General features: G+C 72.1%; 104 protein-coding genes and 1 tRNA gene (1 of these 105 cut by a window edge). 74 read left to right on the plus strand and 31 right to left on the minus strand.

Annotation, left to right across the window (positions count from 1 at the left end; genetic code table 11):
- Position 1: 1 nt before the first annotated feature.
- A complete protein-coding gene (locus ACXNSR_RS25105) occupies positions 2-1,258 on the plus strand; it encodes an RNA-guided endonuclease InsQ/TnpB family protein (RefSeq protein WP_458637713.1) in 1,257 nt (418 codons plus the stop codon).
- Here the strand turns inward: ACXNSR_RS25105 and ACXNSR_RS25110 are convergent.
- Both ACXNSR_RS25110 and ACXNSR_RS25115 read right to left on the minus strand, forming a co-directional pair.
- Positions 1,236-2,060, minus strand: a complete 825-nt coding sequence (locus ACXNSR_RS25110) for a hypothetical protein (protein WP_458637714.1) — start codon at positions 2,058-2,060, stop codon at positions 1,236-1,238. The genes ACXNSR_RS25105 and ACXNSR_RS25110 overlap by 23 nt on opposite strands.
- Positions 2,061-2,162: 102 nt before the next feature.
- Entirely contained in the window at positions 2,163-2,387 is a 225-nt protein-coding gene (locus ACXNSR_RS25115; RefSeq protein WP_030385851.1) for a hypothetical protein, read from the minus strand.
- Between the two features lie 346 nt (positions 2,388-2,733).
- On the opposite strand from ACXNSR_RS25115, the gene ACXNSR_RS25120 reads away from it, so the two are divergent.
- From ACXNSR_RS25120 to ACXNSR_RS25220, 21 genes are all read left to right on the plus strand, one after another.
- Complete coding sequence (locus tag ACXNSR_RS25120; RefSeq protein WP_458637715.1) at positions 2,734-5,064, plus strand: ABC transporter family substrate-binding protein; 2,331 nt, start codon at positions 2,734-2,736, stop codon at positions 5,062-5,064.
- A gap of 335 nt (positions 5,065-5,399) precedes the next feature.
- Entirely contained in the window at positions 5,400-7,304 is a 1,905-nt protein-coding gene (gene typA / locus ACXNSR_RS25125; RefSeq protein ID WP_458637716.1) for a translational GTPase TypA, read from the plus strand.
- Between the two features lie 471 nt (positions 7,305-7,775).
- A complete protein-coding gene (locus ACXNSR_RS25130; protein WP_458637717.1) occupies positions 7,776-9,428 on the plus strand; it encodes a peptide ABC transporter substrate-binding protein in 1,653 nt (550 codons plus the stop codon).
- Between the two features lie 231 nt (positions 9,429-9,659).
- Entirely contained in the window at positions 9,660-10,553 is an 894-nt protein-coding gene (locus ACXNSR_RS25135; RefSeq protein ID WP_458637718.1) for an ABC transporter permease, read from the plus strand.
- A 23-nt stretch (positions 10,554-10,576) separates the two neighbouring features.
- On the plus strand, positions 10,577-11,500 hold the full coding sequence (locus tag ACXNSR_RS25140) for an ABC transporter permease (RefSeq protein ID WP_458637719.1): 924 nt from the start codon (positions 10,577-10,579) through the stop codon (positions 11,498-11,500).
- Positions 11,501-11,509: 9 nt separating this feature from the next.
- On the plus strand, positions 11,510-12,601 hold the full coding sequence (locus ACXNSR_RS25145; protein WP_458637720.1) for an ABC transporter ATP-binding protein: 1,092 nt from the start codon (positions 11,510-11,512) through the stop codon (positions 12,599-12,601).
- On the plus strand, positions 12,594-13,646 hold the full coding sequence (locus ACXNSR_RS25150) for an ABC transporter ATP-binding protein (protein WP_458637721.1): 1,053 nt from the start codon (positions 12,594-12,596) through the stop codon (positions 13,644-13,646). Before ACXNSR_RS25145 ends, ACXNSR_RS25150 begins: the two co-directional genes overlap by 8 nt.
- A gap of 131 nt (positions 13,647-13,777) precedes the next feature.
- Positions 13,778-14,704: a GNAT family N-acetyltransferase gene (locus ACXNSR_RS25155; RefSeq protein WP_458637722.1), complete on the plus strand. Its 927-nt coding sequence runs from the start codon at positions 13,778-13,780 to the stop codon at positions 14,702-14,704.
- Positions 14,705-14,811: 107 nt separating this feature from the next.
- Complete coding sequence (locus tag ACXNSR_RS25160) at positions 14,812-16,440, plus strand: peptide ABC transporter substrate-binding protein (protein ID WP_458637723.1); 1,629 nt, start codon at positions 14,812-14,814, stop codon at positions 16,438-16,440.
- A gap of 31 nt (positions 16,441-16,471) precedes the next feature.
- Positions 16,472-17,395 (plus strand): ABC transporter permease, encoded by a 924-nt coding sequence (locus tag ACXNSR_RS25165; RefSeq protein ID WP_458637724.1) that lies wholly within the window; start codon positions 16,472-16,474, stop codon positions 17,393-17,395.
- Positions 17,388-18,437, plus strand: a complete 1,050-nt coding sequence (locus ACXNSR_RS25170; RefSeq protein ID WP_458637725.1) for an ABC transporter permease — start codon at positions 17,388-17,390, stop codon at positions 18,435-18,437. Before ACXNSR_RS25165 ends, ACXNSR_RS25170 begins: the two co-directional genes overlap by 8 nt.
- A 12-nt stretch (positions 18,438-18,449) precedes the next feature.
- Positions 18,450-19,433, plus strand: coding sequence for an ABC transporter ATP-binding protein (locus ACXNSR_RS25175; RefSeq protein WP_458637726.1), 984 nt, complete (start codon positions 18,450-18,452; stop codon positions 19,431-19,433).
- Positions 19,426-20,496 carry an ABC transporter ATP-binding protein gene (locus ACXNSR_RS25180; protein WP_458637727.1) on the plus strand — a complete coding sequence of 357 codons (1,071 nt, stop codon included), beginning with the start codon at positions 19,426-19,428 and terminating at the stop codon, positions 20,494-20,496. Before ACXNSR_RS25175 ends, ACXNSR_RS25180 begins: the two co-directional genes overlap by 8 nt.
- Before the next feature lie 351 nt (positions 20,497-20,847).
- Complete coding sequence (locus ACXNSR_RS25185) at positions 20,848-21,042, plus strand: hypothetical protein (protein ID WP_030012369.1); 195 nt, start codon at positions 20,848-20,850, stop codon at positions 21,040-21,042.
- Positions 21,043-21,066: 24 nt separating this feature from the next.
- A complete protein-coding gene (mshB, locus tag ACXNSR_RS25190; protein ID WP_458637728.1) occupies positions 21,067-21,963 on the plus strand; it encodes an N-acetyl-1-D-myo-inositol-2-amino-2-deoxy-alpha-D-glucopyranoside deacetylase in 897 nt (298 codons plus the stop codon).
- Positions 21,960-22,343 (plus strand): DUF6113 family protein, encoded by a 384-nt coding sequence (locus tag ACXNSR_RS25195; RefSeq protein WP_458637729.1) that lies wholly within the window; start codon positions 21,960-21,962, stop codon positions 22,341-22,343. The genes mshB and ACXNSR_RS25195 overlap by 4 nt, the downstream gene beginning before the upstream one ends.
- Positions 22,344-22,686: 343 nt before the next feature.
- The gene (locus ACXNSR_RS25200; protein WP_458637730.1) at positions 22,687-24,573 is read left to right on the plus strand and encodes a peptidoglycan binding domain-containing protein; all 1,887 of its coding nucleotides are present in this window, start codon (positions 22,687-22,689) and stop codon (positions 24,571-24,573) included.
- Between the two features lie 145 nt (positions 24,574-24,718).
- Entirely contained in the window at positions 24,719-25,660 is a 942-nt protein-coding gene (locus ACXNSR_RS25205; protein WP_458637731.1) for an ABC transporter ATP-binding protein, read from the plus strand.
- On the plus strand, positions 25,657-26,397 hold the full coding sequence (locus ACXNSR_RS25210) for an ABC transporter permease (RefSeq protein WP_458637732.1): 741 nt from the start codon (positions 25,657-25,659) through the stop codon (positions 26,395-26,397). The genes ACXNSR_RS25205 and ACXNSR_RS25210 overlap by 4 nt, the downstream gene beginning before the upstream one ends.
- Positions 26,398-26,477: 80 nt before the next feature.
- The gene (locus ACXNSR_RS25215) at positions 26,478-27,566 is read left to right on the plus strand and encodes a sensor histidine kinase (protein WP_458643385.1); all 1,089 of its coding nucleotides are present in this window, start codon (positions 26,478-26,480) and stop codon (positions 27,564-27,566) included.
- Positions 27,567-27,568: 2 nt separating this feature from the next.
- Positions 27,569-28,186, plus strand: a complete 618-nt coding sequence (locus ACXNSR_RS25220; protein WP_351155624.1) for a response regulator transcription factor — start codon at positions 27,569-27,571, stop codon at positions 28,184-28,186.
- Positions 28,187-28,445: 259 nt separating this feature from the next.
- Here ACXNSR_RS25220 and ACXNSR_RS25225 read toward each other — a convergent pair whose 3' ends face one another.
- A complete protein-coding gene (locus tag ACXNSR_RS25225) occupies positions 28,446-29,240 on the minus strand; it encodes a transglutaminase family protein (RefSeq protein WP_458637733.1) in 795 nt (264 codons plus the stop codon).
- Positions 29,237-30,223: a GNAT family N-acetyltransferase gene (locus ACXNSR_RS25230; protein ID WP_458637734.1), complete on the minus strand. Its 987-nt coding sequence runs from the start codon at positions 30,221-30,223 to the stop codon at positions 29,237-29,239. Before ACXNSR_RS25230 ends, ACXNSR_RS25225 begins: the two co-directional genes overlap by 4 nt.
- Before the next feature lie 117 nt (positions 30,224-30,340).
- Here ACXNSR_RS25230 and fdxA point away from each other — a divergent pair, with 117 nt between their 5' ends.
- Positions 30,341-30,670 carry a ferredoxin gene (gene fdxA / locus ACXNSR_RS25235; RefSeq protein WP_030011906.1) on the plus strand — a complete coding sequence of 110 codons (330 nt, stop codon included), beginning with the start codon at positions 30,341-30,343 and terminating at the stop codon, positions 30,668-30,670.
- 108 nt (positions 30,671-30,778) lie between these two features.
- Entirely contained in the window at positions 30,779-31,897 is a 1,119-nt protein-coding gene (gene dapC / locus ACXNSR_RS25240) for a succinyldiaminopimelate transaminase (protein WP_458637735.1), read from the plus strand.
- Positions 31,898-31,974: 77 nt separating this feature from the next.
- On the opposite strand, the gene ACXNSR_RS25245 is transcribed toward dapC, so the two are convergent.
- Entirely contained in the window at positions 31,975-32,328 is a 354-nt protein-coding gene (locus ACXNSR_RS25245; RefSeq protein WP_458637736.1) for an ATP-binding protein, read from the minus strand.
- Positions 32,329-32,581: 253 nt separating this feature from the next.
- Complete coding sequence (locus ACXNSR_RS25250; protein WP_458637737.1) at positions 32,582-33,559, minus strand: hypothetical protein; 978 nt, start codon at positions 33,557-33,559, stop codon at positions 32,582-32,584.
- A gap of 87 nt (positions 33,560-33,646) precedes the next feature.
- On the opposite strand from ACXNSR_RS25250, the gene dapE reads away from it, so the two are divergent.
- Both dapE and ACXNSR_RS25260 read left to right on the plus strand, forming a co-directional pair.
- Positions 33,647-34,726: a succinyl-diaminopimelate desuccinylase gene (gene dapE / locus ACXNSR_RS25255; protein ID WP_458637738.1), complete on the plus strand. Its 1,080-nt coding sequence runs from the start codon at positions 33,647-33,649 to the stop codon at positions 34,724-34,726.
- 64 nt (positions 34,727-34,790) lie between these two features.
- Complete coding sequence (locus ACXNSR_RS25260; protein WP_458637739.1) at positions 34,791-35,558, plus strand: LOG family protein; 768 nt, start codon at positions 34,791-34,793, stop codon at positions 35,556-35,558.
- Between the two features lie 43 nt (positions 35,559-35,601).
- Here the strand turns inward: ACXNSR_RS25260 and folP are convergent, their stop codons facing one another.
- Positions 35,602-36,462, minus strand: coding sequence for a dihydropteroate synthase (folP, locus tag ACXNSR_RS25265; protein ID WP_458637740.1), 861 nt, complete (start codon positions 36,460-36,462; stop codon positions 35,602-35,604).
- Between the two features lie 76 nt (positions 36,463-36,538).
- On the opposite strand from folP, the gene ACXNSR_RS25270 reads away from it, so the two are divergent.
- A complete protein-coding gene (locus ACXNSR_RS25270) occupies positions 36,539-36,892 on the plus strand; it encodes a DivIVA domain-containing protein (RefSeq protein ID WP_150259086.1) in 354 nt (117 codons plus the stop codon).
- Entirely contained in the window at positions 36,889-37,467 is a 579-nt protein-coding gene (locus tag ACXNSR_RS25275) for a DNA-3-methyladenine glycosylase I (protein ID WP_458637741.1), read from the plus strand. The genes ACXNSR_RS25270 and ACXNSR_RS25275 overlap by 4 nt, the downstream gene beginning before the upstream one ends.
- A gap of 49 nt (positions 37,468-37,516) precedes the next feature.
- Here ACXNSR_RS25275 and chcB read toward each other — a convergent pair whose 3' ends face one another.
- Positions 37,517-38,320 carry a 2-cyclohexenylcarbonyl CoA isomerase gene (chcB, locus tag ACXNSR_RS25280; protein WP_458637742.1) on the minus strand — a complete coding sequence of 268 codons (804 nt, stop codon included), beginning with the start codon at positions 38,318-38,320 and terminating at the stop codon, positions 37,517-37,519.
- 333 nt (positions 38,321-38,653) lie between these two features.
- Between chcB and ACXNSR_RS25285 the strand changes: the two genes are divergently transcribed.
- Both ACXNSR_RS25285 and ACXNSR_RS25290 read left to right on the plus strand, forming a co-directional pair.
- The gene (locus ACXNSR_RS25285) at positions 38,654-38,821 is read left to right on the plus strand and encodes a DUF3117 domain-containing protein (RefSeq protein ID WP_003966491.1); all 168 of its coding nucleotides are present in this window, start codon (positions 38,654-38,656) and stop codon (positions 38,819-38,821) included.
- A gap of 129 nt (positions 38,822-38,950) precedes the next feature.
- Positions 38,951-39,568: a hypothetical protein gene (locus tag ACXNSR_RS25290; protein WP_458637743.1), complete on the plus strand. Its 618-nt coding sequence runs from the start codon at positions 38,951-38,953 to the stop codon at positions 39,566-39,568.
- Between the two features lie 34 nt (positions 39,569-39,602).
- Here the strand turns inward: ACXNSR_RS25290 and ACXNSR_RS25295 are convergent, their stop codons facing one another.
- Positions 39,603-40,265, minus strand: a complete 663-nt coding sequence (locus ACXNSR_RS25295) for an O-methyltransferase (protein WP_030385883.1) — start codon at positions 40,263-40,265, stop codon at positions 39,603-39,605.
- Positions 40,266-40,443: 178 nt separating this feature from the next.
- Between ACXNSR_RS25295 and sigE the strand changes: the two genes are divergently transcribed.
- The 5 genes from sigE to ACXNSR_RS25320 all read left to right on the plus strand — a co-directional run bounded on the left by sigE (position 40,444) and on the right by ACXNSR_RS25320 (position 44,814).
- Positions 40,444-41,223, plus strand: coding sequence for an RNA polymerase sigma factor SigE (gene sigE / locus ACXNSR_RS25300; RefSeq protein ID WP_458637744.1), 780 nt, complete (start codon positions 40,444-40,446; stop codon positions 41,221-41,223).
- Positions 41,220-41,903 (plus strand): zf-HC2 domain-containing protein, encoded by a 684-nt coding sequence (locus ACXNSR_RS25305; RefSeq protein WP_458637745.1) that lies wholly within the window; start codon positions 41,220-41,222, stop codon positions 41,901-41,903. The genes sigE and ACXNSR_RS25305 overlap by 4 nt, the downstream gene beginning before the upstream one ends.
- A gap of 54 nt (positions 41,904-41,957) precedes the next feature.
- Positions 41,958-43,376, plus strand: a complete 1,419-nt coding sequence (locus ACXNSR_RS25310; protein WP_458637746.1) for a S1C family serine protease — start codon at positions 41,958-41,960, stop codon at positions 43,374-43,376.
- Between the two features lie 108 nt (positions 43,377-43,484).
- Positions 43,485-43,943: a sec-independent translocase gene (locus tag ACXNSR_RS25315; protein WP_458637747.1), complete on the plus strand. Its 459-nt coding sequence runs from the start codon at positions 43,485-43,487 to the stop codon at positions 43,941-43,943.
- Between the two features lie 139 nt (positions 43,944-44,082).
- Entirely contained in the window at positions 44,083-44,814 is a 732-nt protein-coding gene (locus ACXNSR_RS25320; RefSeq protein WP_458637748.1) for a hypothetical protein, read from the plus strand.
- A gap of 87 nt (positions 44,815-44,901) precedes the next feature.
- Here the strand turns inward: ACXNSR_RS25320 and ACXNSR_RS25325 are convergent, their stop codons facing one another.
- The 3 genes from ACXNSR_RS25325 to ACXNSR_RS25335 all read right to left on the minus strand — a co-directional run bounded on the left by ACXNSR_RS25325 (position 44,902) and on the right by ACXNSR_RS25335 (position 48,058).
- Positions 44,902-46,062, minus strand: a complete 1,161-nt coding sequence (locus ACXNSR_RS25325; RefSeq protein WP_458637749.1) for an Mrp/NBP35 family ATP-binding protein — start codon at positions 46,060-46,062, stop codon at positions 44,902-44,904.
- A gap of 42 nt (positions 46,063-46,104) precedes the next feature.
- Positions 46,105-46,680: a DUF1003 domain-containing protein gene (locus tag ACXNSR_RS25330; RefSeq protein WP_033219039.1), complete on the minus strand. Its 576-nt coding sequence runs from the start codon at positions 46,678-46,680 to the stop codon at positions 46,105-46,107.
- A gap of 106 nt (positions 46,681-46,786) precedes the next feature.
- A complete protein-coding gene (locus ACXNSR_RS25335; protein WP_189732747.1) occupies positions 46,787-48,058 on the minus strand; it encodes a magnesium transporter MgtE N-terminal domain-containing protein in 1,272 nt (423 codons plus the stop codon).
- 187 nt (positions 48,059-48,245) lie between these two features.
- Between ACXNSR_RS25335 and ACXNSR_RS25340 the strand changes: the two genes are divergently transcribed.
- Positions 48,246-49,037, plus strand: coding sequence for a hypothetical protein (locus ACXNSR_RS25340; RefSeq protein WP_458637750.1), 792 nt, complete (start codon positions 48,246-48,248; stop codon positions 49,035-49,037).
- Positions 49,038-49,090: 53 nt separating this feature from the next.
- Here the strand turns inward: ACXNSR_RS25340 and ACXNSR_RS25345 are convergent, their stop codons facing one another.
- Together ACXNSR_RS25345 and ACXNSR_RS25350 are read right to left on the minus strand one after the other, a co-directional pair.
- Complete coding sequence (locus tag ACXNSR_RS25345) at positions 49,091-49,606, minus strand: hypothetical protein (protein ID WP_458637751.1); 516 nt, start codon at positions 49,604-49,606, stop codon at positions 49,091-49,093.
- A gap of 73 nt (positions 49,607-49,679) precedes the next feature.
- Complete coding sequence (locus tag ACXNSR_RS25350; protein ID WP_458637752.1) at positions 49,680-50,795, minus strand: magnesium and cobalt transport protein CorA; 1,116 nt, start codon at positions 50,793-50,795, stop codon at positions 49,680-49,682.
- A 391-nt stretch (positions 50,796-51,186) separates the two neighbouring features.
- Here ACXNSR_RS25350 and ACXNSR_RS25355 point away from each other — a divergent pair, with 391 nt between their 5' ends.
- From ACXNSR_RS25355 to ACXNSR_RS25370, 4 genes are all read left to right on the plus strand, one after another.
- Positions 51,187-51,771: a suppressor of fused domain protein gene (locus ACXNSR_RS25355; protein ID WP_458637753.1), complete on the plus strand. Its 585-nt coding sequence runs from the start codon at positions 51,187-51,189 to the stop codon at positions 51,769-51,771.
- 60 nt (positions 51,772-51,831) lie between these two features.
- The gene (locus tag ACXNSR_RS25360) at positions 51,832-52,476 is read left to right on the plus strand and encodes a DUF6758 family protein (protein WP_376163609.1); all 645 of its coding nucleotides are present in this window, start codon (positions 51,832-51,834) and stop codon (positions 52,474-52,476) included.
- Between the two features lie 69 nt (positions 52,477-52,545).
- Positions 52,546-53,409, plus strand: coding sequence for a PHP domain-containing protein (locus ACXNSR_RS25365; RefSeq protein ID WP_458637754.1), 864 nt, complete (start codon positions 52,546-52,548; stop codon positions 53,407-53,409).
- Positions 53,410-53,484: 75 nt separating this feature from the next.
- Positions 53,485-54,090 carry a MarC family protein gene (locus tag ACXNSR_RS25370; RefSeq protein WP_458637755.1) on the plus strand — a complete coding sequence of 202 codons (606 nt, stop codon included), beginning with the start codon at positions 53,485-53,487 and terminating at the stop codon, positions 54,088-54,090.
- 79 nt (positions 54,091-54,169) lie between these two features.
- Here ACXNSR_RS25370 and ACXNSR_RS25375 read toward each other — a convergent pair whose 3' ends face one another.
- The 3 genes from ACXNSR_RS25375 to ACXNSR_RS25385 all read right to left on the minus strand — a co-directional run bounded on the left by ACXNSR_RS25375 (position 54,170) and on the right by ACXNSR_RS25385 (position 57,414).
- Positions 54,170-54,322 (minus strand): hypothetical protein, encoded by a 153-nt coding sequence (locus tag ACXNSR_RS25375; protein WP_167745535.1) that lies wholly within the window; start codon positions 54,320-54,322, stop codon positions 54,170-54,172.
- 97 nt (positions 54,323-54,419) lie between these two features.
- Positions 54,420-55,277, minus strand: coding sequence for an alpha/beta fold hydrolase (locus ACXNSR_RS25380; protein WP_458637756.1), 858 nt, complete (start codon positions 55,275-55,277; stop codon positions 54,420-54,422).
- Positions 55,278-55,386: 109 nt separating this feature from the next.
- A complete protein-coding gene (locus ACXNSR_RS25385; protein ID WP_458637757.1) occupies positions 55,387-57,414 on the minus strand; it encodes a DEAD/DEAH box helicase in 2,028 nt (675 codons plus the stop codon).
- Between the two features lie 472 nt (positions 57,415-57,886).
- On the opposite strand from ACXNSR_RS25385, the gene ACXNSR_RS25390 reads away from it, so the two are divergent.
- A complete protein-coding gene (locus ACXNSR_RS25390) occupies positions 57,887-58,645 on the plus strand; it encodes a ferritin-like fold-containing protein (protein WP_189732731.1) in 759 nt (252 codons plus the stop codon).
- Positions 58,646-58,738: 93 nt separating this feature from the next.
- Here the strand turns inward: ACXNSR_RS25390 and ACXNSR_RS25395 are convergent, their stop codons facing one another.
- From ACXNSR_RS25395 to ACXNSR_RS25410, 4 genes are all read right to left on the minus strand, one after another.
- Positions 58,739-59,041 carry a hypothetical protein gene (locus ACXNSR_RS25395; protein ID WP_458637758.1) on the minus strand — a complete coding sequence of 101 codons (303 nt, stop codon included), beginning with the start codon at positions 59,039-59,041 and terminating at the stop codon, positions 58,739-58,741.
- 109 nt (positions 59,042-59,150) lie between these two features.
- Complete coding sequence (locus ACXNSR_RS25400; RefSeq protein ID WP_458637759.1) at positions 59,151-59,378, minus strand: DUF3107 domain-containing protein; 228 nt, start codon at positions 59,376-59,378, stop codon at positions 59,151-59,153.
- A gap of 139 nt (positions 59,379-59,517) precedes the next feature.
- Positions 59,518-60,156, minus strand: coding sequence for a TetR/AcrR family transcriptional regulator (locus ACXNSR_RS25405; RefSeq protein ID WP_458637760.1), 639 nt, complete (start codon positions 60,154-60,156; stop codon positions 59,518-59,520).
- A 172-nt stretch (positions 60,157-60,328) separates the two neighbouring features.
- Complete coding sequence (locus ACXNSR_RS25410; RefSeq protein WP_458637761.1) at positions 60,329-60,544, minus strand: hypothetical protein; 216 nt, start codon at positions 60,542-60,544, stop codon at positions 60,329-60,331.
- A gap of 133 nt (positions 60,545-60,677) precedes the next feature.
- On the opposite strand from ACXNSR_RS25410, the gene ACXNSR_RS25415 reads away from it, so the two are divergent.
- From ACXNSR_RS25415 to moeZ, 12 genes are all read left to right on the plus strand, one after another.
- The gene (locus ACXNSR_RS25415) at positions 60,678-61,673 is read left to right on the plus strand and encodes an alpha/beta fold hydrolase (protein WP_458637762.1); all 996 of its coding nucleotides are present in this window, start codon (positions 60,678-60,680) and stop codon (positions 61,671-61,673) included.
- A 5-nt stretch (positions 61,674-61,678) separates the two neighbouring features.
- Positions 61,679-63,088 (plus strand): DUF3152 domain-containing protein, encoded by a 1,410-nt coding sequence (locus ACXNSR_RS25420; protein WP_458637763.1) that lies wholly within the window; start codon positions 61,679-61,681, stop codon positions 63,086-63,088.
- An 81-nt stretch (positions 63,089-63,169) separates the two neighbouring features.
- On the plus strand, positions 63,170-63,265 hold the full coding sequence (locus ACXNSR_RS25425) for an Ms4533A family Cys-rich leader peptide (RefSeq protein ID WP_314243733.1): 96 nt from the start codon (positions 63,170-63,172) through the stop codon (positions 63,263-63,265).
- Positions 63,266-63,437: 172 nt separating this feature from the next.
- Positions 63,438-65,186: an ABC transporter substrate-binding protein gene (locus tag ACXNSR_RS25430; RefSeq protein WP_458637764.1), complete on the plus strand. Its 1,749-nt coding sequence runs from the start codon at positions 63,438-63,440 to the stop codon at positions 65,184-65,186.
- Positions 65,187-65,233: 47 nt separating this feature from the next.
- Positions 65,234-66,196, plus strand: coding sequence for an ABC transporter permease (locus ACXNSR_RS25435; protein WP_458643386.1), 963 nt, complete (start codon positions 65,234-65,236; stop codon positions 66,194-66,196).
- The gene (locus ACXNSR_RS25440; protein WP_458637765.1) at positions 66,193-67,185 is read left to right on the plus strand and encodes an ABC transporter permease; all 993 of its coding nucleotides are present in this window, start codon (positions 66,193-66,195) and stop codon (positions 67,183-67,185) included. Before ACXNSR_RS25435 ends, ACXNSR_RS25440 begins: the two co-directional genes overlap by 4 nt.
- Entirely contained in the window at positions 67,182-68,804 is a 1,623-nt protein-coding gene (locus ACXNSR_RS25445; protein WP_458637766.1) for a dipeptide ABC transporter ATP-binding protein, read from the plus strand. The genes ACXNSR_RS25440 and ACXNSR_RS25445 overlap by 4 nt, the downstream gene beginning before the upstream one ends.
- A gap of 186 nt (positions 68,805-68,990) precedes the next feature.
- Complete coding sequence (gene pelF, locus ACXNSR_RS25450; protein WP_458643387.1) at positions 68,991-70,610, plus strand: GT4 family glycosyltransferase PelF; 1,620 nt, start codon at positions 68,991-68,993, stop codon at positions 70,608-70,610.
- Between the two features lie 164 nt (positions 70,611-70,774).
- On the plus strand, positions 70,775-71,746 hold the full coding sequence (locus tag ACXNSR_RS25455) for a hypothetical protein (protein WP_458637767.1): 972 nt from the start codon (positions 70,775-70,777) through the stop codon (positions 71,744-71,746).
- A gap of 135 nt (positions 71,747-71,881) precedes the next feature.
- Positions 71,882-72,892, plus strand: a complete 1,011-nt coding sequence (locus ACXNSR_RS25460; RefSeq protein WP_458637768.1) for an NAD-dependent epimerase/dehydratase — start codon at positions 71,882-71,884, stop codon at positions 72,890-72,892.
- Entirely contained in the window at positions 72,880-73,635 is a 756-nt protein-coding gene (locus ACXNSR_RS25465) for a spherulation-specific family 4 protein (RefSeq protein WP_458637769.1), read from the plus strand. Before ACXNSR_RS25460 ends, ACXNSR_RS25465 begins: the two co-directional genes overlap by 13 nt.
- An 85-nt stretch (positions 73,636-73,720) precedes the next feature.
- Positions 73,721-74,899: an adenylyltransferase/sulfurtransferase MoeZ gene (moeZ, locus tag ACXNSR_RS25470; RefSeq protein ID WP_458637770.1), complete on the plus strand. Its 1,179-nt coding sequence runs from the start codon at positions 73,721-73,723 to the stop codon at positions 74,897-74,899.
- Positions 74,900-74,972: 73 nt separating this feature from the next.
- Here the strand turns inward: moeZ and ACXNSR_RS25475 are convergent, their stop codons facing one another.
- From ACXNSR_RS25475 to ACXNSR_RS25485, 3 genes are all read right to left on the minus strand, one after another.
- Positions 74,973-76,565: an alpha/beta hydrolase gene (locus ACXNSR_RS25475; protein ID WP_458637771.1), complete on the minus strand. Its 1,593-nt coding sequence runs from the start codon at positions 76,563-76,565 to the stop codon at positions 74,973-74,975.
- A gap of 85 nt (positions 76,566-76,650) precedes the next feature.
- Positions 76,651-77,910: an SUKH-4 family immunity protein gene (locus tag ACXNSR_RS25480; RefSeq protein ID WP_458637772.1), complete on the minus strand. Its 1,260-nt coding sequence runs from the start codon at positions 77,908-77,910 to the stop codon at positions 76,651-76,653.
- A gap of 90 nt (positions 77,911-78,000) precedes the next feature.
- Complete coding sequence (locus ACXNSR_RS25485; RefSeq protein ID WP_458637773.1) at positions 78,001-80,799, minus strand: lysylphosphatidylglycerol synthase transmembrane domain-containing protein; 2,799 nt, start codon at positions 80,797-80,799, stop codon at positions 78,001-78,003.
- A gap of 167 nt (positions 80,800-80,966) precedes the next feature.
- Here ACXNSR_RS25485 and ACXNSR_RS25490 point away from each other — a divergent pair, with 167 nt between their 5' ends.
- From ACXNSR_RS25490 to nudC, 5 genes are all read left to right on the plus strand, one after another.
- The gene (locus tag ACXNSR_RS25490) at positions 80,967-81,317 is read left to right on the plus strand and encodes an MGMT family protein (RefSeq protein ID WP_458637774.1); all 351 of its coding nucleotides are present in this window, start codon (positions 80,967-80,969) and stop codon (positions 81,315-81,317) included.
- Positions 81,318-81,509: 192 nt separating this feature from the next.
- Positions 81,510-85,376 (plus strand): UvrD-helicase domain-containing protein, encoded by a 3,867-nt coding sequence (locus ACXNSR_RS25495; RefSeq protein WP_458637775.1) that lies wholly within the window; start codon positions 81,510-81,512, stop codon positions 85,374-85,376.
- Between the two features lie 121 nt (positions 85,377-85,497).
- Positions 85,498-89,139 (plus strand): UvrD-helicase domain-containing protein, encoded by a 3,642-nt coding sequence (locus ACXNSR_RS25500; protein WP_458637776.1) that lies wholly within the window; start codon positions 85,498-85,500, stop codon positions 89,137-89,139.
- Between the two features lie 9 nt (positions 89,140-89,148).
- Entirely contained in the window at positions 89,149-90,555 is a 1,407-nt protein-coding gene (locus tag ACXNSR_RS25505; protein ID WP_458637777.1) for a dipeptidase, read from the plus strand.
- 54 nt (positions 90,556-90,609) lie between these two features.
- On the plus strand, positions 90,610-91,566 hold the full coding sequence (nudC, locus tag ACXNSR_RS25510) for an NAD(+) diphosphatase (protein WP_327383388.1): 957 nt from the start codon (positions 90,610-90,612) through the stop codon (positions 91,564-91,566).
- A 75-nt stretch (positions 91,567-91,641) separates the two neighbouring features.
- Here the strand turns inward: nudC and ACXNSR_RS25515 are convergent, their stop codons facing one another.
- Complete coding sequence (locus ACXNSR_RS25515; RefSeq protein WP_030011087.1) at positions 91,642-91,902, minus strand: mycoredoxin; 261 nt, start codon at positions 91,900-91,902, stop codon at positions 91,642-91,644.
- A gap of 170 nt (positions 91,903-92,072) precedes the next feature.
- Between ACXNSR_RS25515 and ACXNSR_RS25520 the strand changes: the two genes are divergently transcribed.
- The 5 genes from ACXNSR_RS25520 (at position 92,073) to ACXNSR_RS25540 (ending at position 95,981) form a co-directional block, all read left to right on the plus strand.
- Positions 92,073-94,250, plus strand: coding sequence for an ATP-dependent DNA helicase UvrD2 (locus ACXNSR_RS25520; protein ID WP_458637778.1), 2,178 nt, complete (start codon positions 92,073-92,075; stop codon positions 94,248-94,250).
- A gap of 167 nt (positions 94,251-94,417) precedes the next feature.
- The gene (locus tag ACXNSR_RS25525; protein ID WP_458637779.1) at positions 94,418-94,741 is read left to right on the plus strand and encodes a hypothetical protein; all 324 of its coding nucleotides are present in this window, start codon (positions 94,418-94,420) and stop codon (positions 94,739-94,741) included.
- A 179-nt stretch (positions 94,742-94,920) separates the two neighbouring features.
- Positions 94,921-95,292: a WhiB family transcriptional regulator gene (locus tag ACXNSR_RS25530; protein ID WP_030010480.1), complete on the plus strand. Its 372-nt coding sequence runs from the start codon at positions 94,921-94,923 to the stop codon at positions 95,290-95,292.
- Complete coding sequence (locus ACXNSR_RS25535; protein WP_458637780.1) at positions 95,289-95,618, plus strand: hypothetical protein; 330 nt, start codon at positions 95,289-95,291, stop codon at positions 95,616-95,618. The genes ACXNSR_RS25530 and ACXNSR_RS25535 overlap by 4 nt, the downstream gene beginning before the upstream one ends.
- Before the next feature lie 156 nt (positions 95,619-95,774).
- On the plus strand, positions 95,775-95,981 hold the full coding sequence (locus ACXNSR_RS25540; RefSeq protein WP_189732681.1) for a hypothetical protein: 207 nt from the start codon (positions 95,775-95,777) through the stop codon (positions 95,979-95,981).
- Positions 95,982-95,994: 13 nt separating this feature from the next.
- Here the strand turns inward: ACXNSR_RS25540 and ACXNSR_RS25545 are convergent, their stop codons facing one another.
- Complete coding sequence (locus tag ACXNSR_RS25545; RefSeq protein WP_458637781.1) at positions 95,995-97,323, minus strand: ABC1 kinase family protein; 1,329 nt, start codon at positions 97,321-97,323, stop codon at positions 95,995-95,997.
- Between the two features lie 72 nt (positions 97,324-97,395).
- Positions 97,396-98,529 (minus strand): ThiF family adenylyltransferase, encoded by a 1,134-nt coding sequence (locus ACXNSR_RS25550; protein WP_458637782.1) that lies wholly within the window; start codon positions 98,527-98,529, stop codon positions 97,396-97,398.
- A 145-nt stretch (positions 98,530-98,674) separates the two neighbouring features.
- Between ACXNSR_RS25550 and ACXNSR_RS25555 the strand changes: the two genes are divergently transcribed.
- The 4 genes from ACXNSR_RS25555 to ACXNSR_RS25570 all read left to right on the plus strand — a co-directional run bounded on the left by ACXNSR_RS25555 (position 98,675) and on the right by ACXNSR_RS25570 (position 102,582).
- Positions 98,675-99,313, plus strand: a complete 639-nt coding sequence (locus ACXNSR_RS25555) for a M48 metallopeptidase family protein (protein WP_458637783.1) — start codon at positions 98,675-98,677, stop codon at positions 99,311-99,313.
- Between the two features lie 139 nt (positions 99,314-99,452).
- Positions 99,453-101,108, plus strand: coding sequence for a TerD family protein (locus ACXNSR_RS25560; protein WP_458637784.1), 1,656 nt, complete (start codon positions 99,453-99,455; stop codon positions 101,106-101,108).
- Between the two features lie 20 nt (positions 101,109-101,128).
- Positions 101,129-101,809: an AIM24 family protein gene (locus ACXNSR_RS25565; protein ID WP_030011152.1), complete on the plus strand. Its 681-nt coding sequence runs from the start codon at positions 101,129-101,131 to the stop codon at positions 101,807-101,809.
- 17 nt (positions 101,810-101,826) lie between these two features.
- Entirely contained in the window at positions 101,827-102,582 is a 756-nt protein-coding gene (locus ACXNSR_RS25570; RefSeq protein WP_458637785.1) for an AIM24 family protein, read from the plus strand.
- A gap of 74 nt (positions 102,583-102,656) precedes the next feature.
- Here ACXNSR_RS25570 and ACXNSR_RS25575 read toward each other — a convergent pair whose 3' ends face one another.
- Both ACXNSR_RS25575 and ACXNSR_RS25580 read right to left on the minus strand, forming a co-directional pair.
- Positions 102,657-103,187 carry an NUDIX hydrolase gene (locus ACXNSR_RS25575; RefSeq protein WP_458637786.1) on the minus strand — a complete coding sequence of 177 codons (531 nt, stop codon included), beginning with the start codon at positions 103,185-103,187 and terminating at the stop codon, positions 102,657-102,659.
- A complete protein-coding gene (locus ACXNSR_RS25580; protein WP_458637787.1) occupies positions 103,184-104,590 on the minus strand; it encodes a zinc-dependent metalloprotease in 1,407 nt (468 codons plus the stop codon). The genes ACXNSR_RS25575 and ACXNSR_RS25580 overlap by 4 nt, the downstream gene beginning before the upstream one ends.
- Before the next feature lie 222 nt (positions 104,591-104,812).
- On the opposite strand from ACXNSR_RS25580, the gene ACXNSR_RS25585 reads away from it, so the two are divergent.
- From ACXNSR_RS25585 to ACXNSR_RS25600, 4 genes are all read left to right on the plus strand, one after another.
- On the plus strand, positions 104,813-105,949 hold the full coding sequence (locus tag ACXNSR_RS25585) for an SDR family oxidoreductase (RefSeq protein WP_373297348.1): 1,137 nt from the start codon (positions 104,813-104,815) through the stop codon (positions 105,947-105,949).
- A 189-nt stretch (positions 105,950-106,138) separates the two neighbouring features.
- Entirely contained in the window at positions 106,139-106,600 is a 462-nt protein-coding gene (locus tag ACXNSR_RS25590) for a molybdenum cofactor biosynthesis protein MoaE (RefSeq protein ID WP_189732663.1), read from the plus strand.
- A 212-nt stretch (positions 106,601-106,812) separates the two neighbouring features.
- Entirely contained in the window at positions 106,813-107,028 is a 216-nt protein-coding gene (locus ACXNSR_RS25595; protein ID WP_030010758.1) for a hypothetical protein, read from the plus strand.
- Between the two features lie 155 nt (positions 107,029-107,183).
- The gene (locus tag ACXNSR_RS25600; RefSeq protein WP_458637788.1) at positions 107,184-108,269 is read left to right on the plus strand and encodes a YlbL family protein; all 1,086 of its coding nucleotides are present in this window, start codon (positions 107,184-107,186) and stop codon (positions 108,267-108,269) included.
- A 33-nt stretch (positions 108,270-108,302) separates the two neighbouring features.
- Here ACXNSR_RS25600 and ACXNSR_RS25605 read toward each other — a convergent pair whose 3' ends face one another.
- On the minus strand, positions 108,303-108,872 hold the full coding sequence (locus ACXNSR_RS25605; protein WP_458637789.1) for a PPA1309 family protein: 570 nt from the start codon (positions 108,870-108,872) through the stop codon (positions 108,303-108,305).
- A gap of 127 nt (positions 108,873-108,999) precedes the next feature.
- On the opposite strand from ACXNSR_RS25605, the gene ACXNSR_RS25610 reads away from it, so the two are divergent.
- From ACXNSR_RS25610 to ACXNSR_RS25620, 3 genes are all read left to right on the plus strand, one after another.
- Positions 109,000-111,873, plus strand: a complete 2,874-nt coding sequence (locus ACXNSR_RS25610; RefSeq protein ID WP_458643388.1) for a UPF0182 family membrane protein — start codon at positions 109,000-109,002, stop codon at positions 111,871-111,873.
- 49 nt (positions 111,874-111,922) lie between these two features.
- Positions 111,923-111,996 (plus strand) — tRNA-Met (locus ACXNSR_RS25615).
- A gap of 351 nt (positions 111,997-112,347) precedes the next feature.
- Positions 112,348-114,060, plus strand: coding sequence for a tetratricopeptide repeat protein (locus ACXNSR_RS25620; protein WP_458643389.1), 1,713 nt, complete (start codon positions 112,348-112,350; stop codon positions 114,058-114,060).
- A 40-nt stretch (positions 114,061-114,100) separates the two neighbouring features.
- Here the strand turns inward: ACXNSR_RS25620 and ACXNSR_RS25625 are convergent, their stop codons facing one another.
- Positions 114,101-114,888 carry the 3' portion of an FAD-dependent monooxygenase gene (locus tag ACXNSR_RS25625; protein WP_458637790.1) on the minus strand. The gene runs 289 nt beyond the window's last position, so 788 of the gene's 1,077 nt are visible here — the last part of the coding sequence; the start codon falls outside the window, past its right edge — the gene reads right to left on this strand; the stop codon is at positions 114,101-114,103.

The following is a 114,888-nucleotide window of genomic DNA, read 5'->3' on the forward strand; positions in this document are numbered from 1 at the left end:
CATGACGGCTTCTCGTTCTGTGAAGCGGGCGTTCAAGTACCGCTTCCACCCGACCGACGCACAGGCGGCGACCCTGTCCAGGACGTTCGGGTGCGTTCGGAAGGTCTACAACCTTGCCCTCGCTGCTCGCACCGAGGCTTGGACGGTCCGACAGGAGCGGGTGGGCTATCGGGAGACATCCGCGATGCTCACAGGATGGAAGAAGACCGAGGAACTGGCCTACCTGGCAGAGGTTTCGTCGGTCCCGCTCCAGGAGTCCCTGCGTCACCTGGACGCGGCGTTCGCACGCTTCTGGGGGAGCAGGTCGAAATACCCGCGCTTCAAGTCGAAGCGGAGGTCGAAGGCCTCGGCCCAGTACACCCGCTCTGCGTTCCGCTACAGCGGTGGAGAGCTGAGACTGGCGAAGTTGCCGGAACCACTGGACATCGTCTGGTCCCGGCCTCTGCCTGCCGGTGCTCAGCCGTCCACCGTCACGGTGTCGCGCGACAGCGCGGGACGCTGGTTTGTGTCCCTGCTCTGCGAGGACGTGCCCTCCCCCTTTCCCGCCACCACGGAAGCGGTGGGCATCGATGCCGGGCTTTCCGCCCTGCTCACTCTTTCCACCGGGGAGAAGCTGGAGAATCCCAGGCACGAGGAACGGGACCGCGCGAGGCTGGTGAAGTCCCAACGGGCTCTCGCCCGAAAGGAGAAGGGCAGCAACAACAGGGCGAAGGCGAGGTGCCGGGTGGCCCGGATCCACGCCCGCATCGCTGACAGGCGCAAGGACCACCTGCACAAACTGACGACTCGACTGGTGCGCGAGAACCAAACGCTCGTGGTCGAGGACCTGACAGTCCGCAGCATGGTCAAGAACCACAAGCTCGCCCGCGCCATCATGGATGCGGCGTGGGGCGAATTGAGGCGGATGCTGCACTACAAGGCCGCCTGGTACGGACGGGAACTGATCGTCGTCGACAGGTGGTTTCCCAGTTCGAAACTGTGCTCGACCTGTGGTGTGATGAATGAGTCGCTGCCCCTGAGCGTCCGTGAATGGACGTGTGACAGCTGTGGGACGACCCACGATCGGGACGAGAACGCAGCGATCAATCTTCTGGCCGTCGGGCTGGCGGTTTCTGCCTGTGGAGCGGGTGTCAGACCTCATCGGGAGTCCTCCTCTCGGTTCGGGGCGGTCCGTGGTGAAGCAGGAAGGCCCACCCGAAAGGGTGGGAGTCCCCTCCCCGTGGGGAGGGGAGATGTCAAAAGATCCTCGGGTCGGTGAAGGCGCCGCTGGCCAGCAGGTACACGTAGAAGTCGCACAGGGCCACGCTGATCAGGGAGGCCCACGCCAGCTGCATGTGGCGGGCGTTGAGGCGGCTGATCCAGCCCCAGAGCCGGTAGCGCACCGGGTGCTTCGAGAAGTGCTTGAGCCGGCCGCCCATGATGTGGCGGCAGGAGTGGCAGGACAGGGTGTAGGCCCAGATCAGCGTGATGTTGACCAGGAACAGCAGGGTCCCGAGGCCCATGTGGCCCCAGGCGTAGTGCTCGTCGCGGAAGGTCAGCACCGTGTCGTAGGTGAGGATGCCCGCGACCGGGACCGCCGCGTAGAAGAAGTACCGGTGCGCGTTCTGGAGGATCAGCGGGAAGCGGGTCTCGCCCGTGTACCTCGTGTGCGGTTCGGCGACGGCGCAGGCGGGCGGCGAGGCCCAGAAGCCCCGGTAGTAGGCCTTGCGGTAGTAGTAGCAGGTCAGCCGGAAGCCGAGCGGGAAGACCAGGATCAGCAGGGCGGGGGAGAGGCCCCACCAGCTGCCGAAGACCTCCCAGTTGGGCCCGCCCTTCATCGGGACGCAGTTCTCCGCGAGACACGGGGAGTAGAAGGGTGAGACGTACGGGGCCGCGTAGTAGTCGGCGTTCGCGAAGGCCCGCCAGGTCGAGTAGACGATGAAGGCGAACAGCCCGGCCGCGGTGCCGGCGGGGGCCAGCCACCACCGGTCGGTCCGCAGGTGCCGGGCCGTGATCGCGGCCCGTGAGGCGTCGTGGACGCCGCCGGGCCGCTGTCGGGGTCGTTCCGTTCCTGTGGCCAAAGAAGACTCCGGGAGGAGTGATGAGGGGTGCCCCGGGCGGTCCGGCCGCGGACGGCCGGACCGGACGGGGCGTGGGTGGACGCGGGTGCGGGACGGGCCGGCTCAGGGGGCGCGGCGGTCGCGGGCGCCCAGGCCCTCGTCGTCGGAGTCGGTCCACAGGGAGCTGTCGTACGGGGTGTCCGGGACCGTCACCATCCGGGACGGGTCCGGACCGGCCGCCGTCGTCGACGGCTTCTGCCGGGCGGCCTGCTGTTCCAGCCGCTCGACCTTGCGCGTCAGCTCGTCCAGGTTGCGCCGTACGGCACTCAGATCGTCTTGCAGGGACATGATTTGCCCTCACTTCCGCCAGGTGCGGTGGCAACGCTCATGTGCGCCTGCGAGTGTCGCGCTTCCCGTCCCCCGTTGTGAAGGGACGTGCAGCGATTGCGGGCGCGCAGGCGTGAACCGTGCGCCCCTCCCTGCCCCCCATTCTCATCCCTCTCCCGGGGGAACGCCTCCTGCCGCGCAAACGGGATTGGTCCGCACGGGTGGGGTTCGCGGCGTGGCGAGAGGCGGCTGCGAGGGGTGCGGCGGACCGTCGATTTCAGTGGGTTCCGGCAACCGGTGTGATCAGCTCCATATAGCGCCGAACGTGATCATGCTTCCCCCACGCCCCGCCCCGGAGGTACCACCCATGTCCCAGAGAAGGCGCAGGTCCTTGGCGCTCCTGACCTCGGGAGTCCTCGCACTGCCGCTGCTCACGGGCTGCGGCGCGGGTGACGACGAGGGCGGTCAGGCCGCCGCAGGACAGGACATCGCCACGACCACCCGCGACAAGGTCGCGGACGGGGGTGTGCTGCGCTGGGCGGTGGACGCGCTCCCGGAAACCCTCAACACCTTCCAGGCCGACGCGGACGCCACCACCAACAGGATCGCCGGCGCCGTGCTGCCCCAGCTCTTCGTGCTGGACGCCAAGGGGCGGCCGGTGGTCAACCCGGACTATCTGGAGAAGGCCGAGGTCATCGAGCGGGAGCCGAAGCAGGTCGTCCAGTACAAGCTGAACCAGAAGGCGGTCTGGAGCGACGGGCGCGAGATCGGCGCCGCCGACTTCGTGGCGCAGTGGCGGGCTCTGAACGGCAAGGACTCGGCGTACTGGACGGCGCGCAACGCCGGCTACGACCGGATCGAGAAGATCGAGAAGGGCAAGACCGACCTGGAGGTCAGGGTCACCTTCAACAAGCCGTACGCCGACTGGCGCGCCCTCTTCACCCCGCTCTACCCCAAGCAGGTCACCGGTACCCCGGAGGCCTTCAACGAGGGCGCCCGCGGCGCGCTGAAGATCACCGCGGGACCCTTCGGGCTGGGCGCGGTCGACAAGAAGTCCGGAACCGTAGCCCTGACCCGCAACGCGCGCTGGTGGGGCCGTCCGGCCAAGCTGGACACGCTGGTCCTGACGGCGGTCCCGCGGGCCGAGCGCCCGGCGGCGCTGGCCGCCGGGAAGCTCGATCTGGCGGAGATCGACCGGGCCGGGGCCGACCGGATCGCACTGGCCCGCCGGGACGCGGCCGCCAAGAGCGGCCCGGGCGCGGGCGGCGCCCCGGCCCACGGCCCGGGAGCCGCGCTGACGCCGGCGCAGGCCACGCTGTCCTGGGCGACCGCCTTCGGGGCGGACGAGGAGAAGGCGGCGGCGGAGACGGAGAGCCGCCAGAAGCACCTCGCCTCGGTGAAGCAGTACGCGCAGGAGCAGACGGCGCTGAAGGCCTTCACGGTGCGCAAGTCCCTGGAGCCGGCCTACACCCAGCTCGCGATGAACGGGGCCTCCGGCCCGCTGGCGGACGAGCGGGTGCGCCGCGCGGTTGCCCGCGCCCTGGACCGCCAGGCGCTGGCCGAGGTCGTGCTGAAGCCGCTCGGCCTGCCCGCGAAGCCGGTCGGCAGCCACCTGGCCCTGGCCGGGCAGCGGGCGTACGCCGACAACAGCGACGCGCTCGGCGGCCTGGACACCCGGGCGGCGCAGGCCCTGTTCACGGACGCCGGCTGGCGCAAGGGCGGCAAGCTCACCGAGCCCGTGGGCGCCAAGGCCGGCCCGGAGAGCGCGCCGCAGGACGACTCGAAGACCCCGTCGGGCCCGGGCACCGGAAACGACGGGCTCTACATCGTGGGCCAGGACGACGGGGCCAACGGAGAGCTTCGGCCGGCGGCCGCGGACCTCACGGGGGCCGGCACCGCCCTCACGCGCACCCGGGCCGGGGACGAGCCGTCCCCGGTGCTGGCCCCGGCCCCCTTCGGGGCCCGGCAGCAGGAGTCCCTGCTCGCCCAGGCGGCCCGGGTCGCCCGGGACGCCCGGGCGGAGGCCGCCGAGGACGACGACAAGGGGGTCCCGGCCCGCGAGGGCGAGGCGGCCGATCCCGCCCAGGCCTCCCCGGCCCCGGCCCCCGCCAAGCAGCCCGTCCGCACCTCCGGCAGCATGCTCGCCAAGGACGGGAAGGCGCTGAGCCTGCGCTTCGTCCTCCCCGCGGGCCCCGGCTCGCAGTCCCTGCGCACGGTCGGCGAGCGGATCGCCGGGATGCTCCGCAAGGTCGGGGTGAACACCGAGACGATCAAGGTGGCCGACGAGAGCTTCTTCAAGGACCACATCGCCTCCGGTCAGTACGACCTGGCCCTGTACTCCTGGCCCGCGACGGCCTACCCGGCCACCGACGCCCGGCCCATCTTCGCCAAGCCGGAGCCGGCCGCGGACGGCTCGCTCCTCGTCGAACAGAACTACACACGGGTCGGTACCGATCACATCGACCAGCTGTTCGACCAGGCCCTCGGGGAACTGGACGAGGAGCAGTCCCGTGAGCTGATGCGCAAGGCGGACGCCCGGATCTGGGCCGCGGCCGGCTCCATCCCCCTCTTCCAGCGCCCGGAGCTGGTGGCGGTCAAGCCGGGCCTCGCCAACGCCGGCGCCTTCGGCCTCGGTGCCCCTCGCTACCAGGACATCGGCTGGAAGAAGGCGACGGCGGCGAAGGACAAGAAGAAGTAGCGCGGGCGAAGAAGTGGTGACAAAGCGGTGCCTGTCTGGTTGACCGCAGGGCCACAAGCTCAGATGTGACTCAAGTCCCTTGCCCGCCGGATCCTCCGGCGGGCAAGGTCGTGCGTACCCGTTGACCCGCGCGATTACCAGCAGGAACGGCGGTCGAGCCACCCCACGCAGCGCTCGGCCGCACTCATTCGTCCGGCCTCTTGACAGACCCCCCGGCAGGCGGTTCCCGCCACGCGACGTACCATGGGGTAAGGCCGTGGCAGGTTTTCGCCCGGCCGAGGCGCGCGTGCCGGACCGTACGCGACGCCATCCACGATCCCGGGAGAAGCGCCGAAGTGCCCACGCGCCACGACATCCGTAACGTCGCCATCGTCGCCCACGTCGACCATGGCAAGACGACCATCGTCGATGCCATGCTCAAGCAGGCCGGTGCCTTCGCCGCCCACCAGCAGCTCGACGACCGCATGATGGACTCGAACGACCTGGAGCGTGAGAAGGGCATCACGATCCTCGCCAAGAACACGGCGGTGAAGTATCACCCCAAGGACGGCGGGGCCCCGATCACGATCAACATCATCGACACCCCCGGCCACGCCGACTTCGGTGGTGAGGTCGAGCGCGGTCTGTCGATGGTGGACGCCGTCGTCCTGCTGGTGGACGCCTCCGAGGGTCCGCTGCCCCAGACCCGCTTCGTCCTGCGCAAGGCCCTGCAGGCGAACATGCCGGTCATCCTCTGCATCAACAAGACGGACCGCCCGGACTCCCGGATCGACGAGGTCGTCAACGACACGTACGACCTGTTCCTGGACCTGGACGCCACCGAGGACCAGATCGAGTTCCCGATCGTCTACGCCTGCGGCCGTGACGGCATCGCCTCGCTGACCAAGCCGGAGGACGGCACCGTCCCCGCGGACAGCGACAGCCTGGAGCCGTTCTTCTCCACGATCCTGGAGCACGTCCCGGCCCCGACGTACGACGACGAGGCCCCGCTGCAGGCCCACGTCACCAACCTCGACGCCGACAACTTCCTCGGCCGCATCGCGCTCCTGCGCGTCGAGCAGGGCGAGCTGCGCAAGGGCCAGACGGTCGCGTGGATCAAGCGTGACGGCTCGATCTCCAACGTCCGCATCACCGAGCTGATGATGACCGAGGCGCTCACCCGCAAGCCGGCCGAGGTGGCGGGCCCGGGTGACATCTGCGCGGTCGCCGGTATCCCCGACATCATGATCGGTGAGACCCTGGCCGACCCGGAGAACCCGATCGCGCTCCCGCTGATCTCGGTCGACGAGCCGGCGATCTCCATGACCATCGGTACGAACACCTCCCCGATGGTCGGCCGCGGCGGCACCGGCAAGGGCGCGGACGCCAAGTCCGCGGTCAAGGACCGCAAGGTCACCGCCCGCCAGGTCAAGGACCGCCTGGACCGTGAGCTCATCGGTAACGTCTCGCTCCGCGTCCTCGACACCGAGCGCCCGGACGCCTGGGAGGTCCAGGGCCGCGGTGAGCTCGCGCTCGCCATCCTGGTCGAGCAGATGCGCCGCGAGGGCTTCGAGCTCACCATCGGCAAGCCGCAGGTCGTCACGCAGGAGATCGACGGCAAGGTGCACGAGCCGGTCGAGCGCATGACGGTCGACGTCCCCGAGGAGCACATGGGTGCGGTCACGCAGCTCATGGGTGTCCGCAAGGGCCGCATGGACAACATGTCGAACCACGGCTCCGGTTGGGTCCGCATGGAGTTCGTCGTCCCGTCGCGCGGTCTCATCGGCTTCCGTACGGAGTTCCTGACGAACACCCGCGGTACCGGTATCGCCCACTCGATCCACGAGGGCCACGAGCCGTGGTTCGGCCAGCTGGTGACCCGTAACAACGGCTCCCTGGTCGCCGACCGCTCCGGTGCGGTCACGCCGTTCGCGATGATCAACCTGCAGGAGCGCGGCGTCCTGTTCACCGAGCCCGGTACCGAGGTGTACGAGGGCATGATCGTCGGCGAGAACTCGCGCTCCGACGACATGGACGTGAACATCACCAAGGAGAAGAAGCTCACCAACATGCGTGCGGCTTCCGCGGACAACACGGAGAACGTGATCCCGCCGCGCAAGCTGTCGCTGGAGCAGTCCCTGGAGTTCTGCCGCGACGACGAGTGCGTCGAGGTGACCCCGGAGGCCGTCCGCATCCGCAAGGTCGTCCTGGACCAGAAGGAGCGCTCGCGCACCGCGTCGCGCGCCAAGTCCGCCAAGTAACAACAGCCGTACGGCCGTTCGCCCGGGTTTGCTCGGGCGGCGGCCCCGGCGGGCGCAGTCGGCCGCAGGGCCCTGGTAGTGCAGCAGCCCCTCTCTTCACGGAGTCCGTGAAGAGAGGGGCTGTTCGCGTCTGTCAAGCGGATTTTTGCGTTCAGGTGTCCGCATACCGACCGTGACGCTCCGGATGATGAGCCAACCGTCCGTTTCGCACGTGTCTGTCTCCTATCCGTTTGTCCGGATTTCGGGTTTCTGACGCGGATCGATGTTGTGAAAACGAGACCACTTAAGTGTGGTTTACGGCCTGACCGTCCCTGAGGATGGCTCCATTGAGCTCGGGTCAATGGGTCACGCGATGTGGGGATCGCGCCGACTCACGAGCACACTACGGGCACGGAAATGCTCGCCGTCAGGGGTGTCGGCGAGGTTTTTGGGCCCCTCAAGTCGATCAGTGGACTCATGAGGAGGAAACCCATGCGCGGTGCCAAGAGCGCCAAGTGGGTCGTGGGCGCGGTTGTCGTCGCCCTGGCCGCTACCGCCTGTGGCGGCGGTGACGGTGACAGCAAGGACAAGAGCAGCGCCGACGGTGGCGTGTTCCGGCTCGGCAGCACCGAGCCGGACACCATCGACCCGGGGCGTGCCCACGAGTCCACCGGCGTGCTGCTGGCCAACGCTCTGTTCACCGGCCTGTACGGCAACACGCCGGACGGCCTGGCCGAGCCGCAGCTCGCCGAGTCGGCGACGTCCGACGAGGGTTGCACCTCCTGGACCTTCAAGATCAAGCCCGACACCAAGTTCTCCAACGGCGAGGTCGTCGACGCCGAGGCGTTCGCCCGTGGCTGGGCCCGTGCCGCGCACAAGGCCGCCGCGTCCGACGTGGCGTACCACTTCGCCGGCATCAAGGGTTACGCCGAGCTGCAGGACGGCTCCGCCAAGACCTTCTCCGGTGTCACCACCCCGGACCCGACCACCATCAAGGTGGACCTGTCCAAGGCGGACTGCGAGTTCGTCCTGAAGACGGCGCACAACGCCTACAGCCCGGTCCCGAAGGTCGCCAAGGTCGGCGAAGAGGACAAGGCGTTCGGCGAGGCCCCCATCGGCAACGGTCCGTTCAAGATGGACGGCACGTGGGAGCACAACAAGGCGATCAACCTCGTCCGTAACGACACCTACGGGCTGGAGAAGGCGTCCCTGGGCAAGGTCCAGGTCACCCTCCTCAACGACAAGACCGCGCAGCAGCTCGAGTACGACGGCTTCCAGGCCGGCACCTTCGACTACGCGCACATCCCGACGCCGATGCTCAAGACGGCCGAGGCGAAGTACAAGCCGCAGAACAAGTGGTTCGCCAAGGACACCAACGGCATGAACTTCGTTCTGCCGATCGGTGACAACGGTCCGACGAACAACAAGGACGCCCGTCTGGCGATCTCCTACGCGATCGACCGTCAGGCCATCGCCAAGGGTGTCTTCCAGGGCTTCCAGACCCCGTCGACCACCATCGTGCCGCCGTCGTTCCCGAAGGCGTACCAGAAGGACCTGTGCGTCTCCTGCATCAAGCAGGACGTCGCCAAGGCGAAGGAGCACGCCGAGAAGGGCGGCCTGAAGCCGGGTACCGAGATCAAGTTCAGCTTCAACACCGGTGCGGGCCACGAAGAGTGGGTCCAGGCCATCGCGAAGCAGCTCGAGGACGTTCTCGGCGTCAAGGTCAAGCTGGACGGCAAGGACTTCCCGGGCATGCTCAAGGAGCAGCAGGGTGGCGGCGCCACCGGTATCTACCGCTTCGCGTGGGGCGCGGACTACCCGACCCCGGAGAACTTCCTGTTCCCGCTGCTGCACTCGACGTCGATGAACAAGGACGCCGAGGGCAACGTGACCGGTGACAACCGCGTCCGTTACAACAACCCCGAGTTCGACAAGCTGATCGACACGGCCCGCGCCACCAAGGACGAGGCCGCTCGCATCACGATGTACAAGCAGGCCGAGAAGATGGCCATGGAGGACATGGCCCTCATCCCGACCTTCAACCGTTCCCAGTTCCGCCTGATGGCGACGGACAAGTTCAACGGTCTGGACGACATCAACTTCAACGAGGACCCGATCCTCGAGAAGATCTCGCTCAAGAAGTAATCGGTTCGGACGGTATATCCGTCAGGAGCGAACGCGCCGCGGCCCCCGGGTGACCGGTGGGCCGCGGCCTCGCTCGGCAGGCCGTTTTTACTTCGGCACCCCTCACATCCGCGGGCAATCCCCGCAGGCCGAGAGCCGGCCCGTTCCTTGGGCCGGAGGCCGCTGCTCCCAGAAGCGGCCAGGTAGAGAGGCACAAACATGGGAAGGTACGTCGCCCGTCGCCTCGGGCAGATGGTCATAGTCCTCATCGGCGCGACCATGGTTCTGTTCGCGTGTCTGTTCGTTCTCCCCGGTGATCCCGTGGGTTCGATCGCGGGCAGCGACAAGGCACGTGACCCTGCAGTGGTCGCGGAACTCAAGGAGCGTTACGGGCTCGACAAGTCGCTGCCCGAGCAGTACGTGAACTATGTCGCGAAGGTCGCGACCGGAGACCTCGGTGAGGACTTCATCCAGCGGCGCGAGGTTTCCGAAATCCTCGGCCCGAAGCTGCAGAACACCGCGAAGCTGGCCCTGCTGGCCATCGTTCTCGTCACGGGGTTCGGTATGGGCGTGGGAATCATCTCCGCGCTCTACAGATACAGCATGCTGGACATGACCACGACATTTTTTACGACGATGGCGGTCGGCTTCCCGACCTTCGTCATCGGCATGCTGCTCAAGAAGTACTTTGCCGTCGAACTCGGCTGGTTCCCCCCGATGAGCGGGGATCAGCTCGACGGCATGATCCTTCCCGCAGTGACCCTCGCCATCACCGACATCGCCTTCGTCGCCCGCCTCACCCGCGGCACGATGCTCGAGGTGCTGCGCGCGGACTACGTGAAGACGGCCGTGGCCAAGGGACTTCCGCGCCGGCGCGTGCTGTTCAAGCACGTGCTCCGCAACTCGTCCATCCCCGTGGTCACCTACCTCGGCATCTCGTTCGGCGGACTCCTCGGTGGTGCGCTCATCACTGAGGCGATCTTCAACTGGGACGGTGTCGGTCTGGCACTGGTTCAGGCGATTCAGCAGCAGAACAACCCGATCGTGGTCGGCGTCGTGACGTACAGCGTCGCCATCTTCGTCGTCCTCAGCCTCATCGTGGACCTGCTGTACGCGGCCCTCGACCCGCGTATCCGCCTCAGCTGACCGCCCCCAAGGAGGATTTCCTCATGTCTGAGCTCGCAACGAGCCCGGCGATCGGGGACGAGAACCCCGTGTCGTCCGCTTCGGCCAAGGCCGAACCCGCACCCAAGCAACTGACCCAGTGGGGCGAGATCCGCCACCGCTTCGTTCAGAACAAGCTGGCCGTCGTCGGCCTCGTGATCATCACCCTGCTGTTCCTGACCGCCATCTTCGGGGACATGCTCGCCCCGTTCGACCCCGGTGCGCAGGACCTGGAGAAGACCCTCGTCGCGCCCAACGGCACCCACTGGATGGGTACCGACGCCCTGGGCCGCGACATGTTCTCGCGTCTCATAGCCGGTACCCGCGTGGCCATGTTCGTCGGCCTCGCCTCGATCTTCTTCGCGGTGCTGATCGGTGTCATCCTCGGTGCCATCGCCGGCTACTTCCCCGGCTTCGCCGACACCCTCGTCATGCGCATCGCGGACGTCTTCCTCGCGTTCCCGCTGATGATCGGTGCCATCGTCATCATCCTGGTCACCGGCCGTGGCATCACCCCGGTGATCATCTCGCTCGCGATCTTCTCGTGGGCCACCGTGGCCAGGCTCCTGCGCAGCTCGATCCTGTCCGTGCGCGAGATGGACTACGTCCACGCGGCCAAGGCGCTGGGCGCCAGCGGCTGGCGCGTCGTCCGCACGCACATCCTGCCCAACTCGCTGACCGCCGTGCTGGTCTACGCGACCTTCAACGTCGGCACCACGATCGTCGGCGTCGCGGCGCTCTCCTTCCTCGGCGCCGGCGTCCCCGTCGACGTCCCCGAGTGGGGCAACATGCTCGCGGCCGGCCAGGGCTTCATCGGCGTCAACGACTACCTGTGGTACTTCCCCAGCCTCTTCGTCGTCGTCACCGTGCTCGGCTTCGCCTTCGTCGGCGACGGCCTGCGTGACGCACTCGACCCGAAGCTCCGGTAGGGCCGCCCGATGCCCCGAGACAACATCAGCAAGCAGGACGAAGGTGGCGGCGTGACCACGTCGGAGATTCTCAGCGTTGCGGAGACGGGCGGCGGATCCGCCGTGCCGCTGCTGGAGGTGGACAACCTCCAGGTCGAGTTCAAGACCCGTGACGGGGTCGCCAAGGCCGTCAACGGCGTGAGCTACAGCGTCAGCGCCGGCGAGACCCTCGCCGTGCTCGGCGAGTCCGGCTCCGGCAAGTCCGTCACGGCTCAGGCCATCATGGGCATCCTCGACAGCCCGCCCGGACGGGTCGCCGGCGGCGAGGTGCGCTTCCACGGCAAGGACATCCTCAAGATGTCCGACGAGGAGCGCCGCAAGCTCCGCGGCGACAAGATGGCGATGATCTTCCAGGACGCGCTGTCCTCCCTGAACCCGGTCTACTCGGTGGGCGACCAGCTCGGCGAGATGTTCCGGGTCCACCGGGGGATGTCCAAGAAGGACTCGAAGCTCAAGGCCATCGAGCTCATGGAGCGCGTGAAGATCCCCGCCGCCAAGGCGCGCGTGGGTGACTACCCGCACCAGTTCTCCGGCGGTATGCGCCAGCGCATCATGATCGCCATGGCGCTGGCCCTGGAGCCCGACCTGATCATCGCCGACGAGCCGACCACGGCCCTCGACGTGACGGTCCAGGCGCAGGTCATGGACCTGCTCGCGGAACTCCAGCGCGAGATGAACATGGGCCTGATCCTGATCACCCACGACCTCGGCGTCGTCGCCGACGTCGCGGACAAGATCGCGGTCATGTACGCGGGCCGGATCGTTGAGACCGCCCCGGTCCACGAGATCTACAAGCGCCCGTCCCACCCGTACACCCGCGGCCTGCTGGACTCGATCCCGCGCCTGGACCAGAAGGGCCAGGAGCTCTACGCGATCAAGGGTCTGCCGCCGAACCTGCTGCGCATTCCCACGGGTTGCGCCTTCAGCCCCCGCTGCCCGAAGGCGCAGGACATCTGCCGCACCGAGATCCCGGTGCTGCACGCGGTCACCGAGCAGGACGGCACCGAACTGCCCGGCCGCGGCAGCGCGTGCCACTTCTGGAAGGACCAGATCCATGGCTGAGCTCACCAAGAACGCCACCGAGCGCGAGCCGATCCTCCAGGTCCGTAACCTGGTCAAGCACTTCCCGCTGACCCAGGGCATCCTGTTCAAGAAGCAGGTCGGCGCGGTCAAGGCCGTCGACGGGGTCTCCTTCGACCTCTACCACGGCGAGACCCTCGGCATCGTGGGCGAGTCCGGCTGTGGCAAGTCCACGGTCGCCAAGCTCCTGATGAACCTGGAGCGCGCCACCGCGGGCGAGGTCTTCTACAAGGGCCAGGACATCACCAAGCTGTCCGGCCGCGCGCTGAAGGCCGTCCGCCGCAACATCCAGATGGTCTTCCAGGACCCGTACACCTCGCTGAACCCGCGCATGACGGTCGGCGACATCATCGGGGAGACCTTCGAGATCCACCCCGAGGTGGCCCCGAAGGGCGACCGGCGCCGCAAGGTCCAGGAGCTCCTGGACGTCGTGGGCCTGAACCCGGAGTACATCAACCGCTACCCGCACCAGTTCTCCGGCGGTCAGCGCCAGCGCATCGGCATCGCCCGCGGCCTCGCCCTGCAGCCCGAGATCATCATCTGCGACGAGCCGGTCTCCGCGCTCGACGTGTCGGTGCAGGCCCAGGTCATCAACCTGATGGAGAAGCTGCAGGACGAGTTCAACCTCTCCTACCTCTTCATCGCGCACGACCTCTCGATCGTCCGGCACATCTCGGACCGCGTGGGCGTCATGTACCTGGGCAAGATGGCCGAGATCGGCACCGACGCCGAGATCTACGAGCACCCGACCCACCCGTACACCCAGGCGCTGCTCTCCGCCGTCCCGGTCCCGGACCCGGACGCGCGCGAGGGCCGCGAGCGGATCATCCTCACCGGTGACGTCCCGTCCCCGGCCAACCCGCCGTCGGGCTGCCGCTTCCGCACCCGCTGCTGGAAGGCCCAGGACAAGTGCTCCACCGAGGAGCCGCTGCTGGCGATCCCGGAGCGCTTCAAGGGCGTGAACACCCTGGCCGCGCACGAGTCCGCGTGCCACTTCGCCGAGGAGAAGGCCATCCTGGCCGTCTGACCGACGCGTTCGTCACGAACGGCCGGTCCCCGGTGCCCCACGGCGCCGGGGACCGGCCGTTCTCGTCTCCGCTCCGGGGCCCGGGGGGAAACCGGTTGCGCCCCCTTGAGCCGGGGCCGGAGAGTGACGGCATGACCCTCACCGTTCGGCCCGCCGGGCCCGGGGACGCGGCCGACATCTGCGCCCTCCTCAATGCCGTCGACCTGATCGAGATAGGCCGCCCGGAGACCGATCTCGGCACCGTCGAGTCCGACCTCAACGCTCCGGACGTGGACCTGGCCACCGATTCCTGGCTCGCGCACCAGGACGGCCGGCTCGTGGCCTACGCCCTCGTGTGGGCGGACTCCGGTCCGGGCCGCGTCGACGGGGACCACTACGTACTGCCCGGCCACGACGAGGCCGCCGTCCTGCTGCTGGAGCGCATGGAGGCCCGGGCCACGGAGCTGACCGGCGGTCAGGGCGTGCTGAGGATGCAGCTCAACGTGAAGCCCACCCTCGACCTGACCCTCCTGACCGGGCGCGGCTACCGCACCGTCCGCCGCTACCAGGTCATGACCCGTTCCCTGGCACCGGCCGCCGACCCGGCGCCGGCCCCGCCGGCCGGGCTCGCCCTGCGCCACTGCGGCGACGACGAGGCCGACCGTCACCGGGCGCACGCCCTGGTCGAGCGGACCTTCGCCGCGCACTTCGGCCATGTGGACCGCCCGTACGAGACCTGGCTCGACCACGTGGAGGGCCGCAATCTCGACTGGTCCCTGGTGTGGATCGCGAGCCTGCCCGGCCACGGGGACGTGGCCGTGCTGCTCACCCGGGACGACCGCACGAGCATGGCCTGGGTCAGCCACCTCGGCGTGGCGAAGGAGGTACGGGGCCGCGGTCTCGGCGGCTTCCTGCTGCGCCACTGCTTCGCCGTCTACGCGCAGCGCGGCCGGGACCGCGTGGGCCTCGGCGTGGACACCCACAACGAGACCGGCGCGCTCGCCCTGTACGAGGCGCACGGCATGGGCCTGCACTACGCGGTCGACTCGTGGGAGCTTTCGTTGCACCCCCAGGGGTGACAGGGGCGGGACGCGCGGGTGCAATCGGTCCAAGGATGAGTGTGCAGGACCCCACATAGGGTGACATTGGCCCCTAAGCGAGTCTTGGGATCCATAGGAGGCACTCCATGCGCGGAGCCACCCACGCCAAGTGGGCCGCATGTGCGGTGGCCGTCGCCCTCGTGGCGACGGCCTGCGGCGGCGGTAGCGACAGCGGCGGAGGCGGCGAGGCGGGAATCGTCAGCTCCTCGTGGGGCGACCCGCAGAACCCGCTGGAGCCCGCCAACACCAACGAGGTGCAGGGCGGCAAGGTGCTCGACATGCTCTTCCGGGGCCTCAAGCGCTACGACCCGAAGACGGGCGAGGCCCTCGACATGGTCGCCGAGAAGATCGAGACGACGGACAGTCAGAACTTCACCATCACGCTGAAGGACGGCTGGAAGTTCAGCAACGACGAGCCGGTCACCGCGCAGTCCTTCGTCGACGCCTGGAACTACGGCGCGGACGTGCGCAACAAGCAGAACAACTCGCCGTTCTTCTCCGACATCGTCGGCTACGCGGACGTCCACCCCGCCTCCGGCGAGCCCAAGGCCAAGACGATGTCCGGACTGGTCGTCAAGGACGACAAGACCTTCACGGTCGCCCTGAAGAACAAGTTCTCCACGTGGCCCGAGACCCTCGGCTACCAGGCCTTCTCCCCGCTGCCCAAGGCCTTCTTCACCGACCACGCCGGCTGGCTGAACCAGCCGATCGGCAACGGCCCGTACACGGTGGACTCGTACACCAAGGGCACCGGCATGAAGCTGCGCAAGTGGGACACCTATCCCGGTCCGGACAAGGCGCAGAACGGCGGTGTCGACCTGAAGGTCTACACCGACAACAACACCGCCTACACCGACCTGATCTCCGGCAACCTCGACCTCGTCGACGACGTGCCCGCGCAGCAGCTGAAGAACGTCAAGAACGACCTGGGCGACCGGTACATCAACCAGCCCGCCCTGATCATCCAGACCCTCACCTTCCCGCTGTACGACCCGCAGTGGAGCAAGGAGGGCATGGAGAACGTCCGCCGCGGGATCTCGATGGCCATCAACCGCGACGAGATCACCAAGCAGATCTTCCGCGAGACCCGCACCCCGGCCAAGGACTGGACCTCCCCGGCCCTCGGCGAGAAGGGCGGCTTCTCCGCCACCGTCTGCGGCGACGCCTGCGTCTACGACCCGGCCGCGGCCAAGAAGCTCATCACGGACGCCGGCGGACTCCCCGGCGGCAAGGTCACGCTGACCTCCAACGTGGACACCGGCTCGCACCGCGACTGGATGGACGCCGTCTGCAACAGCATCAACAACGCGCTCGGCGAAGGCCCGGTCTGCACGGTCAACCCGATCGGCACCTTCGCCGACTTCCGCAACCAGCAGAGCAGCTTCAAGCTGACCGGCCCCTTCCGATCCGGCTGGCAGGCCGACTACCCCCTCATCCAGAACTTCCTCCAGCCCCTCTACTACACCGGGGCCTCCTCCAACTACGGGAAGTTCAGCAACGCGGACTTCGACAAGCTCGTCGACGAGGCCAACCAGGAGAGCGACCCGGCCAAGGCCATCGCGAAGTTCCAGGACTCCGAGAAGATCCTCGCCGCGCAGATGCCGGCCATCCCGCTCTGGTACCAGAACGGCAGCGCGGGCTACGCCGAGCGGCTCTCGGACGTGGCGCTCAACCAGTTCAGCGTCCCCGTGTACGACCAGATCAAGGTCGGCTGACCCGCGTTTCGGATCGATCCTGGAGCAGTCCATGGGACGTTATGTGATCCGGCGGCTGCTCCAGATGATCCCGGTGTTCATCGGCAGCACGTTCCTGATCTTCTTCATGGTGTACGCGCTCGGTGACCCGGTCGCGGCCCTCTTCGGCGACAAGGCGCCCGACCCGGCCACCGCCGCGCGCATCCGCAAGGACCTCTACCTCGACCGCCCCCTGTGGGAGCAGTACGTCCACTACATGGGCCAGATCTTCCAGGGCGACTTCGGCACGGCCTTCAACGGCCAGCCCGTCACCGAGCTGATGGCCTCGGCCTTCCCCGTCACCCTGCGCCTGACCCTGGTCGCGATCTTCTTCGAGATCGTCATCGGCATCACCCTCGGCGTGCTCAGCGGCCTGCGCCGCGGCAAGTCCGTCGACACCACCGTGCTGGTGCTCACCCTCGTCGTCATCTCCGTACCGACGTTCGTGACGGGCTATCTGCTCCAGTACCTCTTCGGCGTCAAATGGGGCTGGGTGCGGCCGACCGTCTCCCCGGACGCCCCCCTGAACGAGCTGATCCTGCCCGGCATCGTGCTCGCGCTGGTCTCCCTCGCCTACGTCACCCGGCTCTCACGCACCTCCATCGCCGAGAACGCCAAGGCCGACTACGTGCGCACCGCCGTCGCCAAGGGCCTGCCGCGCCGCCGGGTCGTCACCCGCCACCTGCTGCGCAACTCGCTCATCCCCGTCATCACCTTCATCGGCACCGACATCGGCGCCCTGATGGGCGGTGCCATCGTCACCGAGCGGATCTTCAACATCCACGGCGTCGGATACCAGCTCTACCAGGGCATCCTGCGGAACAACTCCCCGACGGTGGTCGGCTTCGTGACCATCCTCGTCATCGTCTTCCTGCTGGCCAACCTGCTCGTCGACCTGCTCTACGCGGTCCTGGACCCGAGGATCCGTTATGCCTGACCCCGAGCGTCCCGAAGGGCCCGGCGGCTACGATCCCGTCGGCCCCCGCCCGCACGAGGCGGTATCCCCGACGGGCCAGGGGGGACCCATAGACCTGGCCATCGAGGCGGCCGAGAGCGTCGAGGGCATCGAGAAGACGGCCGCGCCGGGCGGGACCGGCCCCGGCGAGCTGTACCCATCAGCCGCCTCCGGCGGACGGGCCCGCTCGCTGTGGTCCGACGCCTGGCACCAGCTGCGCCGCAACCCCGTCTTCGTCATCTCCTCGCTGATGATCCTCTTCCTCGTGATCATCTCGATCTGGCCGCAGCTCATCGCGAGCGGCGACCCGCTGCAGTGCGACCTGTCCAAGTCCCAGCAGGGCTCCTCCCCGGGGCACCCCTTCGGCTACGACACCCAGGGCTGCGACGTGTACACCCGCACCGTCTACGGGGCCCGCGCCTCCATCACCGTGGGCGTCTGCGCCACCCTCGGCGCCGCCCTGCTCGGCTCGCTGCTCGGCGGGCTCGCCGGGTTCTTCGGCGGCTGGGGCGACGCGCTGCTCTCCCGGGTCGCCGACATCTTCTTCGGCATCCCCGTGGTCCTCGGCGGCCTGGTCTTCCTGTCCGTGGTCACCAGCACCACCGTCTGGCCGGTGGTCGGCTTCATCGTGCTCCTCGGCTGGCCGCAGATCGCCCGCATCGGGCGCGGCTCCGTCATCACCGCCAAACACAACGACTACGTCCAGGCGGCCCGGGCCCTCGGTGCGGGCAACGGCCGGATGATGCTCCGGCACGTGGCGCCCAATGCCATCGCCCCCGTCATCGTCGTCGCCACCATCGCGCTCGGCACGTACATCGCCCTGGAGGCCACCCTGTCCTTCCTCGGCGTCGGCCTGCGCCCGCCCACCGTCTCCTGGGGCATCGACATCTCCAACGCGGCCTCCCAGATCCGCAACGCCCCGCACATGCTGCTCTGGCCGGCTGGCGCACTGAGCCTGACCGTCCTCGCCTTCATCATGCTCGGCGACGCGGTGCGCGACGCCCTCGATCCCAAGCTGCGCTGAGGAGCCCCGCACATGCTGCTCGAAGTCCGCGACCTGCACGTGGAATTCAAGACGCGCGACGGAGTCGCCAAGGCCGTCAACGGCGTCAACTACTCGGTGGCCGAGGGCGAGACGCTCGCCGTGCTCGGCGAGTCGGGCTCGGGCAAGTCGGTCACCGCCCAGGCCGTGATGGGCATCCTCGACATGCCGCCGGGCCGGATCGCGGGCGGCGAGATCCTCTTCAAGGGCAAGGACCTCCTCGCGATGAAGGAGGAGGAGCGGCGCAGGATCCGCGGCGCCGAGATGGCGATGATCTTCCAGGACGCCCTCTCCTCCCTCAACCCGGTCCTGAGCGTGGGCGCGCAGCTCGGCGAGATGTACGAGGTGCACCGCGGGATGTCCCGCAAGGACTCCCGGGGCAAGGCCGTCGAGCTGATGGACCGGGTGAAGATCCCGGCGGCGAAGGAGCGGGTGGGGGACTACCCGCACCAGTTCTCGGGCGGCATGCGCCAGCGCATCATGATCGCGATGGCGCTGGCCCTGGAACCCTCGCTGATCATCGCGGACGAGCCGACGACGGCCCTGGACGTCACCGTCCAGGCCCAGGTGATGGACCTGCTGGCCGAGCTCCAGCGGGAGCTGAACATGGGCCTCATCCTGATCACCCACGACCTGGGCGTGGTCGCGGACGTGGCCGACAAGATCGCGGTCATGTACGCGGGCCGGATCGTCGAGGCGGCTCCGGTCCACGAGATCTACCGGGCGCCCGCACACCCGTACACCCGTGGCCTGCTGGACTCCATCCCGCGTCTGGACCAGAAGGGCCAGGAGCTGTACGCGATCAAGGGGCTGCCGCCGAACCTGGTGGCCATCCCGCCCGGCTGCGCCTTCAACCCGCGCTGCCCGATGGCGCAGGCGGTGTGCCGCACCGACGTCCCGCCGCTGTACCGGGTGACCGAGTCCCCGGTGGAGCGGACCAGCGCCTGCCACTTCTGGAAGGAATGCCTCCATGGCTGAGTCCCTGCTGGAAGTGAAGGACCTGGTCAAGCACTACCCGCTGACCCGGGGAATCCTGTTGAAGAAGCAGGTGGGCGCGGTCAAGGCGGTCGACGGGGTCTCCTTCGGCCTGCGCGCCGGCGAGACCCTCGGCATCGTGGGCGAGTCCGGCTGCGGGAAGTCCACCGTGGCCAAGATGCTGGTCAATCTGGAGCGGCCGACGGCGGGCTCGATCTCGTACAAGGGCGAGGACATCACCAAACTGTCGGGGCGCGCGCTGAAGGCCGTGCGCCGCAACATCCAGATGGTCTTCCAGGACCCGTACACCTCGCTGAACCCGCGCATGACGGTCGGCGACATCATCGGGGAGCCGTACGAGATCCATCCCGAGGTGGCTCCCAGGGGCAACCGCCGGCAGAAGGTCCAGGAGCTCCTCGACGTCGTCGGTCTGAACCCGGAGTACATCAACCGCTACCCGCACCAGTTCTCCGGCGGTCAGCGCCAGCGCATCGGCATCGCCCGCGGCCTCGCCCTGCAGCCCGAGATCATCGTCGCCGACGAGCCCGTCTCGGCCCTGGACGTCTCCGTCCAGGCCCAGGTGATCAACCTGCTGGACCGGCTGCAGAGCGACTTCGACCTGTCCTACGTCTTCATCGCGCACGACCTCTCGATCGTCCGGCACATCTCCGACCGGGTGGGCGTCATGTACCTGGGCCGGATCGTCGAGATCGGCACCGACAGCCAGATCTACGACCACCCGACCCACCCGTACACCCAGGCGCTGCTCTCCGCCGTCCCGGTCCCGGACCCGCAGGCCCGATCCCGCCGCGAGCGGATCATCCTCACCGGGGACGTGCCCTCCCCGGCCAACCCGCCCTCGGGCTGCCCCTTCCGCACCCGCTGCTGGAAGGCCGAGCCCCGCTGCACGGCGGAGGTCCCGCTGCTCGCGGTCCCGCAGGTGTTCCCCTCCGGTCCGGCGGCCCACCCCTCGGCCTGTCACTTCGCGGCGGAGAAACAGGTGGTCCCGCCATCGGACCAGCCGCCGCCGGGCCCGCCACCGGCGGATCCGCTGACGAAGGAGTAGCCGCCGACCGATCATTTCCGGCCACCACGGTGCGTCAACCGGGGGAGCGGTGCCACCCCAGGCAACTCCGTTTACGTGCGGGCAACTTGACCGTTTCTGCCCCGAGATCTGAGGCGTGCAGCCTGGATGCCGTGCGGCCGTGCGGGTGCCGACAGCCGGCCGGGGAGGCGTGCAGCCTCACCGGCCGGCCTCCCCGTGCCCCCACTCATGCGCGGCATGCGCCCCTCGTGCTGCCGGATTTCGATCGATGCGCTGGTACGGATAGTTATGATCCGTAGCGCACGGTGGGTATGACTCCTGCCGAGCACGAATACGCGTACCGATGTCCGCTCGACGTGGAGGTGAAACGCCGTGGCACTCTCGATCTCCGCCGTGGTGCTGCTGGCGATCATCGTCTTCCTGCTGGTCCGAAGGGCGGGCCTGAAGGCGGGACATGCGGTGGTCTGCGTACTGCTCGGCTTCTACCTGGCGAGTTCCACCATCGCCCCGACGCTCAGCCAGCTCACCTCGAACGTGGCGAGCATGATCAGTGGCCTCAAGTTCTAGGTCCCGCCTCGTAGGCTAGGCCCCATGAACGGTCTTCCCGCCCGTCGTCTGCTCCTCGTGCACGCGCACCCCGACGACGAGTCCATCAACAACGGCGTCACCATGGCCAAGTACGCGGCCGAGGGCGCCCACGTCGCGTTGGTGACCTGCACCCTGGGCGAGGAGGGTGAGGTCATCCCGCCCGGGCTCGCCCACCTGGCGGCCGACCGTGACGACACCCTCGGCGCCCACCGCGTCGGCGAGCTCGCCGCGGCCATGGCGGAACTGGGCGTCCACGACCACCGGTTCCTGGGCGGCCCCGGCCGCTTCCGGGACTCCGGGATGATGGGCGCCCCGCAGAACCACCGGCCGGAGGCCTTCTGGTCCGCCGACGTGGACGAGGCCGCCGCGTACCTCGTGGAGGTCATCCGGGAGCTGCGGCCGCAGGTGCTCGTCACCTATGACCCGGACGGCGGATACGGGCACCCCGACCACATCCAGGCCCACCGGGTCGCCATGCGCGCCGCCGAACTGGCCGCGGAGACCGCGTACCGGCGCGACCTCGGCGCGCCCCACACGGTCGGGAAGATCTACTGGAACCGCGTCCCGCGCTCGGTGGTCGAGGAGGGCTTCGCCCGGCTGCGCGCCGCCGGGGGCGAGCTGCCCTTCCCCGCGGTGGGCTCGCCCGGGGACGTGCCGGGAGTCGTCGCCGACGAGCGGATCACCACCGAGATCGAGGCCAAGGACACCCTCGTGGCGGCGAAGGCGGCCGCCATGCGGGCCCATGCCACCCAGATCGCCGTGGACGGGCCCTTCTTCGCCCTCTCCAACGACCTGGCGCAGCCGCTGTTCACCCGCGAGTACTACGAACTCGTCGAAGGCCGGCCGGGCGCCCCGGCGGGCGAGCGCGAACACGACCTCTTCGCGGGGGTGGAGGCATGAGCGGCACGGTCACGCCCGGCCGGATCGCCGGCTGCCTGGGCATGCTGGTCCTGGGCGCGCTGACCGGCGCGGCCGGCTGGCTGGTGGTCGGCCTCTGGTTCCCCGGCGGTCTGCTGCTCGCCCTGCTGGCCGTCCTCGGGCTGTTCCTCGGGGGCCGGATCGCCCTCGGGACCGGCTTCGGGGTGGGCGGCGCCGCGGTCGGCTGGTTCCTCTCCTACGTGATGCTCAGCGTTCCGCGCCCCGAGGGGGACTTCCTCCTCGGTTCGTCCGGAATCGGCGTGTACGTCTACCTTTTGGGTGGAACTGTTCTCGCTGTGATGTGTGCCACGATGCGCGGTCCGCTGGATCGGCCGGTTTCGGCCGCCCGGTCTGCCAAGTGACGTGGTGTCGGACCTCGTAGGGAGATTCGCCGAGGAGGGCGCGCGCGTGCATGCCGGGCACTTCAGAGGGGTTTGACGGGGGCTATCAGGAACCGCTGATTCCCGCCAGTCAGTTGCCCGCGGGCGGCGGCCAGTATGGTGGACGGGCCGCCGAGCTGCCCGCGCACGGTATGACGGGCGGTGGAGCCAACCGGGAGAACCTGCCTTGAGTCGTGAAACCGACAGTTCGTCCTCCGGGCCCAAGGGGCACGGTGGAGCCGCTTACCCCTCGGGTACACCGCCGTACGGAACCGGCCAGTACCCGTCCACGGACGCTGCGGCGACCGCTCCGGAGGAGAACGCTGTGACCTCGAAGCCGTCCACGCCCGACTCCGACGGGCCCAAGACCGAGACCACCCTGACGACCCGGATCCGGATCAACATCCCGGGCTCGCGGCCGATCCCGCCGGTGGTCGTGCGCAAGGCGATGGGCAACAGCGCCGGCCCGGCCGACGCCGACGAGCGGACCGGACCGGAACCGACGCCCGAGCCGGCCTCCCCGCCGCCGCTCGCGCAGCGGCGCGGGCCGCAGCCGACCCGCATCGAGGCCGCCCCGGAGCCGGCAGGCGCCCCCGCGCCCGCCCCGGCGGCCGAGGCCGAGGAGCCGGCCAGCAACTGGTTCGCCCCCCGCAAGCAGGCCAACCCGGCCCCGGCACCCGCACCGGCCCCCGCCGCGGACCGGACGCCGCCGGCGGCGGCCGCCCCGCCGCTCGCGCAGCGGCCCCTGCCCACCCGGACGCCGTCCCCGACGCCGATCCCGACGCCCACGCCGCCGCCGGCCGCGCGGGGCGGTGGCTTCGCCGCGCCGCAGCGCACCCAGGCCCCGCCGGTGCCCGGACCGGACGCCGGCTTCGCCCCGCCGCGCACCACGCCGCCGCCCGGTGTCCCGGACTACAGCCAGGGCTTCGCCCAGGCCTCCGCATCCGCCCCCACGGCCCCGATGCCCGGCGGCCCGGGCGTCGGGACGACCCAGGGGTTCCCCGCGTACGGGGGCGACCAGGAGGACACCGGACCCGTCACCGAGGCGTTCCCGGCCTACGGCGCCGGCCCCGCCGGACCCACCGGCGGCCCCGGCTTCGGCACCGGCCCCGTCGGCGGCCCGGCCGGCGCGGCCGTCTTCGACGACGCCCCGCAGTGGCCCGGTCCCGACCTGGACGGCCCGCTGGCGACCCCGGCCCCGGCTCCCGCAGCCCCCCGCCCCGCGGCCGCGCCGCCCAAGGACACCGGCAAGGCCGCCGGCAAGCCCGCCAAGAAGGGCCGCTCCAAGCTGGTCCTGCTCGGCGGCGGCGTCATCGCCCTCATCGGCGTGGCCTACGGCGCCGGGCTGCTCCTGAACCACTCCGACGTCCCCAAGGGCACCACCGTCCTCGGCGTCGACATCAGCGGCAGCCGCGACGAGGCCGTCTCCAAGCTCCAGACCGCCTTCGGCAGCCGCGCCGCCGCCCCGATCCAGCTCAGCGTCGGCGGCAAGCCGGTAGAGCTGAAGCCCGAGAAGGCCGGCCTGACGCTGGACGCCCAGACCACCGTCCGCAACGCGGCCGGCAGCGACTACAACCCGATCACGGTCATCGGCTCGCTCCTCGGCAACGAGCGGGTCGCCGACCCCGTGATGCCGACCGACGAGGAGAAGCTCCAGGTCGCGCTGCAGGAGCTCGCGGGCACCTCCGGTACGGCCACCGAGGGCACGATCAAGTTCGACACCGGCAAGGCCGTCGCCGTCCCCGGCACCCCCGGCACCACCCTCGACGTGGACGCCTCGGTCCAGCTGGTGGCCAAGTCCTTCAAGGAGCAGGTCGCCACCGGCAAGGCGGCCGTGGCCGAACTGCCGACCACCACCAAGGCGCCGGTCATCGGCCAGGCCGAACTCGACCGGGCCATGAAGGAGTTCGCCGAGCCCGCGATGTCCGCCAACGCCACCGTCAAGGTGGGCACCAAGTCCATCGCATTCGGCGCCCGGTCCCTGCCCAAGATCCTGAGCATGCAGCTCGTCGACGGCCGCCTCGTCGAGAAGTTCGACCTGGAGGCGCTCAAGGCGACCTACGGGAACACCTTCGACGGGATCCTGATCACCCGCGGCACCGGCGAGAAGACCGCCGTCACCCCGCAGGACATCGTCGGCGCCCTCGGCAAGGCCCTGCGCGGCAAGACCACGGCCGAACGCACCGTGGTCGTCGACACCAACCCGAGCTGACCGGCCCCGTCCGGACCGGCCGACCGGTGCCCCCGCCCGTACCCCGGGCGGGGGCACTGTCATGTCCGCCGCATGACATCCGTCATGCGGCACGCACGACGCCCGACACTGCCGCGCGGGACCCCGTACGGGCGAATCTCTATCCATGACGACGACCGCGACACGCACCGCGAAGCCCACCACCGACACCGTGGTCAGCTTCGAGAACGTGACCAAGAGCTACGGCACGGTCCGGGCGGTCGACGGCCTCTCCCTCACGCTCCACCCGGGCGAGACCGTCGCACTCCTCGGCCCCAACGGCGCCGGCAAGTCCTCCACCCTCGACCTCCTCCTCGGCCTGCGTCCCGCCGACTCCGGCTCCGTCCGGATCTTCGGCACCACCGCGCGCGAGGCCGTCGCCGCCGGCCGGGTCGGCGCGATGCTGCAGAGCGGCGGCCTGATGGAGGAGGTGACCGTACGGGAGATCGTCGCCCTCGGCTGCGCCCTGCACCCGCGGCCGCACCCGGTCGACCAGGTGCTCGCCCGGGCCGGCATCGACAAGATCGCCGATCGCCGGGTCGACAAGCTCTCCGGCGGCCAGGAACAGCGCGTGCGCTTCGCGCTCGCCACGGCCGGCCACAACGACCTGATCGTCCTCGACGAGCCGACCACCGGCATGGACGTCACCGCCCGCCAGTCCTTCTGGGCCACCATGCGGGAACAGGCCGACCAGGGCCGCACCGTCCTGTTCGCCACCCACTACCTGGAAGAGGCCGACGCGATCGCCGACCGCGTCCTGGTGCTCAGCAAGGGGCGGCTCCTCGCGGACGGCACCGCAGCCGAGATCAAGGCCAGGGCCGGGGCCCGGAAGATCTCCTTCGACCTGCCCGGCGCCGTCGGCACCGACATCGAGGGACTGCGCGCCCTGCCCTTCCTGACGGCCTTCGAGCACCACGGCGACACCGTGCGCATCCAGTCCCGCGACGCCGACGCGACCGTCCGCGCCGTCTACGCGCTCGGGCTGTACCCCCGCAATCTGGAGGTCGCGGGCCTCGGCCTGGAACAGGCCTTCATCGCCCTCACCGAGGCCGAGGAGGCCACCCAGTGAACGCCCTCATCAAGCTCGAGATCGTCCGCGCCCTGCGGAACAAGAAGTACCTCTTCTTCACGGTCCTGTACCCGGCCGCGCTGTTCCTGATGCTCGGCGGAACCCTCGACGGCACCACCAAGGTCATGGGCACCGAACTGACCATGCCCGCCTTCTACATGGTCGCCATGGCCTCCTTCGGCGCCCTGACCGCCGTCCTCGTGGGCAACAGCGAACGCATCGCCAAGGAACGGGAGAAGGGCTGGGTCCGCCAGCTGCGCCTCACCGCCCTCCCCGGCCGCGGTTACGTCCTCGCCAAGACCGCGGGCGCCGGAGTGCTCTCGCTCCCCGCCGTCCTCGTCGTCTTCGCGGTGGCGGCCGCCGTGAAGGGCGTACGGTTCGACGCCTGGCAGTGGCTCGCCCTCACCGGCGCGATCTGGGCCGGCAGCCTGGTCTTCGCGGCCCTCGGCGTCGCCCTCGGCTACCTGGCCAGCGGGGACAACGTCCGCCCCATCACGATGCTCGTCTACTTCGCCCTGTCGATCCTCGGCGGCCTGTGGATGCCCACCGCGAACTTCCCGCAGTGGCTCCAGAACATCTGCGAGTGGCTCCCCACCCACGCCTACGCGGGCCTGGGCCAGGCCATCGAGCTCGGTGGCGCGCCGCGGTCCGGGGACGTGGTGCTCCTCGCGGTGTACTTCGTACTGTTCACCGGTGCGGCCGCCTGGCTGTACCGCAAGGACTCACTGAAGGCGTGAAACCCGTGGCGCTGACGAAGGAAGACGAGGACCGGGACTTCTCGGAACTCGCCGAGCAGCCCGAGAACCGCCACCAGAAGATGGTGAAGGTCCTCTGGATCAGCATCTGGCTGTTCTACCTGAGCGCCCCCGTCGCCGACCTGGCCGACGGCGGGCACAGCCCCGGGGCCCGGGTGCTCGGCGGTCTGGGCCTCGCCGTCTTCGTCGCCTGGTTCCTGGTGCTGGTCTTCCACACCGTCCACCCGCTGCCGGTCCGCCGGGTGCTGTTCTCCCTGGCGCTGTTCTCCGCCGAGGCCGTGGTCCTGTCGCTGGCCCTGGGCCGCGAATGGCTCGTCCTGTTCGTCTACGTGTCCATCGCCTCCGGGGCCGCACTGCCGGCCCGGTACTCCCGCTGGACCGTCCTCGGCACCGCCGCCCTGCTGGCGGTCACGGCGAACGCGGTCCCGGAGGGCAGCGCCTACCTGGCGGGCCTGCTCATCCCGGCCCTCATGGGCGGCTTCGCGATGGTCGGTATCAGGACGATGATCCGCACCACGCTGGAGCTGCGCGCGGCCCGGGCCACCGTGGCCCAGCTCGCGGCCAACGAGGAACGGCTGCGGATGGCCCGGGACCTGCACGACCTGCTGGGGCACTCGCTGTCCCTGATCACGCTCAAGAGCGAACTGGCGGGCCGGATGCTGCCCGGGCAGCCGGAGGCGGCCGCCCAGCAGGTCGCCGACATCGAGCAGGTCAGCCGGCAGGCACTGGTCGACGTGCGCGAAGCGGTGAGCGGCTACCGGCGGCCCACCCTCCCCGGCGAACTCGCGGGTGCGCGCACGGCGCTGGCCGCGGCGGGCGTCCTGGCCGACCTCCCGGCGCCCCCGGCCGACGACCTCCCGGAGGCGGCGGAATCGGCCCTGGCCTGGTCCCTGCGCGAAGCGGTGACGAACGTGGTGCGGCACAGCGGCGCGAAGCGCTGCCGGGTCACGCTGGAGACCAGCCAGACCCTCGACGGGCCGGTACTGCAGCTGACCGTCACGGACGACGGCACGAGCGGCGGCCAGAGCGTTCCCGGCAACGGCCTGACCGGCCTGGCGGAGCGTCTGGAGGCCCTCGGCGGAACCCTGTCGGCGGGCCCCGCCGGCCGGACCGGCTTCACCCTGACCGCCCGAGTCCCCCTAGGATCGTGACCATGACCTCACGTCCCATCCGCATCCTCCTGGCGGAGGACCAGTCGATGGTCCGCGAGGCCCTCGCCGCGCTGCTCGGCCTGGAACCCGACATCGAGGTACGGGTCCAGGTGGCCCGCGGCGACGAGGTCCTGGCGGCGGCCCGCGCGCACGACGTGAACGTGGCCCTGCTGGACATCGAGATGCCGGGCATGACGGGCATCGAGGCGGCGGCCGCCCTGCACGCCGAACTCCCCGCCCTGCGGATCGTCATCCTGACCACCTTCGGCCGCCCCGGCTACCTCCGCGGCGCGATGGAGGCGGGCGCCTCGGCCTTCCTGGTCAAGGACGCCCCGGCCGCGCAGCTGGCGGCCGCCGTGCGCAAGGTCCTCCAGGGGGAGCGCGTCATCGACCCCACCCTGGCCGCGGCCGCCCTCGCGGAGGGCGCGAACCCGCTGACGGACCGCGAACGGGAGGTCCTGCGGGAGGCGGAGAGCGGAGCGACCAACGCGGAACTCGCGGCGCGGCTGCACCTGTCCCAGGGCACGGTCCGCAACTACCTCTCGACGGCGATCCAGAAACTCGCGGCGCGCAACCGCGCCGAAGCCGTACGCGCGGCCCGCGAAAAGGGCTGGCTCTAGCCCTTCTCCGGCCCAGGCCTGCCCCGGCCGCACCCGCCTTGCCGACCGCACTCCGGCTCCACCGGGCCACGTCAGCCTCGCCGGCGTTTGAGGCGCGGGGTCTGGGGCGGAGCCCCAGGAATCCCGGCTCCGCCGGGCACCGGGCTCCGCCCGGACCCGCGCCTCAAACGCCGGCGAGGCTGACGTGGCCCGGCCGAGGCTGGAATTGCCTGCCGCGGCAGCGTGCCGTCGGCGAGGCGGGGACCGGGGCGGGCCCCGGTCAGTTCAGGAGGGCGCGGGCCGAGACGGCTTCGGCGCGGATGCGGGCCGCCGCGTCGGCGTCCACCGCGGAGACCACCCCCGCGTACGCGTCGAGCTCGGCCGCCCCCTCCCGGAAGGAGCCCCGCTCCACCAGCAGCCGCGCCCGCTCGTACCTCAGCGCCGCCGGATGCGACGGCAGCAGCAGCGACAGCTCCACCGCCCACAGGGCCACCCCCGACTGCTCCGGGCGGGCCGAGGCCCAGGTCCGGATGTTCGCCAGGATCCGCCGCACGATGTCCAGCGTCCGGGCGGGCTCACGCGGCCCCGACGCCAGCTCCGCCGGCCCGGTGCCCAGGGAGGCGCCGCCCGCGAAGGGATCCACCACCACGCCCTCCTCCGGATCCCCGAAGCCCACCACGAAGTGCCCCGGCAGCCCGAGCCCGTACACCGGCGCCCCGGCCCGCCGGGCCACCTCCAGCCACACCACCGACAGCAGGATCGGCAGGCCGCGCCGCCGCCTCAGTACCTCGTGCAGCAGCGAGGACGACAGCCGGTCGTAGTCCGCCGGGGTGCCGTGGAACCCGAGGCGCCCGCCCAGCAGTTCCGTCACCGCGTTCGCCCACGCCCGCCCGCCGCGCAGCCCGTACGGCAGCATCCCGGCCAGCCGGTCCAGCTCGATCTGCGCCCGGTCCATGGCGCGTTCGTCCAGCTCCGGATCCCCCTCGGTGGCCAGCAGCAGGCACAGCAGCGCCAGGTCCGGCCGCTCCGCCCGGGCCTCGGCCGCGAACTGCTCCCGCCAGGCCGCCGCACTCACGAGGCCGCCCGGTAGTGGTGGTACGTGTGGTGCGTCGCGAAGCCCAGCGCGTCGTACAGCGCCAGCGCCCCCGGATTGTCCGTCTCGACCTGCAGCCAGGCCGCCGACGCGCCCTCCTCCAGCGCCCGCCGCGCCAGCGCGGCCATCACCGCCGTCGCCAGGCCCTCCCGCCGGTGCGCGGGATCCACGGTGACCGCCGCGAAGCCGGCCCACCGCCCGTCCACCACGCAGCGCCCGATGGCCCGCCCGCCGGGCAGCGCCGCGAACCACACCGACGGCCCTTCCACCAGCATCCGCCGGGCCACGTCCGGGTCGCTCACCCTCCCGTAGCGCCCGAGCCACTCCTCGTCCGGGACCCGGGTCAGGCGCACGTCCCCGGCCGCGGGCGCGTCCACGTCGGCCACCGGCGCCAGTGCCCCGATCCGTACCTCCGCCGACACCTCCGACGTCCAGCCGCGCCGCTCCAGCTCCGCGCCGAGCATCTCCTGGGTGCCGGCGGCCCCCGTCGCGACCTGCACGTAGGCCGGAAGCGACCGCTCCGCGTACCAGGACGTCACTCGGGCGAGTGCATCGTCCAGCGGTATCCCCGGGTCGCCGAGCGGCAGCACGGAATTGGCCCGCCGGGTGAATCCGGCGGCCGCCCGCAGCGTCCACCCGCCCAGCGGCTCGCTCTCCAGCGGCTGCCAGGCCCGCGCGGCGACCCGCGAGAGCTCCTCGAAGGAGGCCGCGGGACCCCGCCGCCGGGCCGGCGCCGGCGGCACGACCTTGCCCGCCACCAGCGAGGATTCCGAGATGCGGACGGATTGTCCGTCCTTCTTTGTGATCAGCAGCACACCCTGGTCCCAGGATGTGAGAACCCCGACCGTGTCCGTGAACTCGGGTGATCCGCTCACTACGGCCTCCACCCGTCGTACAGAGACTCGTTTACCCACGTCAGCCGGGGTAATACGGACCTCCAGCAGTCCACCGGCAGTGATTTCCACAGCTCTGTCCGCCCCTCCTGTTCGGATCGTGCCCGGGAACGGAGATACTAGGTGCGGGCATCGACGACGCCGCGCTCCCGCGCGATATGGACAGCCCTACCGAGGAGGAACGAGAGCGTGACCTACGTCATCGCGGAGCCTTGTGTCGACGTCAAGGACAAGGCATGCATCGAAGAGTGCCCCGTCGACTGCATCTACGAGGGCCAGCGGTCCTTGTACATCCACCCGGACGAGTGCGTCGACTGTGGCGCGTGTGAGCCGGTCTGCCCGGTCGAGGCCATCTTCTACGAGGACGACACCCCGGAGGAGTGGAAGGACTACTACAAGGCGAACGTCGAGTTCTTCGACGAGCTCGGTTCGCCCGGTGGCGCCTCCAAGCTGGGCCTGATCGAGCGCGACCACCCCTTCGTCGCGGCGCTGCCCGCCGGTATCAACGGCGAGCACTGACCTTTCAGGCAGACGCGCCCCTCGGTCCCGTACGGCCTTCCCGCCGCACGGGACCGACGTGTTTGCGGCACCCGTACACACCAGCACTCAGAGAGAGCAGAGACCACCGTGGCCGCAGTATCCGACCGTCTTCCCGCCTTCCCCTGGGACAAGCTGGAGCCCTACAAGGCCACGGCGGCGGCCCACGCGGACGGCATCGTCGACCTGTCGGTCGGCACGCCCGTGGACCCGGTCCCGCAGCTGATCCAGCGCGCCCTGATCGACGCCGCCGACTCCCCGGGCTACCCGACCGTGTGGGGCACCGTCGCCCTGCGCGACGCGATCACCGGCTGGGTGCGCGGCCGCCTCGGCGCGAGCGCCGCCGAACACCGCAACGTCCTGCCGGTCGTCGGCTCCAAGGAACTGGTGGCCTGGCTGCCGACCCAGCTGGGCCTGGGCGCCGGGGACAAGGTCGCCTACCCCCGGCTCGCCTACCCCACCTACGAGGTCGGGGCGCGGCTGTGCGGCGCCGAGCCGGTCGTCTACGACGCCGAGACATTTGCGAGTGACCCCGCGGGCACCGAGCTCGACCCGGCCGGTGTGAAGCTGCTCTGGCTCAACTCCCCGTCCAACCCCACCGGCAAGGTCATCGCCAAGGAGGAGCTCGTCCGGATCGTGGCCTGGGCGCGCGAGCACGGGATCCTGCTCTTCAGCGACGAGTGCTACCTGGAGCTGGGCTGGGAGGCCGAGCCCGTCTCCGTCCTCCACGACGACGTCTGCGGCGGCTCGTACGAGGGCATCGTCGCCGTCCACTCCCTCTCCAAGCGCTCCAACCTGGCGGGCTACCGGGCGGCCTTCGTCGCCGGTGACGCGGACGTGCTCGGCGAGCTGCTGCAGATCCGCAAGCACGGCGGCATGATGACCCCCGCCCCGGTGCAGGCGGCCACGGTCGCCGCGCTCGGCGACGACGCCCACGTCGAGGAGCAGCGCGAGCGCTACGCGGCCCGCCGGGCGGCGCTGCGCACCGCCCTGGAGGCGCACGGCTTCCGGGTCGAGCACAGCGAGGCGAGCCTGTACCTGTGGGTGACCCGCGACGAGCCCTGCTGGGACACCGTCGCCCACCTCGCGGGCCTGGGCATCCTCGTCGCGCCGGGCGACTTCTACGGCGAGGCGGGCGCACGGTTCGTGCGCGTCGCCTTCACCGCCACCGACGAGCGGGTCGAGGCGGCGGTCAAGCGCCTCGGCTGACGGCCGGGTGCCACGGCGCGCATGCCCGAGGGGGCCGGGAGTTCGCACTCCCGGCCCCCTCGGCGTTTCCTACGGCGTCAGCCGCCCAGCGGCAGGCCGCCCGGCAGTCCCCCCGGCAGGAGACCGGAGGTCGGCAGCGAGGACGTCGGCAGCGAGGACACCGGCAGCTCCTGCGCCGCGGGCAGCTGCGCGGGCAGTCCGCCGAGCAGGCCCTGCGCGCTGCCGGCCACGTCGGCGGCGGGGGCCGGCAGGGCCTGGGTGGCACTGCCGGCGGCGTCCGTGGCGGCGTCGGAGGCAGTCAGCTGGCCCAGCTGCGGCACGGACTCCAGACCGGCGGCACTGGCCGCGCCGGCCGCTCCGACCACGGGAGCTGCCCCGGCTGCGAGCAGCAGCGCGGCACGGGCGATCCGACGGGTCAGGGGGAGAGACATGTTGCTCCTAAGCGGTAGCGGCTGAGTACGCCGTGCTAACCGCTCCCGGGGCGGGTGGAGTTGCGGTGCCGGTGGGTAAAGGATCGGTAACGCATCGTTTAATCGGCTTCCGCGAAAAACGCATTGGATGCGCGCCGACCAGGGATTCCGTCCCGATCCGGGATCCGTGGCCCGCTACACGGATCCCCCCGCAGGGGTGATCGCTCGCACGTGAGCCCGGGCGCCCCCGGCGCGTGCCCCGCACCGGAGCGGATCAGCGGGCCATGAAGATCCGTACCTCGCCCGGCCCCGCGTAGTGGGGGTCCTTGACGCCGTCCTTCGTCCCCGTGGCGCCCTTGTCCTGCCACCGGCCCCGGTCCTTGCCCGCGATCCAGCCGTGCCGGCCGTACGACACGCGGGAGATGCCCATCGCCTTCGCGTTGGCCACCGCCCAGTGGGCCATCGCCCGGCTGCGGCGCGTCGCGTCCTCGCCGCCGTTCTTCTTCTCCGTCAGGGTGACCTCCGGCTCCGGGGCGGCCTGCCCGCCACCGGTGTTCCGGCCGGCCTGGCCGCCCTGCGGGGACATGGTGTGCATCCCGTCCTTGCCGAAGATCCGGATCAGGTCGGCCCGTACCTTCTCCGGGTCGCCCGGCCCGGTGGGCGCGGGACCGCCGCAGTTCAGGGTGCCGCCGCCGGCGAAGGCCGCCGTCAGCACGGTCGCGTCGGGCTCGTGCTTCGCGTACGCCTGCGGGAACCCGCTGCGCTGCACCTTCTGCGCGGCCACCGTCAGCGGCAGGCGCGAGTACCCCGGCACGTCGACGAGGTGGTCGTAGAAGATCCCGGCCGAGTAGACCGGGTCCGTGATCTGTGCCGGAGTGCCCCAGCCCATCGACGGCCGCTGCTGGAAGAGGCCCAGCGAGTCCCGGTCGCCGTGATCGAGATTGCGCAGCGCGGACTCCTGCATGGCGGTCGCCAGCGCGATGGTCACCGCCCGGTCCGGCAGGCCCTTGGCGACGCCGACGGCGGCTATCGTCGCCGCGTTCGCCGCCTGCTCCGGCGACATCTCGTACGTTTCGGAGGTTTCGTCCTCCCCGACCGGATCCGCGCTCGCCACGCAGAACGGGGCGCCGCCGCCCCCGTTCGAATCGTGCTGCACGGCGAAGTACCCGATCACCGCGAGGAGAACGAGCAGGCCGACAGCCGCCCGGGCCAGCCGGCGGCGACGAGGACGGGGATCACGGGTCTCGGACACGCGGCCCACCGTACTTGAGGCATATGACGCGTCCACCGGCCGGACGAGGGACGCTTCGCCACACCCCGGGGCGTTAGGGTCAGTTCCATGTCCGAATCCGAGCTGGACCTCACCCTGGACGCCGCCGAGCTGACCGCCCGGCTCGTCGACATCCCTTCCGTGAGCGGCGACGAGAAGGTACTCGCCGACCTCGTGGAACACGCGTTGCGCGGCCTGCCCCACCTCACCGTGGACCGCTTCGGCAACAACGTCGTCGCGCGCACGAACCTCGGCCGCGCCGAGCGCGTCGTACTGGCCGGCCACCTCGACACCGTGCCGATCGCCGACAACGTCCCCTCGCGCCTCGACGAGAACGACGTCCTGTGGGGCTGCGGCACCACCGACATGAAGTCCGGCGTCGCCGTGCAGCTGCGCATCGCCGCGACCGTGCCCGAGCCGAACCGGGACCTCACCTTCGTCTTCTACGACCAGGAGGAGGTCGCCGCCGACCTCAACGGCCTCGGCAAGGTCGCGGCCGCCCACCCCGACTGGCTGACGGGCGACTTCGCGGTCCTGCTGGAACCCTCGAACGCCGAGGTCGAGGGCGGCTGCCAGGGCACCCTGCGGGTCCTGCTCCGCACCGCGGGCGAGCGCGCGCACTCCGCCCGCAGCTGGATGGGCTCCAACGCCATCCACTCGGCGAGCCCGATCCTCGCCCGCCTCGCGGCCTACGAGCCCCGCAGGCCGGTCATCGACGGCCTGGAGTACCACGAGGGCCTCAACGCGGTCCGCATCGAGGGCGGCGTCGCCAACAACGTCATCCCCGACGCGTGCACGGTGACCGTCAACTTCCGCTATGCCCCGGACCGCAGCGAGGCCGAGGCGCTGGCCCACGTCCGGGAGGTGTTCGCGGACTGCGACATCGCGGAGTTCGTGGTCGACGACTCCTCGCCCGGCGCCCTCCCCGGCCTCTCCCACCCGGCCGCCGAGGCCTTCATGGAGGCGGTGGGCGGCCGCGCCATGCCCAAGTTCGGCTGGACGGACGTCTCCCGCTTCAGCGCCCTCGGGGTCCCGGCGGTCAACTACGGCCCGGGCGACGCCCTGCTGGCGCACAAGGTCGACGAACGCGTCGAGACGAAGGCGATCCTGCACTGCGAGGAACGACTCCGCGCCTGGCTGACCTCCTGAATTCCGCTTCTCGTCACCTTTGTGCGCCTACCCTGATCCAACGATCAGCAGGAGGGAGCACAGCATGGGCAACCACGGCAATCCCGAGGGTTCCGCTCGTCGCCGGCCCGAGGAGCAGCAGCTCGGGCCGGTGCTGAGGAGGCGGAGCCAGGTGCAGGCGGGCAGTACGACGGACCAGCGGCTGCTGGACTCGGCGGGGCCCTCCGAGTGGGTGCACACCGATCCCTGGCGGGTCCTGCGCATCCAGTCGGAGTTCATCGAGGGCTTCGGCACGCTCGCCGAGCTGCCGCCCGCGATCAGCGTGTTCGGATCGGCCCGCACGCCGGAGGGGTCGCCCGAGTACGAAGCGGGCGTGCGGATCGGCAGCGCGCTGGTCGAGGCCGGTTTCGCGGTGATCACCGGAGGCGGTCCGGGGGCGATGGAGGCGGCCAACAAGGGCGCCCGCGAGGCGAACGGCGTCTCGGTCGGCCTCGGCATCGAGCTCCCCTTCGAGCAGGGGCTCAACCAGCACGTCGATCTCGGCCTGAACTTCCGGTACTTCTTCGTCCGCAAGACGATGTTCGTGAAGTACAGCCAGGGCTTCGTCGTCCTGCCGGGCGGCCTGGGCACGCTGGACGAGCTGTTCGAGGCGCTGACCCTGGTCCAGACCCAGAAGATCACCCGCTTCCCGATCGTGCTGTTCGGCACGGAGTACTGGAACGGCCTGATCGACTGGCTGCGGGGCACGGTGATCGCCCAGGGCAAGGCCTCGGAGAAGGACCTCTACCTGTTCCACGTCACCGACGACGTGGACGAGGCGATCGCACTGGTGACGAAGGAAGTCGGCAAGTAACCCCCCGGGCCCGGGCCGGTCCGGCCCGGGCCCGTGCGGGGCGTCAGGCGAGGCCGCGGCGGGCGACGGCCGGGGGGCGGTGGCCCTGGATCGAGCGGACCATGTCCAGGATCTGCCGGGTCTCCTCGACCTCGTGGACGCGGTAGACCTGCGCGCCCAGCCAGGCCGAGACGGCCGTCGTGGCCAAGGTGCCCAGCAGGCGTTCCTTGACCGGCTTGTCGAGGGTCTCGCCGACGAAGTCCTTGTTGGACAGCGAGACCAGGACCGGCCAGCCCGTCGCCGTCATCTCGTCCAGCCGGCGCGTGGCCTCCAGCGAGTGCCGGGTGTTCTTCCCGAAGTCGTGCCCCGGGTCGATCATGATCGCGTCCCGGCGGACGCCCAGTGCCGCCGCCCGCTCGGCCAGCCCGACCGTCACGCGCAGCACGTCCTCCATGACGTCCTCGTACGCGATCCGGTGCGGCCGGGTACGCGGCTGCACACCGCCCGCGTGGGTGCAGACCAGGCCGGCGCCGTACCGCGCGGCGACCTCCGCGAGCCGGGGGTCCACCCCGCCCCAGGCGTCGTTGAGGACATCCGCCCCGGCCTCGCACACGGCCTCGCCGACCTCGTGCCGCCAGGTGTCCACGCTGATCACCACGTCCGGGTGGCGGCGCCGGACCTCGGCCACGAAGCCGACCGTGCGCCGTGCCTCCTCGGCCGCGTCCACGTGCTCGCCCGGGCCCGCCTTGACCCCGCCGATGTCGATGATCGCGGCACCCTCGGCGATCGCGTGCTCGACCCGGTCCAGTGCCGGCTCGTCGCGGAACGTCGCGCCCTGGTCGTAGAAGGAGTCCGGCGTCCGGTTCACGATCGCCATGATCACCGGCTCGTGGGTGTCGAACTCGCGCCTGCCCAGTCGCAGCATCCTGCTCTTTCCTCCTTCGGCGGCCCTCGCGCCTCGCCTGCGACCTTAACCTGGTGGCCGGAGTCTCTCAGGGGAGTTGATCGTGTTCTTCTTCTTGATGATCGCGCTGGTCGTGGTCGTGGCAGCGGTCACCCTGGCGGTGATCGGCGGCGGCTCGGAGGCCGTCCTGCCGGAAGCGGAGCCGGACCGGGTCGCGGACGGCCTGCCGGAGACCCGCCCCGTCGTACGGGCCGACATCGACGCGCTGCGGCTGCCGGTCGCCCCGCGCGGGTACCGGATGGCCGAGGTGGACGACGTACTGGAGCGGCTCGCGGCCGAACTGGCCGAGCGGGACGCGCGGATCGCGCAGCTGACGGCCGCGGCGGCGCCCGCCGCCGCCCCGTCGGACGCTCCCGGACACGTCGACCTCACCAAGGGCGGTGAGCGGTGAGCGGTTCGGTGGCGGGTGCGGACGGGCTGCTGCGCTGCCCGTGGGGGCTGTCCACGCCGGACTACGTCGACTACCACGACACCGAGTGGGGCCGTGCGGTGCACGGGGACGACGCCCTCTACGAGCGGCTGTGCCTGGAGGCGTTCCAGTCGGGGCTGTCGTGGATCACGATCCTGCGGCGCCGCGAGGGCTTCCGGAAGGCCTTCTCGGACTTCTCGATCGCGGCGGTCGCGGAGTTCGACGACCGCGACGCGGAGCGGCTGCTGGCCGACGAGGGGATCATCCGCAACCGGGCCAAGATCGAGGCGACCCTGGCCAACGCGAAGGTCCTCGCCGGGTGGGAGCCGGGCGAGCTGGACACCCTGATCTGGTCCCACGCCCCCGAGGAGCCGGGACCGGCCCCCCTGACGGTCGCCGAGGTCCCGGCGGTCACGCCGGAGTCCACCGCCCTCGCCAAGGCGCTGAAGAAGGCCGGCATCCGCTTCGTCGGCCCCACGACGGCCTACGCCCTGATGCAGGCCTGCGGGCTGGTCAACGACCACCTGGCCGACTGCGTCTCCCGCGACCCGGCCTGACCCGGCGGGGCGGGGCCGGGCCGGGCGGGGCCGGATCGCGGGAGGAGTCTCAGCGGCCCAGGTACTTCGGCGGCTGCTTCGCGAGGAAGGCCTGGACGGCGATGGCGTGGTCCTCGGAGGCCCCCGCACGGGTCTGGAGGGCGTCCTCGTGGGTCAGGGCCTCGGAGAGCGTGTGGGAGGCGCCGTAGGCCAGGGACTCCTTCAGCGCGGCGTACGCGACCGTCGGGCCGGCCGCCAGCGTGCGGGCCACCGCCTCCGCCTCGGCGTGCAGGGAGTCCGACGGCACCAGGCGGTTGACGATGCCGAGCTCGTACGCCTCCTGTGCCTTGATCGAACGCGGGAAGAGCAGCAGGTCCGAGGCGCGGGAGGCGCCGATCAGGCGGGGGAGGGTCCAGGAGACCCCGGAGTCGGCCGTCAGCGCCACCCCGGCGAACGAGGTGTTGAAGGAGGCGGTGTCGGCGACGACCCGGAAGTCCGCCGCCAGCGCGAAGCCGAAGCCCGCTCCGGCCGCGACGCCGTTCACGCCGGCCACCACGGGCTTCGGCATCTCGGTGAGCGCCCGCACGATGGGGTTGTAGTGGTCGGCCACCGTGGTCATGGTCAGGGAGGTGCCGGTCTCGCGGTCCGAGGCGAGGTTGCCGATGTGCTCCTTGAGGTCCTGGCCCACGCAGAAGGCCCGGTTGCCGGCCGCGGTGAGCAGCACGGCCCGTACGGCGGTGTCGGCGGCCGCCGCCCGGACCGCGTCGCGCAGGGCGACCTTGGCCTCGGTGTTCATCGCGTTCATCGCGTCCGGACGGTTGATCGTGATGGTCGCGAGTCCGTCGGTCACTTCGTAGAGCACGCTGTCGGCCATGGCAGGGGGTCCCCCTTCGTCGCGGGCTTGGCTACCGGTCGGTACTGTCCGGTACACAGGTCAGCATGGCGGACCGGACGTGGAGCGCACATGTGATGTGCGTCAAAGAAAGCCGATGCCGCTTCCCGGTTGCGGCGGCGAAGTATCGCAGGCGGATCCCCGAAATGAGTGGTTTTGGTCGAGCGCGTTGCCCAAGCGTTCCCTTGCGATGTTGGTCATCGGGTCCTGACATGCGGGATAATGGCTGGGAAGCAATGTGTTCGATGCCGGGTATTAGGCGCCTGAACGGGGCCGTCGGCTGACGATGAGCTGGTTTCAGGAAGGGGAACGAGCATGGCGGCCATGAAGCCGCGGACGGGCGACGGCCCGCTCGAGGTCACCAAGGAGGGGCGGGGCATCGTCATGCGCGTACCGCTCGAGGGCGGCGGTCGGCTTGTCGTCGAGCTGACCCCTGATGAGGCGGACGCCCTGGGTGACGCCCTGAAGAAGGTCGTCGGCTGACCCCACGGGGACACCGGCAGCACTTCCGCCTTCTGCTTTTCCGTATTCTCTGCACTGCCCCGATCGCGATCCCGCGGCCGGGGCAGTGTTGTGTCGTCACCCTGGACCCGAGCCCTCCGGAGCCGCGCCGTGCCCTTCACCCCGCCCGCGCCGCCCGCCTTCGCCGACTGCACGCCCCGCCAGAAGGCCGCCCGGATCCTCTCCGACGTGCTGGCCCCGGCCCATCTGGTGGTCGGGTTGCTCCTGCTCGTCGGATGGCACAGCACCACGGCATGGGCCGGGCTCGGCTGGGGTCTGTTCGCCGCCCTCTTCTGCGGGGTGGTCCCGATCGGGATCATCGCCTTCGGCGTCCGCCGGGGCGCGCTGAGCGACCAGCACATCCGGGTACGGCGCCAGCGGGTCGTCCCGATGGCCCTGAGCCTGGTCTCCGTCGTCGCCGGGGTCTCGCTCCTGCACCTGCTGGGCGCTCCCCGGGAGGTGTTCGCGCTCGTCGTCGCGATGCTGGTGGGTCTCGTGTCCTCGCTGCTGGTCACGGTGGTCTGGCAGATATCGATCCACATGTCGGTGGCGGGCGGCACCGTGATGATCCTGCTGCTCGTCCTCGGGCCCCGGGTGCTCCCCGTGGTGGCGGTCGCCGCCGCCGTGGGCTGGTCCCGGCTGGTGCTGAAGGCGCACACCCCGGCACAGCTCCTCGCCGGCACCGCGCTGGGCGGCACCGCGGCCCTCACCTTCGCGTTCCTCGGCTGATCCCGCGGAGCCGGCGGCCCGACCGCTCAGCGGCTCAGCGGCGCACGGCGCACAGCAGTCCGTCGCCCACCGGGAGCAGCGCGGCCTCCAGCGCGGGGCTCTCACGGACGCTGCGCAGCAGCTCGCGCACGCGCAGCACCTCCACCGGCTGGGCCGCGGAGTCGACGGTGCGGCCGTCGGAGAAGACCCCCTCGAAGCACACCAGTCCGCCGGGGCGCAGCAGCCGCAACGATTCGGCGAGGTAGTCGAGGGACTCGGAGGGGTCCCCGTCGCAGAAGACGAGGTCGTATCCGCCGTCGGCGAGTCGCGGCAGCACGTCGAGGGCTCGGCCGGGGATGAAACGGGCGCGGTTGCCGGCGAAGCCTGCGGCGCGGAAGGCCTGACGGGCGAAAGCCTGCCGGTCCGCTTCGGGATCCACCGTGGTCAGCACCCCGTCGGGGCGCATTCCGTGCAGCAGGTGGATGCCGGAGACGCCGGTTCCGGTGCCGATCTCGGCGACCGCCTTCGCGTCCGCGGTGGCGGCCAGCAGGCGCAGCGCGGCCCCGGTGCCGGGGGAGACGGACCTCAGGCCCGCTTCCCTGGACCGGTCGCGGGCCCATCGCAGAGCGTCGTCCTCGGCGACAAACGCGTCGGCGAACGCCCAGCTCGTCTGCCGGTTGCCGGTAATGACCCTCTCCTGTCCCCATAGTTGGCGCAACGGTGACTGTATCCGTTGACGTCGGGAACCCGCAGATGGGACCGGGCGTTGTGAAGGGTGGAGGCGGGATAAGAGGGGACGGTGCCGGGCAGATCGACGGCCAGGACCGCTCCCGGGCTTAAGTCTCGCGTAAAGATACTGCAAAAACGCTTATCCGGAGCTGACAGAGGGGGTGGCTATGGTAGGGACTCCACTGGACACCACCAGAGCCGACAGGGGAGGTGCGGCTGCGCCTGTGGATCGTGGGGGCGTACTGAGACGCCTCTTCTGGTCGGCGGGTGAGCCGAAATCCGTGACCTACATTGCTGACCGCTTCCACACCGCCGACACCGCAACCACCGCGACCTTTGCCGCCGATGCGGGCTCCCAGGCGTGGACCCCTCCTTCATGGGAGGAGATCGTCAGCACGCACAGTGCGCGGGTCTACCGCCTTGCCTACAGGCTGACGGGTAACCAGCACGATGCCGAGGACCTCACGCAGGAAGTCTTCGTCCGCGTCTTCCGCTCGCTGTCCACGTACACCCCCGGCACCTTCGAGGGCTGGCTGCACCGCATCACGACGAACCTGTTCCTGGACATGGTGCGCCGCAAGCAGCGGATCCGCTTCGACGCGCTCGGCGACGACGCCGCCGACCGGCTGCCGAGCCGTGAGCCCTCCCCGCAGCAGGTCCTGCACGACACCCACTTCGACGCGGACGTGCAGCAGGCCCTGGACACCCTCGCGCCCGAGTTCCGCGCGGCCGTGGTGCTGTGCGACATCGAGGGCCTGTCGTACGAGGAGATCGCCGCGACGCTCGGCGTGAAGCTCGGCACCGTGCGCAGCCGTATCCACCGGGGCCGTTCGCACCTGCGCAAGGCGCTCAAGCACCGGTCCCCGCAGGCCCGTGCCGAGCAGCGCGCGCTGGCGGGAGTGGCGATGGGCGCCCCCGGCGCCGGGGGAGAGGGCGGAGCCGAGTGAGCGAAGTCAGTCCGTCACCTGCCGAACAGCACCTGGGAGACCGGCTTGCCGCCCTGGTGGACGGGGAGCTGAAACACGACGCGCGCGATCGGGTCCTGGCCCACCTGGCGACCTGTGCCCGGTGCAAGGCCGAGGCCGACGCCCAGCGACGTCTGAAGACCATGTTCGTGGAGAGCGCGCCGCCGCCGCTGTCCGCGGGGCTGCTGGCGCGGCTGCAGGGGCTGCCGGGCGGCGGCCTCGACGATCCGTCGGCTCCCCTGGGACCCGCCGGTCCCGGCCGCCGCACCGACCCGCCGGGCAGTGCGGGCCCCGACCCCTTCGACGCGTTCGCGTACGGCCTGCCGGTCGCCGCCGGGCACCGGCCGCAGGAGGGCTTCCGCATCCACGAGGTGGGCCGTCCGCGCCGCCGGTTCGCCTTCGTCGCCGCCGGGGCCGTCTCGCTGGCCGCGCTCGCGCTCGGTGGCGCCCTGCCGCTGGAGGTGGACCCGAACCTGCGGGGTGATTCCCCGGCCCCGGCCTCCAGGCCCGGCCCGGCCCTGCCCGCGGCCGATCAGGGGGCCCGTGACCGCCCGCCCACGCCCGAGGCCGTCCCGAGCCTCCTGTCGGCCGTGGCGACCCCGCTGCCGCCGCTCCAGCCCTCCCCGCAGTACCCGGCACGCCCCGTCTCCCTGCTGCGCTGACGCGGGACCTGATTGAATCTGCGGCACATGCGCATAGGTAGGCGGGGAGCGCCCATGGCCGACAGGCAGCAGACCGACCCGGCTCCACAGTGGTGGAGCCGGCCCGAGGGGACGGCCGGGGACGGCCGCGGCCCGGTGGTTCCCGCGCCACGGCCCGGCACTGGGGACCAGGGCCACGCACAGGACGCGACCCCGGTCCCGGACGGGCCGGCTTCCGCCCCGGGCGTCTCCGCTTCCGCCCCGGGCGTGTCGGACCCGGGCCCCGACGCGTCGGACGCGTCGGACGCCGCCCCGGACGTGCCGGCCGCGGTTCCCGCGGTGCGGTACGACCCCTGGGGCGCCGAGCCGTTGCAGGTCGTGGACCGGGGCCGGACGCCGCGCGGGATCCGGCTGTGGCAGGTGGTGGCCCTCAGCCTCGGAACGGCCCTGCTCGCCGGCGGGATCGGCGGCTACCTCGGCGTGCTCGCCGAGCGGCGCAGCAGCACCCGGCTGGAGCTCCCCCAGGCCGCCGCCGCCGACCGGGGCCGGGCCCCCGACAGCGTGGCCGGGATCGCGGCCACCGCGCTTCCCGGCGTGGTGACCCTGCACGTGCGGGGCACGAAGGGCAGCGGCACGGGTACCGGCTTCGTGCTCGACCAGCAGGGACACATCCTGACCAACAGCCACGTGGTGGCCGACTCCCAGGAGATAACGGTCACCTTCAGCACCGGTGAGAGCGTCACCGCCCAGCTGGTCGGCCGTGACTCCGGCTACGACCTGGCCGTGGTCAAGGTCAGCGGGGTACGCGGGCTCCAGCCGCTGAGCCTGGGGAACTCCGAGAACGTGCAGGTCGGCGACCCGGTGGTGGCCATCGGCGCGCCCTTCGACCTGTCGAACACCGTCACCGCCGGCATCATCAGCGCCACCGGCCGGCCCGTCACGGCGGGCGGCGACAAGGGCGACGGCAGCGACATCAGCTACGTCGACGCGCTGCAGACCGACGCCCCGATCAACCCGGGGAACTCCGGCGGCCCGCTCCTCGACGCGAAGGCCCACGTGGTCGGCATCAACAGCGCGATCCGCGGGGCCGACAAGGAGGACGCCACCCGGCAGGGCGGCTCCATCGGGCTCGGTTTCGCCATCCCCGTCAACCAGGGCAAGCGCGTCGCCGAGGAGCTCATCCGCACCGGCCGTGCCACGCACCCGGTCATCGGGGTCACCCTCGACATGGACTACGCGGGTGACGGGGCACGGGTCGGGGACAAGGGTGAGGACGGCAAGCCGTCCGTCGTCGCCGACGGGCCGGGCGCGCGCGCCGGGATCCGGGCCGGGGACGTGATCACCAAGGTGGACGGCCAGCGGGTCCGCGGCGGCGACGAGCTGATCATCAAGATCCGGGCCCACCGCCCGGGCGACCCGCTGACCCTCACCGTGCTCCGCGGCGGCCGGGAAAGCACACTGAAAGTGATCCTCGGATCGGCGAACGGCTCGTGAACCCGAAGGAGAAACCGCCGCGGAGGCGGTATGCAGGTATGGGCCCGCGGGCAATGCCGGGTACCGTGTGTCGGGGCCCGAAGTGATACAGAGCCGAGGAGCGGCAAGGTGTTCAACGACATAGGCGCACTCGAACTCGTCACGATCGTGGTGCTCGGCATCCTCGTCTTCGGACCGGACAAGCTGCCCAAGGTCATTCAGGACGTCACGGGCTTCATCCGGAAGATCCGGGCGTTCTCGGACAGTGCGAAGCAGGACATCCGCTCCGAACTCGGCCCGGAGTTCAAGGATTTCGAGTTCGAGGACCTGAACCCGAAGACCTTCATCCGCAAGCAGCTGACGGAGAACGAGGACCTCAAGGAGATCCGCACCAGCTTCGATCTCCGCAAGGAGCTCAGCGACGTCTCCGACGCCGTGAAGAGCTCGGAGGCGGGCGCCGCCCCGGCCTCCCCGGCCCCGGCCGCGGCCGGTTCGGCCACGCCCGCCGTCACCGGCCCGGACCTGCTGAAGAAGCCTGCCGCCCCGGCCCCGGACGAGCGCGCGCGCTACGACGCCGACGCCACCTGACGCGCGGCCTTCCCGGCGATCCGCGGTCGGATGGCTATCCTCCATCTGTCCGGATCGCAGGACGCCCGAGGGAGGGGGTCCCCCCAGCACAGCGAGGGGGAGGGCCGTTCCGGACCCCACGGAACGAGAGGCCGCCCAGATGGAGACGACGAGCAGCAGCCGGGTAGGGGCACAGACCGCGGAGGCCCCCGCCTCCGCAGGCGCACCCGCCCAGGAGCCGGATACCGGCCCACACAGCGATACGGAGCCACAGGAGGCCCCCGCGCCCGTACCGGCGGCCCGCCGGACGGCCGAGGGGTTCCTGGCGGCCGACTTCCCCTGGTACGGGCTGGACGGGGCCTTCACCGGCCGCCGCTGGCTCATGCAGGTCGCCGTGGCCGCCGACGGCACGGTGGAGCACGGCTCCACCGGCCACGGCGACGAGCCCTCCGCCCGGGGCGAGATCGCCACCGGTGAGAAGGAGCGCTTCGCGGTGGTCATCACCGTGGCGAGCAATCCGCTGCGCCGCAGCGGCGACGGCACCGGCGTCCTGGAGGCCACCTCGGTCGCCTCGGCGGCCTGGCTGGCCGGCTCCGGGCTGCTGGCCTACAGCTGGCCCGGGCAGATGGACCACGCCCTGCGCAACGACTGGCTCGACCAGCAGACCGAGGCCGCGTGGGAGCTCGCCGACGACCTCGACGGCGAGGACTGGTCCACGCTGTCGCTGCCGGTGGACGGGGAGCCGACGACCTTCCACTACCGCGAGTCGGAGTTCGGCTGGGTGCTGGCGGGATCCACGGGCAGCGGCGTCCACCTGGGCGCGTACGGCCGGGGCATGAGCGCGTACGGGCTCGGCTTCTCGGCGATCGGGGACCTGGCCGCGTACGAGTAGCCGCACGGGTACGGAAAAGGGCACCGCCGGCCGGCGGTGCCCTTCACGCTGTGCGGCCCGTGCGGGCCGGCCCGCATCCGGGGCGGGTCAGAACTTGTTGCGCGGGGTGATGCCCAGGGACATGCCCGACAGGCCGCGCGCACGGCCGCCCAGCTTGCCCGCGATGGCCCGCAGGGCCGCGCCGGCCGGGGAGTCCGGGTCGGACAGGACGACGGGCTTGCCCTCGTCGCCGCCCTCGCGCAGCCGGACGTCGATCGGGATCGAACCCAGCACCGGCACCGTCGCGCCGACCGTCTTGGTCAGGCCGTCGGCGACCTTCTGGCCACCGCCCGAGCCGAAGACGTCCACCATCTCGTCGCAGTGCGGGCACGGCAGGCCGGACATGTTCTCGACCACGCCGACGATCTTCTGGTGGGTCTGCACGGCGATGGAGCCGGCCCGCTCCGCGACCTCGGCCGCGGCCTGCTGCGGGGTGGTGACGACGAGGATCTCCGCGTTCGGCACCAGCTGGGCCACGGAGATCGCGATGTCGCCCGTACCCGGCGGCAGGTCCAGCAGCAGCACGTCCAGGTCGCCCCAGAACACGTCCGCCAGGAACTGCTGGAGCGCGCGGTGCAGCATGGGACCGCGCCACACCACCGGGGCGTTGCCCGGGGTGAACATGCCGATGGAGATGACCTTCACGCCGTTGGCCGACGGCGGCATGATCATGTTCTCGACCTGGGTCGGACGGCCGTCCACACCCAGCATGCGCGGCACGCTGTGGCCGTAGATGTCCGCGTCGACCACGCCGACCTTCAGGCCGTCCGCCGCCATCGCCGCGGCCAGGTTCACCGTGACGGAGGACTTGCCGACTCCGCCCTTGCCGGACGCGACCGCGTACACGCGGGTCAGCGAGCCCGGCTTGGCGAAGGGCACCTCGCGCTCGGCGGTGCCGCCGCGCAGCGTGGCCGCCAGGTCCTTGCGCTGCTCGTCGCTCATCACGTCGAGGGAGACGGCGACGGAGGTGACGCCCGCGACCTTCTCGACGGCCTCGGTGACGTTCTTCGTGATGGTCTCGCGCATGGGACAGCCCGACACCGTGAGGTAGACCGTGACGGCGACCTCGCCGGCGTCTCCGATCTCCACCGATTTGACCATGCCGAGCTCGGTGATCGGCCGGTGGATCTCGGGGTCGTTCACCGTCGCCAGCGCGTCCAGGATCGCGTCCTGCTCGGGCACGGCGGCGGAGCTTGTGTCGGTAGCCATGCCCCGATGGTACGGCTCGGTAGCATCCCGCAGGAAAGCCCGTCAGCGGTCGCCTTCATCACGTTCGGCGGGGAATAGACGCCGCTCGTCCATCTCCTTGATCAGGTCCTGGAACTCGGACCTGATCCAGTCGCGGGTGGCGACCTCGCCCAGGCCCATGCGCAGGGCGGCGATCTCCCGGGTCAGGTACTCGGTGTCGGCGATGGACCGCTCGTTCTGCTTGCGGTCCTGCTCGTGGGTGACCCGGTCGCGGTCGTCCTGCCGGTTCTGCGCGAGCAGGATCAGCGGAGCCGCGTAGGAGGCCTGGAGCGACAGCATCAGCGTCAGGAAGATGAACGGGTACGGGTCGAACCGCAGGTCGTCCGGCGCGAAGATGTTCCACAGCACCCAGACGATGATGACCAGGGTCATCCAGACGATGAAGCGGCCGGTGCCCAGGAACCGCGCCACCCGCTCCGACAGCCGCCCGAAGGCCTCCGGGTCGTACTCGGGCAGCAGCGACCGGCGCGGCGCGCGCGGCAGGTCCAGGCGCACCCGCGAGCGCGTCAGCGCGCTCGACCCGGCGCCCGAGGACCTCCCCGCGCGCTCGCCGGAACGTTCCGCCGCCTCGGCCGCCAGACCGTGCTCGCGGGCCTGCGTCCGCGCCTGCTCGCGCCGCTCCCGGATCTGCTCGCGGCGCCGCTCGCGGGCCTGCTCGCCACGCCCCCGTTCGGAGCGTCCTCGTTCAGCGGCCACCGACGGCCTCCTCGGAATGGAAGTCCGTCTCCCGCCAGTCGTCCGGCAGCAGGTGGTCCAGCACGTCGTCCACGGTCACCGCGCCCAGCAGCGAGCCGCTCTCGTCGACCACCGGCACCGCCACCATGTTGTAGGCGGCGAGGTGCGTGGTCACGGCGGGCAGCGAGGCGTTCGGCCGCAGCGGCGGCAGGTCCGTGTCCACGATCGAGCTGACCAGCGTGAACGGAGGGTCCCGCAGCAGCCGCTGGAAGTGCACCGTGCCCAGGTACTTGCCCGTCGGCGTCTCGTCCGGCGGCCGGCACACGTACACCTGCGCGGCCAGCGCCGGCGACAGGTCCGCCTGGCGTACGCGGGCCAGCGCGTCCGCGACGGTCGCGTCCGGCCGCAGCACGATCGGCTCGGTGGTCATCAGACCGCCCGCGGTGTTCTCCTCGTAGGACAGCAGGCGGCGCACGTCGGCCGCGTCGTCCGGCTGCATCAGGGTCAGCAGCCGCTCCTTGTCGTCCTCCGGCAGCTCGGAGAGCAGGTCGGCCGCGTCGTCCGGGTCCATCGCCTCCAGGACGTCGGCGGCGCGCTCCTCCTTCAGCTTGCCGAGGATCTCCACCTGCTCGTCCTCGGGCAGCTCCTCCAGCACGTCCGCGAGCCGGTCGTCGTCGAGGGCGTTGGCCACCTCGGCGCGCCGCTTCGGCGTCAGGTGGTGCAGGACGTTCGCCACGTCGGCCGGGCGCATCTGCTCGAAGGTGGCGACCAGGTTCTCGGCGCCCTGCCCGTGCTCCTCCAGCGAGAAGCCCGTCACCGCCGACCACTCCACCGTCAGGGCCTCGCCGCGCCGGCGCAGCGCCCCCGACTTGCCCTTCCGTACGAAGATCCGGTCGATCTCCCAGTCCCGGCGGGCCGGCAGCTGCTGGATGGCCACGTCCAGGACGGTGACCTCCTCGCCGCTGGCGACCAGCGTCACCCGCCGGTCCAGCAGCTCGCCCAGGACCAGGCGTTCGGTCGGGCGCTGCTCGAACCGCCGCATGTTGACCACACCGGTGGTGATGACCTGCCCGGACTCCACTCCGGTGACCCGGGTCATCGGCAGGAAGATCCGTCGCCGGCTGACGACCTCGACCACCAGACCCAGCAGCCGCGGCGGGCGCCCGCCGACCCGGAGCATCGCGACGAGGTCGCGGACCCGGCCCACCTGGTCGCCGTTGGGGTCGAAGACGGGCACACCCGACAGATGCGAGACGAAGATCCGCGGGGCGCCTGCAGCCATCCGAGCGCCTCCTAGTGCGTCGATCAAGAGTCGTGCCGCCCCTCAGGCTAGCCCGTGCCGCCGGAAAGCGTCCTGGTGGGGCGGTCCGCCCGGGGGCGGGCGAACACCGGGGCGCGGTCGTGGGGCCGAAGGTACGGGCGGGTACGCTGCCTGCTGCTCGCAGACGACCGACGAGAGGCACCCGCCCGTGACCGCCTACTTCCCTGCCGCGCGGCTGCGCCGGGCCGCCTTCATCGGTGTGCTGTGCGCGGGCCTCGCCGTCACCGGTACGGGCTGCGGGGAGGACCCCGACGAGGGCACGAACGGTGTCGGCAAGCTGTCCGCCGACAAGATCGAGGCGAAGGCGAAGGCGGCCGCGACGGAGGCCGAGTCGGTGCACCTGTCCGGCACGCTGGTGAGCAGCGGCAAGTCCTTCACCCTCGACATGCGGCTGAAGGCGGACGGCGGCTCCGGCGAGGTGAAGTCCAACGAGGACACCTTCCAGCTGCTGCGCGTGGGGGAGCAGCTGTACCTGAAGGCGAGCGCGGCGTTCTGGGGCCAGTCCGACTCGGCCGGCAAGCTCGGCGACAAGTTCGTGAAGGTGCCCGAGGGCGACCCCTCGTACAAGCAGTTCCGCGGCTTCACCGACATGGACGTGCTGCTGGACGGGCTGCTCGGGCTGGAGGGCAAGCTCTCCAAGGGCTCGTACACCAAGGTCGGGCACACCCGCGCGGTCCAGGTCACGGCGGACGCGGGCAAGGGCGGCAAGCTCTCGGTGTCCCTGGAGGGGACCCCGTACCCGCTGCTCATGGAGCGCGCCGGCGGCGCCGGCCGGGTCGAACTCGCGGAGTGGGGCAAACCGTTCCAGCTGGACCCGCCCGCGCAGGACCAGACGGTCGACTACGGCAGCCAGCTGCCGACGACGAAGGACCAGAGCGGCGGGCCCGCCCCGGCCCCCTCCAAGGGCTCCGGCCAGGGCGCGAACCCCACCAAGCCCTGACGCTCGGCGGGTCGGCGGGTCGGCGGATCCGGTGGCGGCACCTCGCCGCGGGGTCAGCCCCGGGCGGCCTTCCTGCGCTTGAGCAGGAGCTTCGGCAGGGCCGCGGGAACCGGCCGGCGGGTCGTCGCCGGGGAGCCCAGCGGGGCCGCGGCCAGCGAACCGTCCGGCAGTTCGGACCGCACCGATTCCGGCTCCAGCCGCAGCAGCCGGCACTCCCGCGCCCACCGCTCGGTCATGTCCTCCGAGTCGGGCGCGTTCAGCCGCTTGCCCTTGAGCTCGGCGACCGCCGCCGCCCACTCCTCGCCGCGGGGCGCCAGCTCCCGTACCGTCGCCGTCCAGGCCACCAGCCGGCCGCCCTTGTCCTTGCTCCGCACGGTCACCTCGGCACGCGCACCGTCCGCCAGCCCCGGGAACGGCTGCTCGCCGGGCCCGTCGCCCAGTACATGGGCCGCGCCGTCCACCCAGGCGTGCCACAGGGCGCGGTCGGCCCCGCCGCCGCGCACCCAGATCAGGCCGGACTTCTTGGTGGCCTCCTCGACGAGGGCCAGGTCGAGCGTGCTGAGAGTCATGCCGACAGGGTAGGGGGTCGCCCCCCGCCCGCGAGCGGGCGTACCGGCCCGCGGGACCCGGGACGGGCCCGCCTCAGAGCCAGCCGTTGCGGCGCAGCGCGCGGTGGATGGTGAAGCAGGAGGCGACGATCGCGGCCATCACCATCGGATAGCCGTAACGCCAGTGGAGTTCGGGCATGTGGTCGAAGTTCATCCCGTACACGCCGCAGATCATCGTCGGCACGGCGATGATCGCCGCCCAGGAGGTGATCTTGCGCATGTCCTCGTTCTGGGCGACCGTCGCCTGCGCGAGATTGGCCTGGAGGATCGAGTTCAGCAGCTCGTCGAAGCCCACCACCTGCTCGTGCACCCGCGCCAGGTGGTCGGCCACGTCGCGGAAGTACTTCTGGATGTCCGGGTCCACCAGCCGCATCGGCCGTTCGCTCAGCAGCTCCATCGGACGCAGCAGCGGTGAGACCGCCCGCTTGAACTCCAGCACCTCGCGCTTGAGCTGGTAGATGCGGCCCGCGTCCCCGCCGCGCGCACTGCCCTTGGCGGGGGCGGCGAAGACCTCGCTCTCCACCTCGTCGATGTCGTCCTGCACCGCCGCCGCGACCGCGATGTAGCCGTCGACCACGTGGTCGGCGATGGAGTGCAGGACCGACGAGGGGCCCTTGGCGAGCAGGTCCGGGTCGTCCTGGAGGCGGTGGCGCAGCCCCTTGAGGGAGCCCTGTCCGCCGTGCCGGACGGTGATGACGAAGTCGGGGCCCGTGAAGCACATCACCTCGCCGGTCTCCACCACCTCGCTGGTGGCGGTCAGTTCGGCGTGGTCGATGTAGTGGATCGTCTTGAAGACGGTGAAGAGGGTGTCGTCGTAGCGCTCCAGCTTCGGGCGCTGGTGCGCGTGCACCGCGTCCTCCACGGCCAGCGGGTGCAGCCCGAAGGTCGCGGCGATCCCCGCGAACTCGGCCTCCGTCGGTTCGTGCAGGCCGATCCAGGCGAACCCGCCGTCCTCGCGGACCCGGCGGATCGCCTCACGGGGCGTCAGACACGCCGGACCCAGCATCCGCCGCCCGTCGCGGTACACGGCGCAGTCGACCACCGCGCTGCTCGCCGACGGGTCGCGGGTGGTGTCGTAGCCGGGCTGTACGGGGGTGGCCCTGCGCAGGGCCGGGCGAACGGCGGCACGCAGGTAGGGCAGCATCGACATGGCAGGCTCCTTCTCGCGCACGGCTGCGGACCGTACGGGTGGGAGACCCTCCGCGGGCGGGCGGGCAGGCCCGGACAAGGGAGGGAACAGGACGGGAGGACAAACGTTCTGCCGTCGCTCTTCTACTGATCAGCGGATCAGACGGATCGAGCAGATCAAAGGGGGCGGGATGCGCCCGTCACAGAAGTGGAAGAGCGATTGGTACTGCACGATCGACTTCGGTCCACCGCAGCCCCACCTCCTCCGGCCGGTCCCCCGTGAGGGACGTCCTGTCGCCGGGGCACTGAAACACCGCTTCTGCGTGCGGCCCCGAACAGCTGTCAACACTATCAGCCGACGGATGGTCAAGACCCGCCCTTTACCCGCCTGATACGAGTTCTATGCTCGCTTCATGGCAGAAATTCTGGCTCTCGTGGAGGCCCGGCTGCGCACGGCGTTCGGTGAACCCGACGCACGCGCCGCCATCACCTTCCTGGGCACCGACCGCATCGAGGTACTCCGTTTCGCCGAGGGCGACCTCGTGCGGTACGCGACCCTCGGGATGTCCGCGCACCCGATGACCGATCCGACCGCCGTGGTCGCCGACCCCGTACGGGGCCCGCGCGCCGAGCTCGTGCTGACCGTACGGGCCGGGCTGGCGGCCACCGACAAACTCCTGCGCCCGCTCGCGGTACTGGCCGCGTCCCCCCAGGTCGAGGGGCTGATCGTGGCCCCGGGAGCCTCGCTCGACGTGGGCGAACCGCTCTGGGACGGGGCCCCCTTCAGCTCCGTCCTCGTGGCGGAACCGGGCGGTCTGGTCGAAGACCTGGAGCTCGACGAGCCCATGGACCCGGTCCACTTCCTCCCGCTGCTGCCGATGACGGCCAACGAGGCCGCCTGGAAACGCGTGCACGGAGCGGCCGCCCTCCAGGAACGCTGGCTCGCGCGCGGAACGGACCTGCGGGACCCTCTGCGCAGCGCCGTCGCGCTGGACTGAGGGCCCGGACGGGTGACCGTGCCTTGACTGGGGGCCGGGCGGGGAGGAGCGTGGCTTCTTATGAGGGGTGAACCAAGTTGCCCGAAGTGCGGTGGCCGGGTCAGGGCGCCCGGACTCTTCTCCGACTCCTGGCAGTGCGCGGTGCACGGCGCTGTCCACCCCCTGCAACCCGTCATCCCGCCGAGCGTCGAAGGCTTGAGCGTGATGGTGCACCGGGCGCGGGTGCCGGTGTGGATGCCGTGGCCGCTGCCGGTGGGGTGGCTGTTCACGGGGGTCGCGTCCGCCGGTGACGACCGAAGCGGTGGCCGGGCGACGGCGGTGGCCTGTTCCGGCCCCGGCCCGCTGGGCGGGATCGGCGAGCTGCTGCTGATCGCGGAGGAGCTGGGCGTCGGCCTCGGCGCGCGGTACGCGGGCATCGACGGCGTCGACCCCGGCTCGTCCATCGACGTATCGGCGCCGCCCCACGCCAAGGTGGTCGCGGCGGGCCGCCCGACACCGCTGTGGCACGTGGCCGGCGGCCCCGACGACCGCGCCGTCTTCGCCGGCGAGGCGCGGGGCCTGTGGCTCTGGGCGATCGTCTGGCCGGAGCAGTCCGGACTGCTGATGTACGACGAGCTCGTCCTCACCGACCTGCGCGACGCGGGAGCCGAGGTCGAGCTCGTTCCGTGCGGGGCCCTGAGCCCCCGCATCCTGGGCCCCGCCTGAGGCCGAGGGGGGTCCCGGGCCCGGTTATCCTGGAGTGTCCCCCGTACGTACGACCCATGGAGCCAGGCTGTGCGCATCGACCTGCACGCCCACTCCACGGCCTCCGACGGTACGGACACCCCCGCCGAACTGGTGCGCAATGCAGCCGGCGCCGGGCTGGACGTGGTGGCGCTGACCGACCACGACACCGTGCGCGGATACGGCGAGGCCCTCGCGGCCCTGCCCGCCGGGCTGACGCTGGTGACCGGGGCCGAGCTGTCCTGCCGGCTCGACGGGGTCGGCGTGCACATGCTCGCGTACCTCTTCGACCCCGAGGAGCCCGAGCTGGCCCGGGAACGCGAGCTCGTCCGCGACGACCGCACCCCGCGCGCCCGGACCATGATCGGCAAGCTCCGGGACCTCGGCGTCGACGTCACCTGGGAGCAGGTGGCCCGGATCGCCGGTGACGGCTCGGTCGGGCGGCCGCACATCGCCACCGCCCTCGTCGAGCTGGGCGTCGTCCCCACCGTTTCGGACGCCTTCACGCCCGACTGGCTCGCCGACGGCGGCCGCGCGTACGCCGAGAAGCACGAGCTCGACCCGTTCGAGGCCGTGCGCCTGGTCAAGGCGGCCGGCGGGGTCACGGTCCTCGCGCACCCCGCCGCCGTCAAGCGCGGCCGGTGCGTCTCCGAGTCCGCGATAGCCGAGCTGGCGACCGCGGGCCTGGACGGCATCGAGGTGGACCACATGGACCACGACGCCGACACCCGCACGCGGATGCGCGGCCTGGCGGCCGACCTCGGCCTGCTGACCACGGGCTCCAGCGACTACCACGGCAGCCGCAAGACCTGTCGCCTCGGGGAGTACACGACCGACCCCGAGATCTACGGCGAGATCACGCGCCGCGCGACGGGGGCCTTCCCGGTGCCGGGCGCCGGCGGACGCGAGCGCTGACCGGCCGGATCCGGCCCGCTCCACCCGTCCCACCCTTCTTCTTCGCGACACCCCTCTCTTCTGCAAGGCATCACTGTGTTTGATTTCGCCGTCTTCGGATCCCTTTTTCTCACCCTTTTTGTGATTATGGACCCGCCGGGGATCACGCCGATCTTCCTGGCCCTGACCTCCGGCCGCCCCGTCAAGGTGCAGCGCCGCATGGCCTGGCAGGCCGTCTGCGTGGCCTTCGGCGTCATCGCGGTCTTCGGCATCTGCGGCCAGCAGATCCTGGACTACCTGCACGTTTCCGTCCCGGCGCTGATGATCGCCGGTGGTCTGCTGCTCCTGCTCATCGCGCTGGACCTGCTCACCGGCAAGAACGACGAGCCGAAGCAGACCAAGGACGTGAACGTGGCCCTGGTCCCGCTGGGCATGCCGCTGCTGGCCGGCCCCGGCGCGATCGTGTCTGTGATCCTGGCCGTCCAGAAGGCCGACGGCGCCGCCGGGCAGGTCTCGGTCTGGGCCGCGATCGTGGCCATGCACGTCGTGCTGTGGATCACCATGCGCTACTCCCTGGTGATCATCCGGGTCATCAAGGACGGCGGCGTCGTCCTCGTCACCCGGCTCGCCGGAATGATGCTCTCGGCGATCGCCGTCCAGCAGATCATCAACGGCGTGCTCCAGGTGGTCGCCGGGGCCTGAGGCTCCGCCCCGCACCCGTCATGCGAACGCCCCCGCACGGGTCCCGGTGCGGGGGCGTGAACGTTTTTCGTGCGACGCGTCAGCAGGACGCGCTCTCGGCCGGTCGGATCAGGATGCGCTGGCCGACGGCTGCGGCCTGCTGCACGATCCGGTTGACGGAGGCCGCGTCGACGACGGTGCTGTCCACGGCGGATCCGTCGACGTCGTCCAGGCGCAGAATCTCGAAGCGCACGGGGCTTCTCCCTTCGTCAGTGTTTCTCCTTGCACTGGTCCAACGAAGTGTAGGCCGCAATCATTCCCTACGCTAAGGAAATTTTTTCACTGGCTAACTACACGCCGGCGCAGGAGTCCCAGAACGCGGCCAGCCCGCGCGCCGTCGTGGCCGGGTCCTCGGCGTTCGGGGAGTGGTCCGTCCCCGGCACGATCACCCGCCGGGCGCCCAGGCGCCGGGCCGTCTCGTCCAGCAGCGGCACCGGCCAGGCCTGGTCCACGGCCCCGGAGAGCACCAGCTTCGGCAGCTCGACCCGGCTCAGCTCCTCGGTCCGGTCCGGCTCGCAGATCAGCGTCCGGCCGGTGACGATCAGCTGCTCGGGGACGGTGGCCAGCCACCGCTCGCGCAGGAAGTGCGCGAGCTCGGGGGAGTCGGCGGCCGCGTCCTCGGGATCGTGGGCCCGCATCGCCGCCCAGATCCCGGGCATGTCGTCGCCCATCGCCTCCAGCGCGGCGACCAGCAGCTTCGTCCGGGCCTGCTGCTCCTCGGAGATCGCGGCCGGCCCGCTGCTCATCAGGGTGAGGGAGACGAAGGGCGAGGGATCGCGGAGCACGGCGGCGCGGGAGATCAGCCCGCCGAGCGAGTGGCCGACCAGGTGCACGCGGTCCGCGCCCAGCGCACGGACCTGCGCGAGGACGTCCCGCGCCAGCTCCTCCAGGGCGTATGGGGCTTCCTCGCGCGGACCCGGGCTCTCGTGCTGGCCGCGGCCGTCCACGGCGACGACCCGGTACCCGGCGGTCGCCAGCGGCTCCAGGAGGCCGATGAAGTCCTCCTTGCTGCCCGTGAAGCCGGGGACCAGCAGGGCGGTGCCGTGTACGGGCTCACCGGCCTCGTGCACGGCGAAGGAACCGCGGTCGGTGGTGAGGAGGTACGCGCGGGCGGCGGACGGCAGGGTGAGGCGCGGCGGCTTGCTCATGGCCCGAGGTTACCGGCCCGTAGGGGTGCCCCGCACGGTCCGGACAGGCCGATGGCCCCGGCCCCCTCGGAAGGGGAACGGGGCCATCGGCGGGGGTGCTGCGGAAGGCTTACGCCTCCGGCGCGGCCGCGGCCTTGCGGGTGCGGGTGCGCTTCGGCTTGGCCGGGGCCTCCTCGGCCACGGCGGCGGCCTCGGCGGCGACCGGGGCGGCCTCCGCGACCTTGCGGGTGCGGGTGCGCTTCGGCTTGGCCGGGGCCTCCTCGGCCACGGCGGCGGCCTCGGCGGCGACCGGGGCGGCCTCCGCGATCTTGCGGGTGCGGGTCCGCTTCGGCTTGGCCGGAGCCTCCTCGGCCGGAACCTCGGCGACCGGGGTCACCACGGCGGCCGGGGCGGCCGGAGCCGCCTTGCGGGTGGTGCGCCGGGCCCGGACGGGCTCGACCAGCGGCGCCATCTGGAAGTCCGGCTCCGGCTCGGCCGGGGTGACCTTGCGGGTACGGACGCGCTTCGGCCGGGCCGGAGCCTCCTCGGCGGGAACCTCGGTGATCGGGGTCAGCACGGCCGCGGCCTTGCGGGTCGGGACGCGCCTCGGCCGGGCCGGGGCCTCCTCGGCGACCGGGGTCACCACGGCGGCCGGAGCCTCGGCGACCGGAGCCGGTGCGGCCGGAGCCTCGGCGACCGGTGCGGCCACGGCGGCCTGGACCGGCACCGCACCGACACGGGTGCGGCGGCGGCGCGGACGGCGCGGCTCCTCGGCGGCCGGGGCCGCGGGGGCCTCGGGAGCCTGGGCCGGGGTCACCGCGGCGGTGGCCTCGGCGCCCTCGGCCACTTCCGCCCCGCCCCGCGTACGGCGGCGCTGGCGCGGCGTACGGGTCCGGGCCGGACGCTCCTCGGTCACCACGGCGGCGGCCGCCGGACCGGAGCGGCCGCCACGGCCACCACGGCCGCCGGTCTCGCCCAGGTCCTCCAGCTGCTCGGCCTTCAGGCCGGCCCGCGTGCGCTCGGCGCGCGGCAGGATGCCCTTGGTGCCGGCCGGGATGTTCAGCTGCTCGAACAGGTGCGGGGAGGTGGAGTACGTCTCCACCGGGTCGTGGAAGTCCAGCTCCAGCGCCTTGTTGATCAGCTGCCAGCGCGGGATGTCGTCCCAGTCGACCAGGGTGACGGCGGTGCCCTTGTTGCCCGCGCGGCCGGTACGGCCCACGCGGTGCAGGAAGGTCTTCTCGTCCTCGGGCGTCTGGTAGTTGATGACGTGGGTCACACCCTCGACATCGATGCCGCGCGCGGCGACGTCGGTGCACACCAGCACGTCGACCTTGCCGTTGCGGAACGCGCGCAGCGCCTGCTCGCGCGCGCCCTGGCCCAGGTCGCCGTGGACGGCGCCGGACGCGAAACCGCGCTTCTCCAGCTGCTCGGCGATGTCGGCCGCGGTGCGCTTGGTGCGGCAGAAGATCATCGCCAGGCCGCGGCCGTCGGCCTGCAGGATGCGGGAGACGAGCTCCGGCTTGTCCATGTTGTGCGCACGGAAGACGTGCTGCGTGATGTTGGCGACGGTCGCGCCCTCGCCGTCCTCGGAGACGGCGCGGATGTGGGTCGGCTGCGTCATGTACCGGCGGGCCAGACCGATGACCGCACCCGGCATGGTCGCCGAGAACAGCATCGTCTGACGCTTCGCGGGCAGGTACGCCATGATCTTCTCGACGTCGGGCAGGAAGCCCAGGTCGAGCATCTCGTCGGCCTCGTCCAGGACCAGGGCCTTGACGTGCGAGAGGTCGAGCTTCTTCTGCCCGGCCAGGTCGAGCAGGCGGCCCGGGGTGCCGACGATCACGTCGACGCCCTTGTTGAGGGCCTCGACCTGGGGCTCGTACGCGCGGCCGCCGTATATGGCGAGGACGCGGACGTTGCGGACCTTGCCCGCGGTCAGGAGGTCGTTGGTGACCTGGGTGCACAGCTCGCGGGTCGGAACCACCACGAGGGCCTGCGGAGCGTCGGTCAGCTGCGCCGGGGTGGCGCGGCCGGCCTCGACGTCCGCCGGGACGACGACCCGCTCCAGCAGGGGAAGGCCGAAACCGAGCGTCTTGCCGGTTCCGGTCTTGGCCTGGCCGATGACGTCCGTGCCGGAAAGGGCGACGGGGAGGGTCATCTCCTGGATCGGGAAGGGGGACACGATGCCGACGGCCTCAAGGGCCTCGGCCGTCTCGGGAAAGATCCCGAGGTCTCGGAACGTAGTCAGGGTGCTGCCTCTTCTGTGAGACGCGGCGCGAGGCGGCGAAGGGGGTCCTACCGTGCCGTGCTTGCAGTACTGCCACGTACGAAGCTGCGCGGGACCACTAGCCTTCGCTCAAGCGCTTCTGCCGCTGAGGGGGCCCCTCGTGGGTAGGCGGTACGCATGGACGTACGCACCTCACCGAGGGCGGTCGGTTGGAGCCGATCGGGCCACCGACCGGGCATCCTCATTCGGATGGCCCGCCGAGTATTCGGCAGGCGCATTACCACTGTACCCCGGAATCGCGCAGGTGTGTCGGGTGAATTCACCGGGTAGGCGCGTTTAGCTGGACACACAAGGAACCCGCGTGGTGACTTGGAGGGCCATTCGGCGGGCTATTGTGCGGAGCATGTCGACCGTAGAAAACGCCTCGCCCGCCGACGACAGCACCCCTGCCGAAGCCGTGGGTATCGCCGCCCAGGACTGGGCCGCCGCCTCTGCCTCGCCGCAGTACCGGGCCGCCGTCGTGGACCTGCTCGGCGCGCTCGCGTACGGCGAGCTCGCGGCCTTCGAGCGCCTGGCGGAGGACGCGAAGCTCGCGCCCACCCTGGACGACAAGGCCGAGCTCGCCGCGATGGCCTCCGCCGAGTTCCACCACTTCGAGCGGCTGCGGGACCGGCTCGCGGCGATCGAGGTCGAGCCCACCGCCGCGATGGAGCCCTTCGCGAAGGGCGTCGACGACTTCCACCGCCAGACCGCGCCGTCGGACTGGCTGGAGGGCCTGGTCAAGGCCTACGTCGGCGACTCCATCGCCAGTGACTTCTACCGTGAGGTCGCCTCCCACCTGGACACCGACACCCGCGCCCTCGTGCTCGGTGTGCTCGACGACACCGGCCACGGCAACTTCGCCGTCGAGAAGGTCCGCGCGGCGATCGAGGCGGACCCGCGCTGCGGCGGCCGGCTCGCGCTGTGGGCCCGCCGGCTGATGGGCGAGGCCCTCTCGCAGGCCCAGCGCGTGGTCGCCGAGCGCGACGCGCTCTCGACCATGCTGGTCGGCGGTGTCGACGGAATGGCGGCCGGCTTCGACCTGGCGGCCGTCGGCGAGATGTTCACGCGCATCACCAAGGCGCACACCAAGCGGATGGCGGCCCTCGGCCTCGCCGCCTGACCGCACGGCGGTCCCACGTACGCCGGCCCCGGCGCGCACACGGCGCGCCGGGGCCGGCGTACGTGGTTCAGGGGCGGCATTCAGGGATCTTGGTCATCCCCGCGACGGGAGCGAAAACGGAGTCCTGTGGGACGGCCTGCGGGGCCCTGCGGCCGGACGGAGGAGCAGGGACAGGACCACGGCCGACACCAGCACCGAGCCGACGAGCGTCGCGGTCAGCGTGTTGTGCCCGGGCCCCAGCGCGAAGTGGGTGAGATACGCGCCGAACAGCGCGCCCAGCACCCCGCTGACCAGTACCACTGTGCGGGAAGGCAACCGGCGCGCGAGCACCCGGGCGGCTGTCGCGGACAGGGCGAGGCCCAGGAGCGCGGAGCCGAGCACTTCCATCAGCAGCATGAGGTCTCTCCCATACGTCAGGGCAAACCGGGTCACTGCGGTCCTACCCGAAGCGGAAGAAACAGAAACGGCCCGGTGGGATCAACCACCGGGCCGTTTCCAACAGTTCTCAGAGCGCGCCGAAGCCCACCTTGCGCACGCTCGGCTCGCCCAGGTCGACATACGACAGGCGGTCGGACGGCACCAGGACCTTGCGGCCCTTGCTGTCGGTGAGGCTCAGCAGCGGCGCGGTGCCGGACAGAGCGGCGGTGACGATGCTCTCCAGCTCCTCGGCGCTCAGGTCGCTCTCCAGCACGATCTCCCGGGGTGCGTGCTGCACGCCGATCTTGACCTCCACGGCTTTGTCCCTCCGACGATCCGGTTCGCGCGATCAGCCGCGCCGTACGCGGTCCACATTAGCCCGGTGAGGGGACGCGGACCGCGCAGAGCGGACACGCTCGCAGCGAACAGCGGCCGACGGATACCGTCGGCGTCGCTCAGGACTCCGTGCCGTGCAGCGGGAACCCTGCGATACCGCGCCAGGCGAGCGAGGTCAGCAGGCCGACCGCGGTCTCACGGGCGACCGGGCTCTCACTGGAGAGCCAGTAGCGGGCCACGACCTGCGAGACCCCGCCCAGGCCCACGGCCAGCAGCATCGACTCGTCCTTGGACAGTCCGGTGTCCTCGGCGATGACCTCGGAGATGGCCTCGGCGCACTGGAGCGAGACGCGGTCGACGCGCTCGCGCACCGCCGGCTCGTTCGTCAGGTCGGACTCGAAGACCAGCCGGAAGGCGCCGCCCTCCTCCTCCACGTACGCGAAGTAGGCGTCCATCGTGGCCGCCACGCGCAGCTTGTTGTCCGTCGTCGACGCGAGGGCCGTGCGCACGGCCAGCAGCAGGGCCTCGCAGTGCTGGTCCAGCAGGGCCAGGTAGAGGTCGAGCTTGCCGGGGAAGTGCTGGTACAGCACCGGCTTGCTCACGCCGGCCCGCTCGGCGATGTCGTCCATGGCCGCCGCGTGATACCCCTGCGCGACGAAAACCTCCTGGGCCGCGCCCAGCAGCTGGTTGCGCCGGGCTCGGCGCGGCAGTCGCGTGCCCCGCGGACGCGCTGCCTCGGTCTGCTCGATGGCTGTCACGCCGCCTCCCACTTTCTCTAAGAACACAGTGCGCTCTGCGCCGCGCCGCCATCGTACTTTTCGGTAACCGAATCTGGAGGGTTCAAGCCGAGTTTTCTCGCGGTACGGACGGCCCGGAGGCGCTGGTCAGCGGTTTGATCAGCGGTTTGGCCGATGCTCGGTCGGCTGGGGGTCAGCGGTAGTCGTCCTCGTCCAGCGGCACCACCCGCGCCTGCTCGACGGCATCGCCGTCCGTGACTCCGTCCACCGAGCGCGCGGTGATCGGGTCGTCCTCGTCCGGCCGGAGATCGGCGAGCTGCTCCGCCACATCCGCCTCGGGCGCCTCAGGATCGAGGGATTCCGGAAACTGCTCCCGGAAGGTGTCCGGCTCCGCAGGGTCGACAGTCATGCCGCTCCCCTCGCTTCCTTGTGCTCACTTACGAGCCTAGGAGGATCGCGGAGGCACCGCTATATGGATCCGGCCCGTGTCTGTGACGGCGAACACAGGAAGAGGAACGTGATCGTCTCGTAACATTGCCCGCATGTCTTCGACCGAGCTGCCGGGCGTGCGGTCCACCGCCGAGCTGTCCTCCCAGACGGGAGCCGCCCGGGTGGCCGAAGGGGAGCAGCTGCGCACCGCCGTGCTGCCCGGCCTGGAACTGGCCGTGCGGGTCCGCCCGCCCCTGCGCACGGGGCTGCCGCCCGCGCTGTTCGTGCACGGACTGGGCGGTTCCTCCCAGAACTGGTCGGAACTGATGGCGCGGCTGGCCGACACCGTCGACGGCGAGGCCCTCGACCTGCCGGGCTTCGGCTGGTCGCCGCCACCCGCCGACCGCGACTACTCCGTCACCGGTTTCGCCCGCGCCGTCATCCGGCACCTCGACGCCGCCGGGCGCGGCCCGGTCCACCTGGTCGGCAACTCCCTCGGCGGCGCCGTCTCCACCCGCGTCGCGGCCGTCCGGCCCGACCTGGTGCGCACGCTGACCCTGGTCTCGCCCGCCCTGCCCGAGCTGCGCGTGCAGAGGTCGGCCGTGCCGACCGCGCTGCTCGCCGTGCCCGGGGTGGCCGCGCTCTTCGGCCGGCTGACGCAGGGGCTCAGCGCCGAGCAGCGCACCCGTGGGGTGACGGAGCTCTGTTACGGAGACCCCTCCCGGGTGACACCCGAGGGATTCCGCAACGCCGTCGAGGAGATGGAGCGGCGGATGGCCCTGCCGTACTTCTGGGAGGCGATGACGCGCTCCTCCCGGGGCATCGTCGACGCCTACACCCTCGGTGGCCAGCACGGACTGTGGCGGCAGGCGCAGCGCGTTCTCGCGCCCTCGCTGCTGGTCTACGGTGGCCGGGACCAGTTGGTCTCGTACCGTATGGCGCACAAGGCGGCCGCGGCCTTCCGCGGTTCGCGGCTGCTGTGCATGCCCGAGGCCGGGCACGTGGCGATGATGGAGTACCCCGAGGCGGTGGCCGCCGCCTTCCGAGAGCTGCTGGACGACACCGGGACGGGCGAGAGTGACCGATATACCGAAGACGGCAGAGGCTGAGGACCGTGGGACGACATAGTCGCAAGGGCCCTGCCCCAGCTCCGGCTCCGGCCGCCGCTCCGGCACCCGTCCGGCCGCAGCCGGAGCCGCTGCCCTACGAGGAACAGCCCGCCGCGTCCTGGCCCGAACCGACCGTCACCCACCAGGGGTACGTGTCCCAGGACCGGTCCTTCGCCGACGCGCGGACCGGGGGCCACCCCCAGCAGTACGAGTCCGGCGGAGCCTGGGGCGCCCGCGCCGACTCCGTGTACGGGGACTGGCGCGGGGTGCGGCGCGCGCACGACGCCACCGCCACGGCACCGGCCGCGCCGGCGCCCGCCGCCCGCCCGGACTGCGAAACCCCGGCCTTCGGCACCCCCGCGGTGGGATTCCCGCAGGTCACCCTGACCCCGCCGGCCGCTTTCGATCCCGGCCCCGACCCCGTCACTTCCACCGGCGCGCACCGCCTGGTGCCCGGGCCGCGCAGGCCGGTGGACCCTGCGGGTCCCGCGGGTCCCGCCGGGCCCGCGACCGAGGCGGATCCCGCGGATTCCGCCGATCCCGCGGATTCGGATTCGGATTCCGCCGCGGAGCCGCCCGGCTCCGGTCGCGGCCGGAAGGTCCGTACGTACACGGGCATCGCCGCCGTGGCCGTCACCACCGTCCTCGCCGTCGTCGTCGCCGGCCAGATGGGCTCCGACGGGGACGCTGCCAGGACGGGTGCGCAGGCCGCCTCCGACGGCAGCCGGACCGACGCGGCCGCCTCCCGCTCGGACGGCCGCGCGACGCCCCCGGCTGCCGCGGCGCCGTCCGCCGCGGCGCCCGCGCCGGAGCTGACCTACGAGCAGAAGATGGCCCAGCAGCTGCCGATCGACGCGAAACTCGCCGGACCCGGCACCTTCGACACCGTGCCCGGTGTGGCCAAGGCCCCGGGCAAGGGCAAGCTCGTGCGCTACCGGGTCGACGTCGAGCAGGGTCTCGGCCTGGACCCGCAGCTCTTCGCCGAGGCCGTCCACCGCACCCTCAACGACCCGCGCAGCTGGGCCCACAACGGAGAGAAGACCTTCGAGCGGGTACCGGGCGGCGAGGCGGACTTCGTGATCACCCTGGCCAGTCCCGGGACCACCGGGGTCTGGTGTGCCAAGTCCGACCTGGACACCACCGTCGACAACGTCTCCTGCGACTCCGCCTCCACGGACCGGGTGATGATCAACGCGTTCCGCTGGGCGCAGGGCTCGGCGACGTACGGGCCGGACCAGATGTTCACCTACCGGCAGATGCTCATCAACCACGAGGTCGGACACCGGCTCGGGCACGGCCACGTGAACTGCCGCACCCCCGGCGCGCTCGCGCCGATCATGCAGCAGCAGACCAAGTCGCTCGACATCAACGGCATCCAGTGCAAGCCCAACCCCTGGGTGTTCCCCGACAATTGACCGACGGTCCGCGGCCCCGCCCGGCGACCGGGCGGGGATCCGCGTTGACAATCCGTCCGATCATCGGCAATCGTTCTCCGCATGTCGCACCACCACACCATGACCGCGAGCGCCGCCATTGAGCTGGCGCTGCTTGGTGTGACCGCGCACAGCGTGGCCGACATCTTCTGTCGCTGAGCCTGCCCGCAAGCGCCGCGACGCCTTTTCCGGTTCCTTCGCCGCGCCCGGGTGCACGTACGCCCGCAGGCGCGGCTTCCGCATGTTCCGGTGCCCCATCGGCACCGCCTCCGACCGCTGCCCCTCGCGTGGCCCTTCCGCCCTTCCTTCACGCCGAGAGGTCAACACACCCATGTCTTCCGCCGGACCCGACCGTCATCTCATAGCGCGCCGTGTGGCCGCCGTCACCGTCAGCCTCGTCCTGGCCGGGGGCGCCGTGGCCTGCGGCCCCGAGGACGGTGCGGCCAAGGCCGGTTCGGGCGACAAGCCGGGCGCCGCGGGCGCGCCGCAGAAGGGCGGCACCCTGACCGTCCTCAACTCCGAGCCGCAGAGCGACTTCGACCCGGCCCGGCTCTACACCTCGGGCGGCGGAAACGTTCCCTCGCTGGTCTTCCGTACGCTGACCACCCGCAACCGCGAGGACGGCGCGGCCGGCGCCAAGGTCGTGCCCGACCTGGCCACCGACACCGGAAAGCCCAACGCCGACGCCACCGAGTGGACGTACACGCTCAAGGACGGGCTGAAGTACGAGGACGGCACCCCGATCACCACCGCCGACATCAAGTACGGCATCGAGCGCTCCTTCGCCGCCGAACTGTCGGGCGGCGCCCCGTACCTGCGGGACTGGCTGGTCGGCGGGGAGGCGTACGAAGGCCCGTACAAGGACGGCGGCAAGGGGCTCGACTCCATCGTCGTGCCCGACCCGAAGACGATCGTCTTCAAACTCCGCAAGCCCGAGGGCGAGTTCCCCTTCGTCGCCACGCAGACGCAGTTCGCGCCCGTCCCCAAGGCCAAGGACACCGGGGTCAAGTACGAGGAGCACCCCGTCTCCTCCGGCCCGTACAAGGTCGTCAAGAACGACAACGACGGCGAGCACCTCACCCTGGAGCGCAACGAGCACTGGGACGAGAAGACCGACGAGGAGCGCAAGGCCTACCCGGACAAGATCGACGTCCGCTCCGGTCTGGACGCCGCGGTCATCAACCAGCGCCTGACCACCAGCTCCGGCCCCGACGCCGCCGCCGTCACCACCGACACCAACCTGGGACCCGCCGAACTCGCCCAGATCGGCGATAACAAGGAACTCGCGGGCCGTGTCGGCACCGGCCACTTCGGCTACATCAACTACCTGGCCTTGAACCCGAAGGTGGCCCCCTTCGACAACCCGAAGGTGCGCCAGGCCATCTCCCACGCGATCAACCGCACCAGTGTGATCAACGCCGCCGGCGGATCCGCGCTGGCCGAACCCGCCACCACCTTCCTGCCCGAGCGCGAGGCCTTCGGCTTCACCCCGTACGACCACTTCCCGGCGGGGAAGACGGGCGACCCGGCCAAGGCCAAGCAGCTGCTTGCGGAGGCGGGCTTCCCCGACGGCATCACCGTCACCCTGACCCACTCCACCGCGCAGAACCGCCAGACCAGCCCCGAGGTCGCCACCGCCGTCCAGCAGGCCCTCGCCGCCGCCGGGATCACCGTCAAGCTGGAAGGACTGGAGAACAACGCCTTCAACGAGAAGCGCTGGGACGCCAAGAACACCCCCGGCTTCTTCCTCTCCCGCTGGGGCGCCGACTGGCCCTCCGGCGCCCCCTTCCTCGCGCCGATCTTCGACGGCCGGCAGATCGTGACCAACGGCTCCAACTACAACCACGCGCAGCTGAACGACCCGGCCGTGAACGCCGAGATCGACGAGATCGCCAAGCTGACCGACCTCGCCGCGGCCGGCAAGCGCTGGGGCGCGCTCGACAAGAAGATCGGTGAGCAGGCCCTGGCCGTGCCGCTCTTCCACCCGGTCTACAAGCGGCTCGTCGGCAAGGACATCAAGAACGTCGTGATCAGCGACTGGACCGGCGTCCTCGACATCTCGCAGGTCTCCGTCAAGTGAGCGTCACCCTCAAGCAGTCGGCGTCGCAGCAGCAGCAGCCGCAGCAGTTGGCGTCCGCGCCCGGGGCCCCCGCCCCGGGCGCGGGCACCGCGCGCCAGGTCCTGCGGCGCCTGCGCCGCCGGCCCGCGGCCCTCGCGGCCGCCGGGGTCATCGCCCTGCTCGTCCTCCTCGCCCTCGCCGCACCGCTGGTCGCCCAGCTCACCGGCCAGGACCCGAACGCCTACCACGACGACCTCGTCGACTCCGCGCGCGGCGGGGTACCGCTCGGCTCCTTCGGCGGGATCTCGGCCGACCACTGGCTCGGCGTCGAGCCGGGCACCGGCCGCGACCTGCTCACCCGGCTGCTGTACGGGGCGCGGATCTCGCTGCTCGTCGCCCTCGGCGCCGTCGTCGTGCAAACGCTCGTCGGCGTGGGCGTCGGGCTCGCCGCCGCGCTCGGCGGCCGGTTCGCGGGCCAGCTCATCGGCCGGTTCACCGACGTGATGATCGCGCTGCCGATGCTGGTGATCGGCATCGCCCTCACCGCGGTGGTCCCGCCCGACTTCCCGCGGCCGCTGCTGCTGATCCTCATCATCGGACTGCTCGACTGGGGCGGCACCGCCCGGATGGTGCGCGCCCAGGCCCTCGCCCTGCGCGGTCTCGACTTCGTCGACGCCGCCCGCCTCTCGGGCCGGGGCACGCTCGGCATCGCCCGCCGCGAACTGCTGCCCTCGCTGGCCGCGCCCGTCATCACCTACGCCGCGATCAAGGTGCCCACCGCCATCGTGGCCGAAGCCTCGCTGTCCTTCCTCGGCGTCGGCGTGAAGCCGCCCACGCCCTCCTGGGGACAGATGCTCTCCAGCGCGCAGACCTGGTTCCGCGCCGACCCGGTCTACGTCCTCCTCCCGGCCGGGCTGCTCTTCGTCACCGTGCTCGCCTCCACCGTGCTGGGCGACGCCGTCCGCACGGCCCTCGACCCGCGCGAAGGCTCCCGCCTGCGGGTCGGCACCAGAAAGGAGCGCACGGCGTGACCCGCTTCGTGCTCAAACGGACCGGCGGCGCACTGCTCGTGCTGCTCACCCTGTCCGTGATCGTCTACGCCCTCTTCTACCTCGCCCCCGGCGACCCGGCGCGCCTGGCCTGCGGAGAGCGCTGCAACCCGGCGCAGATCGCCCAGGTCCGCGAACAGCTCGGGCTGAACGAGTCCGCCCTCACCCAGTACCTGCACTTCCTCCAGGGGCTGCTGGCCGGCCGGGACTACTCCGGCGGCGCCGGGCTGGTCCTGCACTGCGACGCGCCCTGCCTGGGATTCTCGTACCAGAACGACCAGCAGGTCACCGGGCTGATCCTGGACCGGCTGCCCGCCACCCTGTCGCTGGCGCTGGGCGCACTGGTGATCTGGCTGGTGGTCGGCGTCGGCACCGGACTGCTGTCCGCGCTGCGCCGCGGCGGGATCACGGAGCGGGCCCTGACCGTCCTGACCCTCGCCGGGACCGGCACCCCCGTCTTCATCCTGGGGCTGCTCCTGCTCATGACCGTCTGCGCCCACCTCCAGTGGCTGCCGTTCCCGACGTACGTGCCGCTGACCGAGGACCCCGAGCAGTGGGCCTGGAACCTGCTCCTGCCCTGGGTGACCCTCGGCGTCTTCGAGAGCGCCAAGTACGCCCGCCTCACTCGCAGTTCGACCCTGGAGACGCTCGCCGAGGACCACATCCGGACCTTTCGCGCCTACGGGGTGGGGGAGCGGGCCGTGGTCACGCGGCACGCGCTGCGCGGCGCCGTGGCCCCCGTGATCGCGCTCAGCGCCGTCGACTTCGGCACGATGATCGGCGGCGCGGTGCTGACGGAGTCGCTGTTCGGGATCCCCGGCCTCGGCAAGACCCTCATCGACGGGGTACGGGTCGTGGACCTGCCCGTCGTCGTCGGCGTCGTCCTCGCGATCGGCACGGCCGTGGTCCTCGCGGGCGCGATCGCCGACCTGCTGTACGCCGCCGCGGACCGAAGGGTGACCCTCGCATGACGCACTCACTGGTGGAGGTCACCGACCTCGTCGTCGACTTCCCGGTCGGCGGGACGGGGGAGCACGTACGGGCCGTGGACGGGGTCTCCTTCACCCTGGAGGCGGGCCACGCCCTCGGCATCGTGGGCGAGTCCGGCAGCGGCAAGTCCACCGTGGCCGCGGCCCTGCTGGGACTGCACCGCGGTACGGGCGCCCGCCTCGGCGGCACCGTCCGGGTCGGCGGCACGGACGTGGCCGCGGCACCGGCGGCCGAACTGCGCCGACTGCGCGGCGGGACCGCCGCCATGGTCTTCCAGGACCCGCTGAGCTCCCTGGACCCGTACTACGCCATCGGCGACCAGATCGCCGAGGTCCACCGCAACCACGCGGACGTCTCCCGGCGGGCCGCCCGGGCCCGCGCCGTCGAGGTGCTCGACCGTGTGGGCATCCCGGACGCGGCACGCCGCGCCCGCGCTCGGCCGCACGAGTTCAGCGGCGGCATGCGGCAACGGGCCCTCATCGCGATGGCGCTGGCGTGCGAGCCGCGGCTCCTGATCGCCGACGAGCCGACCACCGCGCTGGACGTCACCGTGCAGGCCCAGATCCTCGACCTGCTCCACGGGCTGCGCGAGGAGCGCGGGCTCGGGCTGCTGCTGGTCACCCACGACGTGGGGGTGGCGGCGGAGAGCGTGGACGAGGTGCTGGTCATGCGGGGTGGCTCCGCCGTCGAGCGGGGTCCGGTGGCCTCCGTGCTGGCCGCACCGGCGGAGCCGTACACGCGGGCGCTGCTGGCGGCGGTGCCGAGGCTGGACGGGCCGCGTCCTTCGCGGGACTCCGCCCCGGCAAGGACGCGGCCCGTCGTCGAGGCGCTCTCCCTGCGGCGGGAGTTCGGGCGGGGGCGGCGCAAGGTCACCGCCGTCGCCGGGGTGTCCCTCGCCGTGCACGCCGGACAGACCCTCGGGATCGTCGGCGAGAGCGGCTCCGGCAAGAGCACGCTCGGGCGGATGCTCGTCGGACTGCTGGAGCCCGGCTCCGGGCAGGTCCGCCGGGACGGCGCCCCGGTCACCGGCATCACCGGCGGTGTGCAGATGGTCTTCCAGGACCCGGTCTCCTCCCTCAACCCGCGCCGCTCGGTCGGCGAGTCCATCGCGGACCCGCTGCGCGCCGCGGGTGAGCGGGACGGGGCGGCCGTCCGGGCCCGGGTGGAGGAGCTGCTGGCGCGCGTCGGGCTGGAGGCCGAGCACTACGACCGCTACCCGCACGAGTTCAGCGGCGGCCAGCGCCAGCGGGTGGGCATCGCGCGGGCGCTCGCGCCCCGGCCCCGGCTGATCGTCTGCGACGAGCCGGTCTCCGCCCTCGACGTGACCACCCAGGCGCAGGTCATCGCCCTGCTGGCGGAGCTCCAGCGGGAGCTGGGCATCGCGCTGGTCTTCATCGCGCACGACCTGGCGGTGGTCCGGCAGGTCAGCGACCGGGTGGCCGTCATGCGGGCCGGGGAGATCGTCGAGGAGGGCCCGGTGGACGAGGTCTACGACCGCCCCGCCCACCCCTACACCCGGCAGCTGCTGGCCGCCGTACCGGCCCTGGATCCCGCACTGGCGGCCGGCCGCCGCAGGACGCGGCAGGAGGTCTTCGCGTAGCCGCCGAGGCTGTACTTCTAGCGTGCTCGAACGCGAACCGTACGGGAAAGTTACGACTCTTCACCCCTTCCGGTGGCGCGACGGACAACCGTCCGTCGCGCCTTCGGCATATCCGCTTGAGTTCTCCCGCAGCGGGTCGCCCGACCGAACGGCGACCGCCTGGACGGGAGATCGGGGGTGCGACTCGTGCGGATCGGACTGCTCACCGAAGGTGGTTATCCGTATGCGACGGGAGAGGCGAGGCTGTGGTGCGACCGGCTCGTGCGCGGGCTCCCGCAGCACGAGTTCGAGATCTACGCACTGAGCCGCAGCGCCGAGCAGGAACGCGCCCGGGTGCCACTGCCCGAGCACGTCACCCGGGTCCGGACGGCCCCCCTGTGGGCCCCCGCCGACGACGGGCGGACCTACTCCCGGCGGGAGCGCCGGCGGTTCGTGGACTGCTTCGAGGAGCTGGTCCAGGGGATCTGCGCCGGTGAGGCGCAGGCTTTCGAGGCCGGGCTGTACGGGCTCGCCGGACTCGCCCGCGAACAGGGCGGGATGTACGCGGCCCTGCGCTCCGAGTCCGCGGTGCGCGCCCTGGAGGCCGCCTGCCGGGCGCCCGGCGCCGCCCGCACCGTACGGACCGCGCAGGTGGCCGACCTGCTGGAGTTCGTCGACGAACTGGAAGTCATGCTCCGGCCGTTGTCCCTCGACTGGTACGGGGAGAACGCCGAGGCCGGCGGCGGTCTCGGCGAGGCGGACATCTGCCACGCGGCCGCGGGCGGCGTGGCGGCACTCCCCGGACTCCTGGCCAAACGCTTCTTCGGGGTCCCCCTGCTGGTCACCGAGTACGGGGTCCAGCTCCGGGCCCACTACCTGGCCCGGCTCGACACCGGCGGCGCGCCGGAGACCCGCCCCGCCGTACGGGCCCTGCTCGCGGCCTTCCAGCTGCGGCTGGCCACCGAGATCTACGCCCGGGCCGACTTCCTGACCCCCGGGAACGCGCACGCCCGGCGCTGGCAGGAGCGGTGCGGGGCCACCCGGGAACGGCTGCGGACCGTCCATCCGGGCATGGAGGCGGACCGATTCGCCACCGTCGGCGAGGCAGCCGACCCCGGGGACCCCGACACCCTGGTGTGGGTCGGCCGGATCGAGCCCGCCAAGGACCTCGTCGCCCTGCTGCACGCCTTCGCCGAGGTCCGCCGGGCCGCGCCCGGCACCCGGCTGCGGATCTTCGGCACGGCCACCGTCCCCGGCTACCTCGCCGACTGCCGCGCCCTGGCAGCCCAGCTCTTCCCCGACGAGGCCGCCGACTCGGTCACGGTCGGGGAGAACCCGGTCACCTTCGAGGAGATCGGCGGGCCCGAAGTCCCCACCACGGCCGAGGCGTACGGCGCCGGGCGCGTCGTCGTCCTGTCCTCCGTGATCGAGGGCTTCCCGGTCACCCTCGCCGAGGCGATGTTCTGCGGGCGCGCCACCGTCTCCACCGACGTGGGCGCCGTCATCGAGGTCATCGGGGGCACCGGGCTCGTCGTCCCTCCGCGCAATCCCCGGGCGCTCGCCGAGGCCTGCCTCTCCCTGCTGCGGGACCCCGAGCGGGCGCAGCGGCTCGGCGCCGCCGCCCGGGCCCGGGCCCTGGAGCTCTTCACCGTCGAGCAGAACGTGGCCGCCTTCCAGGAGATCTACCTGCGCCTGCTGGCCAAGGGCTCCGTGCGGCCGGACGGCGGGATCCCCTTCGCCCGGCCCCCGGAGGCCCGGGTGCCCGGCCACTGGACCAGCCCGACATGGGCTCCCGCCTCGGAGCCGTCCCCGGAGGCCGCCGTATGACTCCCGTCGACCCCCGAGCCACGGCCCTACCGACCCCTTCAGGCCCGCCGGAGCCGTTTTCGGCGACCCCGCCCTATTCAGGTTCGGCGGCGGCACTCTCAGCCTCGCCGGCGTTCGAGGCGCGGGGTCCGGGGCGGAGCCCCGGCAGCGGTGCCGCAGATGTGATGCCGGCGTCCCGTGTACGGTCCGGCGCGGCGCCGTTGTCAGGGGCGCTGCCCCCGGACCCGCGCGCCTCGAACGCCGACGAGGCTGGATTCGGCGGGGCCGGGACGGATGGGCGGCCGGTTCGGCGGCGGGCCGGCGGGGATCCCGTCAAGGCCCTGCTGCACCGGCACCGGGAGCTGTGCGAACGCGCCGTGGACCCGCTGGAGATCGCCGCCGGGCTGGAGGCCCACGGCATCACCGACCGCACCGCCGCGCGGTTCCGGCACCGGGACGTCTTCTCGCTCGCCGAGGAGCTGTACGCCCGCAGCCCCCACGAGGAGGCCACCGCCGCCGCACCCGCGCCGGCTCCGGCCGGCCCCGCAGCCTTCCGCGCCTTCGGCTGCGCGCTGCTGCCCGCCGCCCTCGCCTGCGCCGCGGCCGCCGCGGGTCAGGCGTGGGCCGGGGCCGCCGCCGTGGTCGCCGTCGCTGCCGCCCTGGTGTGGCCCGGGCGGGCCGCCGGGGGCCGGTTCCCCTACGTGGCGCACGTGCTGGCCGCGGCCGTCGCCGGCTGGGCCGTGCACCGGCACGGCACCGCCCTCGCCGTCGGCCTCGCGCTCGCCGTCGTCCCCGGCCACCTGGCCTCCGTCGCCTTCGCCGCCGGGGCGCGGGCCCGGCTCGACGGGAGCCGCGCCCTGGAGGACTTCGCCGCCCGGGCGCGCCCGCTGCTGCTGGCGGCCCTCGCCCTGTTCACCGGGGCCGCCGCGGCGGCCGCCGTGCTCGCCGGAACGCCGCTCCCGGTGGCCGTGCCCCTCGCACTGCTGCTCTTCCTGACCCGGCTCCTGCTGCGGCACGGAGCCCACCGCGTGCCCGTCGGCGCGGCCCTCGCCCTCGCCCTGGTCCCCGTACCCGCGGCGGCCCTCGCCGCCGTGGCCGGACTCCTCGTACACGCCGTGCTCGCCCTGGCCCGCGCCTCCGCCCATGCGCGGCCCTGACGTCCCCGGGACGTCCCCAGACCTTCGGAGCCGACGCCGAGCCGCTTTACCCGTACCCCGCCCCACCCATCCGTCCATCCGTCCGCAAGGAGACACAGACATGACCGGCCAGCCAACCGACCAGGGGGTCTCGCGATGAGGGTGCTGCTGATCGGAGCCAACGGATACCTCGGCCGCTACGTCGCCGACCGGCTGCTCGCCGACCCCGCCGTCCAGCTCACCGCGCTCGGCCGCGGCGACGACGCCGACGTCCGCTTCGACCTCGCCACCGGCAGCCCCGGAGCGCTCACCCGCTTCCTCGACGCCGTCCACCCGGGCGTCGTCATCAACTGCGCCGGAGCCACCCGGGGCGGGGCCCGCGAGCTCACCCGGCACAACACCGTGGCCGTCGCGACGATCTGCGAGTCGCTGCGCCGCAGCGGCTGCGGGGCCCGCCTGGTGCAGCTCGGCTGCGCCGCCGAGTACGGGCCCAGCCAGCCCGGATCGTCCACGGCCGAGGACGCCGTGCCGAGACCGGGTGGACCGTACGGGGTGAGCAAACTGGCCGCCACCGAGCTGGTCCTGGGCTCCGGACTCGACGCCGTCGTCCTGCGGATCTTCTCGCCCGTCGGCCCCGGCACCCCCGCCGGATCCCCGCTCGGCCGGCTCGCCGAGGCCATGCGCCGCGCGATGCAGGCGGGCGACGGCGAGCTGAAGCTCAGCGGGCTCGGCGTGCAGCGCGACTTCGTGGACGTACGCGACGTGGCCCGGGCCGTGCACGCCGCCTCGCTGTCCGCCGCCCAGGGCGTGGTCAACATCGGCACCGGCCGCGCGGTCCGGCTGCGCGACGCGGCCGCGGTCCTCGCCCGGGTCGCCGGGTACGGAGGCGCCCTGCACGAGCTGGACCTCCCGCACGGCGGGCCGCAGCAGGCGCACGGGCACCCCGGCCGCCCGGGCGGACTCGCCGCCATCGGCTCGCCCCGCTCCGAGGCCACCACCGAGCAGATGACCGCCGCGACCCCCCAGTCGTACCCGTACCCGGACGGCTGCGGAGCCTGGCAGCAGGCGGACGTCCGTACCGCCCGCGACCGGCTGGGCTGGCGGCCCCGGATCAACCTCGAGGAATCGCTCGCGGACATCTGGATGGAGGCGGCGTGCCGCATCTGACGACGCCGCCCGGGGCCCTGACCGCCGCCGCGACCGGGGCCGGCCGCCTCGGCCTCGGCATCCCCGGTTACGCGCACCCGCTGCTGGCCCCCGTCGAATGGGCCGAGCTGACCCGCCCCGGCACCCCGCTGCACTGGGCCGTGCTCAACGTGGCGGACGGCCCGGGCGGGCGGCCCGATCCGCACTGCACGGAAGCGGCCGCGAAGCTGCGCCGCACGGGCGGCATGATCCTCGGTCATCTCGCGATGCGAGACGGCTCGCGGTCCTTCGGGGAGCTGGTCTCCGACGCCCACCGCTTCCGCGACTGGTACGGGGTCGCCGGCTTCTACCTGGCCGGGACCCCGGCCGACAAGGCGGAACTGGCCTCGGTGACCCGGGTCGTGGACACCCTGCGGGGCCTCGGCGAGGACCTGTGGATCGTGCTCGGGCACGGCACGCACCCGTACGAGGGCTATGCGGAGGCCGCCGACCAGCTGGTCACCTTCTCCGGCGCCTGGTCCGACTACCGCTGGTCGCAGGTGGCCGAGTGGACCGCGGACCATCCGGCGGAGCGGTTCTGCCACCTCGTCCACGGGGTGCCGCGCGCGCATCTGGAGGAGGCGATGCGGATCGCCCGCTGGCAGGGAGCGGGCACGATCTGGTTCACCGACCGGCTCGGGACGCGCGGCAGCGACCCCTGGGCCTCAATGCCCGCGTACTGGGACGAAATCGTCTCAAGGGTCGGGACGGGTGTCTTGGAATGAAGACGGCCGTGGCAGTGTTACGGAGAGAACAACCATTCAGTTCGCTCCCTGCACCTGCGGGGATGCTCCCACCTCCGGAGTGCCCGTGTCGCTGCCACCGCTGGTCGAGCCAGCAGCTGAGCTCACCGTTGACGAGGTCCGCCGGTATTCGCGGCACCTGATCATCCCGGACGTCGGGATGGACGGTCAGAAGCGCCTGAAGAACGCCAAGGTGCTGGCCGTGGGTGCCGGCGGTCTCGGTTCGCCCGCCCTCATGTACCTGGCCGCGGCCGGTGTCGGCACGCTGGGCATCGTGGAGTTCGACGAGGTCGACGAGTCGAACCTGCAGCGCCAGATCATCCACAGCCAGGCGGACATCGGCCGTTCCAAGGCCGAGTCGGCGCGCGACAGCGTGCTGGGCATCAACCCGTACGTGAACGTGGTCCTTCACGAAGAGCGGCTCGAAGCCGAGAACGTGATGGAGATCTTCAGCCAGTACGACCTCATCGTCGACGGCACGGACAACTTCGCCACGCGCTACCTGGTGAACGACGCCTGCGTGCTGCTGAACAAGCCGTACGTGTGGGGCTCGATCTACCGCTTCGACGGCCAGGCCTCGGTCTTCTGGTCCGAGCACGGCCCCTGCTACCGCTGCCTCTACCCGGAGCCCCCGCCGCCGGGCATGGTCCCGAGCTGCGCCGAGGGCGGCGTGCTGGGCGTGCTCTGCGCGTCCATCGGGTCGATCCAGGTCACCGAGGCGATCAAGGTCCTCACGGGCGTCGGCGAGCCGCTCGTCGGCCGCCTGATGATCTACGACGCCCTGGAGATGCAGTACCGCCAGGTCAAGGTCCGCAAGGACCCCGACTGCGCGGTCTGCGGTCCGAACGCGACGGTCACCGAGCTCATCGACTACGAGGCCTTCTGCGGCGTCGTGTCGGAGGAGGCCCAGGAGGCGGCCGCCGGTTCGACGATCACTCCCAAGCAGCTCAAGGAGTGGATCGACACCGACGAGCCCATCGAGATCATCGACGTCCGCGAGGTCAACGAGTACGAGATCGTCTCGATCCCCGGCGCGAAGCTGATCCCCAAGGGCGAGTTCCTGATGGGCACCGCCCTCCAGGACCTGCCGCAGGACAGGCGCATCGTCCTGCACTGCAAGACGGGTGTCCGCAGTGCGGAAGTCCTCGCGGTCCTGAAGTCCGCGGGCTTCGCGGACGCGGTGCACGTCGGCGGCGGCGTGATCGGCTGGGTCCACCAGATCGAGCCCGAGAAGCCGGTCTACTAGGAGCCAGTGGCCCGGAGGGGCCGTATCCCGGTACCGGGATACGGCCCCTCCGGCGTTGGCCGCGCGGACCGGATCAGGCGGCCGACGACTCCGGGGCCTCGGGCGGCGGCGTCGGGTTCGGGACCGCGGTGCAGACGGTGCCCTCGGCCGGCGTCTTCCCGTCCAGCAGATAGCTGTCGACCGCCTTCTGCACGCACGGGTCGCCGCTGTTGTACGCGCCGTGCCCCTCGCCCTTGTACGTGAGCTCCACGCCCACGCCCGGACCGAGCCGCTCCACCATCTTGCGGGCGCCCTCGTAAGGAGTGGCCGGGTCACCGGTGTTGCCGATCACCAGGATCGGTTCGGATCCCGGTGCCGAGACGTCGGGCGTCTCCCACGTGCCGGGGACCGGCCAGCCGGTGCACGACATCATGCCCCAGCCGAGGAGATCCCCGAAGACGGGCGAGGCGGCGCGGAATTCCGCCAGCTTGGCCTTCGTCTGCTCCAGGGTGAAGCGCTCCTTGTCGTCCACGCAGTTGATGGCGGTGTTGGCCGCGCCGATGTTGCTGTAACGCCCTTGCTGATCACGGCCGTTGAGTGCGTCGGACAGGGCCATCAGCAGCTGCCCCTGACCGCCCTCGGCCTCGTCGAGGCCCTGTTCCAGCAGCGGCCACAGTTCCTTCGAGTACAGGGCCTGGGCGATGCCGTTGGTCGCCTGGGTCTCGGTGAGCATCCGGTCCCCGATGCCCGGGATGGGCTTGGCGGCCAGCGCCTTCTGCAGCTTGATGATGTCGGCCTCGATCTCCTTGGGCGTGCTGCCCCGGAGCCGGCACTCGTCGCCGCGGTCCACGCAGTCCTGGGCGAAGTTGCCGAGCGCGAGCTGGAAGCCCTTGGCCTGGCCCAGGGCGCTCTGCTCGGCGGTCTTGGTCGGGTCCACGACGGCGTCGAAGACGGCCCGGCCGACGTTCTTGGGGAAGAGGTGGGCGTAGACCCCGCCGAGCTCGGTGCCGTAGGAGATGCCGAAGTAGTTCAGCTTCTCGTCGCCGAGGGCCTGACGGATGCGGTCCAGGTCGCGGGCGGCGTTCTCGGTGCCGACGCGGGGGAGCAGCCCGGCGGAGTTCTTCTCGCAGGCCGCCTGGTACTTGCGGATGTTCTCGACGAAGGCCTTCTCCTCCTCCGGGGTCTCGGGGGAGGAGTCCTCGCTGAAGTACTGGTCCAGTTGCTTGTCGTTCTCGCACAGGACCGGATCGCTGCCGCCCACCCCGCGCGGGTCGAAGCTCACCAGGTCGTACCGGGCGCGCAGGGCCTCGTACTCCTTCGCGGCGCCCGGCAGCGTGCTGATGCCCGAGCCGCCGGGGCCGCCGAAGTTGAAGACCAGCGAGCCCAGTCGGTTCTTCTGGTCCCTGGCCTTGGCCCGGATCAGGGCGATCGGGATCGTCTCGCCCTCGGGCTTCGCGTAGTCGAGAGGGACGTCGAGGGTGGCGCACTGCCAGTCCTTCGGCGGGGCCTGACCACCGCCCTGGGCGGCGGTCGGGGCCTCGCAGTCGCCCCATTTCAGCGGTTTGACCTCCGGGGTGCCGTCGGCCGTCGTCTTCTTCCCGTCGCCGTCCGAGGAACAGGCGGCCGTGGCGAGGAGCCCGGCGGCGAGCGTGGCGGCGGCGGTGACCCGCCAGGCGTGAGTCGGCATGTCCCCATCCTGTGGGCCCCGCGGCGACCCCGCCCGTGCGCTGACCCGAACGGGGGGCGCGCCCGCCCGCCTGCCGGCCCGCCGCTCAGTAGCCGTCCACGCTCAGCTCCGTGATCGCGGCGAAGAGGTGCTCCCAGGTCTCGGCGGAGGGCGAGCCGTCGGCCAGCGCCCCGGGATCCAGGGCCTCCATCGCCCCGCGGAAGTCCCCGATGCCGTCCTCGGCCGGGTACGAGGACCAGCAGGCGCCCATGTACCGGCGCACGCCGTCGAGGAACCCGACGAAGGCCGCCACGTCCCGGGCCAGCGGGACGACGGACTCCTGGTACATGTGCACCGCTCCGGTGACGCGGTGGACGCCGACCAGGCCCGGGTCCGTGTACCCGAAGTCGAAGGTGCCGAGGTGCAGGAGGTCCTCGTCACCGGCCTCCGGGGCCCGGGCGGTCAGCGGCTCCAGCAGCTCCGGGGCGGCCTCGAACGAGCTGACGCCCGCGGCCCAGTGGCGCGGCAGCCCGACCCCGCTGAGGAACTCCCGGGTGGCCGGGTGCTCCAGTGCGTCCGGGAGTCCGTCGGCGGGGACGCGGGTGATCCACGCGTCGCCGAAGGTCCGGGCGAGGGCGGCCGCGGTGAGCGGACCGGAGCCGCGCGTACCGGGGCGGAACCACGGGGTGTCCTGGGCGGCCGCCCAGGAGGAGTCGTCGGCGGTGCCCCGGGGCCAGTCGGCGAGCGCCGCGGCGTTCTCCTCCACCACGAGGACCCCGCGTGCCTCCGCGTACAGGTACCGGCCGCCGCCGAGCGCGACCGGCTCCTCCCAGGTGCCGGGGCAGTTCAGCTGCGGGCCCTCCTCGTACGCGTCGAACAGCCAAGGGCCGTCCGGCTCCGCCGCGTCCCGTTCCACGGCCTCGCCGTCGGCCGGTGCGGGCAGCCGGCGTCCCGTTTCCAGGTCGAACCAGGCGTCCTCGCACCACAGGGCCCACACCTTCACGGCCGCTCCCCCGTCGAGGTCGTACACCTCGGCGGTGCGGTCCCCGCTGAGGTTCGGCTCCGCCGCGTAGACGCCGACGGGCCGCCACCAGGCCCACACCGTCCGCCAGGGCAGCCCCGGTTCGGCCTCGGCGACGCGGGCGGCGTAGTCGTGGTGCCCGAGCACGGTCGCGGCGAAGTGGAGCCAGGACGCGAACTCCGCCCGCCCCACGTCGGCCCGCCCGAAGACGGCCTCGGCCTGCGTGAACACCTCCCGCCCGATGCCCCCTTCATCGGTCGCCGCACCCCGCAGGGCCGCCCGCTCCGCGCGCAGCACCGCGGCCGGATCGTCGAACGGGCAACGGCTGTCCTGGTCTTCGCTCATGGACGCATGCTGCCACCCGCCTCGGACATCGCCCCGCCGGCCGGAGCCGAATCCGCCGACCGGGCCCGAATCCGCCGACCGGGCCGGAGGCTAGATGGCTTCCTTGCGGGTCAGGAAGTTGAACGAGATCCACCCCGGCAGCACCGGCAGCCAGAAGGTCATCAGACGGAACAGCAGCACCGCCGAGATCGCGACCTCCTTCTCCAGACCCGCCGCGATCAGCCCGAGGGTCAGCGTGGTCTCCACCGCGCCCATGCCGCCCGGCGTCGGCGCCGCCGACCCGAGCGCGTTGCCCGCCAGGAACACCACCGCGATGCTCGCGTAGCTGATGGCCTCGCCGCCTCCGAACGCACGGATCGACGCGTCCAGGCACATCACGAAGCAGCCCGTCAGCAGCAGCATCCCGCCGATGCCGGTCAGCAGCTTCTTCGGCCGCTGGAGCACGTCCAGCATGCGCGGCACCACACCCGCGAACAGCGCCCGTACCCGCGTGACCACGAACTTCCGCAGGAACGGGACCGCCGTCACCACCAGCACCAGCACGGCCACGGTCAGCAGGCCCGCGATGACCGCCCGGGACGGGGTCATCTCCGGGGTCTTCTCGGTCCCGGTCAGATAGCCGAACGACAGCAGCAGCAGGATGTGGCTGGCCAGTCCGAACAGCTGGGAGGCCCCCACGCTCGCGACCGCGAGCCCCGGCCGGACCCCCGCCCGCTGCAGGAACCGCGTGTTCAGCGCGACACCGCCGACGGCCGCCGGGGCCACCAGCTTCACGAACGACCCGGCCACCTGCGCGACCACGGTCCGCAGGAACGACACCCGCTCCGGTACGAAGCCCAGCAGGCTCATCGCCGCCGCGAAGTAGGTCAGCGCCGAGAAGGCGAGCGCCGCCCCGACCCAGCCCCACTGCGCCTGGCCGATGATGGTCGCGAAGTCCACGTGGGCGAGCTGCGTGAGCAGGAAGTACGCGCCGAACGCGCCCGCGATGAACGAGACCAGCGTGCGCGGCCGGATCCGCTCCAGCCGGGCCGGTTCCACCGGTGCCTGCGGCCGGATCAGCAGCACCTGGTGGCGGATCTGGGTCAGCAGATCCTCCTCGCGGGCCCCGTCCAGCGCATCTTCCAGGGCCTTTTTCTCGGCCTTGCGGTCGGCGGCGGCCGAGGCGGAGACCGGGGTCGCGGAGGCCGCGGACTCCGCCTCGCGCGCCGCCTTCGCCGCCCGCGAGGACTCCAGTACGGCCTCCCGCTGCCGCTCCGCCCGCTCCCGGGCCAGCTTGCGCAGCGTCGCCCGGGTGGAACGGCTCAGCGCGATCGGCTGGAGCAGCGGCAGACAGTCCGCGACCGCGTCCGGGCCGAGCACCGACACGGCCGAGGCCACCGCGCGCTCCGCGCCGACCCGCAGGCCGATCGTGGTCAGCAGCTGGGCGATGTCCATGCGCAGGACCAGGTCGCCGGCGGCGATCTCGCCGCCGCGCAGGTCGGTGAGGATGACATTGCCGGAACGATCCACCACGAGGGCGTCCCCGGTCAGCCGGCGGTGCGCGATCCGCCGCGACTGCAGGGCCCGTACCTGCTCCCACGTGTGGTGGATCAGCTCGTCGGTGATCTCCTCGTCGGCGAGCGCGTCGAGGGCCCGGACGTCCAGGTGCTCGTACACGAGCATCACCGCGTCCGGACCGAGCTCGGAGGTGGCGATCAGCTTCGGCGCGTTCGCCCCGGCCGCGATGGCCGCGTAGGCGAGGAGCGCCTCCTGCTCCAGCGCCTGGCGCAGAGACTGCAGGCTGCGCCCGGTGGTGATGCCGCGCAGGGTGAGCCGGCGCCAGACCCGGTAGAAGAAGCCGTGGGCCTGCTGCTCGCGGTCGACGATCGTGACGTCCAGCGGCGGCCCGTCCTCCAGGGTCACGTGGTAGCGGCGCCCCCGGTCGTTGGCCTCGGAGGGCTCGGGGCCCTCGGGCATCTCGGCGCGCATCGCGCTGACCGGCTGGAAGCCGACCCTGCGCAGTCCGGCGAGGAGGTGCTGCCCGGTGGGTCGGACGTTGGGCGAGCCGACGGCGTACAGGGTGCCGTAGGCGACGCTCCAGCCGATCAGCACCGTGAGGATGATCGAGAAGGGGGTGGTGTAGCCGTTGACCAGCATGGCGAAGGCGTTGAGCAGCAGGACCATCCACAGGGCGACGCGCCAGTGGGGTCTGCGGGTCATCCCGACCGCGGTCATGTACGCGATGACGGGCGCGAGGTAGCCGTGCACCGGGTCGGTGAGGGTGCCGCCGGCCGCGGGGCGGGTCAGGGCGTCCTGGATGGTCTCGGGGGCGGCCTGCGAGACCCACAGGTCGGTGGCGAGGGTGACGCCGTGCGCGAGGACGGCCGCGAGCACACCGTCGGCGATGCGCAGCCCGTCTCGTTTGATCAGCCGCTCGATGGCGAAGGCGACGGGCAGCAGCAGCACCGCGATGCTGGACACCAGCGCGGCGACCTTGATCAGCAGGTCGGGCGCCTGGCCGGTGCCCTTGCTGATGTCCTCCTCCAGACCCACGGTGGTGCCGTGGGCGAAGGCGGCGATGGCGAGGAGGACGGCGATCCCGAGGATGCCGACGAGCAGGCGTACGAGGTCGGACGGCCGGTGCACGCGGGCGGCGAGCAGCGGTTCGTCGACCTCGACGCGGTCGGCGTCCGTGGCGGCGTGACCGTGCGCGCCCTCGGCGGCCGCGGGCTCGCCGGCCTCGGCCCCGGCCTTGTCGGCCCCGGTCTCGTCGGCCCCGCCCGTGCGGTCGGTCCGGCCGTCGGGGCGCGGGGGCTCCGGACGCGGCTCCGGGACGGGTTCGGGGCGGGCGGCGCGGCCGTCGTCAGGGCGTGCGCCGTCGTCGGTCGCCGCGCCGTCCGGAGGGCTCACACCCTGCTCCTTCGTCGTCACATCCGTCTCTTCTTGATCACGTATCACCAGTCACCGCCCGGAAGATGGTGGCACGGACCGACGAGCCTGCGGGGCATCAGGGTGCGCGCCGGTGCGGAAGCGAGACTTCCGCCGGAGCGGGGCCGACGTACTGCACCATGTGCTGAATGAGTGAGGAGCTGCCCGCGTACGCGGAGCGCGTACTGGAGGTGGCCGAGCGTATTCCGCCCGGCCGGGTGATGACGTACGGGGACGTCGCCGAGTGGCTCGACGAGGGAGGACCGCGCCAGGTCGGGCGTGTCATGGCCCTGTACGGGGGAGCCGTGCCCTGGTGGCGCGTGGTGCGGGCGGACGGCCTGCCGCTGCCCGGCCACGAGGTGCGCGCCCTGGAGCACTACCGGACCGAGGCCACCCCGCTGCGCCTGACGGCGGGCGGCGAGCCGCGGCTGGACATGCGCCGGGCGCGCTGGGACGGATCCCCCGGACAGGACGGCACGCGCGACGAGTCTCACATCTGACAGCTTCCGCCATGCGAGGCCCGGACGGGCGATCGGGCGACGGGCCGAACGCCCGTCCGTGGTACCCGGGGAGACTGCGCGCCGTCGGCCGGTTGCCGTAGCGTTGCCTCTTCGGCTTCCGCGGCGGCTTCCGCGCGAGCCGTCACGGCAGCACCGCCCCACCCCGCAGACCCACCAGGACCGGCACCCCACGTGATCACCTCTTCCTCCGACCGCACCGAACGGCGGCGTACGCGGACCCCCGACGCGTACCGCCTCGTGCGCACCGGGCCGGAACGGGTGGATCCCCCTGTGCTGGACGCAGCGCAGCGGGCTGTGGTTGACCACACCCGCGGACCACTGCTGGTCCTCGCCGGACCGGGCACCGGGAAGACGACCACGCTGGTCGAGGCAGTCACCGCCCGGGTGGAAGCGGGCACCGACCCCGCCCGGATCCTCATCCTCACCTTCAGCCGCAAGGCGGCGGTGGAACTGCGCGACCGGACCGCCCTGCGCCTCGGCGGCTCGCGCGCTCCGCAGGCCACCACCTTCCACTCCTTCTGCTACGGGCTCGTCCGCGCCCACCAGGACACCGACCTCTTCGCCGACCCGCTGCGGCTGCTGTCCGGCCCCGAGCAGGACGTGATGGTCCGCACCCTCCTGGAGGGCCAGCGCCGGATCCGCTCCATCCGGTGGCCGGACGACCTGCGGGCCGCGCTGACCACGCGCGGGTTCGCCGACGAGGTCCGGGCGGTGCTCGCCCGCGCCCGCGAACTGGGCCTCGGGCCGCAGGCCCTCTCCTCGTTCGCCGAACGCATCGGCCGCCCGGACTGGAAGGCGGCGGCGGCCTTCCTCTCCGAGTACCTCGACGTCCTCGACATGCAGGGCACGCTGGACTACGCGGAACTCCTGCACCGGGCGGTGCTCCTCGCGGAACGCACGCCGTCCCTCGCCTCCGCCTACGACGCGATCTTCGTCGACGAGTACCAGGACACGGACGCCTCGCAGCTGCGGCTGCTGCGCGCCCTGACCGGCCCGGGCGGCACGCTGGTCGCCTTCGGCGATCCCGACCAGTCGATCTACGCCTTCCGCGGCGCCGACATCAACAACGTCCTGGACTTCGGGTCGGCCTTCCCCGGCGCGCGGGTCGAGGCCCTCACCGTCGGCCGCCGCTCCGGCGCGGCCCTGCTGGCGGCCACCCGGCTGCTCACCACCCGGATGCCGGTCCCGCGACTGCCGGCCGAGGCGGTCCGCGCGCACCGGAACCTCACGCCGGCGCGGGAGGGCGGGCGGGTGGAGGTCTTCACGTACCCGACGGCGGGCGCCGAGCTGGACAACATCGCCGACATCCTGCGGCGGGCGCACCTGGAGGACGGGGTGCCCTGGCAGCAGATGGCCGTCCTGGTCCGCGCGGGCGGCCGCACCCTCCCGGCGATGCGCCGCGCCCTGATCTCGGCGGGAGTCCCGGTCGAAACGGACGGCGCGGACACCCCCCTGCGCCACGAACCGGCGGTCGCCCCCCTCCTGACGGCCCTGCGCGCCGCAGCCACCGCCGCCACGGCAGCACCGGTCACCGAACCCGGCCCGGAACACCCCCCGACCACGCCCCCCGACCTCGCCGAGCCGGGACCGGTGCCGAGCCCCGAAGCCGCCGCGGGCCATGCTGCGCCTGACCGGGAGCCGAGCCCCGCCGCGCCCGCCGACGGCCCGGGGCAGCCCGCGGGCCTCGGCGTGCCCGGTCCGGGGGCGAGCCCTGCCGCGCCCGCCGATGGGCCGGCGCAGGCCGCCGACCTCGGCGAGCCGACCCCAGGGCGGATCCCCACTGTGCCCACCGGTCCCGCCGCGTCCGCCGATGGCCCGGGGCAAGCCGCCGACCTCGGCGAGCCGGGACCGGGGCCGAGCCCCGCGCCCACCGACGGCCCGGGGCAGGCCGCAGGCCTTGGCGGCCAGGGGCCGGGAGCGAGCCCCGCTCTGCCCACCGGTCCCGCCGCGCCCGCCGATGCCCCGGCGCAGCCCGCAGGCCTCGCCGAGCCGGCTCCGGTGCCGAGCCCCGCCGCGCCCGCCGACGGCCCGGGTCAGCCCGCAGGCCTTGGCGGCCCGGGGCCGGGGCGGAGCTCCGAAGCCGCCGCCGACGTGTTGCCGGACGCTCCGCAGGAGCGGGCCGGGGCCGACGCAGCGGGTGCGGGGGATTTCGGCGACCTCGCCGGTGGCGTCACCGTCGAGGCCGCCCTCACCCTGCTCGCCTCCCCCCTCGGCGGGATGGACGCCGCCGACCTGCGGCGGCTCGGCCGCGCCCTGCGCGACGAGGAGCGCGCCGCGGGCGTCAAGGTGCCCGCGCCCTCCGACGTCCTGCTCGCCCGCGCCCTCGCCGAGCCCGAGCGCCTCACCGCGCACGACCCCGCCCACGCCCGCGGCGCGCAGCGCCTCGGCCTGCTCCTGCGCAAGGCCCGGGAGCTCCTCCAGGGCGGCGGCACCGCCGAAGAGGCCCTGTGGATCCTCTGGGACGGCACCCCCTGGCCCGACCGGCTGGAACGCCAGGCCCGCCGCGGTGGCGCGGCCGGCCGCAACGCCGACCGCGACCTCGACGCCGTCTGCGCCCTCTTCGACACCGCCGCCCGCGCCGAGGAACGCACCGGCGGCAGCGGCGCGCTCAACTTCCTCGAACAGCTGGAGGCGGAGGACATCGCCGCCGACACGTTGACGGCCCGCGCCACCCGCCCCGACGCCGTCCGGCTGATGACGGCCCACCGCTCCAAGGGACTGGAGTGGTCCCTCGTCGTCGTCGCCGGCGTCCAGGAGGGCCTGTGGCCCGACCTCCGCCGCCGCGGCTCCCTCCTGGAGGCCGACCGCATCGGCCGCGACGGCCTCGCCGAGCCCCTCACCCCCGGCGCCCTGCTCGCCGAGGAGCGCCGGCTGTTCTACGTAGCCGCCACCCGCGCCCGCGACCGGCTCGTCGTCACCGCCGTCAAGGCCCCCGCCGAAGACGGCGACCAGCCCTCCCGCTTCCTCACCGAGCTCGGCGTCCCCCCGCGGGACGTCACCGGCCGCCCCCGCCGACCCCTCGCCGTCGCCGCGCTCGTCGCCGAGCTGCGCGCCACCACCGTCGACCCCGGCGCCTCGCCCGCCCTGCGCGACGCGGCCGCCCGCCGCCTCGCCCGCCTCGCCGCGCTCACCGACGACGAGGACCGCCCGCTGGTCCCCGCCGCGCACCCGCAGCGCTGGTGGGGCCTGTACGAGCCCACCCGCAGCAGCGTCCCCCTCCGCGACCGGGACCGGCCCGTCGCCCTGTCCGGCAGCGCCCTGGAGCAGCTCGCCAACACCTGCTCCCTCCAGTGGTTCCTCGGCCGCGAGGTCAAGGCCGACACCCCCTCCACCGCCGCCCAGGGCTTCGGCAACGTCGTCCACGTCCTCGCCGACGAGGTCGCCTCCGGCCGTACCCCCGCCGACCTGGCCGTCCTCATGGAACGCCTCGACTCGGTGTGGGACGCCCTCGCCTTCGACGCCCCCTGGAAGTCCCGCCAGGAGAAGGACAACGCCCGAGCCGCCCTGGAGCGCTTCCTGCGCTGGCACACCACCGACCGGGGCGGCCGCGAGGCCGTGGCCACGGAGCACGAGTTCGACGTCACACTCGAAGCCGGTGAGGTCGCCGTCCGTATCCGGGGCTCCATGGACCGGGTCGAAGCGGACCCGCAAGGGCGCGCGTACGTCGTCGACTTCAAGACCGGCAAGTCGGCGCCCACCAAGGACGAGGTCGCCCGCCACCCCCAGCTCGCCGTCTACCAGCTCGCCGTGCGCGAGGGCGCCGTCGACGAGGTCTTCGACGGCCTGCGCCCCGCGCCCGGCGGCGCCGAGCTCGTCCAGCTCCGCCAAGGCGCCGCGGTCCGCGAGGGCGGCGACACGGTGCCCAAGGTGCAGGCCCAGCAGCCGCTCGACGGGGAGTGGGTCGGCGACCTGCTGGCCACCGCCGCGGGCCGGGTCCTGGACGAGCGGTTCGCGCCCGCCGCGGGCCGTCACTGCGACCACTGCTCCTTCCGCAGCTCGTGCAGCGCCCGCCCGGAGGGCCGCCAGACGGTCGAGTGAGCCCGCCGCCCGCCCGTCGCGCGCGCCCGCAGGTCTCCGGTCGCCGCCCGCCGGCCGGCCCTCGCCGGTCGCCGGGCGCTCGGCGGTCCGGGCTGTCGGTGGGGGCGGCTAGCCTTTTTACGTGCCCGCGCGTCCGCCCGCCCTCTCCGACCCCGAGCAGCTCAAGGAGCTCCTCGGGATCCCCTTCACGCCCGAGCAGATGGCCTGCGTCACCGCCCCGCCCGCCCCCCAGGTCGTCGTCGCGGGCGCCGGCTCCGGCAAGACCACCGTCATGGCCGCCCGCGTCGTCTGGCTCGTCGGCACCGGCGCGGTCGCGCCCGAGCAGGTGCTCGGCCTGACCTTCACCAACAAGGCCGCCGGAGAACTGTCCGAGCGCGTGCGCAAGGCCCTCGCACGGGCCGGCATCACCGACCCGGACCCCTCCCCGGCCGACGCCGACGCGGCCGGCGGCGAGCCCCGCATCTCCACCTACCACGCCTTCGCCGGACAGCTCCTGAAGGACCACGGCCTGCGCATCGGCCTGGAGCCCAGCTCCCGGCTGCTGGCCGACGCCACCCGCTTCCAGCTCGCCGCGAAGGTGCTGCGCGAGGCCCCCGGCCCGTACCCCTCCCTCACCAAGTCCGTCCCCGACCTGGTCGGCGACCTCCTCGCGCTCGACGGGGAACTCTCCGAGCACCTCGTCGAGCCCGAGCGGCTGCGCCTCCACGACACCGAGCTGCTGGACGTCCTCGCCGACACCAAGCTCACCAACGAGGACCTCCGCAAGGTCCCGGAGGCCGTCCGCGGCCGCCTCGAACTGCTGGAACTGGTCGTCCGCTACCGCGCCGCCAAACGCTCCCGCGACCTCTTCGACTTCAGCGACCAGATAGCCCTCTCCGCCCAGCTCGCCACCACCCGGCCCGAGGTCGGCGCACTGCTCCGCGAGGAGTTCCGGGTGGTCCTGCTCGACGAGTACCAGGACACCTCCGTCGCCCAGCGGCTCCTGCTCTCCGGCCTCTTCGGCGCGGGCTCCGGTCACGCGGTGACCGCCGTGGGCGACCCCTGCCAGGCGATCTACGGCTGGCGCGGGGCCTCCGTCGCCAACCTCGACGACTTCCCCGAGCACTTCCCGCACGCCGACGGGACCCCCGCCACCCGGCTCTCCCTCAGCGAGAACCGGCGCAGCGGCGGCCGGCTGCTGGACCTCGCCAACGGGCTCGCCGCCCCGCTGCGCGCCATGCACGAGGGCGTGGAGGCACTGCGTCCGGCGCCAGGCGCGGAGGCCGCCGGACAGGTCCGCTGCGCACTGCTGGAGACCCACGCGCAGGAGCTCGACTGGCTCGCCGACTCCGTCGCCCACCTGGTCCGCACCGGGACGGAGCCGCGCGAGATCGCCGTACTGTGCCGCTCGGCCGGGGACTTCGCGCAGATCCAGGCCGTGCTCGTTGACCGGGACGTGCCGGTGGAGGTCGTCGGGCTCTCCGGTCTGCTGCACCTGCCCGAGGTCGCCGACCTCGTCGCCGTCTGCGAGGTACTCCAGGACCCGGGCGCCAACGCCTCCCTGGTCCGGCTGCTGATCGGCCCGCGCTGGCGGATCGGCGCCCGCGACCTGGCCCTGCTGGGCCGCCGGGCGCGGCTCCTCGTGGGCCGCGCGCCCGCCGGGGCCGACCCGGACGAACGCCTCGCGGCGGCCGTGGAGGGCGTGGACCCGGCGGAGATCGTGTCGCTGGCCGACGCCCTGGAGACCTTCCTCGACGGCGCCGGACAGGCCCCGGACGACCTCCCCTTCTCGGCGGATGCCCGGATCCGCTTCGCGCACCTCGCCCAGGAGCTGCGCGACCTGCGGCGCTCCCTCGCGGACCCGCTGATGGACGTCCTGCACCGGGTGCTGACCGCCACCGGCCTGGAGGTGGAGCTGTCGGCCTCCCCGCACGCGCTGGCGGCCCGCCGCCGCGAGACCCTGTCGAACTTCATGGACGTGGCGGCCGGTTTCGCCGCCCTCGACGGCGAGGCCACGCTGCTGGCCTTCCTGGCGTTCCTGCGCACGGCCGCCCAGTACGAGAAGGGCCTGGACCACGCCCTGCCCGGCGGCGAGAACACGGTCAAGGTGCTCACCGCCCACAAGTCCAAGGGCTTGGAGTGGGACGTCGTGGTGGTCCCGGACCTGTGCGCGGGCGCCTTCCCGAAGGAGAAGCCGCCGGAGGCCTGGACCTCGTACGCGAAGGTGCTCCCGTACGCGCTGCGCGGCGACGCCCCCACCCTGCCCGGGGACCCGGCCTGGACCTCGGCGGGCCTGAAGTCCTTCAAGGCCGCGCTCAAGGACCACAAGTCGGTGGAGGAGCTCCGCCTCGGCTACGTGACCTTCACCCGGCCGCGCTCCCTGCTGCTGGCCTCGGGCCACTGGTGGGGCCCGAGCCAGAAGAAGCGCCGCGGCCCGTCCCGGTTCCTCGAAGCCCTGTACGAGCACTGCGCGGACGGTTTCGGCGAGATCGAGGCCTGGGCGGAAGAGCCCGACCCCACCGCCGAGAACCCGGCGCTGTCCGGGGAGTCCGCCCCGGACCACTCGTGGCCCCTCCCGCTCGACCCGCACTCCCTCGCCCTGCGCCGTGCGGCGGCCGCCCTGGTGGAGTCCTACCTGGCGGCCCCGCCCCCGGCGCAGGACGAGTACCTCTGGCCCCCGGACTGCGACGATCCGTGGCCGGACGAAGACCCGTGGGAACCGGACCCCGCCGACGACCCCTGGCCCTCCGGGCCCCCGGTCACGGCCACCGGGCCTTCCGAGCCCAATGCCCGGGCCTGGTCCGACGGCCCCTACGGGCCTGCGGCCGGCACGTGGCCCGCACCCGAAGCCCGGCCCGGCGCAGCCGTGCCCACCGGCCCCGCCGGGGAGCAGCGTCTCCCGGAGGGCGACGACCTGTGGGCCGACGAGGCCGCCCCCGCCCGGGGGCCGTCCGTACCGGAGGAGGACGATCCGTGGGCCGGGGAGGCCACCACCGGCGCCCGCGCGGCCGTGTCGCATCCGCGTCCCGTGACGGCCGACCCCGCCGGCGGCGACCTGGTTCCCGAAGAGGCCCGCGCCGTCGCCTCCTGGGACCGTGATCTCGACGCCCTCGAGGGCGAGCTCCGCCGTGCCCGCGCGGCCGTCCGCGACGTCGAGCTGCCGTCCGCCCTGTCCGCCAGCCAGCTGCTCCGGCTCGCCGCCGACGAGCAGGGCTTCGTACGCGACCTCGCCCGCCCCATGCCCAAGCCGCCGCAGCCGGCCGCCCGCCAGGGCACCCGGTTCCACGCCTGGGTCGAGTCCCGGTTCGACGAGCTGCCGCTGCCGTTCCTCGACGTCCTCGACCCCGTCGCGGACCTCCCCGGCGCCGGCTCCGACCAGGAGATCGCCGACGAGGCCGACCTCGACTCCCTCAAGGCCGCCTTCGAGCGCAGCCCGTACGCGGACCGGCCCCCGCACCGCATGGAGGCCCCGGTCCAGCTCACCCTCGCCGGCCGCGTCGTGCGCGGCCGGATCGACGCCGTCTACCGCAACGAGGACGGCTCGTACGAGATCGTCGACTGGAAGACCGGCCGCACCACCGCGGCCGATCCCCTCCAGCTCGCCGTCTACCGCGTGGCCTGGGCCGAGGCCACGAACACCCCGCTCGACCGGGTCTCCGCCGCCTTCCTGCACGTCCGCAGCGGCCGGGTGATCCGCCCCCGCAACCTCCCGGACCGGGCCCGCCTTGAGCGGATCCTCCAAGGAGATCAGGACCCGGACGGTGACCACCGGGCGGACGGCTAGGCTCGGGGCATGAGCGACACCCCGCCGGACAGCGCCGTCCGCACGTACATCGACACCCACCGCGCCGCCTTCCTCGACGACCTCGCCGAGTGGCTCCGCATCCCCTCCGTCTCGGCCCAGCCCGAGCACGCGGGCGACGTACGCCGCAGCGCCGAATGGCTCGCGGCCAAGCTCAAGGAGACCGGCTTCCCGGTCGCCGAGGTGTGGGAGACCCCCGGCGCGCCCGCCGTCTTCGCGCACTGGCCGAGCGAGGACCCGCACGCCCCGACCGTCCTCGTGTACGGACACCACGACGTGCAGCCCGCCGCCCTCGCCGACGGCTGGCACACCGACCCCTTCGAGCCGGTGATCCGGGACGGCCGCATGTATGGGCGCGGCGCCGCCGACGACAAGGGACAGGTGTTCTTCCACACCCTCGGGGTGCGGGCGCACCTGGCGGCCACCGGCGCCGCCGCCCCCGCCGTCCACCTCAAGCTCCTCATCGAGGGCGAGGAGGAGTCCGGCTCCCCGAACTTCCGCGATCTCGTCCAGGCCCGCGCCGCCGAGCTCGCCGCCGACGTCGTGATCGTCTCCGACACCGGCATGTGGTCCGAGACCACCCCCACCGTCTGCACCGGCATGCGCGGCGTCGCCGACTGCGAGATCGACTTCCACGGCCCGGACCAGGACATCCACTCCGGCGCCTTCGGCGGGGCCGTGCCCAACCCGGCCACCGTCGCCGCCCGCCTGGTCGCGGCCCTGCACGACGCCGACGGACGGGTCACGGTCCCCGGCTTCTACGACAACATCGCCGAGCTGACGGACGCGGAGCGCGCGCTCATCGCCGAGCTGCCCTTCGACGAGTCCGAGTGGCTGCGCACGGCCAAGTCCCACGCGGCCGCGGGCGAGGCCGGGTACTCCACGCTGGAGCGCGTCTGGGCCCGGCCCACGGCCGAGGTCAACGGCATCGGCGGCGGCTACCAGGGCCCCGGCGGCAAGACCATCGTGCCCGCCTCCGCCCACCTGAAGCTGTCGTTCCGCCTGGTGTCCGGGCAGGACCCGTACGAGATCGAGGCGGCCGTCAGGGACTGGGTCGCGGCCGCCGTTCCGGACGGGATCCGCCACTCCATCACCTTCGGCGCACCGACCCGCCCCTGCCTGACCCCGCTGGACCACCCGGCCCTGCAGTCGGTCGTCCGGGCCATGGGCCGCGCATTCGGCGAGAAGATCCGCTTCACGCGCGAGGGCGGCTCCGGCCCCGCGGCGGACCTCCAGGACGTCCTGGACGCGCCCGTCCTCTTCCTCGGCATCTCCGTACCGTCCGACGGCTGGCACTCACCGAACGAGAAGGTCGAGCTGGACCTCCTGCTCAAGGGCGTCGAGACCACCGCGTACCTCTGGGGAGACCTGGCCGCCCACCACCGAACCACCGCCTGACACCCGACGCACACACCTGCCGTACCGAGCCTGCCTGTCCCACCACCGGGGGAGTTGGAAGTACCTGTGAGCACCCATACCGAGCGCCCTCTCACCGAGCGCCCTCTTTCGCTCGCCGCGCCCAGCGGGATCGACCGCGCCGCGCACCACCGCCTCGACGAGGCGTGGCTCGCCGCGGCCTGGAGCCACCCCACGACCCGTGTCTTCGTCGTCTCCGGCGGTCAGGTCCTGATCGACGACACCCCCGACGGCGGCACCGGGATCGTGATGACCCCGGCCTTCGAGGCCCCGGTCACCGAGACCCACCGCTACTTCCTGGGCACCGACGAGGACGGCGTACGGTACTTCGCGCTGCAGAAGGACGCGCTGCCGGGCCGCATGGACCAGTCGGCCCGCCCGGCCGGCCTGCGCGAGGCCGGACTGCTGCTGTCCCCGCGCGACGCGGGGCTGATGGTGCACGCGGTGGCGCTGGAGAACTGGCAGCGGATGCACCGCTTCTGCTCGCGCTGCGGCGAGCGCACGGTGGTCGCGGCCGCCGGGCACATCCGCCGCTGCCCGGGCTGCGGCGCCGAGCACTACCCGCGCACGGACCCGGCCGTGATCATGCTGGTCACGGACGAGCACGACCGTGCCCTGCTCGGCCGCCAGGTGCACTGGCCGGAGGGCCGCTTCTCCACGCTGGCGGGGTTCGTGGAGCCGGGCGAGTCCATAGAACAGTCCGTCATCCGCGAGGTGTGGGAGGAGGCGGGCGTCCGCGTCGGCGAGGTCGAGTACGTGGCCAGTCAGCCGTGGCCCTTCCCGTACAGCCTGATGCTGGGCTTCCGGGCCCGCGCCACCACCTCGGAGATCACGGTGGACGGCGAGGAGATCGAGGAGGCCCGCTGGTTCTCCCGCGAGGAGCTGCGCGCGGCGTTCGCGTCGGGCGAGGTGCTGCCCCCGTCGGGGATCTCCATCGCCGCCCGGCTGGTCGAGCTCTGGTACGGCGAGCCGCTGCCGAAGGCGGCCGCGTAACCTTCGTCACAGCGGAGGGCCCCCGCCTGGGCGGGAGCCCTCCGCTGTGTCCGCTGTGCTCGTTCCCGGGGCCGGTCAGACGGCGAGGGCCTGCTTGACCTGGGCCAGGCTCGGGTTCGTCATGACGGACTCACTGCCCGCGGCGGACTTCACGAGGACGGTGGGAACCGTCTGGTTGCCGCCGTTGGCCTTCTCCACGAACGCGGCGGACTCCGGGTCGAGCTCGATGTTGATCTCGTTGTACGCGATGCCTTCCCGGTCCAGCTGGGTCTTCAGCCGACGGCAGTAGCCGCACCAGGTCGTGCTGTACATCGTGACGGTGCCCGTGTCCTGCATGCTGCGCTCTCCTTCGTGAGGGCTCGGTGGTCCGAGTACTCGAACGTACGGGACCCCGGGGCCATTCCCGTACGGTCACCCCGGCGCACCCGGTGTGACTGATACGACTGATACGTGCCGCCTGTGGACAATTTTCCCGCCCGGCTCACGGGACCTGGCAGCATGGCGGGGTGACAGCAGCAACGCACTCCTCATCGTTCCCGGGTGGACCCGCCTCCTCCGCCGACTCGGCCGACGCGGTGCTCCTGGGCCTCGACCCGGAGCAGCGCGAGGTCGCGACGACCCTGCGCGGGCCGGTGTGCGTGCTGGCGGGCGCCGGTACCGGCAAGACCCGCGCGATCACCCACCGGATCGCCTACGGCGTCCGGTCCGGGCAGCTCATGCCGGCCAGTGTGCTCGCCGTCACCTTCACCAACCGCGCCGCGGGCGAGATGCGCGGACGCCTGCGCACCCTGGGCGCGGGCGGGGTCCAGGCCCGCACCTTCCACTCCGCGGCCCTGCGCCAGCTGCAGTACTTCTGGCCGAAGGCGGTCGGCGGTGAGGTGCCCCGGCTGCTGGAGCGCAAGATCCAGTTCGTCGCCGAGGCCGGTGCGCGCTGCCGGATCCGGCTCGACCGCAACGAGCTGCGCGACGTCACGGGCGAGATCGAATGGGCGAAGGTCACCCAGACCGTGCCCGCCGACTACCCGGTGGCGGCCCTCAAGGCGGGCCGCGAGGCCCCCCGGGACCTGGCCGAGATCGCCCAGATCTACGGGACGTACGAACAGCTCAAGCGCGACCGCGGCATGATCGACTTCGAGGACGTGCTGCTCCTGACCGTCGGCATCCTCCAGGACCGGCACGACATCGCCGAGCAGATCCGCACCCAGTACCAGCACTTCGTCGTCGACGAGTACCAGGACGTCAGCCCGCTCCAGCAGCGGCTGCTGGACCTGTGGCTCGGCGAGCGCGACAGCCTCTGCGTCGTCGGTGACGCCAGCCAGACCATCTACTCCTTCACCGGAGCCACCCCCGACCACCTGCTGAACTTCCGCACCCGCTACCCGCAGGCCACGGTGGTCAAGCTGGTCCGCGACTACCGCTCCACCCCCCAGGTGGTCCATCTGGCCAACGGGCTCCTGAACCAGGCCAAGGGCCGCGCCGCCGAGCACCGCCTGGAGCTGATCTCGCAGCGCGAGACCGGCCCCGACCCCGTCTACGCCGAGTACCCGGACGAGCCCGCCGAGGCCGAGGGCGTCGCCCGCCGGATCCGCGACCTGATCGCGGCGGGCGTCCCGGCGGGCGAGATCGCCGTGCTCTTCCGCATCAACGCCCAGTCCGAGGTCTACGAGCAGGCCCTCGCCGACGCCGGGGTCCCCTACCAGCTGCGCGGAGCCGAGCGGTTCTTCGAGCGCCAGGAGGTCCAGAAGGCGATCCTCGCGCTGCGCGGAGCCGCCCGCTCCGGCGGCAACGACCCGCTGCTCGACGACGTCGTGGAGCTGGGCTCCCAGGTCCGGGCGGTGCTCAGCTCCACCGGCTGGAGCACCGAGCCGCCCGCCGGCTCCGGTGCCGTGCGCGACCAGTGGGAATCGCTGGCCGCGCTGGTCCGGCTCGCCGAGGACTTCGCCCGGACCCGGCCCGGGGCCACCCTGGCGGACCTCACGATCGAGCTGGACGAGCGCAAGGCCGCCCAGCACGCCCCGACCGTCCAGGGCGTCACCCTGGCCTCGCTGCACGCGGCGAAGGGTCTGGAGTGGGACGCCGTCTTCCTCGTCGGCCTCACCGACGGCATGATGCCGATCACCTATGCGAAGACCGACGAGCAGGTCGAGGAGGAACGGCGGCTGCTCTACGTCGGCGTCACCCGGGCGCGGATCCACCTGAGCCTGTCCTGGGCGGTCTCCCGCGCCCCCGGCGGCCGGGCCTCCAGGCGCCCCAGCCGCTTCCTGAACGGCCTGCGGCCGGGCTCCGCGGCCCGGGGGGCCGCGGCGGGCTCCACGGCCGAGCGAGGGGCGCGGGGGCGCGTCCGCCGCGGTCCGGCGCTGTGCCGGGTCTGCGGCAAGACCCTGACCGAGGCCGGCGAGCTGAAGCTGATGCGCTGTGAGGACTGCCCGTCCGACATGGACGAAGGCCTCTACGAGCGGCTGCGGGACTGGCGTGCGGCCCGGTCGAAGGAGCAAGGACTGCCCGCCTACTGCGTCTTCACGGACAAGACGCTGATGGCCATCGCGGAGGCCTCGCCGTCCGAGGAGGGGGAGCTGTCGATGATCTCCGGAGTGGGCGGCCGTAAGCTTGACCGGTACGGAGCCGACGTCCTGGCCATCTGCGCAGGTCAAGAGGTTGCGGCCGGGCATCCTGACGACGCGTAGAAACTCGTCGGAAAAATAGTTTGCACATGCCCAGCGAAGACCCATAGGTTCTTAGCAACGGAAACGGTGGCTTCTCCGAAGCCCGGGATCCGTGCTGTACTTATCCGAATACGTATGGGACAGGCCCCCGGGCCGAGTCCCCGAGACGCCGAGAGGAGGCGAGACCAGTGACCAGCTTCATGACCTTCACCAAAATGACCGATCGCTCGGTCGACGCTTCCTGCCTGCTCGGTTCCGTCTCCCTCCTGGGTACCGGTGCGTCCGCGATTTCCGCCGACCGCCCCGCCCTGCTGGCGATCCTTCCGGTCAGTGAGCGCAATGAGCGACCGACCAAGGCACCGGTGGCAGTACTGGCGGCAGAAGCGCAGACGCATGGCGCCTATGGATTCGCTGCCGCAGCCGGTGCCGGATCCCAGAAGAAGCAGACGAAGCAGCAGCACCACCTGATGTGGGCCTTCCGCGGGCTCGAACCCTGGAGTGATCCAGCCTGATCGCATGATCAGGCCGGCGCCTTCAGGGCCGCGGAACCCCACCCGGGATCCGCGGCCCTTCTGTTTGTCCCGAACAGGGACGACGGAGCGAAGGGGCCACGGGACTGGCAGTCAGGTACCAGCCGAACCCGGCCGACCGGCCGGAACGACTAGCCGAACAAGACGAGGAAGAAAACACCGTGCAACTCGAAGCGCACGCCCCGTCCGTACCGCAGACCCAAATGATCTCCCCGCCCGCAGTCCCGGAGGACCACACCTTGACCCCGCTCACCGCGCTGACCGCGCTCGACGACGCCATCGAGAACCTCGGCGTGCCCGTCCCCTGCCGCACCTTCGACCCCGAGGTCTTCTTCGCCGAGTCCCCGGCCGACGTCGAGTACGCCAAGTCCCTCTGCCGCACCTGCCCGCTGGTCGAGGCCTGCCTCGCCGGGGCGGTCGAGCGCCGCGAGCCCTGGGGTGTCTGGGGTGGCGAGCTCTTCGTCCAGGGTGTCGTCGTCGCCCGCAAGCGTCCCCGTGGCCGTCCGCGCAAGAACCCGGTTGTCACGGCATGACCGCCATCGGAACCATCGACCGCCCCCTGACGCACGACCCCCTGAAGCAGGCCCCCATGACCTCCTACACCACGAGCGAGCAGCCCCACGGCGCCGCCCACGCAGACTTCATCACCGCCGGCGCGATCACCTCGCGTCAGAACAGGACCCGCGAAATGCAACTCATCCCAGAAGCCCTGGCTCGCGCCCATATGGACGAGCGCATGCGTGAGGTGGACGCCGAGCGTCACGCCCTGCGCCTGGTCGCCGCCCGCCGCATGCAGCGGCGTGCCGAGCGCGTCTCCATGCGCGCCCGGCGCGCGCTGGCCATGGCCGTCATGCAGTAAGAGCTGAAGGAACAGCAGGCGTCGGCCCCCATCACCCGGACCCCGGGCGATGGGGGCCGACGCCTGTCCGCGTTCCCCCACCGACCGGCCTGCGGCGAGCCCTTCGGCCGGTGCGTTGCGCGGGCTGTCCGGGGCGGGCGGGGATATCGTCTGGAGGTGGACCAGCCGACTCCCCATCCCGGCCCGTCGGGATCCGAGGCCCAGCCCGTCGTCTGCGCGGGCTGTGGCGCGAAGGCCCCGGGCGAGATCCCACCCACCTGGACCTGCTCGGTGGAGAACGGGACCAGACAGTACTTCTGCGTCGACTGCGCGCGCGCCAACCTCCGGGCGATCGAGGGCAGGCTCGATTCGTCCTGGTGGTGACGCGCCCGCGCGGTCACTCGGCGGAGGCGAACCCCGGCAGCCAGGTGTCCAGTTCGTCCCGCAGCCGCACCGTCGCGCCCAGCTGGCACAGCACTCCGATGGTGCTCAGCGTCACGCGGTGGATCAGCAGGTAGGACGGCGGCAGGTTGATCTGACGGCCCAACTGGTGCGCGGGGGAGCGGGGATCGGCGATCCGCGCCGCCTGGCCGCGCAGCCACGGCCGGGTGAAGGTGAACTCCTCTGCCTCGGCGGGCTCGATGATCGGCTTCAGGTAGTCCAGCACCGCGTCGGGGTCGAGCTCGACGGACTCCTTCACGAATCCCTCGGCGCACAGGTGCCCGTAGACCCCCTCGGCGTCACCGTCCAGCGTCATCCGCAGCGACCTGCCGATCGGCTTGGGCCAGCCACCGGGCAGCCGGTCGACCGTGCCGAAGTCCAGGACCCCCAGCCGCGTCCGCCCGTCCGCCCCCGGTATCAGCCGGAAGTTGCCCGGGTGCGGGTCCGCGTGCAGCAGGCCGGTGCGCGCCGGACCGGAGAACAGGAACCCGGCCAGCAGCTGTCCGGCACGATCCCGCTCCTCCTGGGTCCCGTCGGCTATCACCTCCGACAGCGGGGTCCCCTCCATCCACTCGGTCACCAGTACCTGGTCGCCCTGGTGCACGACGTCCGGCACGACCACGTCCGGGTCGTCCACGAAGGCGTCCGCGTGCGTCCGCTGGGCCTCGGCCTCCAGCTCGTAGTCGAGTTCCTCCGCGACCCGGTCGCGGAGCTCCTTGATCAGCGGCTTGATCTCCATGCCGGGGATCAGCGGCCCCAGCAGCCCCGCGAACCGGCCCAGTTGCTTCAGGTCCGACAGCAGCGCCTCACCGGCCCCCGGGTACTGGACCTTGACGGCCACCTGCCGGCCGTCGTGCCACACCGCCCGGTGCACCTGACCGATGGAGGCCGCCGCGGCCGGCTTGTCCTCGAACTCCTCGAACAGGTCCCGCCAGTCGGCACCGAGACGGTCCGTCAGCACCTGATGCACCGTCGCCGCGGGCAGCGGCGGAGCCGCTTCCTGCAGCTTGGTCAGCGCCGCCCGGTACGGTCCCGCGACCTCCTCGGGCAAGGCCGACTCGAAGACCGACAGGGCCTGCCCGAACTTCATGGCACCGCCCTTCAGCTCCCCGAGCGTGCGGAACAACTGGTCAGCGGTGCGCTGTTGGAGCTCGCGCGCCACGATCTCCGCGGACTTGCCCCCGATCCGCTTGCCCAGCCCCCACGTGACCCGGCCCGCTATGCCGAGCGGCAGCGCCGCCAGCTTGACCGTACGGGTGACCGCCTTCCGGGGAAGATCAGACATACGCCCCTCCATGTCCCAGACAGCTGCGCCGCGAACGGCGGACTCAGGAAGGGCTCCGCCGCCCCGACAACCTCAGCGCATCCTGTCATGGCCCTCCCGGCTGCTTCCCGCCCGATCCGCCCCGGGCGGCCCGCCCGCCCCGCAGGGGCAGTCGGGATGCGGGGGGACTGGGGTGGATTCCCAGTGCAGGGCGGGGAGGGCCGCCTCCCAGCGGGAGGCCGTGGAAGCGGGGAGCCGTCCGTCGAGGAAGGCCAGCGCGTGGGCCGCGGCCAGCCCGGCCACCGCCGTGGACAGGCCCAGGTCGCAAGCCGCGCCCGCACGGCGGCGGTGGGCCGAACGCCACTGCACGAGCATCCTCGGCCAGGCCGCGTCCCGGTCCACGCGGTCGCGCTCCATGCACCCCGCGCAGGCCGTCGACCCCGGCAGCACCAGCGGCCCCACCAGCCCTGTCCCCTCCAGCACCCCCGCGTACAGGTGGGGGATGCCCGAGGCGATCCAGTCGGCCGCGATGTCCGGATCCGGGGCCCAGGCGTGCAGCCCGTCCCGGGGCGCGACCACCACCAGGGCCAGTCCCGGCTCCGCCCCCGCGTCCTCGCCGGCCCGCGGGGCGCGCCCCGGGGCGGACTCGCGCACCAGCCTGCCCGCGGACTCGGCCCGCGGCCGGCCCACGCTGCCGGGGTCCAGCCCGCCCGGCGCCACGTCCGCCGGCTCCACCCGGCCCCCGTCGAGCACCTCCACCCGGCCCACGCCGGCTCCCGCCAGGACCGCGGCGATCACGGCCCCCACCCGGCCGCTCCCGCGCACCCGGACCCGTATCGCCCGGCGGGCGGCGAGCCCCCGTAGGTCCCCGCCGGGCTCCCGGTGGACCAGGGACAGCGAACCCAGGTCGGGCCCCAGCCGTTCCAGGCCCTGCGGATGCGACCGCAGGGCCTGGGCCCGCGGGCCGCCCGCCGTGGCGTCGTCCAACAGGCCTGCCCCCGCCAGTGTCCTGACGACCTCGTCGGCCCGGCCGTCCGGCAGTCCCATTCCCGTGGCCTCGGCCCGCAGCAGCTCCATCCCCCGGGTCCCATCGATCCGGTCGATCAGCGCGCCCGTAGCCGTGTCCACGGGGCCGAGCACCACCGCGTGGGCGGGCGTCACCCCGAACTGAACCGTCTGCAGATCCCGCCACGCCCGCGCCAGCGCCGGCTTCACCTTCGGATACATGTCGCGTCCCCCTCGATTTCCCGTGCGCACCCGTGGCCACCCGACCGCACCCGCGCCGCCCGTTTCCCGTTCTTCCGCAACAGTGCCCGCCCGCCGGAATCCGTGCCGAATTTTGTCCACAGGTGCGAGTTATTAGGCATATGAGATGAAGGGGAATGGGGTTCCGGAAATCGGCTGTGAATCCCTCGTGTTCGAACCGCGGACGGGCGGGACTTCCGCCACCGCGACCGGGTACGGTCGTGGCGTGTCCGCCGACCCACCGCAGCGCGCCGTCGAAGTCCGCCGGAGCGCGCGCCGCCGCAGGACCGTATCCGCCTATCGCGAGGGTGACCGTACGGTCGTGCTCATCCCTGCGCGGATGTCCGAGGCCGAGGAGCAGCGCTGGGTCGGGGTCATGCTCGACAAGCTGGCCGCCCAGGAGAGCCGGCGCACCTTCGGGGACGCGGAACTCACCGAGCGGGCCGCGCAGCTGTCCGAGCAGTACTTCGACGGCCGCGCCCGCCCCACCACGGTCCGCTGGGTCACCAACCAGAACACCCGCTGGGGCTCCTGCACCCCCGCCGAGGGCAGCATCCGGCTCTCGCACCGGCTCCAGGGGATGCCCGAGTACGTCGTCGACTACGTGCTCCTGCACGAGCTGGCGCACCTCCTCGTGCCCGGCCACGGACCCCGCTTCTGGGAGCTGCTGGAGGCGTACCCGCGCACCGAGCGGGCCCGCGGCTACCTGGAGGGCGTGGTCGCCGCCGAGCGGCTGCCGAAGGTCCCCGCCGCCCGCGAGGAATGAGCCCGCCGGCCGGCCCGCCCACCCCCCGCGCCGCCCGCAGTGTTTTGTACCGGGTCGGTACCGGCTTGGCCGGATGTCGGCAATTGCCGTTAGCCTGAGCGCCACGCATTCACAGTCGGGATGGGGGACGGTCGTACGTATGGCCAGGGAATTCCAACGCGGCCACAAGGCCAAGATCAGTGATCTCACCGCGGGCACCGATCTGTACGTAGGCGTCCAGATCGCCGGATCCGGGCTCGCCTTCGACATCAGCTGTTTCGGCCTCGACGCCAACGAGCAGCTGTCGGACGACCGTTACTTCGTCTTCTTCAATCAGCCGAAGTCGCCGGAAGAGTCCATTCAGCAACTCGGCGCGCAGTCCGGCGACACCGAATCCTTCCGGGTGACGCTGGACCGCATTCCGGCGTCCATCCACAAACTGTCCTTCACCGCCACCATCGACGGTGCCGGACAGATGTCGCAGATCGGCCCCGGCTACATCCGGATCGTGGCCGGCGGCGAAGAGGTCGTCCGGTACTCCTTCACCGGCTCGGAGTTCACCACCGAGCGGGCCGTGATGCTCGGCGACTTCTACCTCAAGGACGTGTGGCGCTTCGCCGCCGTCGGCCAGGGCTTCGACGGCGGGCTCGACGCGCTGCTGCGGAACTTCGGCGGCGAGGTCGCCGAGGACGAGCAGCCGGCGCAGCAGGCCCCGGCCGCCGCCGCGCCCGGGTTCGCCCCGCCGCCGCAGGCGGCCGCCCCGGCCCCGGCCTTCGGTGCCCCGGCCCCCGCCCAGCAGGCCCCGCAGGCCCCCGCCCCCGCGCCGTCCTTCGGCGCGCCCGTGCCCGGTGCCGCCCCGCAGCCGCAGTACCAGCAGCCCGCGGCCCCGGCCCCGGTGCACGCCGCGCCCACCATGGCCGCGCCGCTCGCCCCGCCGGCCCCCGCCCCGTACGGCCAGCCGCCGCAGCCGCCCCAGCCGTCCTACGGCCAGGTGCCGCCGCCCGCGCCGGCCCCCGCGCCCTACGGGCAGCCGCCGCAGCAGCCCTCCTACGGCCAGGTCCCCGGCCAGCAGCCGCCCCCGTACGGGCAGCAGCAGCCCGCCTTCGGCCAGCAGCCGCCGCAGTACGCGCAAGCGCCGCAGCAGGCGGCCGCCGGAGCGGGCCTCGCCGCCGCGCTGCAGCCGTACAAGGAAGCCCCCACGGGCATCCGCTGGACCCCGCAGAACCAGCAGCTCATGCGCGTCGACCTGTCGATGGGCGGCCAGGCCGTCCTCGCCCGCCAGGGCAGCATGGTCCTGTACCAGGGCAAGGTCGACTTCAGCTACAAGGGCGCGGGCTTCGCCGGCCGCATCGTCGGCAACGCCACCGGCCAGGAGATGCAGCTCATGCGCTGCACCGGCCGGGGCCAGGTCTTCCTCGCGGAGAACGGCGCCCACCTGCACGCCATCGAGCTCCAGGGCGACGCGATCTGCGTCTCCGCCGAGGCCGTCCTCGCCTTCGACGAGTCGCTCCAGCACGAGGTGCGCCGCATCGAGGGCCACGGCATCCCCGGCGGCGCCCTGTTCACCATGCAGTTCCAGGGCACCGGCACGGTGATCGTCAAGACGCACGGCGTCCCGGTGGTCCTGCCCGTCACCCCGACCACCTTTGCGGACAGCAACGCCATCGTGGCGTGGTCGGCCGCCTCGCAGGTGATCATCTCCAGCCAGGTCCGGCTGCGGCGCAACGCCTACCCCGGCCACAGCGGGGAGACCGTGAACCTCCAGTTCCGCGGCGCTCCCGGCAACTTCATCGTCGTCCAGCCGTACGAGGTCTGAGGGAGCCCGACATGAACGCAATGAACCAGCAACTCGCGGGCTTCGCCCCGACCCCCGTCACGGCCCGCATGGAGAACCACGGCCGGGCCATGCTCAAGGTCGCCATGCAGAGCGGCCAGGACCTCTTCGCCCGTACCGGCTCGATGGTCGCCTACGAGGGCTTCGTCCAGTACGAGCCGAACCCGCCGGCCGTCCGCCAGATGGCCTCGCAGTGGATCACCGGCGAAGGCGCGCCGCTGATGAAGTGCACCGGCGACGGCCTGCTCTACCTGGCCGACTACGGCGCCGACGTGGTCGTCATCAACCTCAACAACGACTCGCTCTCGGTCAACGGCACCAACCTGCTCGCCTTCGACGCACACCTCCAGTGGGGCGTCGAGCGGGTCAAGGGCCTCGCCAAGTTCGCCGGCCAGGGCCTGTTCAACGTGCAGATCGCCGGCACCGGGTGGGTCGCCCTGACCTCCCGCGGCACCCCGATCGTGGTCGACTGCGGCCGCGGTGAGGACGAGACCTACGTCGACCCCGACGCGCTCGTCGCCTGGTCGCCGAATCTCAAGGTCAAGGGCAAGCGCAGCTTCAAGGCCTCGTCGATGATCGGCCGGGGCAGCGGGGAGGCCTACCAGATGGCCTTCTCCGGCCAGGGCATCGTCGTCGTACAGCCCAGCGAGGACAGCACCGACCGGCTCCGGGCACGGGGCTGAGGGGGAGCGGACACATCATGCAGAGCGCACTTTTCGCCCACGCCGAGGCGCAGTCCCAGGAGCGGTACGCCATCCAGAACCCGCAGCTGCTGCGGGTCTCGCTGACGGGCTCCGACGACGTACTCGCCCGCAAGGGCGCCATGGTCGCCTACCAGGGACTCATCGACTTCGACGGCGAGTACCAGAGCAGCAGCCAGCGGAACGCCCGCCGCCGCACCGGCGAGGGCCTGGACCTCATGCGCTGCTCCGGGCAGGGCACGGTCTACCTGGCCAACCTGGCCCAGTACGTGCACGTCGTGGACGTGGACCAGGACGGCCTCACGGTCGACAGCAGTTACGTGCTGGCCCTGGACTCCACCCTGCACACCGAGGTCATCGCGGTCGACAGCCAGTACGGGATCTCCGGCTCGGGCAAGTACCAGCTCAACATCTCCGGCCGCGGCAAGGTCGCGCTGATGACCTCCGGGCAGCCGCTGATGATGCAGGTCACGCCCGACAAGTACGTCAACGTCGACGCGGACGCGATCGTGGCCTGGTCCACCTCGCTGCGCGTCCAGATGCAGGCCCAGACGCACTCCAGCGGAGTGTGGCGGCGGCGCGGCAACACCGGGGAGGGCTGGGAGCTGAGCTTCCTCGGCACCGGCTTCGCGCTGGTGCAGCCCAGCGAGGTGCTGCCGCCGCAGAACGCCCAGCTCGGCCAGGGCGTCGCCGCGCAGTTCGGCATGGGCCAGCACGGCTCCCACGCGCAGAACCAGAACAACGCCTGGAACTGACACTCCCGGCACGGCGAAGGGGCGGCCCGCACGGGACCGCCCCTTCGCCGCATCCGCCTCGGCGGGCTGGAGGCTCAGCCGCCGAGGCGGGCCAAGGTCGCCTCCAGCAGCCGTACGACGGACGCGTCGGCCACCGCCGCCACCTCCTCGTACGGGAACCAGCGCAGGTCCAGGGACTCCTCGCTGATCTCCGCCTCCGCGCCGGCCGGGGCCAGCGCCGCGTACTGCACGTCCAGGTGCCAGTGGCACGGAGCCGGGATCGCGTGCCGGTCCAGGCGCACCGGCCCGCCTTCGACCAGGGTCAGCCCCGACGCGATGCCCGATTCCTCACGGGCCTCGCGCAGCGCCACGTCGGCGAGGGTCCGGTCACCGGGCTCGCAGTGGCCGCCCATCTGGAGCCACATGCCGAGCTTCTTGTGCAGGGTCAGCAGGACGCGCCCCCGCACCGGGTCGATCACCAGCGCGCTGCCCGTGACGTGCCCGGCCGTGCAGGGCTTGTAGACCCCGTCCGGGTGGGCCGCCAGGTGCTCCAGGTACAGGTCGCGCAGCTCCGGCTGGTCCTCGTACGCCTTCAGGACGAGGACCGCGTCTTCGTGCAGGCTCACTTCTTCTCGTCGCCGTCCTGCTCGCGCTTCTCGGCGGCCTCGCCGAGCATCTTGTCGATCTCGGAGAAGTCCAGCTGCTCGCGGTGCACGAAGCCGTCCGGGTCGTCCAGGTCGGAGGCGGTCGGCAGCATGTCCGGGTGCTCCCAGAGGCCGTCGCGGCCGTCGACCCCGCGCGCGTCCGTGAGGGAGGCCCACAGCCGCGAGGCGTCGCGCAGCCGGCGCGGGCGCAGCTCCAGCCCGATCAGCGTGGCGAAGGTCTGCTCCGCCGGGCCGCCCGAGGCGCGCCGCCGCCGCATGGTCTCGCGCATCGCGTCCGCCGAGGTCAGCCGGGGCTTGGCGGCCTCGTGCACCACCGCGTCGACCCAGCCCTCGACCAGCGCGAGCGCCGTCTCCAGGCGGGCCAGGGCGGCCTTCTGCTCGGGGGTGTCCTGCGGCTGGAACATGCCGCCCTGGAGGGCTTCCTGCAGCTGCTCCGGGTTGGACGGGTCCAGCTGGCCGACGACGTCCTCCAGCTTGGAGGTGTCGACCTTGATGCCGCGGGCGTAGCCCTCGACCGCACCGAACAGGTGCGAGCGCAGCCACGGCACGTGGGCGAAGAGCCGGGCGTGCGCGGCCTCGCGCAGGGCCAGGTAGAGCCGTACCTCGTCCGAGGGCACGCCCAGGTCCTTGCCGAAGCCCTCGATGTTCAGCGGCAGCAGCGCGGCCTTCCCGGCCGGCCCCAGCGGCAGGCCGATGTCCGTCGAGCCGACGACCTCGCCCGCGAGGGTGCCGACGGCCTGGCCGATCTGCTGGCCGAACATGGCACCGCCCATGGAGCGCATCATGCCGAGCAGCGGGCCCGCCATGGCCTGCATCTCCTCGGGCAGCACGCCGCCCATGGCCGCGCCGACCCGCTCCGCGACCGGGTCCACGAGCTCCTTCCACACCGGGAGGGTCGCCTCGACCCACTCGGCGCGGCTCCAGGCCACGGCCGTGGTGGCGCCGGAGGGCAGCGAGGTCACACCGTCCAGCCAGTGGTCGGCGAGGCGCACGGCCTCCTCGACGGCGGACTTCTCGGCGACGCCGACGCTCGTGTCCTTCACGCCGTCCGCGGTGCCCTGCGCGACGGTCCGGCGGGCGATGTCCTTGGCCATGTCCCAGTTCACGGGACCGCCCTCGTAGCTCAGCATCTGGCCGAGCTGCTGGAAGGCGGCACCGAGGTCGTTCGGGTTCATCGAGCCGAACATCGCGGCGAACGGGTTGTCCGCTCCGGGAGCGCCCGCCCCGCCCGGCAGACCCATGCCGGGGAACCCGAAGGGATTCGCCGGGCCGCCCTGACCGCCCTGATCGCCCTTCTTCTTGCCATCGTCGCCGTTCTCCGGCTCCTCCGGCGGAAGGCCGAATCCGAATGGGGTGTCGCTCACGGGTTTCCTCGGCTCGTAGGGCCGCCGGCGGGAGCCGACGGGCAATGGACAGACAACACCACCCAGCGTAGACACCGCGGCCGCATCCGGGCTCGGTGCTCCGCCGACTCCGGGGCTGCGGCAGGATGGACATCACCTGGTGGGTACGCGTCACGACGCGTCCCTACTGAAGACAACCGCTGGAGACGCCCGGTGAGTTCCCCAGATCCGCAGTTTCGCGCGATGCACGACGACGAAAACAGCTCCGAGCACGGTGACGGCGCCCCCGGCGTTCGCCAGCCGCGAAACCCGGAGGGAATCCGCCGGCGCAGCCCGGTGATCGCCGTGACCGGCGCCGCCTCGGGAGTCGGCGCTGCCCTGGTGAGCCGCCTGGCCGCCTCCGACGAGGTCAAGCAGGTCGTCGCGATCGACGAGCGACGGGGGGACTGCGCCGCGGCCCAGTGGCACATCCTCGACGTACGGGACCCCGCGATCGCCGAGAAGCTGCGCGGCGCGGACGTCGTGGTCCACCTCGCGCTGGACCTCGACCTGGAGACCGACCCGGCCGCCCGCACGGCGTACAACGTGCGCGGCACCCAGACCGTCCTGACGGCCGCCGCCGCGGCCGGCGTGCACCGGGTCGTTCTCTGTACCTCGGCGATGGTCTACGGGGCCCTGCCGGACAACGACATCCCGCTGTCCGAGGACTCCGAGCTGCGGGCCACCGCCGAGGCGACCGGCGTCGGCGACCTGCTGGAGATCGAGCGCCTCGGCCGCCGGGCCCCGCGCGCGCACCCCGGACTGAACGTCACCGTGATCCGCCCGGCCGTCCTGGTCGGCGGCACCGACACCGCCCTGACCAGGTACTTCGAGTCCCCGCGGCTGCTCGTGGTGGCCGGATCCCGCCCCACCTGGCAGTTCTGCCACGTCGACGACCTGGTCAGCGCCCTGGAGTACGCGGCCCTGGAGAAGGTCGAGGGCGAGCTGGCCGTGGGCTGCGAGGGGTGGCTGGAGCAGGAGGAGGTCGAGGAGCTGAGCGGCATCCGCCGCATGGAGCTCCCCTCCGCGGTCGCCCTGGGGGCGGCGGCCCGGCTGCACCGGATCGGCCTGACCCCGTCCCCGGCCGGGGACCTCGCCTACACGATGCATCCGTGGGTGGTCAGCGTCAGCGGGCTGCACGCGGCGGGCTGGCGGCCGCGCTGGACCAACGAGGAGGTGCTCGCCGAGCTCCTCCAGGAGGTTTCGGGCCGCCACACGGTCGCGGGCCGCCGGCTGGGCCGCAGGGACGCCGCCACGGCCGCCGGTGCGGCCGGCGCGACGGTGGCCCTGCTGGGCGCGGCCGCGGCGGTCCGCCTGGCGCGCAAGCGGCGCGGGATCTGACCCCGGGGGCCGGGCCGCCCGCCCGGTGCGGCACCGTCGCCGGGGGCGCCGCACCCGGGCCCGGGCCCCGAACGCCGGCGGGGCCGGATCGTGCAGTTGCCCGGATTGGTAGGAGACTCCCAAGGCGGCGCCCGCGGCCCGGGCGAATCTGCTATTTCGCCGCGTCAGCGGCTAGGGCACGATGAACGCATGGCACCGCACTTCGACCACCCCGGTGAGCAGGCCGCTTCGGACCCGATCCGGCTGCTCCAGATCCGCGAGACCGCCCTGTCGATCGACGAGGTCTTCCAGGCCGTCGGCGACGACGCGTCGGGCGGTACGACGCTCTTCGTCGGCACGGTGCGCAACCACGACGGCGGGGCGGACGTCGACTCGCTCGGCTACTCCTGCCACCCGACGGCCGAGGCCGAGATGCGCCGCGTCGCCGAGCGCGTCGTGGCCAAGTTCCCGGTCCGCGCCCTGGCGGCCGTGCACCGCGTCGGTGACCTGGCCGTGGGCGACCTGGCGGTCGTCGTCGCCGTGTCCTGCCCGCACCGCGGCGAGGCCTTCGAGGCCGCCCGGATGCTGATCGACGACCTCAAGCACGAGGTCCCGATCTGGAAGCACCAGACGTTCAGCGACGGCACCGAGGAGTGGGTCGGCGCCTGCTGAGGCCTCCGGCCTTCAAGGAGGGGTGACGTTCAGCGACGGACCCGGGAGGTGGGTCGGCGCCTGCTGAACCCCCGGTCGAGGAACGCCACCCGGAAGGCGGTAGCCTCGCACCCGTTCGGCCGCGCAACACGCCCTCGATTTGCGTAACCCCCCCACGGGCACGAGCGTTGAAGCCACCAACGAAACGTACTTCGGGGTAGGGAGACACGCCCATGGCATCTTTGGCGTGGTTGCTGATTCCGCTGTTCGCCGCGATCGGAGCGGCGATATGGGGCAGCTGGGCGGCACGCGACCGCACACAGGGTGACATATCCGAGCTCGCGGGCTATGCCCGCTTCCGGGAAGCCATGGCCAACGCCGACCAGGCGAGGGTGAAGGCCGACGCGCATTCCTCCCCGTCCGCCCACTCCGCCTCCGACGCCGTCTGACGTGCCCGCCGCCGTCCGCCGCCGATCGACGCTCCGCGTCCGTTCCGCTCCGGTCCGCCGCGGTCGGTGAGATTCCGCTGAGAGTTTCGCGCAGGGACCCCGTACGGACCGGCCCCGAGGGCCGCCCGCCAGGGCCGTCCCGTACTGTCGGATCCATGCCACGCCGCACCGCGACGATGCTCGCTTCCACCCTGGTGCTGTTCGCGCTGCTCTGCGCAGGGGTGTTCATCAAGGTCCCGTACTCCGAGATGAGCCCCGGCCCGACGGTGAACACGCTCGGGGACTCGCACGGCGCGCCCGTCCTCAACATCGCGGGACGCAAGACCTACCCGACCAGCGGTCACCTCAACATGACCACGGTCCGGGTCACCGGTGCGGACTACGACATGAGCCTGGTGGAAGCGGTCTACGGGTGGCTGGCCGGCGACAACATCGTCGTCCCGCACGAGAACCTCTACCCGAACGGGAAGACGGAGCAGCAGTCCACCCAGGAGAACGCCGAGGAGTTCAGCCAGTCGCAGCAGAGCGCCAAGGTGGCGGCCCTGAAGCAGCTCGGCATCCCGGTCACCGCCCGGGTGATCGTCTCCACCGTGGTCAAGGACAGCCCCGCCGAGGGCCGGCTGCACGCCGGGGACGTGATCAAGTCCGTGGACGGCACCGCCGTCACCGCCCCCGAGGACGTGGCCAAGCTCGTCACCAAGCACAAGCCGGGTGAGCCGGTGGAGTTCACGATCGTGCCCGCCAAGGAGGCGACCGAGGCGGCGAAGGCCGGCAACAACGACCCCGCCACCTCGCAGCTGACGATCACCGCGGGCAAGGCGGACGGCGACGGTCACGCCATCGTCGGCATCCGGGCCGGAACCGACCACACCTTCCCGTTCACGATCGACATCAAGCTCGCCGACGTCGGCGGCCCGAGCGCCGGGCTGATGTTCGCCCTCGGCATCGTCGACAAGCTCACCCCGGAGGACCTGACCGGCGGGAAGTTCGTCGCGGGCACCGGCACCATCGACGACGCGGGCAAGGTCGGCCCCATCGGCGGCATCCAGATGAAGACCATCGGCGCCCGCAAGGCCGGCGCCGAGTACTTCCTGACGCCCGCCGAGAACTGCGCCTCCGCGGCCTCCCACACCCCCGACGGTCTGACCCTGGTCAAGGTGTCCACCATCGACGACGCCACGAAGGCACTGCAGAAGATCAGCAAGGGGGACACGGCCGGGCTGCCGAGCTGCTCGGGCTAGCCCGGGCCGTTCCGTCCCCCTGACGGGCCGTGCCTACGAGAAGGTCGCCGCCAGGGCGTCCGCGAGGCCGGGGACCAGGCCCGCACCGGTGAGGACCTCCGTCGAGGAGTCCTTCTCGCGCAGCCGCACGGCCGACTCGCGCGATCCGTCGCGCAGCACGGCCACGGTCAGGCGCACCTCCTGCCGCTCCGGGTGACCGGCGACCCACTTCGCCAGCTGCTTGTCGTTCAGTCCCTCCGGTACGGAGGCCTCCGCGGACGGCGGCAGCATCAGCCGCTCCACCGTGAGCGCGCAGCCGACGACGGCGTCGGGCCAGGCGATGGTGCCGAGGAACTTGTCGAGCGGCGTCCCCTTCGGGACCTCGTCCTGCTCGATGGGGGTGAGGGAGGACTTGCCGGCGTCGTCCTGGTCGAGACCGAGCTGGCTCGCCAGCCGCGGCTCCTGCTTCTTGAGCCGGGCGGTGTCGACGAGGGCGAAGAGCCGCGCGGGCTTGTCCCAGCCGAGGCCGGCCGCGTACTCGTCGATCTCGAGGCAGGCGCGGGTGAGCGGGCCGGCCGCCATGGGGGTGCCGGGGGAAGGCGAAAGGTTGGACATGGGCAACATCCTGCCTCCTTTCCATCGATTACCGGGAACTGACCGAAGCCTCAGTAAGTTGCATGAGTGGGCCCTACGATCGGGGGCCCGTTCATTACCAGACTCAGCTTTCGAGGTGCGCACCTTGGCTTTCCAGATGCCGGACCGCGGCGGAGGCCCTTCGGGGCCACGGATGAGAGTCGGCCGCCCCTCCCGGCGGGCGAGAACTCTCCTCATGACCCTGGGCGTGCTGGCCGTCCTGGCCATGCTCTTCATCATGTTCGCGGGCTTCTGGACTGACTGGCTCTGGTTCCGCTCCGTGAAGTACTCCACCGTCTTCACCACCACCCTGTGGACCAAGATCGGCCTCTTCGCCGTCTTCGGTCTGCTGATGGCCGGTGCCGTCGGGCTGAACATCTGGCTGGCCCACCGGCTGCGGCCGCCGCTCAGCGCGATGTCGATGGAGCAGCAGAGCCTCGACCGCTACCGGATGAGCATCGCCCCGTACAAGAAGTGGCTGCTCCTGGGCATCGCCGTGCTCGTCGGCCTGATCGCGGGCGCCTCGGCGGCCGGCCAGTGGAAGACCTGGCTCATGTACGTGAACGGCGTGCCCTTCGGTTCGAAGGACCCGCAGTTCCACATGGACGTGTCCTTCTACACCTTCGACCTGCCCTGGTACCGCTTCCTGCTCGGCTTCGGCTTCGCCGCCGTCGTGCTGTCGGTGATCGCCGCGGCCGTCGTGCACTACCTGTACGGCGGACTGCGCGTGACCAGCCCGGGTGCGCGGGCCACCGCCGCCGCCACCGGGCACCTGTCGGTGCTGCTCGGCCTCTTCGTCACGCTCAAGGCGGTCGCCTACTGGCTCGACCGGTACGGGCTCGCCGTGAAGTCCAGCGACTTCAAGGCCGCCGACAACTGGACCGGCCTGCGCTACGTCGACGCGAACGCCTACCTGCCGGCGAAGACGATCCTCGTCGCCATCGCCGCGATCTGCGCCGTGCTGTTCTTCGCGACGCTGTGGCGCCGCACCTGGCAGCTGCCGGTCATCGGCTTCGGCCTGATGGTGCTCTCGGCGATCCTGATCGGCGGGCTCTACCCGGCGATCGTGCAGAAGTTCCAGGTCCAGCCGAACGAGCAGGCCAAGGAATCCCCGTACGTCCAGAAGAACATCAAGGCCACGCGCGACGCCTACGGCATCGCCGACTCGGAGGTCACGGACTACCCGGGCGTCCCGCAGACGGAGGACCGGGGCAAGCTGCGGCCGCAGGCCGACACCACGGCCAGCATCCGCATCCTCGACCCGAACATCGTCTCGCCGGCCTTCCAGCAGCTCCAGCAGGTCAAGGGCTACTACGCCTTCCCGTCCACGCTCGCCGTGGACCGGTACAGCGGCCAGGACACGGTCATCGGGCTGCGCGAGCTGAACATCGGCGGCATCCCGAAGAACAACTGGATCAACGACCACTTCAAGTACACGCACGGTTACGGCGTGGTCGCGGCCAAGGGCACCACCGTGAAGGAGGGCGCCCCGGACTTCACGCAGGCCGACCTGCCCTCCAAGGGTGTCTTCGGCACGGACTTCGAGCAGCGCATCTACTACGGCGAGCAGACGAAGCAGTACTCGATCGTCGGCGGCCCGCAGAAGGAGCTCGACTACTCGGACGACAAGGGCGAGAAGGAGACGAGCTACAAGGGCGACTCCGGCGTCAACCTCGACAACCCGGTCAACCGGGCCGCGTACGCGCTCACCTTCAACGAGCCGCAGATCCTCTACTCGGGCGCCATCGGCGACGGCTCGCGGATCCTGTACAACCGCACGCCCAAGCAGCGCGTCGAGGCCGTCGCCCCGTGGCTGACCATCGACGGCGCGCCCTACCCGGCCGTGATCGACGGCCGGATCAAGTGGATCGTCGACGCGTACACGACCACCAACGGCTACCCGTACGCCTCGCGCACCACGCTGGGCCAGAGCACCGCGGACTCGCTGACCAACAGCCAGCGCGCGGTGGTCGCCCAGGAGAACCAGGTCAACTACATCCGCAACTCGGTGAAGGCCACCGTCGACGCGTACGACGGCTCGGTCGACCTGTACCAGTGGGACACCGCGGACCCGGTCCTGAAGACCTGGATGAAGGCGTTCCCGGGCACGGTGAAGCCCAAGGCCGACATCGGCAAGCCGCTCATGGAACACCTCCGGTACCCGCAGGACCTCTTCAAGGTCCAGCGCGAGCTGCTGACCCGCTACCACGTCACCGACCCGCAGACCTTCCTCAGCGGCAGTGAGGCGTGGGCGGTCCCGGACGACCCGACGACCAAGGCCGGTACGGCCGTTCCGCCGTACTACCTGTCGATGAAGATGCCGGGCCAGAAGGAGAAGGGCCAGGTCTTCTCGCTCACCACGACGTTCACGCCGAACGAGCGGCCCAACCTGAGTGCCTTCATGGCGGTCAACGCCGATCCTGGCACCCCGGAGTACGGCAGCATCCGCATCCTGAAGATGCCGACCAGCAAGCCGCCGGACGGCCCGAGCCAGGTGCAGAGCAAGTTCCAGTCGGAGCCGAAGATCGCCGAATCCATCCGCCTGCTGCGCGGTGGTGACTCGGAGATCGAGTACGGCAACCTGCTCGCGGTGCCGCTCGACGGCGGGATGCTCTACGTGGAGCCGGTCTACGTCCGCAGCTCCGGCCTGAAGTACCCGCTGCTGCGCAAGGTGCTGGTGACCTACGGCAACCAGACCGCCTTCGAGGACACCCTGGAGAAGGCGCTGAACGTGGTCTTCGGGGCCGAGGCGCCGACCGTTCCGGTCTCCCCGGACCAGCCGCCGGGCACCGTCACGCCGCCGACCGCCCAGGATCCGACGGTCAAGGCGGCGCTCGGTGACGCGCAGAAGGCCATCGAGGACGCCGAGAAGGCCCGCCAGGCCGGCGACTGGGCGGCCTTCGGCAAGGCCCAGGACGAGATCAAGGCGGCGCTGAAGCGGGCGATCGAGGCCGAGGCGAAGCTGACGACCCCGGCCCCGTCCGGCCAATGATCAATGGGTAATGGCTCCACCCCGCGTCGTGATACTGTGGTTTCACCGACGCGGGGTGGAGCAGCTCGGTAGCTCGCTGGGCTCATAACCCAGAGGTCGCAGGTTCAAATCCTGTCCCCGCTACTGAAGATGAAGGCCCGGATCCATGGGATCCGGGCCTTCGTCATGTCCGGGGCGGACACGCGGTAGCCGGGGAGGGTGACTTGTGGGTGGAGCGTGTTTGACTTACCTCACTGTGGGCATGTCGACAAAACGCTGTAGTGACCTCACTGGCTGCGACATACCAGGTGTACGCGGGTAGCAGGTGATGCGACGATGGGATTTATGGGGGACAGGTCAACTCTGCTGGAGACAGGGCGGTTTGTGAGGGCGGAGTCCGGGACGGACACAGAGGCCGAGGGGGCGGCTCCGGTCGTGGACGCGCAGACCGCACTGACCGATGCGGATTTCTTGGACAAGCACAGCGTGGAGGAGATGTTCGCCGAGACCGACGCGGCGAGTGACGCCGAGCTCGAAGCCCGGCACCGGGTGGCCGCCGACAAGGGCGACCCCGGAGCCATGAGCGTGCTCGGCGCGCTGCTGCTGCGCCGCGGCGACCTCGACGGCGCCGAACCGTACCTGAGGGGAGCCACGGCCGAAGGGGACCGCGCCGCCGCGAACAACCTCGGCGTGCTGCTCCACCAGCGGGGCTACCCCGAGGACGCGGCCGGCTGGTGGCGGGTCGCCGCCGTCGCCGGATCCGCCCCCGCCGCGCACGCCCTCGGCCGCTACTTCCGGGAGCGGGGGGACGAGCCCGCAGCCGAGTACTGGATGCGGCAGGCGGCCGAGTCCGGCCACGCGCTGGGCGCGTACGGGCTGGCCGACCTGCTTGAACACCGCGGGGACAAGGGCGTCGAGCGGTGGTTCCGCGCTGCCGCCGAACAGGGACACCGCGAAGCCGCGTACCGGCTGGCGAGGCACCTGCGCAAGGGCGACCCCACCGAGGCCGAGCAGTGGTACCGGCAGGCGGCCGCGCGCGGGCACCGGCGCGCCGCCCTGCACCTGGGCGCCCTGCTGGAGGCGCGCGGCGAGCTCAAGGAGGCCGGGCGCTGGTACCTGACCTCCGCCAAGCAGGGCGAGGCCCGGGCGGCGTGCGCGCTCGGCTTCCTGCTGCGCGACGCGGGCGACGAGGAGAGCGCCGCCGTGTGGTGGCACCGGGCGGCGCAGGACGGCGACGGCAACGCCGCGAACGCCCTGGGCGCGCTGCACGCCGCCCGCGGCGAGACCCAGACCGCGGAGCGCTGGTACCGGACCGCCATGGACGCGGGCGACCAGAACGGGGCGTACAACCTTGCTCTGCTGTGCGTCGCACAGGACCGGACCGCACAGGCCGAGCAGTGGTACCGGCGGGCCGCCTACGCCGGACACCGCGAGGCGGCCAACGCGCTGGCGATCATGCTGCTCCAGGTCGGGGACGCGGCGGGTGCCGAACCGTGGTTCTCGAAGGCCGCCGAGGCGGGCAGCGTCGACGCCGCGTTCAACCTCGGGATCCTGTTCGCCAGCCGCGACGAGGACCGGACGGCGCTGAAGTGGTACGAGCGGGCCGCGTCGGCCGGTCACACCGACGCGGCGCTGCAGGTCGGCATCGCGCTGGTGCGGGACGGCGAGGACCGGGCGGCCGAGCGGCACCTGCGCTGCGCGGCGGGCGGCGGCAGCGCGGAGGCGGCGTTCCGCCTGGCCGCGCTGCTGGAGTCGCTGGCCCCGCCCCCGGAGCCGGTGGCCCTGGGCGAGCCCGTGGGCAGCGCCCCGCGCACCGAGAGCGAGGAGTGGTACGAGCGGGCCGCCGAGCTGGGGCACCGCCGGGCCCAGGTGCGGGTCGGCATGCTGGCCGCCGCCCGCGGCGACCTGGCCGTCGCCGCGCGCTGGTACCGGGAGGCGGCCGAGGCCGGTTCCCGCAACGGCGCCTTCAACCTCGGGCTGCTGCTGGCCCGGGAGGGGAACGAGCCGGAGGCCGCTCTGTGGTGGACCCGCGCGGCGGTGGCGGGCCACGGCCGCGCCGCCCTGCGCCTGGGCCTGCTGGCGGCCCGCCACGGGGACCTCGCGGAGGGCCAGAAGTGGTGCGTGCGCGCCATGGAACTCGGCCCGGCCGAGGTCTCGGAACGCGCGGCCCGGCTCCGCGAGGCCCTGGCCGAGGAACTCTCGGCCTGAGCCCCGGCGGGGCGCCCACTCCGGCTCCTGCGGACACGGCCTAGCGGTAGATCCAGGAGGTGGAGCGGGCGTAGACGTGCCGGAAGGCGATCGGCATCAGCAGGTCGTTGACCCGGCGACGCACCGTCCCCGGGGTCTTCGCGTCGCGGTTCATCGCCGCGGACCGGTTCATCCGGGCCACCCGCGGGCGGCGCAGCCGGGTGTACTCGGCCAGGGCCCGGTCCACGCCCGGAACCGACGCCACGCACCGGGCCAGGGCCACCGCGTCCTCGATCGCCATCGACGCGCCCTGCCCGGCCCCGACCGGATGGGCCGCGTCGCCGATCAGGACGGTGCGCCCGTCGTGCCAGACGGGTACGTCCGCCAGACGGTGCATCGGCATCGGGCGGTCGACGCGGGTGGCCGCCCGGATCAGGGACAGCGGCAGCTCCTCCTCCGCATACAGCTCCGCCAGTCGGGCCCGGGTGACCTCCGTCGGGTCCGGGGGCTCCGGGGCGGGCACCTGGGCCGACCACCAGACCGTGCCGTCCGCCGCCGGGACGCACAGGAAGACTCCCCGCCGGCCGAAGACGAAGTGGTAGGTGCCCGGCGGGAGGTGCACGCCTTCGGAGGCCCCCGACACGCAGTAGAGACCGGCGTACCGCACCTGTGGCGCTGCCGGGTCCAGCGCCGGGCGGGTGGCGGACCAGATGCCGTCGGCCGCCACCACCAGGTCCGCGTCCAGGTCCGCCGGGTCCACCCGCCGCCCCGTCTCGATCCGGGCCCCGGTGCGGACCGCCTCGGCGCGCAGCACCTCCACCAGCCGCCCGCGCAGCAGCGTCGTGCTGT

Source organism: Streptomyces sp. NC-S4 (assembly GCF_054353315.1).

Excerpts from the sequence above, each read along its gene's own strand:
- ACXNSR_RS25550 (WP_458637782.1), bottom strand. The coding sequence starts at position 98,529 with ATGTATCCGAAGGTGAAGCCGGCGCTGGCGCGGGCGTGGCGGGATCTG.
- ACXNSR_RS25130 (WP_458637717.1), top strand. The coding sequence starts at position 7,776 with ATGCGCGGTGCCAAGAGCGCCAAGTGGGTCGTGGGCGCGGTTGTCGTC.
- ACXNSR_RS25155 (WP_458637722.1), top strand. The coding sequence starts at position 13,778 with ATGACCCTCACCGTTCGGCCCGCCGGGCCCGGGGACGCGGCCGACATC.
- ACXNSR_RS25585 (WP_373297348.1), top strand. The coding sequence starts at position 104,813 with ATGCACGACGACGAAAACAGCTCCGAGCACGGTGACGGCGCCCCCGGC.
- ACXNSR_RS25600 (WP_458637788.1), top strand. The coding sequence starts at position 107,184 with ATGCCACGCCGCACCGCGACGATGCTCGCTTCCACCCTGGTGCTGTTC.
- ACXNSR_RS25555 (WP_458637783.1), top strand. The coding sequence starts at position 98,675 with ATGAAGGGGAATGGGGTTCCGGAAATCGGCTGTGAATCCCTCGTGTTC.
- mshB (WP_458637728.1), top strand. The coding sequence starts at position 21,067 with ATGAACGGTCTTCCCGCCCGTCGTCTGCTCCTCGTGCACGCGCACCCC.
- ACXNSR_RS25455 (WP_458637767.1), top strand. The coding sequence starts at position 70,775 with ATGCCGGCGTCCCGTGTACGGTCCGGCGCGGCGCCGTTGTCAGGGGCG.
- ACXNSR_RS25380 (WP_458637756.1), bottom strand. The coding sequence starts at position 55,277 with ATGAGCAAGCCGCCGCGCCTCACCCTGCCGTCCGCCGCCCGCGCGTAC.
- ACXNSR_RS25150 (WP_458637721.1), top strand. The coding sequence starts at position 12,594 with ATGGCTGAGCTCACCAAGAACGCCACCGAGCGCGAGCCGATCCTCCAG.
- ACXNSR_RS25160 (WP_458637723.1), top strand. The coding sequence starts at position 14,812 with ATGCGCGGAGCCACCCACGCCAAGTGGGCCGCATGTGCGGTGGCCGTC.
- ACXNSR_RS25320 (WP_458637748.1), top strand. The coding sequence starts at position 44,083 with ATGGAGACGACGAGCAGCAGCCGGGTAGGGGCACAGACCGCGGAGGCC.
- ACXNSR_RS25590 (WP_189732663.1), top strand. The coding sequence starts at position 106,139 with ATGGCACCGCACTTCGACCACCCCGGTGAGCAGGCCGCTTCGGACCCG.
- ACXNSR_RS25620 (WP_458643389.1), top strand. The coding sequence starts at position 112,348 with ATGTTCGCCGAGACCGACGCGGCGAGTGACGCCGAGCTCGAAGCCCGG.
- ACXNSR_RS25430 (WP_458637764.1), top strand. The coding sequence starts at position 63,438 with ATGTCTTCCGCCGGACCCGACCGTCATCTCATAGCGCGCCGTGTGGCC.
- ACXNSR_RS25355 (WP_458637753.1), top strand. The coding sequence starts at position 51,187 with ATGGCAGAAATTCTGGCTCTCGTGGAGGCCCGGCTGCGCACGGCGTTC.
- ACXNSR_RS25205 (WP_458637731.1), top strand. The coding sequence starts at position 24,719 with ATGACGACGACCGCGACACGCACCGCGAAGCCCACCACCGACACCGTG.
- ACXNSR_RS25115 (WP_030385851.1), bottom strand. The coding sequence starts at position 2,387 with ATGTCCCTGCAAGACGATCTGAGTGCCGTACGGCGCAACCTGGACGAG.
- ACXNSR_RS25490 (WP_458637774.1), top strand. The coding sequence starts at position 80,967 with ATGAGTGAGGAGCTGCCCGCGTACGCGGAGCGCGTACTGGAGGTGGCC.
- ACXNSR_RS25135 (WP_458637718.1), top strand. The coding sequence starts at position 9,660 with ATGGTCATAGTCCTCATCGGCGCGACCATGGTTCTGTTCGCGTGTCTG.
- ACXNSR_RS25145 (WP_458637720.1), top strand. The coding sequence starts at position 11,510 with ATGCCCCGAGACAACATCAGCAAGCAGGACGAAGGTGGCGGCGTGACC.
- ACXNSR_RS25260 (WP_458637739.1), top strand. The coding sequence starts at position 34,791 with ATGGGCAACCACGGCAATCCCGAGGGTTCCGCTCGTCGCCGGCCCGAG.
- ACXNSR_RS25385 (WP_458637757.1), bottom strand. The coding sequence starts at position 57,414 with ATGACCCTCCCCGTCGCCCTTTCCGGCACGGACGTCATCGGCCAGGCC.
- ACXNSR_RS25475 (WP_458637771.1), bottom strand. The coding sequence starts at position 76,565 with ATGCCGACTCACGCCTGGCGGGTCACCGCCGCCGCCACGCTCGCCGCC.
- ACXNSR_RS25445 (WP_458637766.1), top strand. The coding sequence starts at position 67,182 with ATGACGCACTCACTGGTGGAGGTCACCGACCTCGTCGTCGACTTCCCG.
- ACXNSR_RS25560 (WP_458637784.1), top strand. The coding sequence starts at position 99,453 with ATGGCCAGGGAATTCCAACGCGGCCACAAGGCCAAGATCAGTGATCTC.
- ACXNSR_RS25175 (WP_458637726.1), top strand. The coding sequence starts at position 18,450 with ATGCTGCTCGAAGTCCGCGACCTGCACGTGGAATTCAAGACGCGCGAC.
- ACXNSR_RS25610 (WP_458643388.1), top strand. The coding sequence starts at position 109,000 with ATGCCGGACCGCGGCGGAGGCCCTTCGGGGCCACGGATGAGAGTCGGC.
- ACXNSR_RS25335 (WP_189732747.1), bottom strand. The coding sequence starts at position 48,058 with ATGGCTGCAGGCGCCCCGCGGATCTTCGTCTCGCATCTGTCGGGTGTG.
- ACXNSR_RS25460 (WP_458637768.1), top strand. The coding sequence starts at position 71,882 with ATGAGGGTGCTGCTGATCGGAGCCAACGGATACCTCGGCCGCTACGTC.
- ACXNSR_RS25395 (WP_458637758.1), bottom strand. The coding sequence starts at position 59,041 with ATGCTGCTGATGGAAGTGCTCGGCTCCGCGCTCCTGGGCCTCGCCCTG.
- ACXNSR_RS25105 (WP_458637713.1), top strand. The coding sequence starts at position 2 with ATGACGGCTTCTCGTTCTGTGAAGCGGGCGTTCAAGTACCGCTTCCAC.
- ACXNSR_RS25515 (WP_030011087.1), bottom strand. The coding sequence starts at position 91,902 with ATGCAGGACACGGGCACCGTCACGATGTACAGCACGACCTGGTGCGGC.
- ACXNSR_RS25120 (WP_458637715.1), top strand. The coding sequence starts at position 2,734 with ATGTCCCAGAGAAGGCGCAGGTCCTTGGCGCTCCTGACCTCGGGAGTC.
- ACXNSR_RS25215 (WP_458643385.1), top strand. The coding sequence starts at position 26,478 with ATGGTGAAGGTCCTCTGGATCAGCATCTGGCTGTTCTACCTGAGCGCC.
- ACXNSR_RS25595 (WP_030010758.1), top strand. The coding sequence starts at position 106,813 with ATGGCATCTTTGGCGTGGTTGCTGATTCCGCTGTTCGCCGCGATCGGA.
- folP (WP_458637740.1), bottom strand. The coding sequence starts at position 36,462 with ATGCTGCGACTGGGCAGGCGCGAGTTCGACACCCACGAGCCGGTGATC.
- ACXNSR_RS25140 (WP_458637719.1), top strand. The coding sequence starts at position 10,577 with ATGTCTGAGCTCGCAACGAGCCCGGCGATCGGGGACGAGAACCCCGTG.
- ACXNSR_RS25245 (WP_458637736.1), bottom strand. The coding sequence starts at position 32,328 with ATGTCTCTCCCCCTGACCCGTCGGATCGCCCGTGCCGCGCTGCTGCTC.
- ACXNSR_RS25345 (WP_458637751.1), bottom strand. The coding sequence starts at position 49,606 with ATGACTCTCAGCACGCTCGACCTGGCCCTCGTCGAGGAGGCCACCAAG.
- ACXNSR_RS25415 (WP_458637762.1), top strand. The coding sequence starts at position 60,678 with ATGTCTTCGACCGAGCTGCCGGGCGTGCGGTCCACCGCCGAGCTGTCC.
- ACXNSR_RS25310 (WP_458637746.1), top strand. The coding sequence starts at position 41,958 with ATGGCCGACAGGCAGCAGACCGACCCGGCTCCACAGTGGTGGAGCCGG.
- ACXNSR_RS25505 (WP_458637777.1), top strand. The coding sequence starts at position 89,149 with ATGAGCGACACCCCGCCGGACAGCGCCGTCCGCACGTACATCGACACC.
- ACXNSR_RS25170 (WP_458637725.1), top strand. The coding sequence starts at position 17,388 with ATGCCTGACCCCGAGCGTCCCGAAGGGCCCGGCGGCTACGATCCCGTC.
- ACXNSR_RS25165 (WP_458637724.1), top strand. The coding sequence starts at position 16,472 with ATGGGACGTTATGTGATCCGGCGGCTGCTCCAGATGATCCCGGTGTTC.
- ACXNSR_RS25350 (WP_458637752.1), bottom strand. The coding sequence starts at position 50,795 with ATGTCGATGCTGCCCTACCTGCGTGCCGCCGTTCGCCCGGCCCTGCGC.
- ACXNSR_RS25390 (WP_189732731.1), top strand. The coding sequence starts at position 57,887 with ATGTCGACCGTAGAAAACGCCTCGCCCGCCGACGACAGCACCCCTGCC.
- ACXNSR_RS25425 (WP_314243733.1), top strand. The coding sequence starts at position 63,170 with ATGTCGCACCACCACACCATGACCGCGAGCGCCGCCATTGAGCTGGCG.
- ACXNSR_RS25220 (WP_351155624.1), top strand. The coding sequence starts at position 27,569 with ATGACCTCACGTCCCATCCGCATCCTCCTGGCGGAGGACCAGTCGATG.
- ACXNSR_RS25195 (WP_458637729.1), top strand. The coding sequence starts at position 21,960 with ATGAGCGGCACGGTCACGCCCGGCCGGATCGCCGGCTGCCTGGGCATG.
- ACXNSR_RS25535 (WP_458637780.1), top strand. The coding sequence starts at position 95,289 with ATGACCGCCATCGGAACCATCGACCGCCCCCTGACGCACGACCCCCTG.
- dapE (WP_458637738.1), top strand. The coding sequence starts at position 33,647 with ATGTCCGAATCCGAGCTGGACCTCACCCTGGACGCCGCCGAGCTGACC.
- ACXNSR_RS25565 (WP_030011152.1), top strand. The coding sequence starts at position 101,129 with ATGAACCAGCAACTCGCGGGCTTCGCCCCGACCCCCGTCACGGCCCGC.
- ACXNSR_RS25570 (WP_458637785.1), top strand. The coding sequence starts at position 101,827 with ATGCAGAGCGCACTTTTCGCCCACGCCGAGGCGCAGTCCCAGGAGCGG.
- ACXNSR_RS25410 (WP_458637761.1), bottom strand. The coding sequence starts at position 60,544 with ATGACTGTCGACCCTGCGGAGCCGGACACCTTCCGGGAGCAGTTTCCG.
- sigE (WP_458637744.1), top strand. The coding sequence starts at position 40,444 with ATGGTAGGGACTCCACTGGACACCACCAGAGCCGACAGGGGAGGTGCG.
- ACXNSR_RS25325 (WP_458637749.1), bottom strand. The coding sequence starts at position 46,062 with ATGGCTACCGACACAAGCTCCGCCGCCGTGCCCGAGCAGGACGCGATC.
- ACXNSR_RS25180 (WP_458637727.1), top strand. The coding sequence starts at position 19,426 with ATGGCTGAGTCCCTGCTGGAAGTGAAGGACCTGGTCAAGCACTACCCG.
- ACXNSR_RS25480 (WP_458637772.1), bottom strand. The coding sequence starts at position 77,910 with ATGAGCGAAGACCAGGACAGCCGTTGCCCGTTCGACGATCCGGCCGCG.
- ACXNSR_RS25285 (WP_003966491.1), top strand. The coding sequence starts at position 38,654 with ATGGCGGCCATGAAGCCGCGGACGGGCGACGGCCCGCTCGAGGTCACC.
- chcB (WP_458637742.1), bottom strand. The coding sequence starts at position 38,320 with ATGGCCGACAGCGTGCTCTACGAAGTGACCGACGGACTCGCGACCATC.
- ACXNSR_RS25360 (WP_376163609.1), top strand. The coding sequence starts at position 51,832 with ATGAGGGGTGAACCAAGTTGCCCGAAGTGCGGTGGCCGGGTCAGGGCG.
- ACXNSR_RS25605 (WP_458637789.1), bottom strand. The coding sequence starts at position 108,872 with ATGTTGCCCATGTCCAACCTTTCGCCTTCCCCCGGCACCCCCATGGCG.
- ACXNSR_RS25545 (WP_458637781.1), bottom strand. The coding sequence starts at position 97,323 with ATGTCTGATCTTCCCCGGAAGGCGGTCACCCGTACGGTCAAGCTGGCG.